This window comes from Streptomyces sp. SCSIO ZS0520 (genome assembly GCF_025643355.1).
In the GTDB taxonomy this organism is placed as follows: domain Bacteria; phylum Actinomycetota; class Actinomycetes; order Streptomycetales; family Streptomycetaceae; genus Streptomyces; species Streptomyces physcomitrii.
This window is the reverse complement of the sequence record NZ_CP092644.1, coordinates 2,232,960-2,347,348: the sequence shown is the minus strand read 5'-3', so window position 1 is coordinate 2,347,348 and position 114,389 is coordinate 2,232,960. Positions and strand designations below refer to the sequence as shown.

Annotated in this window: 98 protein-coding genes, 2 tRNA genes and 1 riboswitch; of the genes, 61 read left to right on the top strand and 39 right to left on the bottom strand. The window is 72.8% G+C overall.

What is annotated here, in order from left to right:
* The first annotated feature begins 565 nt into the window (after positions 1-565).
* The 3 genes from MID12_RS08640 to MID12_RS08630 all read left to right on the top strand — a co-directional run bounded on the left by MID12_RS08640 (position 566) and on the right by MID12_RS08630 (position 8,779).
* Complete coding sequence (locus MID12_RS08640) at positions 566-961, top strand: MGMT family protein (RefSeq protein WP_317633365.1); 396 nt, start codon at positions 566-568, stop codon at positions 959-961.
* A gap of 255 nt (positions 962-1,216) precedes the next feature.
* On the top strand, positions 1,217-4,843 hold the full coding sequence (locus MID12_RS08635) for a UvrD-helicase domain-containing protein (RefSeq protein WP_263165816.1): 3,627 nt from the start codon (positions 1,217-1,219) through the stop codon (positions 4,841-4,843).
* A gap of 156 nt (positions 4,844-4,999) precedes the next feature.
* Positions 5,000-8,779, top strand: coding sequence for an ATP-dependent DNA helicase (locus tag MID12_RS08630; protein ID WP_263165814.1), 3,780 nt, complete (start codon positions 5,000-5,002; stop codon positions 8,777-8,779).
* Between the two features lie 44 nt (positions 8,780-8,823).
* Here MID12_RS08630 and MID12_RS08625 read toward each other — a convergent pair whose 3' ends face one another.
* Together MID12_RS08625 and MID12_RS08620 are read right to left on the bottom strand one after the other, a co-directional pair.
* Positions 8,824-9,309, bottom strand: coding sequence for a hypothetical protein (locus tag MID12_RS08625; protein WP_263165812.1), 486 nt, complete (start codon positions 9,307-9,309; stop codon positions 8,824-8,826).
* Between the two features lie 293 nt (positions 9,310-9,602).
* Positions 9,603-9,974, bottom strand: a complete 372-nt coding sequence (locus MID12_RS08620) for a hypothetical protein (RefSeq protein WP_263165810.1) — start codon at positions 9,972-9,974, stop codon at positions 9,603-9,605.
* A 113-nt stretch (positions 9,975-10,087) separates the two neighbouring features.
* Here MID12_RS08620 and MID12_RS08615 point away from each other — a divergent pair, with 113 nt between their 5' ends.
* From MID12_RS08615 to MID12_RS08605, 3 genes are all read left to right on the top strand, one after another.
* Positions 10,088-11,491, top strand: a complete 1,404-nt coding sequence (locus MID12_RS08615; RefSeq protein ID WP_263165809.1) for a dipeptidase — start codon at positions 10,088-10,090, stop codon at positions 11,489-11,491.
* Between the two features lie 68 nt (positions 11,492-11,559).
* Positions 11,560-12,507 (top strand): NAD(+) diphosphatase, encoded by a 948-nt coding sequence (gene nudC / locus MID12_RS08610; protein WP_263165807.1) that lies wholly within the window; start codon positions 11,560-11,562, stop codon positions 12,505-12,507.
* Between the two features lie 4 nt (positions 12,508-12,511).
* Positions 12,512-12,721: a hypothetical protein gene (locus MID12_RS08605; protein ID WP_263165805.1), complete on the top strand. Its 210-nt coding sequence runs from the start codon at positions 12,512-12,514 to the stop codon at positions 12,719-12,721.
* A 79-nt stretch (positions 12,722-12,800) separates the two neighbouring features.
* On the opposite strand, the gene MID12_RS08600 is transcribed toward MID12_RS08605, so the two are convergent.
* Entirely contained in the window at positions 12,801-13,055 is a 255-nt protein-coding gene (locus MID12_RS08600) for a mycoredoxin (RefSeq protein ID WP_040248549.1), read from the bottom strand.
* Between the two features lie 269 nt (positions 13,056-13,324).
* On the opposite strand from MID12_RS08600, the gene MID12_RS08595 reads away from it, so the two are divergent.
* The 7 genes from MID12_RS08595 (at position 13,325) to MID12_RS08565 (ending at position 19,496) form a co-directional block, all read left to right on the top strand.
* Positions 13,325-15,544 carry an ATP-dependent DNA helicase UvrD2 gene (locus MID12_RS08595; protein ID WP_263165803.1) on the top strand — a complete coding sequence of 740 codons (2,220 nt, stop codon included), beginning with the start codon at positions 13,325-13,327 and terminating at the stop codon, positions 15,542-15,544.
* Positions 15,545-15,705: 161 nt separating this feature from the next.
* Entirely contained in the window at positions 15,706-16,035 is a 330-nt protein-coding gene (locus MID12_RS08590; protein ID WP_263165801.1) for a hypothetical protein, read from the top strand.
* A 175-nt stretch (positions 16,036-16,210) separates the two neighbouring features.
* Positions 16,211-16,579 (top strand): WhiB family transcriptional regulator, encoded by a 369-nt coding sequence (locus MID12_RS08585; RefSeq protein ID WP_040248544.1) that lies wholly within the window; start codon positions 16,211-16,213, stop codon positions 16,577-16,579.
* Positions 16,576-16,899, top strand: a complete 324-nt coding sequence (locus MID12_RS08580) for a hypothetical protein (RefSeq protein ID WP_040248542.1) — start codon at positions 16,576-16,578, stop codon at positions 16,897-16,899. The genes MID12_RS08585 and MID12_RS08580 overlap by 4 nt, the downstream gene beginning before the upstream one ends.
* Before the next feature lie 318 nt (positions 16,900-17,217).
* The gene (locus MID12_RS08575) at positions 17,218-17,847 is read left to right on the top strand and encodes a winged helix-turn-helix domain-containing protein (RefSeq protein ID WP_263165796.1); all 630 of its coding nucleotides are present in this window, start codon (positions 17,218-17,220) and stop codon (positions 17,845-17,847) included.
* Positions 17,844-19,148: an MFS transporter gene (locus MID12_RS08570; protein WP_263165794.1), complete on the top strand. Its 1,305-nt coding sequence runs from the start codon at positions 17,844-17,846 to the stop codon at positions 19,146-19,148. Before MID12_RS08575 ends, MID12_RS08570 begins: the two co-directional genes overlap by 4 nt.
* Before the next feature lie 147 nt (positions 19,149-19,295).
* Positions 19,296-19,496 (top strand): hypothetical protein, encoded by a 201-nt coding sequence (locus MID12_RS08565; RefSeq protein WP_040256617.1) that lies wholly within the window; start codon positions 19,296-19,298, stop codon positions 19,494-19,496.
* A 123-nt stretch (positions 19,497-19,619) separates the two neighbouring features.
* On the opposite strand, the gene MID12_RS08560 is transcribed toward MID12_RS08565, so the two are convergent.
* Complete coding sequence (locus MID12_RS08560; RefSeq protein ID WP_263165790.1) at positions 19,620-21,131, bottom strand: ABC1 kinase family protein; 1,512 nt, start codon at positions 21,129-21,131, stop codon at positions 19,620-19,622.
* Positions 21,132-21,172: 41 nt separating this feature from the next.
* Positions 21,173-22,324, bottom strand: coding sequence for a ThiF family adenylyltransferase (locus MID12_RS08555; RefSeq protein WP_263165788.1), 1,152 nt, complete (start codon positions 22,322-22,324; stop codon positions 21,173-21,175).
* Positions 22,325-22,756: 432 nt separating this feature from the next.
* Between MID12_RS08555 and MID12_RS08550 the strand changes: the two genes are divergently transcribed.
* The 4 genes from MID12_RS08550 to MID12_RS08535 all read left to right on the top strand — a co-directional run bounded on the left by MID12_RS08550 (position 22,757) and on the right by MID12_RS08535 (position 26,683).
* A complete protein-coding gene (locus MID12_RS08550) occupies positions 22,757-23,353 on the top strand; it encodes a M48 family metallopeptidase (protein WP_040248534.1) in 597 nt (198 codons plus the stop codon).
* A 134-nt stretch (positions 23,354-23,487) separates the two neighbouring features.
* Complete coding sequence (locus tag MID12_RS08545; RefSeq protein ID WP_263165785.1) at positions 23,488-25,215, top strand: TerD family protein; 1,728 nt, start codon at positions 23,488-23,490, stop codon at positions 25,213-25,215.
* Between the two features lie 11 nt (positions 25,216-25,226).
* The gene (locus MID12_RS08540) at positions 25,227-25,910 is read left to right on the top strand and encodes an AIM24 family protein (protein WP_040248530.1); all 684 of its coding nucleotides are present in this window, start codon (positions 25,227-25,229) and stop codon (positions 25,908-25,910) included.
* Between the two features lie 17 nt (positions 25,911-25,927).
* A complete protein-coding gene (locus MID12_RS08535; RefSeq protein WP_040248528.1) occupies positions 25,928-26,683 on the top strand; it encodes an AIM24 family protein in 756 nt (251 codons plus the stop codon).
* Positions 26,684-26,844: 161 nt separating this feature from the next.
* Here the strand turns inward: MID12_RS08535 and MID12_RS08530 are convergent, their stop codons facing one another.
* Both MID12_RS08530 and MID12_RS08525 read right to left on the bottom strand, forming a co-directional pair.
* Positions 26,845-27,387 carry an NUDIX hydrolase gene (locus MID12_RS08530; protein ID WP_263165781.1) on the bottom strand — a complete coding sequence of 181 codons (543 nt, stop codon included), beginning with the start codon at positions 27,385-27,387 and terminating at the stop codon, positions 26,845-26,847.
* Complete coding sequence (locus tag MID12_RS08525) at positions 27,384-28,931, bottom strand: zinc-dependent metalloprotease (RefSeq protein ID WP_263165778.1); 1,548 nt, start codon at positions 28,929-28,931, stop codon at positions 27,384-27,386. Before MID12_RS08525 ends, MID12_RS08530 begins: the two co-directional genes overlap by 4 nt.
* A 188-nt stretch (positions 28,932-29,119) precedes the next feature.
* Between MID12_RS08525 and MID12_RS08520 the strand changes: the two genes are divergently transcribed.
* The 4 genes from MID12_RS08520 to MID12_RS08505 all read left to right on the top strand — a co-directional run bounded on the left by MID12_RS08520 (position 29,120) and on the right by MID12_RS08505 (position 32,318).
* Entirely contained in the window at positions 29,120-30,232 is a 1,113-nt protein-coding gene (locus MID12_RS08520) for an SDR family oxidoreductase (RefSeq protein WP_040248523.1), read from the top strand.
* 87 nt (positions 30,233-30,319) lie between these two features.
* On the top strand, positions 30,320-30,790 hold the full coding sequence (locus tag MID12_RS08515) for a molybdenum cofactor biosynthesis protein MoaE (protein ID WP_186095433.1): 471 nt from the start codon (positions 30,320-30,322) through the stop codon (positions 30,788-30,790).
* Between the two features lie 183 nt (positions 30,791-30,973).
* Positions 30,974-31,144, top strand: coding sequence for a hypothetical protein (locus tag MID12_RS08510; protein ID WP_163011106.1), 171 nt, complete (start codon positions 30,974-30,976; stop codon positions 31,142-31,144).
* Positions 31,145-31,232: 88 nt separating this feature from the next.
* Positions 31,233-32,318: a PDZ domain-containing protein gene (locus tag MID12_RS08505; protein ID WP_040248521.1), complete on the top strand. Its 1,086-nt coding sequence runs from the start codon at positions 31,233-31,235 to the stop codon at positions 32,316-32,318.
* Between the two features lie 79 nt (positions 32,319-32,397).
* Here the strand turns inward: MID12_RS08505 and MID12_RS08500 are convergent, their stop codons facing one another.
* Positions 32,398-32,955, bottom strand: a complete 558-nt coding sequence (locus MID12_RS08500; protein WP_040248519.1) for a PPA1309 family protein — start codon at positions 32,953-32,955, stop codon at positions 32,398-32,400.
* A gap of 285 nt (positions 32,956-33,240) precedes the next feature.
* On the opposite strand from MID12_RS08500, the gene MID12_RS08495 reads away from it, so the two are divergent.
* The 5 genes from MID12_RS08495 to MID12_RS08475 all read left to right on the top strand — a co-directional run bounded on the left by MID12_RS08495 (position 33,241) and on the right by MID12_RS08475 (position 40,380).
* Positions 33,241-36,219, top strand: coding sequence for a UPF0182 family protein (locus MID12_RS08495; protein WP_052482198.1), 2,979 nt, complete (start codon positions 33,241-33,243; stop codon positions 36,217-36,219).
* Positions 36,220-36,271: 52 nt separating this feature from the next.
* Positions 36,272-36,345: transfer RNA gene (locus MID12_RS08490), tRNA-Met, on the top strand.
* Positions 36,346-36,620: 275 nt separating this feature from the next.
* The gene (locus tag MID12_RS08485; RefSeq protein WP_263165772.1) at positions 36,621-38,462 is read left to right on the top strand and encodes a tetratricopeptide repeat protein; all 1,842 of its coding nucleotides are present in this window, start codon (positions 36,621-36,623) and stop codon (positions 38,460-38,462) included.
* A 253-nt stretch (positions 38,463-38,715) separates the two neighbouring features.
* A tRNA-Met gene (locus MID12_RS08480) sits at positions 38,716-38,789 on the top strand.
* Positions 38,790-39,072: 283 nt separating this feature from the next.
* Positions 39,073-40,380 (top strand): helix-turn-helix domain-containing protein, encoded by a 1,308-nt coding sequence (locus MID12_RS08475; protein ID WP_263165769.1) that lies wholly within the window; start codon positions 39,073-39,075, stop codon positions 40,378-40,380.
* A gap of 111 nt (positions 40,381-40,491) precedes the next feature.
* On the opposite strand, the gene MID12_RS08470 is transcribed toward MID12_RS08475, so the two are convergent.
* Positions 40,492-40,902: a Fur family transcriptional regulator gene (locus tag MID12_RS08470; protein ID WP_040248516.1), complete on the bottom strand. Its 411-nt coding sequence runs from the start codon at positions 40,900-40,902 to the stop codon at positions 40,492-40,494.
* 139 nt (positions 40,903-41,041) lie between these two features.
* Here MID12_RS08470 and MID12_RS08465 point away from each other — a divergent pair, with 139 nt between their 5' ends.
* Complete coding sequence (locus MID12_RS08465) at positions 41,042-42,496, top strand: catalase (RefSeq protein ID WP_263165766.1); 1,455 nt, start codon at positions 41,042-41,044, stop codon at positions 42,494-42,496.
* Between the two features lie 100 nt (positions 42,497-42,596).
* Here the strand turns inward: MID12_RS08465 and MID12_RS08460 are convergent, their stop codons facing one another.
* Both MID12_RS08460 and hisN read right to left on the bottom strand, forming a co-directional pair.
* Positions 42,597-42,998, bottom strand: a complete 402-nt coding sequence (locus MID12_RS08460) for a cyclic nucleotide-binding/CBS domain-containing protein (RefSeq protein WP_263165763.1) — start codon at positions 42,996-42,998, stop codon at positions 42,597-42,599.
* A 183-nt stretch (positions 42,999-43,181) separates the two neighbouring features.
* Positions 43,182-43,982, bottom strand: a complete 801-nt coding sequence (gene hisN / locus MID12_RS08455; RefSeq protein WP_040248513.1) for a histidinol-phosphatase — start codon at positions 43,980-43,982, stop codon at positions 43,182-43,184.
* A gap of 152 nt (positions 43,983-44,134) precedes the next feature.
* Here hisN and MID12_RS08450 point away from each other — a divergent pair, with 152 nt between their 5' ends.
* A complete protein-coding gene (locus MID12_RS08450) occupies positions 44,135-44,749 on the top strand; it encodes a TetR/AcrR family transcriptional regulator (RefSeq protein WP_263165760.1) in 615 nt (204 codons plus the stop codon).
* A gap of 99 nt (positions 44,750-44,848) precedes the next feature.
* Here MID12_RS08450 and MID12_RS08445 read toward each other — a convergent pair whose 3' ends face one another.
* The 4 genes from MID12_RS08445 to MID12_RS08430 all read right to left on the bottom strand — a co-directional run bounded on the left by MID12_RS08445 (position 44,849) and on the right by MID12_RS08430 (position 48,694).
* A complete protein-coding gene (locus MID12_RS08445; protein WP_040256608.1) occupies positions 44,849-45,172 on the bottom strand; it encodes a DMT family transporter in 324 nt (107 codons plus the stop codon).
* A gap of 137 nt (positions 45,173-45,309) precedes the next feature.
* Positions 45,310-46,320: a ribosome small subunit-dependent GTPase A gene (rsgA, locus tag MID12_RS08440; protein ID WP_040248511.1), complete on the bottom strand. Its 1,011-nt coding sequence runs from the start codon at positions 46,318-46,320 to the stop codon at positions 45,310-45,312.
* 15 nt (positions 46,321-46,335) lie between these two features.
* Positions 46,336-47,655: a 3-phosphoshikimate 1-carboxyvinyltransferase gene (aroA, locus tag MID12_RS08435; RefSeq protein ID WP_040248509.1), complete on the bottom strand. Its 1,320-nt coding sequence runs from the start codon at positions 47,653-47,655 to the stop codon at positions 46,336-46,338.
* Positions 47,656-47,878: 223 nt separating this feature from the next.
* A complete protein-coding gene (locus tag MID12_RS08430) occupies positions 47,879-48,694 on the bottom strand; it encodes an SOS response-associated peptidase (protein ID WP_263165758.1) in 816 nt (271 codons plus the stop codon).
* Between the two features lie 86 nt (positions 48,695-48,780).
* Between MID12_RS08430 and MID12_RS08425 the strand changes: the two genes are divergently transcribed.
* From MID12_RS08425 to MID12_RS08380, 10 genes are all read left to right on the top strand, one after another.
* Positions 48,781-49,503, top strand: a complete 723-nt coding sequence (locus tag MID12_RS08425; RefSeq protein WP_263165755.1) for a M50 family metallopeptidase — start codon at positions 48,781-48,783, stop codon at positions 49,501-49,503.
* A 36-nt stretch (positions 49,504-49,539) separates the two neighbouring features.
* Positions 49,540-50,193, top strand: coding sequence for an alpha/beta family hydrolase (locus tag MID12_RS08420; protein ID WP_411576925.1), 654 nt, complete (start codon positions 49,540-49,542; stop codon positions 50,191-50,193).
* Positions 50,194-50,456: 263 nt separating this feature from the next.
* Positions 50,457-51,134: a sigma-70 family RNA polymerase sigma factor gene (locus MID12_RS08415; RefSeq protein WP_040248506.1), complete on the top strand. Its 678-nt coding sequence runs from the start codon at positions 50,457-50,459 to the stop codon at positions 51,132-51,134.
* Complete coding sequence (gene rsrA / locus MID12_RS08410; RefSeq protein WP_168535241.1) at positions 51,131-51,457, top strand: mycothiol system anti-sigma-R factor; 327 nt, start codon at positions 51,131-51,133, stop codon at positions 51,455-51,457. Before MID12_RS08415 ends, rsrA begins: the two co-directional genes overlap by 4 nt.
* A 261-nt stretch (positions 51,458-51,718) precedes the next feature.
* Entirely contained in the window at positions 51,719-53,332 is a 1,614-nt protein-coding gene (locus MID12_RS08405) for an HD-GYP domain-containing protein (RefSeq protein ID WP_263165751.1), read from the top strand.
* Between the two features lie 404 nt (positions 53,333-53,736).
* Positions 53,737-54,966 carry an HD-GYP domain-containing protein gene (locus MID12_RS08400; RefSeq protein ID WP_411576924.1) on the top strand — a complete coding sequence of 410 codons (1,230 nt, stop codon included), beginning with the start codon at positions 53,737-53,739 and terminating at the stop codon, positions 54,964-54,966.
* Between the two features lie 216 nt (positions 54,967-55,182).
* Entirely contained in the window at positions 55,183-56,163 is a 981-nt protein-coding gene (locus tag MID12_RS08395; RefSeq protein ID WP_040248504.1) for a tetratricopeptide repeat protein, read from the top strand.
* Between the two features lie 71 nt (positions 56,164-56,234).
* Positions 56,235-56,894, top strand: a complete 660-nt coding sequence (gene def, locus MID12_RS08390) for a peptide deformylase (protein ID WP_263165750.1) — start codon at positions 56,235-56,237, stop codon at positions 56,892-56,894.
* A gap of 319 nt (positions 56,895-57,213) precedes the next feature.
* Positions 57,214-58,305, top strand: coding sequence for a terpene synthase family protein (locus tag MID12_RS08385; RefSeq protein WP_107071290.1), 1,092 nt, complete (start codon positions 57,214-57,216; stop codon positions 58,303-58,305).
* The gene (locus MID12_RS08380; RefSeq protein WP_263165747.1) at positions 58,302-59,672 is read left to right on the top strand and encodes a cytochrome P450; all 1,371 of its coding nucleotides are present in this window, start codon (positions 58,302-58,304) and stop codon (positions 59,670-59,672) included. The genes MID12_RS08385 and MID12_RS08380 overlap by 4 nt, the downstream gene beginning before the upstream one ends.
* A 61-nt stretch (positions 59,673-59,733) precedes the next feature.
* Here the strand turns inward: MID12_RS08380 and MID12_RS08375 are convergent, their stop codons facing one another.
* The 6 genes from MID12_RS08375 to MID12_RS08350 all read right to left on the bottom strand — a co-directional run bounded on the left by MID12_RS08375 (position 59,734) and on the right by MID12_RS08350 (position 66,970).
* A complete protein-coding gene (locus MID12_RS08375; RefSeq protein WP_052482195.1) occupies positions 59,734-60,783 on the bottom strand; it encodes a ribonucleotide-diphosphate reductase subunit beta in 1,050 nt (349 codons plus the stop codon).
* Positions 60,783-63,155 carry a ribonucleoside-diphosphate reductase subunit alpha gene (locus MID12_RS08370; protein WP_040248500.1) on the bottom strand — a complete coding sequence of 791 codons (2,373 nt, stop codon included), beginning with the start codon at positions 63,153-63,155 and terminating at the stop codon, positions 60,783-60,785. The genes MID12_RS08375 and MID12_RS08370 overlap by 1 nt, the downstream gene beginning before the upstream one ends.
* 140 nt (positions 63,156-63,295) lie before the next feature.
* Positions 63,296-63,373, bottom strand: a riboswitch (cobalamin riboswitch).
* Between the two features lie 157 nt (positions 63,374-63,530).
* Positions 63,531-64,025, bottom strand: coding sequence for a GNAT family N-acetyltransferase (locus MID12_RS08365; RefSeq protein WP_263165743.1), 495 nt, complete (start codon positions 64,023-64,025; stop codon positions 63,531-63,533).
* A gap of 84 nt (positions 64,026-64,109) precedes the next feature.
* Positions 64,110-65,738: a monocarboxylate uptake permease MctP gene (gene mctP / locus MID12_RS08360; RefSeq protein ID WP_040248496.1), complete on the bottom strand. Its 1,629-nt coding sequence runs from the start codon at positions 65,736-65,738 to the stop codon at positions 64,110-64,112.
* A complete protein-coding gene (locus tag MID12_RS08355; protein WP_078844827.1) occupies positions 65,735-66,016 on the bottom strand; it encodes a DUF3311 domain-containing protein in 282 nt (93 codons plus the stop codon). Before MID12_RS08355 ends, mctP begins: the two co-directional genes overlap by 4 nt.
* 165 nt (positions 66,017-66,181) lie before the next feature.
* A complete protein-coding gene (locus MID12_RS08350; protein WP_040248494.1) occupies positions 66,182-66,970 on the bottom strand; it encodes a GntR family transcriptional regulator in 789 nt (262 codons plus the stop codon).
* A gap of 314 nt (positions 66,971-67,284) precedes the next feature.
* Here MID12_RS08350 and MID12_RS08345 point away from each other — a divergent pair, with 314 nt between their 5' ends.
* Positions 67,285-68,832, top strand: a complete 1,548-nt coding sequence (locus tag MID12_RS08345) for a glycoside hydrolase family 3 protein (RefSeq protein WP_263165740.1) — start codon at positions 67,285-67,287, stop codon at positions 68,830-68,832.
* 72 nt (positions 68,833-68,904) lie between these two features.
* Here the strand turns inward: MID12_RS08345 and nagB are convergent, their stop codons facing one another.
* Complete coding sequence (nagB, locus tag MID12_RS08340; RefSeq protein ID WP_263165737.1) at positions 68,905-69,690, bottom strand: glucosamine-6-phosphate deaminase; 786 nt, start codon at positions 69,688-69,690, stop codon at positions 68,905-68,907.
* Positions 69,691-70,281: 591 nt separating this feature from the next.
* Between nagB and MID12_RS08335 the strand changes: the two genes are divergently transcribed.
* Positions 70,282-71,784, top strand: a complete 1,503-nt coding sequence (locus MID12_RS08335) for a sensor histidine kinase (protein ID WP_040248490.1) — start codon at positions 70,282-70,284, stop codon at positions 71,782-71,784.
* A 485-nt stretch (positions 71,785-72,269) separates the two neighbouring features.
* Here MID12_RS08335 and MID12_RS08330 read toward each other — a convergent pair whose 3' ends face one another.
* Positions 72,270-72,527 (bottom strand): WhiB family transcriptional regulator, encoded by a 258-nt coding sequence (locus MID12_RS08330; RefSeq protein ID WP_040248489.1) that lies wholly within the window; start codon positions 72,525-72,527, stop codon positions 72,270-72,272.
* A 317-nt stretch (positions 72,528-72,844) separates the two neighbouring features.
* Entirely contained in the window at positions 72,845-73,813 is a 969-nt protein-coding gene (locus MID12_RS08325; RefSeq protein WP_263165732.1) for a diacylglycerol/lipid kinase family protein, read from the bottom strand.
* 275 nt (positions 73,814-74,088) lie between these two features.
* On the opposite strand from MID12_RS08325, the gene MID12_RS08320 reads away from it, so the two are divergent.
* A complete protein-coding gene (locus tag MID12_RS08320; protein WP_263172982.1) occupies positions 74,089-74,583 on the top strand; it encodes a hypothetical protein in 495 nt (164 codons plus the stop codon).
* Positions 74,584-74,660: 77 nt separating this feature from the next.
* On the opposite strand, the gene MID12_RS08315 is transcribed toward MID12_RS08320, so the two are convergent.
* The 3 genes from MID12_RS08315 to MID12_RS08305 form a co-directional block, all read right to left on the bottom strand.
* Positions 74,661-75,728, bottom strand: a complete 1,068-nt coding sequence (locus MID12_RS08315; protein WP_397914521.1) for an RNA polymerase sigma factor SigF — start codon at positions 75,726-75,728, stop codon at positions 74,661-74,663.
* 17 nt (positions 75,729-75,745) lie between these two features.
* Positions 75,746-76,159, bottom strand: a complete 414-nt coding sequence (locus MID12_RS08310) for an anti-sigma regulatory factor (protein WP_040256602.1) — start codon at positions 76,157-76,159, stop codon at positions 75,746-75,748.
* Between the two features lie 268 nt (positions 76,160-76,427).
* A complete protein-coding gene (locus tag MID12_RS08305) occupies positions 76,428-76,688 on the bottom strand; it encodes a UBP-type zinc finger domain-containing protein (RefSeq protein WP_040248483.1) in 261 nt (86 codons plus the stop codon).
* A gap of 46 nt (positions 76,689-76,734) precedes the next feature.
* Here MID12_RS08305 and MID12_RS08300 point away from each other — a divergent pair, with 46 nt between their 5' ends.
* Positions 76,735-78,330, top strand: coding sequence for a Na+/H+ antiporter (locus MID12_RS08300; RefSeq protein ID WP_263165729.1), 1,596 nt, complete (start codon positions 76,735-76,737; stop codon positions 78,328-78,330).
* A 26-nt stretch (positions 78,331-78,356) separates the two neighbouring features.
* Here the strand turns inward: MID12_RS08300 and MID12_RS08295 are convergent, their stop codons facing one another.
* Complete coding sequence (locus MID12_RS08295) at positions 78,357-79,277, bottom strand: 1-aminocyclopropane-1-carboxylate deaminase/D-cysteine desulfhydrase (RefSeq protein ID WP_263165727.1); 921 nt, start codon at positions 79,275-79,277, stop codon at positions 78,357-78,359.
* Positions 79,278-79,500: 223 nt separating this feature from the next.
* Between MID12_RS08295 and MID12_RS08290 the strand changes: the two genes are divergently transcribed.
* From MID12_RS08290 to MID12_RS08245, 10 genes are all read left to right on the top strand, one after another.
* Positions 79,501-80,904, top strand: a complete 1,404-nt coding sequence (locus tag MID12_RS08290) for a family 2B encapsulin nanocompartment shell protein (RefSeq protein WP_040248477.1) — start codon at positions 79,501-79,503, stop codon at positions 80,902-80,904.
* A 140-nt stretch (positions 80,905-81,044) separates the two neighbouring features.
* Positions 81,045-82,253, top strand: a complete 1,209-nt coding sequence (locus MID12_RS08285) for a family 2 encapsulin nanocompartment cargo protein polyprenyl transferase (RefSeq protein WP_263165724.1) — start codon at positions 81,045-81,047, stop codon at positions 82,251-82,253.
* Between the two features lie 389 nt (positions 82,254-82,642).
* Positions 82,643-82,822, top strand: a complete 180-nt coding sequence (locus MID12_RS08280) for a hypothetical protein (RefSeq protein WP_263165722.1) — start codon at positions 82,643-82,645, stop codon at positions 82,820-82,822.
* A gap of 190 nt (positions 82,823-83,012) precedes the next feature.
* The gene (locus MID12_RS08275) at positions 83,013-83,627 is read left to right on the top strand and encodes a GNAT family N-acetyltransferase (RefSeq protein ID WP_263165720.1); all 615 of its coding nucleotides are present in this window, start codon (positions 83,013-83,015) and stop codon (positions 83,625-83,627) included.
* Between the two features lie 65 nt (positions 83,628-83,692).
* Positions 83,693-84,058, top strand: a complete 366-nt coding sequence (locus MID12_RS08270; protein WP_263165719.1) for a hypothetical protein — start codon at positions 83,693-83,695, stop codon at positions 84,056-84,058.
* A gap of 210 nt (positions 84,059-84,268) precedes the next feature.
* On the top strand, positions 84,269-84,688 hold the full coding sequence (locus MID12_RS08265; protein ID WP_263165717.1) for a YciI family protein: 420 nt from the start codon (positions 84,269-84,271) through the stop codon (positions 84,686-84,688).
* A gap of 301 nt (positions 84,689-84,989) precedes the next feature.
* A complete protein-coding gene (locus MID12_RS08260; RefSeq protein WP_411576923.1) occupies positions 84,990-86,273 on the top strand; it encodes an RNA polymerase sigma factor in 1,284 nt (427 codons plus the stop codon).
* A gap of 306 nt (positions 86,274-86,579) precedes the next feature.
* The gene (locus MID12_RS08255) at positions 86,580-88,046 is read left to right on the top strand and encodes an aldehyde dehydrogenase family protein (RefSeq protein ID WP_040248467.1); all 1,467 of its coding nucleotides are present in this window, start codon (positions 86,580-86,582) and stop codon (positions 88,044-88,046) included.
* 88 nt (positions 88,047-88,134) lie between these two features.
* The gene (locus MID12_RS08250) at positions 88,135-89,709 is read left to right on the top strand and encodes a GMC family oxidoreductase (RefSeq protein ID WP_263165714.1); all 1,575 of its coding nucleotides are present in this window, start codon (positions 88,135-88,137) and stop codon (positions 89,707-89,709) included.
* Complete coding sequence (locus MID12_RS08245; RefSeq protein ID WP_263165712.1) at positions 89,709-91,205, top strand: APC family permease; 1,497 nt, start codon at positions 89,709-89,711, stop codon at positions 91,203-91,205. The genes MID12_RS08250 and MID12_RS08245 overlap by 1 nt, the downstream gene beginning before the upstream one ends.
* Positions 91,206-91,251: 46 nt before the next feature.
* Here MID12_RS08245 and MID12_RS08240 read toward each other — a convergent pair whose 3' ends face one another.
* The 4 genes from MID12_RS08240 to MID12_RS08225 all read right to left on the bottom strand — a co-directional run bounded on the left by MID12_RS08240 (position 91,252) and on the right by MID12_RS08225 (position 95,968).
* Complete coding sequence (locus MID12_RS08240; RefSeq protein ID WP_263165710.1) at positions 91,252-92,256, bottom strand: MBL fold metallo-hydrolase; 1,005 nt, start codon at positions 92,254-92,256, stop codon at positions 91,252-91,254.
* A gap of 103 nt (positions 92,257-92,359) precedes the next feature.
* Positions 92,360-93,724 (bottom strand): GH1 family beta-glucosidase, encoded by a 1,365-nt coding sequence (locus MID12_RS08235; RefSeq protein ID WP_263172976.1) that lies wholly within the window; start codon positions 93,722-93,724, stop codon positions 92,360-92,362.
* Between the two features lie 245 nt (positions 93,725-93,969).
* Positions 93,970-94,569, bottom strand: a complete 600-nt coding sequence (locus tag MID12_RS08230; protein WP_040248461.1) for a TetR/AcrR family transcriptional regulator — start codon at positions 94,567-94,569, stop codon at positions 93,970-93,972.
* Positions 94,570-94,750: 181 nt separating this feature from the next.
* Positions 94,751-95,968 (bottom strand): amino acid deaminase/aldolase, encoded by a 1,218-nt coding sequence (locus tag MID12_RS08225; RefSeq protein WP_263165708.1) that lies wholly within the window; start codon positions 95,966-95,968, stop codon positions 94,751-94,753.
* A 113-nt stretch (positions 95,969-96,081) separates the two neighbouring features.
* Here MID12_RS08225 and MID12_RS08220 point away from each other — a divergent pair, with 113 nt between their 5' ends.
* Together MID12_RS08220 and MID12_RS08215 are read left to right on the top strand one after the other, a co-directional pair.
* Entirely contained in the window at positions 96,082-97,446 is a 1,365-nt protein-coding gene (locus MID12_RS08220; RefSeq protein ID WP_263165707.1) for a D-arabinono-1,4-lactone oxidase, read from the top strand.
* Positions 97,443-98,861, top strand: coding sequence for an MFS transporter (locus tag MID12_RS08215; RefSeq protein WP_263165705.1), 1,419 nt, complete (start codon positions 97,443-97,445; stop codon positions 98,859-98,861). Before MID12_RS08220 ends, MID12_RS08215 begins: the two co-directional genes overlap by 4 nt.
* Before the next feature lie 103 nt (positions 98,862-98,964).
* Here the strand turns inward: MID12_RS08215 and MID12_RS08210 are convergent, their stop codons facing one another.
* Positions 98,965-100,983 carry a discoidin domain-containing protein gene (locus MID12_RS08210; RefSeq protein ID WP_263172975.1) on the bottom strand — a complete coding sequence of 673 codons (2,019 nt, stop codon included), beginning with the start codon at positions 100,981-100,983 and terminating at the stop codon, positions 98,965-98,967.
* A gap of 437 nt (positions 100,984-101,420) precedes the next feature.
* Here MID12_RS08210 and MID12_RS08205 point away from each other — a divergent pair, with 437 nt between their 5' ends.
* A complete protein-coding gene (locus tag MID12_RS08205; protein ID WP_040248452.1) occupies positions 101,421-102,353 on the top strand; it encodes an AurF N-oxygenase family protein in 933 nt (310 codons plus the stop codon).
* 143 nt (positions 102,354-102,496) lie between these two features.
* On the top strand, positions 102,497-104,152 hold the full coding sequence (locus MID12_RS08200) for an FAD-dependent oxidoreductase (RefSeq protein WP_263165702.1): 1,656 nt from the start codon (positions 102,497-102,499) through the stop codon (positions 104,150-104,152).
* A 200-nt stretch (positions 104,153-104,352) separates the two neighbouring features.
* Here the strand turns inward: MID12_RS08200 and MID12_RS08195 are convergent, their stop codons facing one another.
* On the bottom strand, positions 104,353-104,943 hold the full coding sequence (locus tag MID12_RS08195) for a TetR/AcrR family transcriptional regulator (RefSeq protein WP_040248446.1): 591 nt from the start codon (positions 104,941-104,943) through the stop codon (positions 104,353-104,355).
* A gap of 70 nt (positions 104,944-105,013) precedes the next feature.
* On the opposite strand from MID12_RS08195, the gene MID12_RS08190 reads away from it, so the two are divergent.
* Positions 105,014-105,907 carry an NADP-dependent oxidoreductase gene (locus tag MID12_RS08190; protein WP_263165699.1) on the top strand — a complete coding sequence of 298 codons (894 nt, stop codon included), beginning with the start codon at positions 105,014-105,016 and terminating at the stop codon, positions 105,905-105,907.
* A gap of 299 nt (positions 105,908-106,206) precedes the next feature.
* On the opposite strand, the gene sodN is transcribed toward MID12_RS08190, so the two are convergent.
* Entirely contained in the window at positions 106,207-106,602 is a 396-nt protein-coding gene (gene sodN, locus MID12_RS08185) for a superoxide dismutase, Ni (RefSeq protein WP_040248442.1), read from the bottom strand.
* A 163-nt stretch (positions 106,603-106,765) separates the two neighbouring features.
* Between sodN and sodX the strand changes: the two genes are divergently transcribed.
* Entirely contained in the window at positions 106,766-107,191 is a 426-nt protein-coding gene (gene sodX / locus MID12_RS08180; RefSeq protein ID WP_040248440.1) for a nickel-type superoxide dismutase maturation protease, read from the top strand.
* Here the strand turns inward: sodX and MID12_RS08175 are convergent.
* Entirely contained in the window at positions 107,101-107,724 is a 624-nt protein-coding gene (locus MID12_RS08175) for a CGNR zinc finger domain-containing protein (protein ID WP_040248436.1), read from the bottom strand. The two genes, sodX and MID12_RS08175, sit on opposite strands and share 91 nt — an antisense overlap.
* Before the next feature lie 92 nt (positions 107,725-107,816).
* On the opposite strand from MID12_RS08175, the gene MID12_RS08170 reads away from it, so the two are divergent.
* Positions 107,817-108,587: a class I SAM-dependent methyltransferase gene (locus tag MID12_RS08170; protein WP_263165696.1), complete on the top strand. Its 771-nt coding sequence runs from the start codon at positions 107,817-107,819 to the stop codon at positions 108,585-108,587.
* A 94-nt stretch (positions 108,588-108,681) separates the two neighbouring features.
* Here MID12_RS08170 and MID12_RS08165 read toward each other — a convergent pair whose 3' ends face one another.
* Genes MID12_RS08165 through MID12_RS08155 form a run of 3 tightly spaced genes read right to left on the bottom strand, consistent with a single transcriptional unit; the run spans position 108,682 to position 111,388 of the window.
* Positions 108,682-109,443 carry an amino acid ABC transporter ATP-binding protein gene (locus MID12_RS08165; RefSeq protein ID WP_040248433.1) on the bottom strand — a complete coding sequence of 254 codons (762 nt, stop codon included), beginning with the start codon at positions 109,441-109,443 and terminating at the stop codon, positions 108,682-108,684.
* Entirely contained in the window at positions 109,440-110,384 is a 945-nt protein-coding gene (locus MID12_RS08160; RefSeq protein ID WP_040248431.1) for an amino acid ABC transporter permease, read from the bottom strand. The genes MID12_RS08165 and MID12_RS08160 overlap by 4 nt, the downstream gene beginning before the upstream one ends.
* 44 nt (positions 110,385-110,428) lie before the next feature.
* Entirely contained in the window at positions 110,429-111,388 is a 960-nt protein-coding gene (locus MID12_RS08155; protein ID WP_040248429.1) for an ABC transporter substrate-binding protein, read from the bottom strand.
* 535 nt (positions 111,389-111,923) lie between these two features.
* Here MID12_RS08155 and MID12_RS08150 point away from each other — a divergent pair.
* Together MID12_RS08150 and MID12_RS08145 are read left to right on the top strand one after the other, a co-directional pair.
* A complete protein-coding gene (locus MID12_RS08150) occupies positions 111,924-113,147 on the top strand; it encodes an NADP-dependent malic enzyme (protein WP_263165693.1) in 1,224 nt (407 codons plus the stop codon).
* Between the two features lie 241 nt (positions 113,148-113,388).
* Positions 113,389-114,351: a zinc-binding dehydrogenase gene (locus MID12_RS08145; protein WP_263165691.1), complete on the top strand. Its 963-nt coding sequence runs from the start codon at positions 113,389-113,391 to the stop codon at positions 114,349-114,351.
* Positions 114,352-114,389 lie beyond the last annotated feature (38 nt).

Here is a 114,389-nt window from a genome sequence, read left to right as displayed (position 1 = left end):
TCGGGGCGGGTGTCCGTGGCCTGCCGGTCGGTGTCCGTACCCTCGCGACCGGTTTCCGCGACCTCTGGGCCGATGTCCGTGCCCTCTCGGTCGGTGCCTGTGGCCTCCCGCCTGGTGCCCGTGCCCTCCCGGTCGGTGCCCGTGGCCTCCGGGCCGGTGCCGGTGGCCTCGGGACCGGTGCCCGTGGCCTGGGGACCGGTGCCCGTGCCCTTCCGGTCGGTGTCCGCGGCGGGCGGTGCGCCGTCCTGGTCGTCGGCTCCGCCGGGCGTGCCCGTGCCCGGCGCCCGCTCGCCGCGGCCCCCTGGCTCGCGGTGCGAGTCGGTGCCGGGCTCCTTGGCCGCTTCGTCGGGGCGCACGCCTCGCCGTTCCCTCGTCTCATCCGGTTCTGGGCGGTGCCCTGGCTCGTCCGTCACCAGTCACCGTCCGCATGATGGTGGCATGCGCCGGGCGCGAGCGGAGGCAGCAGGGTGCGGCTCACGACCATCAAGTCCGCTTTGTCGGACTCTGCCGCCGGTGCCCCGCTGATCCGCCCGCGCTGTCGGTGGCGTACGGCAGGATGGGGCGGATGAGCGAACAGAACCCCCCGAGCGAGCGCGCCGCACCCTCGGACGGCGACGGCGCTCACGAGCTGCCCGTCTACGCCGAGCGCGTCCTGGACGTCGCCGAACTGATCCCCGAGGGCCGCGTCATGACCTACGGCGATGTCGCCGAGTGGCTGGCCGAGGGCGGCCCCCGGCAGGTCGGCCGCGTCATGGCGCTCTACGGGGGAGCGGTCCCCTGGTGGCGGGTGGTCCGCGCCGACGGACACCTGCTCCCCGGCCACGAACTGCGCGCCCTGGAGCACTACCGCGCCGAGGGCACCCCGCTGCGGGAGGCCTCCCGCAGCACCGAGGGGCATCTGCCCCGCCTGGACATGAGGCGGGCGCGCTGGGACGGCGGGGGCACGGAGGCTCACACCTGACAGCCTGCGCCACCGCGCGCCCCCACGGCAGGCCCGTGGACCGTACGGGGGACACCCGCGGGCCGCCCCGACTGGCGTACGTTCGACTCCCACGCCCCCGTGACCCGCAGCGCGGGCCGGTGGGGCCGGGGACGAGAAGGCGCGGGGACCCCAGGCTCGGGCGCTCTCCGGGCCCCCGGCCGCCGTCACCGCGCACAGCGGTCCGCGGCGGCCCGCACCGCACCACCAGCACAACCACCAGGACCGGCGATTCACGTGAGCTCCTCTTCCTCCACCCGGCGCCTGTCGCACCCCCGGGTCCGGCAGGGGGACTCCGCGTACCGTCTCGTCCGCACGCCGCCGGCCACCCTCGGCCCTCCTCGACTGGACGCAGCGCAGCAGGCCGTGGTTGATCACCAGGGCGGACCGCTCCTCGTCCTCGCCGGGCCCGGCACGGGCAAGACCACCACCCTCGTCGAGTCGGTCTGCGCCCGCCTCGCCCGCGGCGACGACCCCGAACGCCTCCTCGTCCTCACCTTCAGCCGCAAGGCCGCCGTCGAACTGCGCGACCGCATCGCGCTGCGCACCACCGCCGCGGGCGCGGTACAGGCCACCACCTTCCACTCCTTCTGCTATGCGCTGGTCCGCGCCCACCAGGACAGCGACCTCTTCCGCGAGCCCCTGCGGCTCCTCTCCGGCCCCGAGCAGGACGTCGCCGTACGCGAACTGCTCGCCGGCCAGATCGACCTGGCCCGGCACGGTCTCGCCCGCACCCGCTGGCCGGACGAGCTCCGGGCCTGCCTGACCACCCGGGGCTTCGCCGACGAGGTCCGCGCGGTGCTGGCCCGCTCCCGTGAACTCGGGCTCGGCCCGCGCTCGCTGGCCTCCTTCGCGGCCCGCACCGGGCGGCCCGACTGGGGAGCCGCCGCCGACTTCCTCGCCGAGTATCTGGACGTCCTCGACCTCCAGGGGGTCCTCGACTATGCCGAACTCGTCCACCGGGCGGTCCTCCTCGCCCGGCGCCCCGAGGTCGCGCGCCGGCTCGCCGCCCGGTACGACGCCGTGTTCGTCGACGAGTACCAGGACACCGACCCCTCCCAGGTACGGCTGCTCCAGGCGCTGGCCGGGGACCCCGGCGCGGCCCGCCCCACCGGGCGTCCCGCTCCCGGCGCCGAGTCGGCCGCCGCCTCCCGGCGGGCGCTCCTCGCCTTCGGCGACCCGGACCAGTCCATCTATACGTTCCGCGGCGCGGACGTGAACGGCATCCTCGACTTCCCCGACACCTTCCGCCGCCCCGACGGCCGCCCCGCCCCCGTCCGCGTACTCGGCACCTCGCGCCGCGCCGGAGCCGGACTCCTCGCGGCCACCCGGCTGCTCACCCAGCGGATGCCCTTGACCCGGCTGCCCTCGGAGAAGGTACGGGCGCACCGCGAGCTGACCGCCGAGCGCGAGGGCGGCACGGCCGAGGTGTACACGTATCCGACGGCGGGCGCCGAACTCGACAACATCGCCGACCTGTTGCGGCGGGCCCATCTGGAGGACGGGGTCCCGTGGGGCGGGATGGCGGTCCTGGTCCGCGCCGGGGCCCGCTCGATCCCGGCCGTACGGCGTGCCCTGTCCGCCGCCGGGGTCCCGCTCGACATAGACGGCGACGACCTCCCGCTCCGCCACGAACCGGCCCTGGCACCGCTCCTCCTCGCCCTCCGGGTGGTCGCGGAGTCCGTGGACGGCGACCGGCGATCGGAACAGGGCGCGGAACCGGGACAGGGACGGGGACAGGGACAGGGACAGGGACAGACAGCGGACCAAGACCAGGATCAGGGCCGGGGGCCGGGCGAGGATCAAGGCCGGGGGCAGGATCAGGACCAAGGCGCGGGGCGTGCGGACCAGGCGCCGGACCAGACGCCTGGCCAGGCACAGGACGGGACATCTGAGCCGTCTGAGCCGTCCGCGATGCCCGAACCGGTGGCCGGGGAAGCGCCCGAGGAAAGCTCCGCGGCGGGCGCGGAACCCCCGGACGCCGCCGTCGGCTGGCTGGACACCGAGACCGCCCGCACCCTGCTCACCTCGCCGCTCGCGGGCATGGACACCGCCGATCTGCGCCGCCTCGGCCGCGCCCTGCGGGAGGAGGAGCGCGCCGCCGGGAACCGGTTGCCGCCGTCCTCCGACGCGCTGCTCGCCCGCGCCCTCGCCGAGCCCGAACGCCTCGTCGCCCATGACCCCGCCTACGCGCGCGGAGCCCAGCAGCTCGGCCACCTGCTGCGCAGGGCACGGCAGCGGCTGGCCGCGGGCGGCAGTGCAGAGGAGGCGCTCTGGGAACTGTGGGCCGGCACCTCCTGGCCGCGGCGCCTGGAGAGCGCCGCCCGGCGCGGTGGCGCGGCGGGCCGCAACGCCGACCGCGATCTCGACGCGGTGTGCGCCCTGTTCGCGACCGCGGCCCGCGCCGAGGAGCGCACCGGGGGCCGCGGCGCCCTCAACTTCCTCGCCGAGGTCGACGCGCAGGACATCGCCGCGGACACCCTGACCCGGCGCGCGGTGCGCCCCGATGCCGTACGCCTGATGACGGCGCACCGCGCGAAGGGCCTGGAGTGGCGGGTGGTCGTGGTCGCCGGGGTGCAGGAGGGGCTCTGGCCCGATCTGCGGCGCCGCGGCTCGCTCCTGGAGGCGGACCGGATCGGGCGGGACGGGCTCGCCCAGCCGCTCACCCCGGGCGCCCTGCTCGCCGAGGAGCGCCGCCTCTTCTACGTCGCGGCCACCCGGGCGAGCGAGCGCCTGATCGTCACCGCGGTACGGGCCCCCGCCGACGACGGGGACCAGCCCTCGCGCTTTCTGGGTGAACTCGGCGTCGAGCCGAAGGAGGTGACGGGCCGCCCCCGGCGCCCCCTCGCCGTGGCGGCGCTCGTCGCCGAGCTGCGTGCCACCACCGTCGATCCGCGGGTCTCCCCGGCCCTGCGGCAGGCGGCCGCCGAACGGCTCGCCCGGCTCGCCGCGCTCGACGACGGCGAGGGCCGGCCGCTCGTGCCCGCCGCCCACCCCTACCGCTGGTGGGGGATGGAGGAGCCGACCGAGAGCCGGGTCCCGCTGCGCGATCGCGACAAGCCTGTCGTGCTCTCGGGCAGCGCGCTCGACCAACTCGCCCGTACCTGCGCCCTGCAGTGGTTCCTCGGCCGGGAGGTGAAGGCGGACTCCCCGGCGAGCGCGGCCCAGGGCTTCGGCAATGTCGTCCACGTCCTCGCCGACGAGGTCGCCTCCGGGAAGACCCCGGCGGATCTGGACGTCCTGATGGAGCGGCTCGATTCGGTCTGGGAGGCGCTCGCCTTCGACGCGCCCTGGAAGTCGGCCCAGGAGAAGGACACCGCACGCCTCGCCCTGGAGCGCTTCCTGCGCTGGCACGTGCTCGACCGCGCCGGGCGCACCCCGGTCGCCAGCGAGCACGACTTCGACGTGACGCTCACCACCGGCGAGGTGGACGTGACGATCCGCGGATCGATGGACCGGGTCGAGCGGGACGGCGAAGGGCGGGCCTACGTCGTCGACTTCAAGACCGGCAAGCAGGCTCCGAGCACGGCCGAGGTCGAGCGGCACCCGCAGCTGGCCGTCTACCAGCTCGCCGTGCGCGAGGGCGCCGTCGACGAGGCCTTCGGCGGGGAACGCCCCCCGCCCGGCGGTGCCGAACTCGTACAGCTGCGCCAGGGCGCGGCGCGTCGGGACGGCGGGGACGAACTGCCCAAGGTCCAGGCCCAGGAGGCCCTGAACGGCGACTGGGTCGGCGAACTCCTCGCCACCGCCGCGGGCCGGGTGCTCGACGAACGCTTCTCGCCCACTCCTGGTCAGCATTGCACTCACTGCTCCTTCCGTTCCTCGTGCAGCGCACGCCCGGAGGGCCGCCACATCGTCGAGTGAGGACACCGCGTCCTCGGAGGCAGCAGTATCGGGCGGACGCAAGAATCCGTGGGGAGCCTGTGGATAACTTCGGGACGAGGTCCGCCGAGAGCCGGGAGGGCGGGCTGCCTGTGGACAACGGACGGACTGTCGGTCGGCGCGATTAGCCTCTCCCCTGTGACCGCACGACTGACCGACCCCGCACAGCTCAAGGAGCTGCTGGGCATCCCGTTCACCCCGGAGCAGACGGCCTGCATCACCGCGCCGCCGGCCCCGCAGGTCGTCGTGGCCGGAGCCGGTTCGGGCAAGACGACGGTCATGGCGGCCCGTGTGGTCTGGCTGGTCGGCACCGGGCAGGTGGCACCGGAGCAGGTGCTCGGCCTGACCTTCACCAACAAGGCCGCGGGCGAACTCTCCGAGCGGGTGGCCAAGGCACTGGTACGGGCCGGGGTCACCGACCCCGATGTCATCGACCCGGACCATCCGCCCGGCGAGCCCGTGATCTCCACCTACCACGCCTTCGCCGGGCGCCTGCTGACCGACCACGGACTGCGCATCGGCCTGGAGCCGACGACCAGGCTGCTCGCCGACGCCACCCGCTTCCAGCTCGCGGCCCGGGTGCTGCGGGAGGCGCCGGGCTCCTACCCCGCACTCACCCGCTCCTTCGCCGATCTCGTCGGCGACCTGCTCGCCCTCGACTCCGAACTCGCCGAGCACCTCGTCGACCCCGCCGCCCTGCGCCGCCACGACGCCGAGCTCCTGCTCGCGCTCGACGGGGCGAAACTCAGCAACGCCGAGCTGCGCAAGGTGCCCGAAGCCGCCGCCGCCCGCCGCGAGCTGACCGCGCTCGCCACCCGCTACCGGGAGGCCAAACGCTCCCGTGACCTCCTCGACTTCGGCGACCAGATCGCGCTGTCGGCCACCCTCGCGCGCAGCCGTCCCGAGGTCGGCGCGCTGCTGCGGGAGGAGTTCCGGGTGGTCCTGCTGGACGAGTACCAGGACACCTCGGTCGCCCAGCGCATCCTGCTCGCCGGTCTGTTCGGCGGCGGCACCGGACATCCGGTGACCGCGGTGGGCGACCCCTGCCAGGCCATCTACGGCTGGCGGGGCGCCTCGGTGGCCAACCTCGACGACTTCCCGCAGCACTTCGCGCACGCCGACGGAGCCCCCGCCGCGCGGTACGCCCTCAGCGAGAACCGCCGCAGCGGCGGCCGCCTGCTCGACCTCGCCAACTCCCTCGCCGAACCGCTGCGCGCACGGCACGCGGGCGTCGAGGCGCTGCGTCCCGCGCCGGGCGCCGAGCGGGACGGACTGGTGCGCTGCGCCCTGCTGCCCACCCACGCCGAGGAGATCGACTGGCTCGCCGACTCGCTGGCACACCTGGTGGCCACCGGTACCCCACCCGGGGAGATCGCCGTCCTGTGCCGCACCGCCACCGACTTCGCCCGCATCCAGGAGGCGCTGGTCGACCGGGACGTCCCCGTCGAGGTCGTCGGGCTCTCGGGCCTGCTGCACCTGCCGGAGATCGCCGACCTCGTCGCCGTCTGCGAAGTCCTCCAGGACCCTGGTGCGAACGCCGCCCTGGTGCGACTCCTGACCGGCCCGCGCTGGCGCATCGGCCACCGCGACCTCGCCCTCCTCGGCCGCCGCGCCCGACTCCTCGTACGGCACGGCGACCCCGGCGGCGAGCAGGACGAGGACGCCGATCAGCGACTTGCCGAGGCGGTCGAGGGCGTCGACCCGGCCGAACTCGTCTCCCTGGCCGACGCCCTGGACACCTTCCTCGACTCCGGCGGGGCCGCCGAGGACGGGCTGCCCTTCTCGGAGGCGGCCCGGGTCCGCTTCGCCCACCTCGCCGCCGAGCTGCGCGAACTGCGCCGTTCCCTCGCCGATCCGCTGATGGACGTACTGCACCGGGTGCTCGCGGTCACCGGCCTGGAGGTCGAACTCTCCGCCTCACCACAGGCGCTGGCGGCCCGCCGCCGCGAGACCCTCGCCAACTTCCTCGACGTCGCGGCCTCCTTCGCCGCCAGTGAGAGCGAGGCGAGCCTGCTCGCCTTCCTCGGCTTCCTGCGCACGGCCGCGCAGTACGAGAAGGGGCTCGACAACGCCCTGCCCGGCGGGGAGAACACGGTCAAGGTGCTCACCGCGCACAAGTCCAAGGGGCTCGAATGGGATGTGGTCGCCGTCCCCGGCCTGGTCAAGGGCACCTTCCCGAGCACCCAGGGGCGCGAGAAGTGGACCGCGCAGGGCAGGGTCCTGCCGCACGCGCTGCGCGGCGACCGCGACACCCTCCCCGAGGTCGCCTCCTGGGACCCCCGCGGCCTGCGGACCTTCCACGAGGACATGAAGGAACACCAGCGCACCGAGGAACTCCGCCTCGGCTACGTCACCTTCACCCGGCCCCGCTCCCTGCTCCTCGGCTCCGGCCACTGGTGGGGCCCCAGCCAGAAGCGCCCGCGCGGCCCCTCGGACTTCCTCGAAGCGCTGTACGCACACTGCGCGGCCGGGTACGGCGAGATCGAGGCCTGGGCGGAGCAGCCCGCCGAGGACGAGGAGAACCCCGCACTCCACGAGGCCTCGGTGGAACGGGCCTGGCCGCTGCCCCTCGACCCCGAAGCCCTGGAACGCCGCCGCGCCGCAGCCCGGACGGTCAACGCCCACCTCGACCGCCTCGCCGCGCAGGCCGCCGGGGACGGTTCGGACGCCCCGCCCGTCGGAAGCCGCGCGGGTACGGTCCCGCCGCGCGGACGACCCGGCGCCCCCGGTGGATCCCCGCTCTTCGACGATCCCGAATGGCCGGCGGTCCCGGAGGACGAGGCGTATCCGGAGGAAGGCTTCCCCGCCGCCGCACCAGCCGAGGCGGAAGAACTCCTGACGGGGGAGCCGACCGAGCCCGAACTTGCCGAGGACGAACCGGACTTCGCCGACCCCGACCCCGACTCCGACCCTGGCCTCGCTTCTGACCCCAGCCCTGACCTCGACCTTGCCTCCGACCTCGACCTCGACCCCGACCGTGATCTCGGTGACTGGGACTCCTGGGAACAGCGCCCGACCGTCCGCGGATCCGGCGCCCTTCCCCGCCAGGCCCCGGCCCCGGTTCCGCCGCACCCGCGTGCCTCCGAGGAGGACCTGACCCCCGAGGAGACCCGTACGGTCGCCTCCTGGGACCGGGATCTGGAGGCCCTGACCGGTGAACTCCTGCGCGCCAGACAGGGCGTGACCGAGGTCGTGCTCCCCGCCTCGCTCAGCGCCTCGGAGGTCCTGCGCCTCGCCTCCGACCCGGACGGGCTCGCCCAGGAGCTCGCCCGACCGCTGCCCCGGCCTCCGCAGCCCGCGGCTCGCCGGGGCACGCGGTTCCATGCCTGGGTGGAGTCACGCTTCGAGGAGCTGCGCCTGCCCATGATCGACCCGGAGGAACTCCCGGGCGCCGAGGCGGAGATCGCCGACGAACGCGACCTCGAATCCCTCAAGGAGGCCTTCACTCGGGGCCCGTATGCCCGGCGCACCCCGCACCGCATCGAGACCCCCTTCCAACTGGCGCTCGGGGGACGGGTACTCCGGGGCAGGATCGACGCCGTGTACCGGACGGCTCCCGCCGAGTCCCGCGAGGAGGGCCCCGAAGGCCCAGGGGACGTCAGGTACGAGATCGTCGACTGGAAGACCGGACGCGCCGACAGCGCCGACCCGCTCCAGCTCGCGATCTACCGCCTCGCCTGGGCGGAGCAGCAAGGGGTACCGCTCGACTCGGTGGACGCCGCCTTCCACTTCGTCCGCAGTGGGCAGACCGTCCGGCCCCAGTCCCTGCCCGGCCGCGAGGAACTGGAAAGGCTGCTCAGTGCGGACCCTACGGATGCCGGGGGAGCAGACAGTGCCGATCGGGAACCGCGGGAGCACGGGGACCGAGGAGGCGGGGAGACGGAGAGGAGGGCACGCATAGCTGATGCAGATGGCTGATGCCGAGTACGAGGGGAGAACCTTGGCCAGGTGACGGGGGAGCGTCACCCGAGACGCGTGGCCTCCAGCAGAGGGCGGTACCGCTGCCGCAGCAGCGCCTCCTGGGCCCTGCCCTCCGGCTCGTCCTCCCCGGGACCGGCGCCGGACCAGCCGGAGCCCCAGGGGATCGGGCAGGGGGAGGGGTGTTCGGGATCCGGGCACAGGACGCGGGTCAACTCCTCGCGCAGGGCGTCGACTTCCTCCCGGGAGCCCAGCACACCCACTCTGATCTCGTGGACGGCGCGGGTGCCGGGCGACTCCTCGGGGTGCTCGATACGCCACTGCTCGGGCAGCTCCTCGTGGAACTCCGCCAAGGGCATGCCGCCGGGGCCGGTCGTCTCCTGCGGACCGGCGACCTGGAGGGCGTGCGGAACCCCTCGCCTGCCCAGCAGCCGGGCGAAGCCGTCGACGCTGCCGCGCACGCCCTCTTCGTCGGCATAGACACCGACCTGGATCTCGTAGAGCTTGCGGGGTGAGTTCGGGGCAGACAAGAAGACTCCGGAGAGAAGGAGGAAGGGAGAGAAGGGAGGGAAGTTAAGGGGGAGAGGAAGACCTGAGTGGGTTGCGAGGGGCGCGAAGGGAGACGCGGAGACGGAGCCAGGTGCTCCGCCGTTCCACCCTGCCACCTGAACCGTCGTACGGGCATCGGCTTTTCCGGGCGTCGGACCGTGCTCCGGCTCCGTGGCGGGGAGGCGGATGACCTGGTGACCGTGAGCCAGAACCACGGTGAGCCGTCACCGGAGAGTGCCCAGAGGCCAGGCGCTCGGTGCCCCATATCCCGCGCTCAGCGGTCGCGTCGCCGCCAGGTGAGGCGGCGCCGGGTGAGGCGGCGCAGGGCGTGCGGGCCGCGCGGTCCGGTGCGGGGGCGTTGCCGCGAGGGGCGCCGGGGGCCGTAGCCGGGGCGTAGGGGGCTGGGCCGGCCTCCGGGTCCGTCGTCGGGGGAGAGGAGCGGGGCCTTGCGTTCCGACTGGGCCTGGATCTCGTAGTGCGAGTCGTGGGCGGTCGCACGGAAGGCCTCGTCGTAGGAGGCCGGGGCCGCACTGATCCCGGCACCGGCGCTGCCACGGCGCCGTACGTGCACCGCCAGCCGGGCGAGCGCACCGAGGACCACGGTGAAGCTCCCCAGCACCACCAGGAGCGGCCACACCTTGTCCATGCCGGGGAGCCTACGTCCGGACACCGACCGGTGGCGCGCCCCCGGAAAAGGAGCACAGGATCACAGATGCCTCCCGGCCGGGGCACCCCCTGAGGGCGGATAGGCTCGAAGACATGAGCGAGACCCTGGACAGCGCCGTCCGCAGTTATATCGACACCCACCGCGAGGTCTTCCTCGGCGACCTCGCGGAGTGGCTGCGCATCCCGTCCGTGTCCGCTCAGCCGGCGCACGCCCAGGACGTCCAGCGCAGCGCGGACTGGCTGGCCGCTCAGCTCAAGGAGACCGGATTCCCGACCGTCGAGGTCTGGCCGACCGAAGGGCTCCCCGCCGTCTTCGCCGAGTGGCCGAGCGGCGATCCCGGCGCCCCGACGGTGCTCGTCTACGGGCACCACGATGTGCAGCCCGCCGCCCGTGAGGACGGCTGGGCCACCGAGCCCTTCGCGCCCGAGATCATCGACGGCAAGCTGTACGCACGGGGCGCGGCCGACGACAAGGGCCAGGTCTTCTTCCACACCCTGGCCGTGCGCGCGCACCTCGCCGCGACCGGGCGGAAGGCTCCGGCCGTCCACCTCAAGATGCTCGTCGAGGGCGAGGAGGAGTCGGGTTCCCCGCACTTCGCCGCGCTCGTCGAGGAGCATGCCGCCCGGCTGGGCGCCGATGTCGTGATCGTCTCGGACACCGGCATGTGGTCCGCCGAGACCCCCACCGTCTGCACCGGGATGCGCGGCCTCGCCGAGTGCGAGATCACCCTGTACGGGCCCGCCGAGGACCTGCACTCCGGGTCGTTCGGCGGCGCGGTGCCGAATCCCGCGACCGCGCTCGCCCGGCTGGTCGCCGCCCTGCACGACGAGGACGGCCGCGTCACGATCCCCGGCTTCTACGAGGGAGTCGAAGAACTCACCGAGCAGGAGCACGCCCTGTTCGCCGAACTCCCCTTCGACGAAGCCTCCTGGCTGGACACCGCCAAGTCGCAGGCGACGGCGGGCGAGCACGGCCGTACCACCCTGGAGCGCCTGTGGGCCCGCCCCACCGCCGAGGTCAACGGCATCGGCGGCGGCTACCAGGGCGAGGGAGGCAAGACGATCATCCCGTCCTCGGCGATGGTCAAACTCTCCTTCCGGCTGGTCGCCGACCAGGACCCGGAGCACATCGAGCGGATCGTCGGCGACTGGGTGGCCCGCCGGATCCCGGCGGGCATCCGCCAGGAGACGGTGTTCAGTGCCGGTACCCGCCCGTGCCTCGCGCCGCTCGACCACCCCGCGCTCGGCTCCCTCACCCGCGCGATGGGCCGTGCCTTCGGCCGGAGGATCCTGCTCACCCGTGAGGGCGGCTCCGGTCCCGCGGCCTGCCTCCAGGAAGTACTGGGGGTACCGGTGCTGTTCCTCGGTATCTCCGTACCCTCGGACGCCTGGCACGCGCCCAACGAGAAGGTCGAACTCGACCTGCTGCTCAAGGGGGCCGAGGCCGGCGCGTACCTGTGGTCCGACCTCGCCCAGAACTGGCCCGGGGCCACCTGACCCGCGCCGCCCACTGCCCGCCGAACCCGCCGTCGCACCACTCACTCCCCGGGAGTTGGAAGCACCCTGTGACTACCTGGACCGACCACAGCCCCGAGCGTCCGCTGGCGCTCACCGCGCCCAGCGGCATCGACCGCGCCGCACACCACCGGCTCGACGAGGCCTGGCTCGCCGCGGCCTGGAGCCACCCCTCGACCCGGGTCTTCGTCGTCTCCGGCGGTCAGGTGCTCATTGACGAGACGGCCGACGGCCGCACCGAGATCGTGATGACGCCCTCCTTCGAGGCGCCGCCCACCGAGTCCCACCGCTACTTCCTCGGCACCGACGAGGAGGGCGTCAGCTACTTCGCCCTGCAGAAGGACTCGCTGCCGGGCCGCATGGACCAGTCCGCGCGGCCCGCCGGGCTGCGCGAGGCCGGGCTGCTGCTCTCCCCGCGCGACGCCGGGCTGATGGTGCACGCGGTCGCCCTGGAGAACTGGCAGCGGCTGCACCGCTTCTGCTCCCGCTGCGGGGAGCGCACCGCCATCGCCGCGGCGGGGCACATCCGACGCTGCGCCGCCTGCGGTGCGGAGCACTACCCGCGTACCGACCCCGCCGTGATCATGCTCGTCACCGACGCGAAGGACCGGGCGCTGCTCGGCCGCCAGGTGCACTGGCCGGAGGGGCGCTTCTCCACCCTCGCGGGCTTCGTCGAGCCCGGGGAGTCCATCGAGGACTCGGTGCGCCGGGAGGTCTTCGAGGAGGCCGGAGTGGTGGTCGGCGAGGTCGAGTACGTGGCCAGCCAGCCCTGGCCCTTCCCGTCCAGCCTGATGCTCGGCTTCCGCGCCCAGGCGACCTCCTCGGAGATCAACGTCGACGGCGAGGAGATCCACGAGGCCCGCTGGTTCTCCCGCGAGGAGCTCGAAGCGGGCTTCGCCTCGGGCGAGGTCCTGCCGCCGTACGGCATCTCCATCGCCGCCCGCCTGGTGGAACTCTGGTACGGCAAGCCGCTGCCGCAGCGCCAGGGCGCCTTCTGAGCCGGTGGCGGACACCCCTGGCCGGGCGGGCGGCAGGGCCTCGGCGGGACAGCCGGGGCGCGGAGCCGAGCGCGGCCGGGGCGAGCGCCGGATGACGGCCTTCGACGCCGCCGAGTTCGAACGCCGCCGCACCGAGCTCTGCCGCGAGTGCACGGCACCGGACGGACGGCTCGTACTCCCGCACCGGGCCCTGCTCGCGACCGGATCGGTCTGACGGCGCGAGCGGGCCCGTCCGATGGACGGTGCCGCGGGGGCCGGACCTGCCGGGCCCCCGCTTCGCCGCTCCGCCGGGCTCAGGCGCCCAGGGCCTGCTTGACCTGCGCCAGGCTGGGGTTGGTCATGACGACCTCGGCGCCGCCCTCGGGGATCACCTGCACCGTGGGGACCGTCTGATTGCCGCCGTTGGCCTTCTCCACGAAGGCGGCCGACTCCGGGTCCTGTTCGATGTTGATCTCGTTGTACGCGATGCCTTCGCGGTCCAGCTGGCCTTTGAGCCGGCGGCAGTAGCCGCACCACGTGGTGCTGTACATCGTCACAGTGCCCGGCATGTCGAGTGCTCCTTCACGGATCCAAATGGGAATTGCCCCTCGCAACAGATCGAACGCCCGCGCACCGGTCACCATTCCCGGCGCGACGGTCACCGGACGCAGACCGTACGAAGATCTGTCACAAGCCACGGACATGTGTACCCGCAACCCCGGAGGAGGGAGGGGCTCTTGTCCACAGTGAAGCCGGTCCGGTGCGATGAGTCGTACCGTCCTCACGGCCCTGTGGACACAGCGCACGCCCTCTCCCGGCGACCTGGCAGCATGGCGGGGTGACCGCAGCTCCGCATCCCACCCTCTTCTCCGGCGAGCACGGCGACGGCCAGTTCGCGGCCCCGCCGCGCGACGCCGACGCCGTACTCGACGGACTCGACCCCGAGCAGCGCGAGGTCGCCACCGCGCTGCACGGACCGGTGTGCGTGCTCGCCGGAGCAGGAACCGGCAAGACCAGGGCCCTCACCCACCGCATCGCCTACGGCGTGCTCGCCGGGATACTCCAGCCCGGCAGCGTGCTCGCCGTCACCTTCACCAACCGCGCCGCGGGCGAGATGCGCGGGCGCCTGCGCCAGCTCGGTGCCCAGGGGGTGCAGGCCCGCACCTTCCACTCGGCGGCCCTGCGCCAGCTCCAGTACTTCTGGCCCAAGGCCGTCGGCGGCGAACTCCCGCGGATCGCCGAACGCAAGGTCCAGCTCGTCGCGGAGGCGGCGGCGGGCTGCCGCGTCCGGCTCGACCGGAGCGAACTGCGGGAGGTCACCGGCGAGATCGAATGGGCGAAGGTCACCCAGACCGTGCCCGCCGACTACGCCGCCGCCTCCGCCAAGGCGGGCCGCCAGAGCCCCCGGGACTCCGCGGAGATCGCCCAGGTCTACTCCGCCTACGAGTCCCTCAAGCGGGACCGGTCCGTGATCGACTTCGAGGACGTGCTGCTGCTCACCGTCGGCATCCTCCAGGACCGGCACGACATCGCCGAGGCGGTCCGCGCCCAGTACCAGCACTTCGTGGTCGACGAGTACCAGGACGTCAGCCCCCTCCAGCAGCGCCTGCTCGAACTCTGGCTCGGCGAACGCGACAGCCTCTGCGTCGTCGGCGACGCCAGCCAGACCATCTACTCCTTCACCGGCGCCACCCCCGACCACCTGCTCGACTTCCGCGTCCGGCACCCCGGCGCCACCCTGGTCAAGCTGGTCCGTGACTACCGCTCCTCCCCGCAGGTGGTCCACCTGGCCAACGGACTGCTGCTCCAGGCGCGCGGCCGGGCCGCCGACCACCGCCTCGAACTCGTCTCCCAGCGGGAGGCCGGGCCCGAACCCGCCTACCGCGAGTACCCGGACGAGCCCGCCGAAGCCGAGGGTGCCGCCCGCCGCATCCGCGAGCTCATCGCCTCGGGCACCCCCGCCGGGGAGATCGCCATCCTCTTCCGTACCAACTCCCAGTCCCAGATCTACGAACAGGCGCTCGCCGACGCGGGGATCGCCTACCAACTGCGCGGCGCCGAGCGGTTCTTCGAGCGCACCGAGGTGCGCGAGGCCGGGGCCGCGCTGCGGGGCGCCGCCCGCTTCGGCGGCAACGACGCCCTGCTCGACGACGCCGTCGACCTGCCCTCCCAGGTACGCGCCGTGCTGTCCACGAAAGGCTGGCAGCCCGCCCCGCCCGCGGGTTCGGGTGCCGTACGGGAACGCTGGGAGTCGCTTGCGGCACTGGTCCGGCTCGCCGAGGACTTCGCCCGGGCCCGCCCGGAGGCCGGTCTCGGTGAACTCGTCGCCGAACTCGACGAACGCGCGAGTGCCCAGCACGCCCCCACCGTCGACGGCGTCACCCTCGCCTCCCTGCACGCCGCCAAGGGCCTGGAGTGGGACGCCGTCTTCCTGGTCGGCGTGGCCGAGGGCATGATGCCCATCTCCTACGCCAAGACCGAGGCGCAGGTCGAGGAGGAGCGCCGCCTGCTCTACGTCGGGGTCACCCGGGCCCGCCGCCACCTCGGCGTCTCCTGGTCACTCTCCCGCTCGCCCGGCGGGCGCGGGGGACGCAGGCCGAGCCGCTTCCTCGACGGACTGCGGCCCGGTTCCACGGGCCCCGCCGTCCAGTCCGCCGGGGGCGGCGCGGGCATCGAACGCGGCACCTCGCTGCCCAGCAGCGTCCGGCCCCGCCCCACCGTCCGTACACCCGCGCGGTGCCGTGTCTGCGGGCGCTCGCTCACCGACGCGGGCGAGATGAAGCTGATGCGCTGCGAGGACTGCCCCTCCGACATGGACGAGGGCCTCTACGAGCGGCTCCGGGACTGGCGGGCCGCCCAGGCACAGCTCAGCGGGCAGCCGGACTTCTGCGTGTTCACCGACAAGACGCTCATCGCCATCGCCGAGTCCGTCCCCGAGGACGAGCGCGAGCTCTCCCGTATCCCCGGCGTCCTCGCCCGGAAACTTCGCCGGTACGGAGCCGATGTTCTCGCCATATGCGCAGGTCAGATCCCTGAGGCCGAGAGCGCGGACGACTGATACAAACTCATCGAAAAAATAGTTTGCGCACCCCGCTGTCAGCCCCATAGGTTCTAAGCACACGGGAACAGAGGCTTCTGTGAAGCCCTGAACGCGTGGTGTACTTGAACATCCGGACCGGTTCTGCCGGTCCCCTGAGACGCCGAGAGGAGGCGATTGAAGTGATCAGCATCATCAGCACCAACTCCCTGAAGACCGCCAAAGCGGCCGATTGCTCTGTCGTCTCCACCAGCCTGCTCGGCTTCTCGTACTCGGGAATCGGTCTGTCCGGCATCTCCGCCGGTCTGCCCGTTTCCGGCGTCGAGTTCGCGGGTCTGGGCATCCGTGAGCGCGACGAGCGACCGACCCGGGCACCGGCGGCAGTAGCAGCAGTGGCAGAGCTTCAGGCCTATGTCCCTGCCGCAGCCGGTGCCGGCAATCGGAAGCAGATGACGCAGCACCACACCATGTGGGCCTTCCGCGGGCTCGAACCCTGGAGCGATCCAACCTGATCCATGATCAGGACGGCGCCTCCAGGGCCGCGGAACCCCACCCGGGATCCGCGGCCCTTCTGTTTTCTCCGGACGAGAGAGAAAGCACACAAGGAGGTGCCTCGGGATGCAGGACCCGGTACCACCACGCCAGGCGGCCAACAGGCCGCTACGACAAGACGAGGAAGACAACACCGTGCAACTCGAAGCGCACGCCCCGTCCGTACCGCCTTCACAGCCCGTCCTTTCGCCCCGCACCTCGGAGAACTCCACCTTGAGCCCCCTCACCGCGCTGACCGCGCTCGACGACGCCATCGAGAACCTCGACGTACCCGTCCCCTGCCGTGCCTACGACCCGGAGGTCTTCTTCGCCGAGTCCCCCGCGGACGTCGAGTACGCCAAGTCCCTGTGCCGCACCTGCCCGCTCGTCGAGGCCTGCCTCGCGGGCGCCAAGGAGCGCCGTGAGCCCTGGGGCGTCTGGGGCGGCGAGCTGTTCGTGCAGGGCGTGGTCGTGGCCCGCAAGCGGCCCCGTGGCCGCCCGCGCAAGAACCCGGTCGTGGCATGACCACCCCGGGAACCATCGACCACCCCGTCACAGCCGACCCCAAGAAGCAGGCCCCGATGAAGCCGTCCACCCACGAGCCCACCGGCTCCGCAAGCCCAGATCAGAACACTTCCAGCGCGACCCGCTCGCGCCAGAACAGGACCCGCGAAATGCAACTCATCCCAGAAGCCCTGGCTCGCGCACATATGCAACAGACGCTGCGCGACGCCGAGGCCGAACGAACCTCCCTGCACCTCATCTCCGCCCGCAGGATGCAGAAGCGTGCCGAGCGCGCCTCGCTCCGTGCCCGCCGGGCGCTGGCGATGGCGGTGATGCAGTAAGTCCCGCACCAGGCCCGTCGACCGAGGAAGCCGGACCGCTGTCCCCATGACGGCGGCCCGCTTCCTCGGCTGACGGCGCTTCGACGCCGCCCGATCGCCGCACGGCGGAATGCGCGGCGAGGTCGCGAACCTCAGAGAGGCGCCGGTCCCAGGGACCGGCGCCTCTCTTTCTCTCTGCTTCGACTTGCTTCGACGTCTCTCCGCGCACCGGCGCCGGGTTCCTGTCTGAGTCCGGTCTGAGTCCGGTGAGTGCGGTGAGTCCGGCCGAAGTTGCAGAGAACTCTTTGCAGAGAGTCCTCTGTAACTTAGCCTGGCGTCATGAGCGACGAAGGCGTGCACGAGGCGTACGAGAAGAGCGAGCAGCAGGGCGGTGGGCACAAGCCCGTACGGCGTCTGGACGCCCGTAGTCTGCGCGGGCTGGCGCACCCCTTGCGGATGAGCATCCTCGAGATGCTGACTCTGGACGGCCCTGCCACCGCCACCGGGCTGTCCGCGCGCCTCGACGAGAGCACCGGAACCATCAGCTGGCATCTGCGGCACCTTGCCGAGCACGGCTTCATCGAGGAGGAGAGGGACCGGGGGACCAGGCGGGAACGCTGGTGGCGGGTGGTCGAGGACACGAAGGTCCTGGAGACTGCCGAGTTCCGCGACGACCCCGACACCCGAGGGGCGCTCTCCGTCTATATGCACGAGCTGGTGCAGCAGTACTTCAGCCGGGTCACCAGGTATCTGAGCGAGAGCTGGGACGGTGACTGGCAGCGGGCCGGGACTCTCTCCGACTGGCGTGATCTCCGACTGACACCGGCACAGCTCGCCGCGCTCAATGAGGAGTTGCGGGCCGTCGTCGCCCGCCACACCCCTCCGGCGGACGCGGAGCCGGCGCCCGAGGCGCTTCCGGTCATCGTGCAGATCCAGTCCTTTCCGCGCAGAGAGCGGAGCGAGGGGTGAGTCAGGGAACCGGTGTCAGCCTGCTGCGTCGGCACCGGGACTTCCGCCTGCTGTGGTGCGGCGAGACGGCGGGCAAGTTCGGCGCCTCCGTCACCGCCGTGGCGATGCCCTTGATCGCTGTCTCCACCCTGCGGGCGAGCACCTTCGAGGTCGGCCTGCTGGGCGCCTCCGCCTGGCTGCCCTGGCTCGTCATCGGACTGCCGGTGGGCGCCTGGGTCGACCGGATGCGGCGCAGGCCCGTCATGCTGACCGCCGCCGCGGTGTCCTTCCTGCTCTTCGCCGCCGTCCCGCTCGCGGAACGCACCGGCCGACTGAGCATCGGGCTGCTGATGGCCGTCGCCCTGCTTTCGGGTACCGCCGCCGTCTTCTTCCAGACCGCCTACACCGCCTATCTGCCCAGCCTGCTGGAACCCGAGGACCAGCCCGAGGGCAACACCAAACTGCACGGCAGCGCCTCCGCCGCGCAGTTCGCCGGGCTGGGCTCCGCCGGTGTCATCGGGCAGGCGGTCGGCGTGGTGAACGCGATGTTCGCCAATGCGGCCACCTTCCTCCTCGCCCTTCTCTGCCTGGCGCGCATCCGGCAGCGGGAACCGCGCCCCGAGCGGAAGCGCGCCCGGGGAACACTGCTCGGCGAGGTCCGCGAGGGGCTGCGATGGGTCGCCGGTGACTCCTGGCTGCGCACGCTGACCTTGTTCGGAGCCACGTCGAACCTGGCTCTCATGGGCTACCAGTCGATCCAGGTGGTCTTTCTCGTGCAGGTCGTCGGCCTGGCGCCCGGAGCGGTCGGCGGCGTCATCGCCGTATCCGGCACCGGCGGTGTCGCCGGGGCGCTCCTGGCGCGCAGGGTCTCCCGCCGGATCGGTACGGCCCGCGCGATGCTGCTCTTCGAGCTCGGCTTCGCGATGTTCGCCCTGCTCATCCCGGCCGCCTTCGCCGGGCCCGGACTCCTCCTGTTCGTCGCGGGCGGATTCTGCGTATCGGCGGGGGTGGTGGGCGGAAACGTCCTCAAGGCCAGCTTTCAGCAGCGCTACTGCCCGCCTCAGCTCCTCGGGCGCCTGACCGCGAGTACAGCCGTCCTCAACTTCGGCACGATCCCTTTGGGAGCCCTGCTCGGCGGGTGGCTCGGGACCGTCTTCGACCTGCGCACCGCCATGTGGATCACGGCGGCGGGCGTACCGCTCGCCGCGCTCGTCCTGCTCTTCTCGCCGATCCGCCGGTCCCGGGATCTGCCGACGGTCCCGAGCCCCCGAAGCGACCGGAACCCGGCGCCCCATCCGGACCTCTCCTCGCCGACGCGCTGATCGGGGGACGGGTGCCGACTCGGTGCTGAGCGCGGACGAGAAGCGCTGAGCGGTACCTCGTCGCCCGGCCGAGGGATGCTGGGCCGGGCGTGAGGAGCGGGAGTGTGGTGCCGGGCGATGCCGGTTGTCCGGGGATATCGTCACACCATGGACCGGCGACAACACGGAACGGCGCAAGAGCCGGAAGCCGAGCACCTCGTCTGCGCCCAGTGCGGCGCTCAAGCCGAGAGCGGGCAGGTCACCTGGACCTGTTCGGTCGAGAACGGAACCCGGCGCTACTTCTGCGACTCCTGCGCACGGGCCCATATCCGGGACATCGAAGGGCGCCTCGACTCGCACTGGTGGTGAGCCGCGGGGTTGGTGAGCTGCCCCGGTTGGTGAGCCGCCCCGGGCCCCTCCGGGCGCCCCGGCGTCTCCCGGGCGTGCGCCTGCGAGGCCTCGCCCCACGGACCAGCGGACGAGGCGCTCCGGTCAGGCCTCGGCGGCGGTCTCCTCGTCCTCCGGTCCGGGTGCCTTCGCGGCCGGACGCGGGGTGCGCTTGCGCTTGCCGCCCGGCACGGGCTTCTCGGCGACCGCGGCCACGGCGGCTGCCTCGGCCTCCTGGTCTTCCTCCGCCGATGGGACCTCCTCGCCGAACTCCTCCGGGCCCTCCTCCTCGTAGGCGGCGGCGAAGCCCGGCACCCAGGCCTCCATCTCCTCCCGCATCCGCACCCTCGCGCCGAGCTGGCACAGGACACCGATGGTGCTCAGGGTGACCCGGTGGATCAGCAGATAGGAGGGCGGGAGGTTCAGCTGCCTGCCCAACTGGTGTGCGGGGGAGCGGGGATCGGCTATCCGGGCCGCCTGGTTGCGCATCCAGCTCCGGGTGAACTCGAACTCCGGGGCCCTGGCCGGTTCGATGATCGGCACCAGATAGTCGAGCACCGCGTCGGGTTCCAGCTCGATCTCTTCCTTGACGAAGCCCTCCTCGCGGAGCAGCTCGTAGACCGCGCCCGCTTCGCCCTCCAGGGCCATGCGCAGACAGTCGCCGATGGGAGTCGGCAGCCCGCCCGGGAGGCGGTCGACGGTGCCGAAGTCGAGGACGCCGAGCATCCAGCTCCCCTCGCCGTCGGGGAGCAGCCGGAAGTTGCCGGGGTGGGGGTCGGCGTGCAGCAGGCCGGTGCGGGCCGGCCCCGAGAAGAGGAAGCGGGTCAGCAGCTGGCCCGCCCTGTCCCGCTGCTCCGGTGTTCCCTCCGCGATGACCTCCGACAGGGGGGTGCCGTCGATCCACTCGGTGACCAGCACCTGGTCGCTCTGCCGCACCACCGCCGGGACGAGGACATCCGGGTCGCCCGCGAACTCCTCCGCGTGTGCCTGCTGGGCCTGGGCCTCCAAGCCGTAGTCGAGTTCCTCCGAGACCCGGTCCCGCAGCTCGGCGATGAGGGGTTTGATGTCCATGCCCGGTATCAGCGGGCCGAGGAGCCGGGAGAAGCGGCTCAGCTGGTTCAGGTCGGAGAGCAGGGCATCGCCCGCTCCCGGGTACTGCACCTTGACGGCGACCTGGCGCCCGTCCTGCCAGACGGCGCGGTGCACCTGCCCGATGGAGGCCGCCGCGGAGGGCTGGTCCTCGAATTCGAGGAAGAGCTCCCGCCAGTCCTCGCCGAGCTGCTCGGTGAGCACGGTGTGGACCGTACGCGTCGGCATCGGCGGCGCGGCTTCCTGCAGCTTGGTCAGCGCGGCGCGGTACGGGCCCGCGACCTCCTCCGGAAGCGCCGATTCGAAGACGGACAGGGCCTGCCCGAACTTCATGGCCCCGCCCTTGAGCTCACCCAGCACCTTGAACAGCTGGTCCGCCGTGCGCTGTTGCAGCTCGCGCCCCACGATCTCGGCGGACATGCCGCCGATCCGCTTGCCGAGCCCCCAGGTGGCCCGGCCCGCGAAGCCCAGGGGCAAGGCGGCCAGCTTGGCGGTCCGGGTGACCGCCTTCCGGGGAAGATCAGACATGCGCCCCTCCAAAACCCAGACTGCTGCGCCGCGTACGGCGGTTACCCGGCCATTGTCGCGTGCAAGGGGGCCTGCTTCGAAGTGTGTTCCCCCTTACCTTCCGCGGGGGCCTCGCTTCCGGCGCCGCAGGGACACGCTGGGTGCGCCCACAGTTGCCGTGCGTGCCAGTTCAGCGCGGGCAGCGAGGTCTCCCAGCGGACGCCGGGGGAGTCCGGGGCGTGCCCGTCGAGGAAGGCCAGGGCCCGCGCCGCGGCAAGCCCCGCAACGGTTGTGGCCAGACTGAGGTCGCAGGCCTGGGCCCGGCGCCTGCCGCCGGAGTGCCACTGGGCGAGCAGCCGGGGCCAGCGGGGATCATGGTCGGTACGGTGACGGAGGACACATCCGGCGCAGGCCGTGCTGCCGGGCAGTACCAGCGGACCCGCGAAGCCGGTCGCCTCCAGGACACCGGCGTACAGATGCGGGGTCCCGGTGGTGAGGAACTGCTCGGCCTCCGCCTCGTCGGGGAAGTAGGCGCGCAGACCGTCCCGGGGCGCGAGGACGACCAGGGACAGCGGGGGCTCGGTGCCGTCCCGGTGCGCCGCGCGGGTATGCCGCGGGCGGTCGGCCGCGGCGCGGCGCACCGCCTGGCGGGCGGCGTCGGAGCGTCTGCGGCCGACCTGGGTCTCGGCCACTCCGCCGGGGCTGACGTCCCCGGGCTCCACGCAGCCGCCGTCCATCACATCGACCTGCCCCACCCCCGCGGCGGAGAGCACGGAGGCGAGCACGGCACCCACGCGTCCCGCGCCCCGCACCTGGACCCGCATGTCCCGGCGGGCCGTCAGGCGGAGCAGGGGGGCGCCCGGATCGCGCTGGGTGACGGACAGGGAGGACAGGTCGGGGCCGAGGCGCCGTAGCGCGGCGGGGCGTCGGCGCAGGGCGCGGGCCCGTGGGTCGGTCGGCTGGGCGTCGTCGATCAGGCCCGCCCCGGCGAGGCGGGCGACCAGCCGGTCCACGTACCCCTCGTCCATGCCCATCCGGGCGGCCTCCTCGCGGAGCAGGGGCAGCCCGCGGGTGCCGTCGAGGAGTGAGAGGAAGCTGCCGCTCGCCGTGTCGACGGGGGAGAGGACCACGGCGTGCGCCGGTGCCACCCCGAATTGCACGGTGTTGAGGTCGCGCCAGCCGGGCCGGAGCGACGGTTTGAGAAGTGGATGCATTCTGGTTCCCCCGTAGGTCACTTGGGATAAGCGGTTGCGGAGCGGTTTCCGCGCTCGGCGGGATTCGTGGGAGCGGCTTCTGCGGGAGTGGCTGCCGGGTGAGTGGTGGTGACCTCCTTTCGGTGGCCGCGCCTTGATCGGCGCGGGGCGTGATCGGGGTGAGGCATGATCGGCAGGGACTCGATGGGCGGACGCGGGCGATATGCGCGCGGTGGCGCCCAGGACGGGGAATCCGCCGCGGTGATTCCCCTCGGCCGTCCCCGAGTCGGCCGCCCGCGAGGGAATCCAGAATGCACGGGAGCCCGAAAGTGCGGCCGAAGTTGTCCACAGGCAAGGGGAATTGGTCGTACTAATTTGCTGCGGTCTGGTGGTTCGGTGCCGAACCGGGCCGGAGGCGGGACTTCCGGCGGGCGCAGCGGGTAACGTCGTGGCGTGCCCGCCGATCCCCTGCACAGCGCCGGAAAGCCCCCGCGCAGCACGACGAGCCCGCCGCCGCGCGGATCCCGGTCGAGCCAGGTCGAGGTGCGGCGGAGCAGCCGCAGGCGCAGAACGGTCTCCGCCTACCGGGAGGGCGACCGCACCGTGGTCCTCATTCCGGCCCGGATGTCCGAGGCGGAGGAAGAACGCTGGGTGGGCGTCATGCTCGACAAACTCGCCGCGCAGGAAAGCCGCCGGGTTCTCGGCGACGGTGAACTCGCCGAGCGCGCCGCCCGCCTGTCCGGCCAGTATTTCGAGGGCCGCGCGAAGCCGCGTTCGGTGCGCTGGGTCACCAACCAGAACACCCGCTGGGGTTCGTGCACTCCGGCCGAGGGCAGCATCCGCCTCTCGCACCGACTTCAGGGCATGCCCGAGTACGTGGTGGACTACGTCCTCCTGCATGAACTGGCCCATCTCCTCGTGCCCGGCCACGGCCCCGATTTCTGGCGGCTCCTGGAGGCCTATCCGCGAACCGAGCGCGCCCGCGGATACCTGGAGGGGGTCGTCGCGGCGGACCGGCTGCCGCATCTTCCCGGCGCGCGCTCGCGGTAGTTGCCGGACTACTTTTCGTATCGTCGCCTCGGTAACTGTGTACCGGGTCTGTACCGGCACCCCGCACTGTCGGCGGGAGCCGTTAGCCTTGCGCGACACAGACATACATTCGGGATGGGGGACGGTCGTTACGCATGGCCAGGGAATTCCAACGCGGCCACAAGGCCAAGATCAGTGACCTCACCGCGGGGACGGACCTGTACGTGGGCGTGCAGATCGCCGGCCCGGGGCTGACATTCGACATCAGCTGCTTCGGGCTCGACGCCGCGGAACAGCTCTCCGACGACCGTTATTTCGTCTTCTTCAACCAGCCCAAGTCGCCCGAGGAGTCCCTGCAACTGCTCGGCGCGCAGGCCGGTGACACCGAGTCCTTCCGCGTCACCCTCGACAAGATCCCCTCCCACATCCAGAAGCTGTCCTTCACCGCCACTCTCGACGGCGCCGGGCAGATGTCGCAGGTCGCCCCCGGCTATCTGCGCATCGTCGCGGGCGGCGAGGAAGTGGCCCGCTACTCCTTCAGCGGCACGGAGTTCAGCACCGAGCGCGCGGTGATCCTCGGGGACATCTACCTCAAGGACGTCTGGCGGTTCGCCGCGGTCGGCCAGGGCTTCGACGGCGGACTCGACGCGCTGCTGCGCAACTTCGGCGGCGAGGTCGCCGAGGAGGAGCCCGCACCGGCGCCCTCCGGCGGCGCGCCCGGCTTCGCCCCGCCCCCGGGCGGCGGCCGGCCCGCGCCCGGCTTCGCGCCGCCCGCGCAGTCCGCGGCGCCGCCCGCCTTCGGCGCACCCGCTCCCGCGCAGCACATACCGCCCCAGCAGGCGCCGCCCGAGCCGGCCCCGGCCGCACCGCCGGTGCACGCGGCGCCCACCATCGCCGCCCCGATCGGCCAGCCGGGCCCCGGCGCGCCCGCCCCCAGCGCGCCGCTGCCGCCCGGCTACGGCGCCCAGCCCGGAGCGCCCACCGGGCCCCCGGGATACGGCCAGCCCCCCGCGCCTCCCGGCCAGGGCCAGCCCGGCGCCCCCGCGCCCAGCGCCCCGCTGCCGCCCGGCTACGGCGGCCAGCCCGGCGCGCCCGCCCCGCCGCCCGGTTACGGTCAGCCGGGCACCCCGGCGGCGCCCGCCCCGCCGCCCGGATACGCCCAGCCGCCCGGCCAGTTCGGGGGTCAGCAGGCACCCGGAGCGGCACCCCAGCAGGCGCAGTCCCCGGGAGTGGCCGCCGCCTTCTCGCTGTACAAGGAGGCGCCGACCGGCCAGCGCTGGACCCAGCAGAACGCCAAGCTGGTCCGCGTCGACCTGGGCGTCGGCGGCCAGCCGGTGCTCGCCCGCCAGGGCAGCATGGTGCTCTACCAGGGCAAGGTCGAATTCGGGTACAAGGGCGCCGGGTTCGCGGGCCGCATCGTGGGCAACGCCACCGGCCAGGAGATGCAGCTGATGCGCGCCTCGGGCCGCGGCCAGGTCTTCCTCGCGGAGGAGGCCACCCATCTGCATCCGATCGAGCTCCAGGGCGACGCCATCTGCGTCTCCGCGGAGAACGTCCTCGCCTTCGACGAGAGCCTCCAGTACGAGGTCCGCCGGGTCGAGGGGCACGGCATCCCGGGCGGCGCGCTGTTCACCATGCAGTTCCAGGGCACCGGCACGATCATCGTCCGCACCCACGGCGTGCCGGTGGTGCTGCCGGTGACGCCGACGACCTTCGCCGACTGCAATGCCGTCGTCGCCTGGTCCGCGGCCTCCCAGGTCATCGTCTCCAGCCAGGTCCGGATGCGCCGCAACGCCTACCCGGGGCACACCGGCGAGAGCGTGAACCTCCAGTTCCGCGGCGCCCCGGGCAATTTCATCGTCGTCCAGCCGTACGAGGTCTGAGGGAGCCCGTCATGAATCAGCAGCAGTTCGCGGGCCACGCACCCGCACCCGTCGGGGCCCGTATGGAGAACCACGGCGAGCACATGCTCAAGGTCGCCATGCAGAGCGGGCAGGACCTGCTCGCCCGGGTCGGCTCGATGGTCGCCTACGAGGGCTTCGTGCAGTACGAGCCCAACCCGCCCGCGGTACGCCAGATCGCCCGCGACTGGATCACCGGCGAGGGCGCGCCCCTGATGAAGTGCTCCGGCGACGGGCTCCTCTACCTCGCCGACTACGGGGCGGATGTCGTCGTCATCAACCTCGGCGGCGACTCCCTCTCGGTCAACGGCACCAATCTGCTCGCCTTCGACGCCCACCTCCAGTGGGGCGTGGAGCGCGTCAAGGGGCTGGCGAAGTTCGCCGGCCAGGGGCTGTGGAACATCAAGATCTCCGGGCAGGGCTGGGTCGCGCTGACCTCGCGGGGCACGCCGATCGTCGTCGACTGCGGCAGCGGCGAGGACGAGACCTATGTGGACCCGGACGCGCTGGTCGCCTGGTCGCCGAATCTGAAGGTGAAGGGCAAGCGCAGCTTCAAGGCCTCCTCACTGATCGGGCGGGGCAGCGGCGAGGCCTACCAGATGGCGTTCTCCGGGCAGGGGATCGTTGTCGTCCAGCCGAGCGAGGACAGCACCGACCGCCTGCGGGCGCGGGGCTGAGGGGGAGCGAAGACATCATGCAGAGCCCGCTTTTCGGCTTCGCCGAGCAGCAGACGCAGGAGCGCTACGCCCTGCAGAACCCGCAGTTGCTGCGGGTCAGCCTCCAGGGGCACGACGACGTCCTCGCCCGCAAGGGCGCCATGGTCGCCTACCAGGGGCTCCTGGAGTTCGACGCGGAGATCCAGTCCTCGGGGCAGCGCCGCGCCCGCGCGCACACCGGCGAGGGACTCGACCTGATGCGCTGCCACGGGCAGGGCACGGTCTACTTCGCCAACCTCGCCCAGTACATCCATGTCGTGGACGTCGGCCACGAGGGCCTGACCGTGGACAGCAGCTATGTCCTCGCCCTGGACTCCTCGCTGCACTACGAGGTCGTCGCCGTGGACAGCCAGTACGGGATCTCCGGCTCCGGCAAGTACCAGATCGTCATCACCGGCACCGGCAAGGTCGCCCTGATGACCTCCGGCCAGCCGCTGATGCTCCAGGTCACCCCGGACCGGTACGTCAACGCGGACGCGGACGCGATCGTGGCCTGGTCCAACGGGCTGCGCGTCCAGATGCAGGCGCAGACGCACTCCTCCGGGGTCTGGCGCAGGCGCGGCAGCACCGGCGAGGGCTGGGAGCTGAGCTTCATGGGCACCGGCTACGCCCTCGTCCAGCCCAGCGAGCTCCTGCCCCCGCAGAGCGCGCAGATCGGCCAGGGGGTCCGCGCCCAGTACGGCATGGGCCAGCAGGGCGCCCGCGGCCAGAACCAGGGCAACGTCTGGAGCTGACCGCGGACGGACAGCCCCAAGCTCCACGGCTACGGACAGCGCCACGGTCAGGGACAGCGCCGTGGCGAAGGGGCGGCCCACGATGCGGGCCGCCCCTTCGCCGGGTGCGTCTCGGGCCGGGCGGGCGCCGCTCCGCCGCGGGCCCCGGCCATCCCGCCGCGCTACGGGTGCGCGGCCTGGGCGGAGAGCCGTTCCCGTACGGCTGCCAGGAGGCGGAGGACCGAGTCGTCGGCGACGGTGGCGACCTCCGCGTAGTCGAACCAGCGCAGGTCCAGGGACTCCTCGCTGATCGCCTGCACGGCGCCCGCCGGGGCGAGCGCCGCGTACTGCACGTCGAAGTGCCAGTGGCAGGGCGGCGGAATGCGGTGCCGGTCCAGGCGGACCGGGCCGCCCGGCAGCAGCCGCAGCCCGCCGATGCCGGACTCCTCGCCCGCCTCCCGCAGGGCGGCCTCGGCCAGGGAGCCGTCACCGGGCTCGCAGTGGCCGCCCATCTGGAGCCACATCCGCAGCTTGCGGTGGAGGGTCAGCAGCACCCGCTCCCGCTCCGGGTCGATCACCAGGGCGCTGGCGGTGAGATGCCCGGAGCCGCAGGCCTTGAAGACCCCGTCGGGGTGGGCGGCCAGCTGCTCCAGGTACTCCTCGCGCAGCGCGGGCTGGTCCGCGTACTCCGTCAGTACGCGGACCGCGTCCTCGTGGAGGCTCACTTGCCGTCGTCACCCTCGCCGCCGGGCCTGCCGCCCTCGTCGCCCTCACCGTGCTCGGCGCTCGCGTCGGTGCCGCCGTCCGCCGCGGGGCCCTCGTCCGTACCCGGGCCGCTCGCGTCGCTCCTGCCGCTCTTGCCCTTCTCGCCCTTGTGCAGGTCCGGGCCCTTGCCCGCGGCCTCGCCGAGCATCTTGTCCAGCTCGGAGAAGTCGAGCTGCTCGTGGTGCACGAAGCCGTCCGGGTCGTCCAGGTCCGCCGCGGTGGGCAGCATGTCCGGGTGCGACCAGAGGCCGTCGCGGCCCTCGACCCCGCGGGCGTCGGTGAGCGAGGCCCACAGCCGGGCGGCGTCCCTGAGGCGGCGCGGGCGCAGTTCGAGGCCGATGAGGGTGGCGAAGGTCTGCTCGGCCGGGCCGCCGGAGGCGCGGCGGCGGCGCAGCGTCTCGCGCAGGGCGTCCGCCGAGGAGAGCCGCGGCTTGGCCGCCGCGTGCACCACCGCGTCCACCCAGCCCTCGACCAGCGCGAGCGCGGTCTCCAGGCGGGCGAGCGCGGCCTGCTGCTCGGGGGTGTTCTCGGGCTGGAACATGCCCTGCTGCAACGCGTCCTGCAGCTGCTCCGGATTCTGCGGGTCGAACTGGCCCACCACGTCCTCGAGCTTGGCGGTGTCCACCTTGATCCCGCGGGCGTACCCCTCCACCGCGCCGAACAGATGCGAGCGCAGCCAGGGCACATGGGCGAAGAGCCGCTGGTGGGCGGCCTCGCGCAGGGCGAGGTAGAGCCGCACCTCGTCCATCGGCACGCTCAGGTCCTTGCCGAAGGCCTCGACGTTCACCGGCAGCAGGGCGGCCTGGCCGGGCTTGCCGAGCGGCAGGCCGACATCGGTGGAGCCGACCACCTCGCCCGCGAGCACCCCGACGGCCTGCCCGATCTGCGTACCGAACATGGCGCCGCCCATCTGGCGCATCATGCCGATCAGCGGGCCCGCCATGGCCTGCATCTCCTGCGGCAGCACATCGCCCATCGCCGCGCCCACCCGCTCGGCGACCGGGTCGACCAGGTCCTTCCAGACGGGCAGGGTCGCCTCCACCCACTCCGCGCGGCTCCAGGCCACCGCCGAGCCCGAGCCCGAGGGCAGCGAGGTCACATCGTCCAGCCACAGGTCCGCGAGGCGCACCGCCTCCTGGACGGCGGAGCGCTCCGCCGGGCCCACGCTGGAGTCCTTCACGCCGTCCTGGGTGCCCTGGGCGACGGTCTGGCGGGCGATCTGCTGGGCCATCTCCCAGTTCACCGGGCCGCCCTCGTAGGAGAGCATCTGCCCGAGCTGCTGGAAGGCGGCGCCGAGGTCGCCCGGGTTCATGGAGCCGAACATCGCCGCGAAGGGGTTGTCACCGCCGCCCGGGCCGCCCGCGCCGGGCAGGCCCCCGAATCCGAAGCCGAAGGGGTTCGCCGGTCCCTGACCGCCGCCGCCCTGCTGGTCCTTCTTCCTGCCCTCGTCGCCGTTCTCCGGCTCCTCCGGCGGAAGGCCGAATCCGAATGGGGTGTCACTCACGGGATTCCTCGGCTCGTAGGGCCGCCGGTCGGTTCCGGCGGCGGCTGCCCGACATCACCTCCAGCGTAGACACCGCGCCGGTTGTGGGCTCGATGCTCCGCCGACTCGCGGCCTGCGGCAGGATGGATGCCACCTGGTACGTACGTCTTCTTCGGGTACGTACTGAAGACAACCGCTGGAGAGGCCCGTTGAGTTCCCCAGATCCGCAGGTTCGCGCAGCGCGAAACATCGCGACGGGCGAGGCAGGCCGCAGGCTCACCGTCGCCGTCACCGGAGCCGCGGGGGGCGTCGGCGCGGTACTCGTGGAGCGGCTCGCGGCCAGCGAGGAGATCAAGCAGGTCCTGGCCTTCGACGAACGCCGCGGGGAGTGCGCGGCGGCCCAGTGGCATGTCCTGGACGTGCGCGACCCCGCCATCGCGGAGAAGCTGCGCGGCGCCGATGTCGTCGTCCACCTCGCCCTGGACCTGGGGCTCGACAGCGACCCCGCGGCCCGTACCGCCTACAACGTCCGCGGCACCCAGACCGTGCTCACCGCCGCCGCGGCGGCCGGGGTGCACCGGGTCGTCCTGTGCACCTCCGCGATGGTCTACGGCGCCCTGCCCGACAACGAGCTGCCGCTCTCCGAGGACGCCGAGCTGCGGGCCACCGCCGAGGCCACCGGCGTGGGCGACCTCCTGGAGGTGGAGCACCTGGCCCGCCGCGCCCCGCGCGCCCACCCCGGACTCAATGTCACCGTGGTCCGCCCCGCCACCCTGGTCGGCGGCACCGACACCGCGCTGACCCGCTACTTCGAGTCCCCGCGGCTGCTGGTCGTCGCCGGTTCGCGGCCGGCCTGGCAGTTCTGCCACGTCGAGGACCTGTGCAGCGCCCTGGAGTACGCGGTGCTCGGCAGGGCCGAGGGCGAGCTGGCGGTGGGCTGCGAGGGCTGGCTGGAGCAGGAGGAGGTCGAGGAGCTGACCGGCATCCGGCGCATGGAGCTGCCCTCCGCGGTGGCGCTGGGCGCCGCGGCCCGGCTGCACCGGATCGGCCTCACCCCGTCACCGGCCGGGGACCTCGCGTACACGATGTACCCGTGGGTGGTCAGCGTCGGCAGGCTGCACGACGCGGGGTGGCGGCCGCAGTGGACCAACGAGGAGGTCCTGACCGAACTCCTGGAGGAGGTCGCCGGGCGGCACACGGTCGCCGGGCGGCGGCTCGGCCGCAAGGACGCGACGGCGGCGGGCGCGGCCGGTGCCACGGTGGCGCTGCTCGGCGCCGCGGCCGTGGTGCGCAGGGCCCGCAAGGCGCGGCGGCGGATCTGATCCGGCGGCCCCGCGACCGGTCCGCGGGGCGCCCGGCGGATCGGGGCCGGACCACCTCCGCGCGCCCCCGTACGGCACCATGGGGCCATGACCTCCGTGCACGCGTCCTCCGCGCACCCCGGTGAACAGGCGGCCGAGGAACCCATCCGGCTGCTGGAACTGCGGTCCACCCCGCTCTCCGTCGACGAGGTCCACCGGGCCGTCGGGGACTCGGCGGCGGGCGGCACCGCCCTGTTCGTCGGCACCGTCCGGGACCACGACGGCGGGGCGGACGTCGACGCCCTCTCGTACTCCGCGCACCCCTCGGCCGAGGCGGAGCTGCGCAAGGTCGCGGAGAAGGTGGTCGCCGACTTCCCGGTGCGCGCGCTCGCGGCCGTGCACCGCACCGGTGACCTGGTGGTGGGCGATCTCGCGGTGGTCGTCGCGGTCTCCTGCGCGCACCGCGGGGAGGCCTTCGAGGCCTGCCGCCGGCTGATCGACGATCTGAAGCGGGAGGTGCCGATCTGGAAGCACCAGCGCTTCTCGGACGGCACCGAGGAGTGGGTCGGCGCCTGCTGAGCGCGGCACCCCGCCCGCCGTCTCCGGTCCGGCCTCCGGCCGCGCCCTCACCCGTACGCCGGGATGACTTCCCGAAAGTCGTTCCGCTTGCGTAACCGGCACCCTGCCGTGAGCGTTGATCGTGCGGATCGCTAATCTGCTGATCAGTCAGTTGCATTCGCTCGTCTCGGTTGGGAGGTCGCCATGGGGGCACTCACCTGGCTGCTCATTCCGTTTGCCGCCGCGGTCGGGGCCGGAGCCTGGGGCAGCTGGATCGCCCGGCGCCGCCATGCCGGCGACGGTCCCGAACTCGCCGGCTACGCCCGCTTCCGCGAGGCCATGGAGAAGTCCCACTCGGGTTCCGGCACCCTCTGAGCCCCGGGCCGCCGCGCAGGGGGCACCAGGGGCACAGATGAACGGGCCCGACCGGCGTGCGCGCGGACGTTTCCCGTACTGTCGTGCCATGCCACGCCGCACCTCGACGATGCTCGCCTCCACCCTGATGCTGATCGCGCTGCTGTGCGCGGGCGTCTTCATCAAGGTGCCGTACTCGGAGATGTCGCCCGGTCCCACCGTGAACACCCTCGGGGACCACGGCGGCGAACCGGTCCTGCAGATCTCCGGCCGCAAGACCTACGGCACCAGCGGGCATCTCAACATGACCACCGTGCGGGTCACCGGCGCCGACTACACGATGAACCTCCCCGAGGCCGTCGTCGGCTGGCTCTCGCACGACCGGGTCGTGGTGCCGCACGAGACGCTGTACCCGAACGGCAAGACGGAGGAGCAGTCCTCCCAGGAGAACGCCGTGGAGTTCAGCGGCTCCCAGGAGAACGCCAAGGCCGCCGCGCTCCGGGAGCTGAAGATCCCGGTGCAGGCCCGGGTGCTCGTCGCCAAGGTCTCGAAGGACAGCATGGCCCGGGGCTCCCTGCACGTCGGCGATGTGATCCGCAGCGTCGACGGGAAGCCGGTGTCCGACACCGACGACGTGAGGAAGCTGGTGACCGCGCGCAAGCCCGGCGAGAAGGTCGAGTTCACCATCGTCCCCGCCAAGGAGGCGGCCGCCGCCAAGAAGGCGCGCAAGGAGTCGAAGCGCACCGAGCAGGTCACCGTGAAGACCCGCGCGAACGGGGACGGGGACGCCGTCGTCGGCATCGAGACCGGGGCCGACCACATCTTCCCGTTCGACATCGACATCAAGCTGGCCGACGTGGGCGGCCCGAGCGCGGGCCTGATGTTCGCCCTCGGCATCGTCGACAAGCTGACCCCGCAGAACCTCACCGGCGGCAAGTTCGTCGCGGGCACCGGCACCATCGACGACGACGGCGCCGTCGGCCCCATCGGCGGCATCGGGATGAAGACGGTCGGCGCGCGCGACAAGGGGGCCGAGTTCTTCCTCACCCCGAAGGACAACTGCGCCGCCGCCGCGAAGGACGTGCCGGACGGGCTGACCCTGGTCGAGGTGGAGACCATCGCGGACGCCGTCGACTCCTTGCAGGACATCCGCGCGGGCCGGACCTCGGACCTGCCCTCCTGCACCAAGGGCTGACCTCACTCACCCGGGCGGGGCGGCGCAACCGGTCACGTACCGGTTGTGCCGCCCCGCCCTGAGCGTCCGCCGTCCGCCGCTACTCGGCGAAGGTCGCCGCCAGCGCCTCCGCGAGGCCCGGTACGAGACCGGCGCCGGTCAGCACCTCGGTCGGCGCGTCCTTCTCGCGCAGCCTGAGCGCCGACTCCCGGGTGCCGTCCCGCAGCACCCCCACCGTCATCCGGACCTCCTGGCGCTCGGGGTGGGCGGCCACCCACCGGGCGAGCTGCGCCTCGTCGAGGCCCTCGGGCACCGACTGCTCCGCGGAGGGCGGCAGCATCAGGCGCTCCACCGTCAGCGCGCAGCCGGCGACCGCGTCCGGCCAGGCGATGGTGCCGAGGAACTCGTCCAGCGGACTGCCCGCCGGAAGCTCCTCCTGTTCGATCGGGGTGAGGGAACCGGCCGCCGTCCCCTCGCCGAGGCCGAGGCGTTCGGCGAGGCCGGGCTCCTCGGTACGCAGCTTCTCGGTGTCGACGAGGGCGAAGAGCAGGGCCGGGCGGTCCCAGCCGAGGCCGGAGACGTAGTCGTCGATTTCGAGTACGGCACGGGTCAGCGGGCTCGCCGTCATCGGGGGGCCCGCAGGGGTGTGGTTGGACATGGCCAATATCCTGCCTGGTTCAGGGGGCGGACCGGGAACCGAGCCTGGTTCGAGGCCCTGAGCGGGAACTGAGTAAAGCTTCCGTAAGTTGCACCAGTGGGCCCTACCATCACGGGGCCGACCCAGCAGTGCCGTTCCACCTCCCGGACCGCCGCCGGCGGGCCGGAGGGAGGGCCCCCGGCGGGCCGTTCCGCAGCAGTATCCGCGTGGCCGGTTCCGTCCGGCGGCGCCAGACCGACAGAGCAACAGCGACAGCGACTTCGAGGTGTCACCTTGGCTTTCCAGATGCCGGACCGCGGCGGAGGCCCGACGGGTCCACGGAGAATCTCCGTGGGCCGGCCCTCCCGGCGTGTCCGCACGCTTCTCATGACGCTCGGCGTCCTGGCCGTGCTCGCCATGGTCTTCGTGATGTTCGCGGGCTTCTGGACGGACTGGCTCTGGTACCGCTCCGTGGGGTACTCGTCCGTGTTCACCACCACCCTGTGGACGAAGATCGGGCTCTTCTTCGTCTTCGGGCTGCTGATGGCCGTGGCGGTCGGGGTCAACATCTGGCTCGCGCACCGGCTGCGGCCCCCGCTGTCCGCGATGTCCGCGGAGCAGCAGAACCTCGACCGCTACCGGATGGGCATCGCCCCGTACAAGAAGTGGATCCTGCTCGGGGTCACCGCTCTTGTCGGTCTGGTCTCCGGTGCCTCGGCGGCCGGGCAGTGGCGCACCTGGCTGATGTGGGTGAACGGCGTCGACTTCGGCCAGAAGGACCCGCAGTTCCATCTGGACGTCTCCTTCTACGCCTTCGACCTGCCCTGGTACCGCTTCCTGCTCGGCTTCGGCTTCGCCGCCACCGTGCTCAGCCTGATCGCGGCCACCGTCACGCACTACCTCTACGGCGGGCTGCGCATCACCAGCCCCGGCGCCCGGGCGACCTCCTCGGCGACCGGCCACCTCTCGGTCCTGCTCGGCGTCTTCGTGACGCTCAAGGCGGTGGCCTACTGGCTGGACCGCTACGGACTCGCGGTGAAGTCCAGCGACTTCAAGGCCACCGGGAACTGGACCGGCCTGCGCTACACCGACGCCAACGCCTACCTCCCGGCGAAGACCATCCTCTTCTGCATCGCGGTCATCTGCGCGGTGCTCTTCTTCGCCACCCTGTGGCGGCGCACCTGGCAGCTGCCGGTCATCGGCTTCGGCCTGATGGTGCTCTCGGCGGTGCTGATCGGCGGCCTGTACCCGGCGATCGTGCAGAAGTTCCAGGTCCAGCCGAACGAGCAGGCCAAGGAGGCCCCGTACGTCGAGAAGAACCTCAAGGCCACCCGTGAGGCGTACGGGATCAACGGCACCGAGGTCCAGGAGTACCAGGGCAAGAGCGCGACCGAGGACAAGACGAAGCTGCGCGACGACGCGGACAGCGTCGCGAGCCTGCGGCTGCTCGACCCGAACATCGTCTCGCCGACGTTCCAGCAGCTCCAGCAGATGAAGAACTACTACGCCTTCCCCTCCAACCTCGACGTGGACCGCTACACCTCGGGCAAGGGCGCGGACGCCAGGGAGCAGGACACCGTCATCGGCCTGCGCGAGCTGAACCTCGGCGGCATCCCGAAGAACAACTGGATCAACGACCACTTCCGCTACACCCACGGCTACGGAGTGGTCTCCGCCAAGGGCACCACCGCCGACCAGGACGGGCGGCCCGTCTTCACCGAGTCCGACCTGCCGTCCAAGGGCAGCCTCGGCTCGTACCAGCAGCGGGTGTACTACGGCGAGAAGACCACCCAGTACTCGATCGTCGGCGGTCCCCAGAAGGAGATCGACTACTCCGACGACAGCGGGGAGAAGACCACCAGCTTCAAGGGCAAGAGCGGTGTCAACCTCTCCAACCCGATGAACCGCGCCGCCTACGCGGTGGCCTTCGGCGAGCCGCAGATCCTCTACTCCGGGGCGATCGGCGAGGGTTCGCGGATCCTGTACAACCGCACGCCCAAGGAGCGCGTCGAGGCGGTCGCCCCCTGGCTGACCATCGACGGCGACGCCTACCCGGCGGTGATCGACGGCCGCATCCAGTGGATCGTCGACGCCTACACCACCACCAACGGCTATCCCTACGCCTCGCGCACCACGCTCGGCGACACCACCGCGGACTCGCTGACCGCGGCGAACAACCAGCGCGCGGTGGTGGCCCAGGAGAACCAGGTCAACTACATCCGCAACTCGGTGAAGGCCACCGTCGACGCCTACGACGGCAAGGTCAAGCTCTACGAGTGGGACACCAAGGACCCGGTGCTCAAGACCTGGAAGAAGGCCTTCCCGGGCACGGTGGAGCCCAAGAGCAAGATCTCCAAGACGCTCATGGACCACATGCGCTACCCGCAGGACCTCTTCAAGGTCCAGCGCGAGCTGCTCACCCGCTACCACGTGAAGGACGCCACCACCTTCCTCAGCGGCAGCGAGGTCTGGCAGGTGCCGGACGACCCGACCAACAAGACGGGCGACGCGGTACCGCCGTACTACCTGAGCATGCAGCTGCCCAAGGAGAAGTCGCAGTCCTTCTCGCTGACGACGACCTTCACCCCCAACGGCCGGGACAACCTCAGCGCCTTCATGGCGGTCAACGCCGAGGCGGGCACCAAGGACTACGGCAAGATCAGCGTCCTGAAGCTCCCGTCCAGCAGAACCGTCGACGGGCCCAAGCAGGTGCAGAGCCAGTTCAACTCGGAGCAGACCATCGCCGAGTCGATCAGGCTGCTGCGCGGCGGCGACTCCGAGGTGGAGTACGGCAACCTGCTCACGGTGCCGCTCGACGGCGGACTGCTCTACGTGGAACCCGTCTACGTCCGCGGCGGCGGCCTGAAGTATCCGCTGCTGCGCAAGGTCCTGGTCACCTACGGCGGTGCCACCGCCTTCGAGGACACCCTCGGGCAGGCCCTGGACAAGGTCTTCGACGCCAAGGGCGACACCGAGAAGCCACCGGAGGGCGAGAAGCCGCCGCCGGCCTCGGAGGACCCGACCGTGCAGGAGGCCCTGGACGATGTGCAGCAGGCCTTCGACGACGGCCAGGAGGCCTTCAGGAAGGGCGACTGGGAGGCGTACGGCAAGGCCCAGAAGAAGCTGGAGGAGGCGCTGAAGCGGGCCGCCGAGGCGCAGGCCGACGTCGAGAAGCGCGAGGCGGGCGACGGCAAGCCCGCCAAGCCCAGCGTCCCCGGGAAGCAGCCGGAGGGCGGCGCGAAGCCGGACGCGGGCGAGGACGGCGCGAAGGGCAACTCCCCCTGAGGACCGCCGAGGAGAGGCACCGTCCCGCGTCGTGCTAGGGTCGTCCTACCGACGCGGGGTGGAGCAGCTCGGTAGCTCGCTGGGCTCATAACCCAGAGGTCGCAGGTTCAAATCCTGTCCCCGCTACTGCAGTTGGAGGCCCGGATCCTGGAAACCCAGGATCCGGGCCTTCGTCGTGCGGCAGTTGATTCGCTCAGGTGTCCTTCGCAGGGCTGGCCCAAGACCCGGTCCGGCGTGCGCAGGCCCGCCAAGAGCGTTTTCCTTGACCTGAGTTCAGGTCTCTTGACGATTGTTCAGTTCGACGTGTTTGACTTATCTCTCTGTGGGCATGTCGACAAAACGCTGAAGTGACCTCACTGCTGCGGTATACCAGATGTACCAAGGTTGCGGGTGGTGCGACGATGGACGTTATGGGGGACAAGGCAACTCTGTTGGAAACAGGGCGATTTGTGCAGCCGACCGACCGGGACGAGACCGGTACGGCCGCGGAGGAGGCGCGCCACCGGCACGCCGCCGCCTCGGGCGACTCCGAGGCGATGAGCGTCCTCGGCGCCCTTCTCCTGCGCCGCGGCGACCTCGACGGGGCCGAGCCCCACCTGCGCGCGGCCACCGCCGCGGGCGACCGCGCGGCCGCCAACAACCTCGGCGTCCTGCTCCACCAGCGCGGCTACGCGGAGGAGGCGGCCGGCTGGTGGCGCACCGCCGCCGTCGCGGGCTCGGCCGCCGCCGCCCACGCCCTCGGCCGCCACCACCGCGAGCGCGGCGACGAGCCCGCCGCCGAGTACTGGCTGCGCCAGTCCGCCGAGCAGGGCCACGCCCTCGGCGCCTACGCCCTCGCCGACCTCCTGGAGCACCGCGGCGACGGCGAGGCCGAGAAGTGGATGCGCGCCGCCGCCGAGCACGGGCACCGGGAGGCCTCGTACCGCCTCGCGCGCGCCCTGGACCGCCGCCCCGAACCGGAGGGCCCGGGCGGGCACGGCTTCCCGGGCGCCCCGGCGCGCGCGGCGCAGAGCGCGGACGGCGAGCAGGAGGCGCTCGCCGCCGAGGCCGAGCAGTGGTACCGGCAGGCCGCCGCCCGCGGCCACCGCCGAGCCGCCCTGCACCTGGGCACCCTCCTGGAGGCGCGCGGCGAGCTGAAGGAGGCCGGGCGCTGGTACCTGACCTCGGCCCGCGACGGCGAGGCACGCGCCGCCTGCGCCCTCGGCTTCCTGCTGCGCGACGCGGGCGACGAGGAGAGCGCCGCCGTGTGGTGGCTGCGGGCCGCCCAGGACGGCGACGGCAACGCGGCCAACGCGCTGGGCGCCCTGCACGCGCAGCGCGGCGAGACGCAGACCGCCGAGCGCTGGTACCGGGCCGCCATGGACGCGGGCGATGTCAACGGCGCGTACAACCTCGGCCTGCTCTGCGCGGGCCAGCACCGCAAGGTCCAGGCCGAGCAGTGGTACCGCCGGGCCGCCTACGCCGGTCACCGCGAGGCCGCCAACGCCCTGGCCGTGCTGCTGCTCCAGGCCGGGGACACCGCGGGCGCCGAGCCCTGGTTCTCCAAGGCGGCCGAGTCCGGCAGCGTGGACGCGGCCTTCAACCTCGGCATCCTGCACGCGGGCCGGGGCGAGGCGGCGAGCGCCCTGCGCTGGTACGAGCGGGCGGCCGAGGCCGGGCACACCGAGGCGGCCTTCCAGGTCGGCATCGCCAAGCTGCGGGACGGCGACGAGCCCACGGCCGAGCGGCTGCTGCGCAACGCCGCCGGGGGCGGCAGCGCGGAGGCCGCCTACCGGCTCGCCGCCGTCCTGGAGGCGCGGCGCCCGCCGGAGCCCACCCACGAGCTGGGCGAGAGCACCACCGAGCGCGCCGAGTACGAGGAGTGGTACGAGCGGGCCGCCGAGCAGGGGCACCGGCGCGCCCAGGTGCGGGTCGGCATGCTCGCCGCCGCCCGCGGCGAGGTGGTCGAGTCGGCGCGCTGGTACCGCCTGGCCGCCGAGGCGGGCAGCCGCAACGGCGCCTTCAACCTCGGCCTGCTGCTCGCCCGCGAGGGCAGCGAGCCGGAGGCGGCGCTGTGGTGGACCCGGGCCGCCGAGGCCGGGCACGGCAGGGCGGCGCTGCGGCTCGCGCTGCTCTACGCGCGGCGCGGGGAACTGGGCGACGCCCAGCGCTGGAGCGCCCTCGCGGTCGAACTCGGCCCGGCGGAGGTCGCCCGGCGCGCGGGCCGGCTCTCCGAGGCGCTGCGGCAGGAGATGACGGCCTGAGCGCGCGGTGCGGGGCCGAGCCGCGAGCCCGACCGCGGGCGGGACGGAGCCTTCCGTCCCGCCCGCGGCCGTTTCCGGGGGCGGTGCGTGACCGTTCCCGGCGGCGGGTGCTGTGACGCGTCCCACCCGGTGGCGCCCGGCCCGGTCGCCCGGCGGTGGGGCACCGCTCCGACCAGCGGGATTCCGGCGGGAGCCCCGACCGTAAAGCGATTTGCGCTGCTGCGTGAGGTCAACGTAGTGTGGTGTTCACCGACGCGGGGTGGAGCAGCTCGGTAGCTCGCTGGGCTCATAACCCAGAGGTCGCAGGTTCAAATCCTGTCCCCGCTACTCAAGGCCGAAGGCCCGGTACCGACACTGGTACCGGGCCTTCGGTGTGTTCCGGGTGCGGGTCTTTCCCCGGGCGGGTGCACAGGGGTGCAAAGGCCGTACAAGGGGGCCGAAGGGGGCTGTTGTGGCGCGCGCCCAGATGTTACTTTGCGGTAGCCCGCAAGCAACCGAGGTGGCAGGCCGGGCCGTGCGGGTGCGCCCCGGCCCGCCCGTGCGGCGGGCGCCGGCGCCGGACTCCGCACCGGCGCCGTGGCATACGGCAGGCAGCCGGGGGGAGGCGAACATGGGCGCCGCGAAGGCCGGTGGGCGTACGTCCGCCGCACACGGGGAGACCCCCGCCGGACGCGAGCTGCCGCCGCGCGCCGCGCTCCGGGCGGAGCACGACCCGGCCCCCGAGCGGGCCCGCACGGGAGCCGCGCTCCGCGCCCAGGACGAGGGGCGGGAGGTGCTCGCCCGGGTCCTGCGGGAGATGGCCGGTGACGAGGCGATCATCCAGGAGATCGTCCACGAGGCCCGGCACCACTCGCCGGATGTGGCCCGGCTGACGGTGGAGGAGAACCGCCGCCATGTGACCCTTCTGATCAGCGCGGGCCTCGCCGCCCTCGCCGGTGAAGTCACCCTGGAGGAAGGGGACTTCGGGCCCGCCTCCCGGCTCGGGGCGCTCCGGGCGGCGCAGGGCATCTCGATCACCGCCCTGCTGCGCGCCGTGCACGCCGGGCGCGGGCGCATCACCGAGATCGCCATCGAGCGGGCCCGCGCGGCGGGGGTGCCCGCCGATCTGATCCTGGAGGCGCTGGTCGCCGTGAACCGGTACGCGGGAATGCTGGAGCGGCATGTGATCAGCGGATACCACGCCGCGGAACTCGAACTCGCCTGGACCGCCCGCGACTCCCGGCAGCAGGTGCTGCGGCACATCCTGCACGGCCGGACCGCGGAGCTGGAAAGCGAGGAGATCGTCCGGGCCGGACTCCAGTCGGAGGGGCTCTACCACTGCGTGCTCTCCGATGTGACGGAGCTGTCGCAGGCGCGCTCCCTGGAGCAGCGCTTCGTCGGCGACTCGGGGGTGTACGGACTGGTGGACGGCAGGCTCTCCGGGCTCACCCCCCGGCTGCCCGCCCCGGAGGCGGTCGGCGCCGCCCTGATGGTGGCGAGCCCGGCCGTCCCGCTCGGCAGGGCCAGCGAACTGCACCCGCTGGTGCTCTCCGCGCTCCAGGCGGGGATCAGGCTCGGGCTGCGCGGACTGTATCCGCTGACCGAACTGGCCGGTGAGACCGCGCTGTTCGCGCAGCCGGCGCTGGCCGAACTCCTGGTGGGCAGCCTGCTCGGGCGGCTGCGGCCCGGTGACGAGTTCCACCGGCAGCTGGCGACCACCGCGCTGGCCTATCTGGACCACGGCCACCGGGTGGACCAGGCCGCCGTGGCGCTGCATGTGCACCCCAATACGGTGCGCTACCGGCTCAGCCGCCTGAGCGAGATCACCGGGGCCCCGCTGGACCTCCCGGCGGGCGGCGTGCGCCCGGCCGTCTTGCAGACCATGCGCTGGTGGTGGGCGCTGCACACCTGGCTGGAGGAGGCCGCTCCCGGCTCCTGAGCCGCCGGGTGAGGGCCGCGGGGGTCCGTCCGTACGGCAGGGGGCTTGCCCGGTTCCGTACGGCAAGAGAATCCGGCTGCCCTCGTGGGGCGGGGCGGTTCGCCCGGTGTCTCAGCGGCAGTCCGGGCAGACGCCCCGGAAGGTGACCTCGGCGCCGGTCAGGCTGAAGCCGAAGCGCTCGGTGTCGGGGAGGGTGGCGAGCGGGTCGCCGGTCGGGTGGACGTCCCTGATGGTGCCGCACCGCGCGCAGACCAGGTGCTGGTGCGCCTGGTGGGCGTTGGGGTCGTAGCGCTTGGCGCGTTTGTCGGTGGCGACTTCGAGCACCTCGCCCAGCGAGACCAGCTCGCCGAGGGTGTTGTAGACGGTCGCCCGGGAGATCTCGGGCAGCCTGGTCACCGCCCTGGCGTGAACCTCGTCGGCCGTCAGGTGGACGTGATCGCCGTCGAGGACCTCCGCCACGACGCGCCGCTGGGCGGTCATGCGCCAGCCGCGCCCGCGCAGCCGTTCCAACAGGTCACTCATGCGGGCCAGCTTAACAGCCGAGGTCTCGAACCCGAACATGTATGTCTTTGGACCTCTGCTTGACTTAGACAAAGTCCAATGTAGGGTCGGGTCTCATCCCGGCCGAGGCGCGGTCGGCGCGAGGACGCAGGAGGCGTACGTGACCCAGGGACCGCTCACCACCGAGGCCGGGGCGCCGGTCGCCGACAACCAGAACAGCGAGACGGCGGGCGCCGGCGGTCCGGTGCTCCTCCAGGACCAGTCGCTCCTGGAGAAGCTCGCGCACTTCAACCGCGAGCGGATCCCGGAGCGGGTGGTGCACGCCCGGGGCGCCGGTGCGTACGGCACCTTCACGCTGACCCGGGACGTCTCGCGGTGGACGCGGGCGGCCTTCCTCTCCGAGGTCGGCAAGCAGACCGAGGCCTTCCTGCGGTTCTCCACCGTGGCGGGCAGTCTCGGGGCGCCGGACGCGGTGCGCGATCCGCGCGGCTTCGCGCTGAAGTTCTATACCGAGGAGGGCAATTACGACCTCGTCGGCAACAACACCCCGGTGTTCTTCGTCAAGGACGCCGTCAAGTTCCCGGACTTCATCCACACCCAGAAGCGTGATCCGTACACCGGCAGCCAGGAGGCGGACAACGTCTGGGACTTCTGGGGGCTGAGCCCCGAGTCGACCCACCAGGTCACCTGGCTCTTCGGCGACCGCGGCATCCCGGCCGGCTACCGCCATATGAACGGCTACGGCTCGCACACCTACCAGTGGAACAACGAGGCGGGCGAGGTCTTCTGGGTCAAATACCACTTCAAGACCGACCAGGGGATCGAGAACCTCACCACCGAGGAGGCGGAGGCCCTCGCGGGCCGGGACCCCGACAGCCACCAGCGGGACCTGCGCGAGGCCATCGAGCGCGGTGAGTACCCGAGTTGGACCGTGCAGGTGCAGATCATGCCCGCGGCCGAGGCGGCCGGTTACCGCTTCAACCCCTTCGACCTGACCAAGGTCTGGCCGCACGGGGACTACCCGCCGATCGAGATCGGCAGGCTCGAACTGAACCGCAATCCGCAGAACATCTTCGCCGAGGTGGAGCAGTCGGTCTTCTCGCCCGCCCACTTTGTGCCGGGCATCGGCCCCTCCCCGGACAAGATGCTCCAGGGCCGCCTCTTCGCCTACGGGGACGCGCACCGCTACCGCGTCGGCGTCAACGCCGACCATCTGCCGGTCAACCGCCCGCGCGCCACCGAGGCGCACACCCACTCCCGGGACGGCTTCCTCTACGACGGCCGCCACCGGGGCGCGAAGAACTACGAGCCGAACAGCTTCGGCGGCCCGCACCAGACCGGCCGGCCGCTCTGGCAGCCGCTGCCGGTCGGCGGGGCCACCGGCGACCACGATGCCCCGCGCCACGCCGAGGACGACGACTTCGTGCAGGCCGGTGACCTCTACCGGCTGATGCCCGAGGACGCGCGGCAGCGCCTGGTCGACAATCTGGCGGGCAGTATCGCGGGGGTCTCCCGCGAGGACATCGCCGAGCGCGCCGTCCACAACTTCCGCCGGGCGGACGGCGATCTCGGCAAGCGCCTGGAGGCCGCGGTGCGGGCCCTGCGCGAGGGCTGACCGGGGTCGGGGGCCACCGAGGTCGGGGCTCACCGCGGCCGGAGCCCGACCGCTCCCCGGGCGGCCGGTCACCCGGCCGGTGGGCCCGCCGCTCGGCGGATCAGCCGGTCAGGGCCGTGGGACGGCTGGGCTGGGAGGCCCAGCAGCGGATGATGTCCCGTACCGAGACGATGCCGCTCGGCTCGTTCTCGTCGAGGACGATCAGATGCCGGAAGCCGCCGTGCGACATCGCGGCGGCGGCCTCCTCCAGGGTCCAGTCCGGGGCGGCGAAGACGACATCGGTCGTGGTGTGCGCCCCGGCGCGTTCGCTGTCCGGGTCCTCGCCGGTGCCGAGGGAGTTGAGGACGTCGCGCTCGGTGAGGATGCCGATACCGCTGGTCTCGGGATCGAGGACCACCGCCGCACCGATGCGGCGCGCGGACATCAGCCGGGCCGCCTGCCGCAAAGTGTGGTCGGGGCCGATGGTGAGAACCACCGTACTCATGGCGTCGCGGACGAGCATGGGCGTGTGCCACCTCCTTGAGGGACCACCGGAACCCGCGTTCCGTGTCCCGCGGCCCGTGCTGTGAGGCCTTCGAGAAACGATTCACAAGTTCACAAGTGGAGGGACTCTCAGAGTCGCAAAGAGTGGGCAAACCGGCAAGGGGTGGTGCGGGGCGGCCGCGGCCCTATGCCAACAGGCCGCTCAGCGCCGGGACTTGAGGTGGTCGAGCAGTTCGTCGTGGAGGAGGCCGTTGGAGGCGGCGGCGTTCTCGCTGTGCGGCCCCGGGCGCCCGTCGAGCCCGGTGAAGCTGCCGCCCGCCTCGGTCACGATGATCGCGTTCGCCGCCATGTCCCACAGCGAGAGCTCGGGCTCCGCGCACAGGTCCACCGAGCCCTCGGCGACCATCATGTACGGCCAGAAGTCCCCGTAGCCCCGGGTGCGCCAGACCTTGCGGCTGAGGTCGAGGAAGCCGTCGAGCCGCCCCTGCTCCTCCCAGCCGCTGAGGCTGGAGTACGCGAAGGAGGCGTCCTGGAGGCGGGAGACCGCGGAGACCTTCAGCCGGGAGGCGGCGGAGAGGCTGCGGCCGGTGAAGGCGCCGTGGCCCCGGGCGGCCCACCAGCGGCGGTTGAGCGCCGGGGCCGAGACCAGGCCGACCACGGGCTGGAAGCCGTTCTCGCCCGCCTCCATCAGGGAGATCAGGGTCGCCCAGACGGGCACGCCGCGTACGTAGTTCTTGGTGCCGTCGATCGGGTCGACCACCCAGCGCCGGGGGCCGGTGCCCTCGATGCCGAACTCCTCGCCGAGGACCGCGTCGCGCGGGCGGGCGCGGTGGAGCTGCCCGCGGATGAGCTCCTCGGCGGCCTTGTCGGCCTCGGTCACCGGGGTCATGTCCGGCTTCGTCTCGACTTTCAGGTCGAGCGCCTTGAACCGGTCCATGGTCCCGGCGTCGGCGGCGTCGGCGAGCACATGGGCCAGCCGCAGGTCATCGAGATAGTCGGGCATGGACGAACAGTATCCAGCGGGGGGAGCGATCGGCCAGGCCGCAGGCGGGCGGGTCGACCCCGGCCGCCTCCACGGCCCGCGGACCCTTGACACCTTGCCGGGCTGCGTCAACTCTGACGGCAGCCGCCTGTGCGGCGGCCCGGGAGGCGAGGATGCCCGCAGCACGCGAAGCCCTGCTGGACGCCGCGTCCGCCGTCCTCGCGCGGCGGCCCTGGCCCCGGGTGCGGATGGTCGACGTGGCGGCGATGTCCGGCCTCTCCCGGCAGACCCTCTACAACGAGTTCGGTACGAAGGAGGGCCTCGGCCGCGCGCTGGTCCGGCGGGAGGCCGACGCCTACCTCGCCGGGATCGACCGGGTGCTCGCCGCCGAGGGCGACCCGGGCGAGCGGCTGACCGCGGCCGCCGAGTGGACGGTGGCCGCCGCCCGCCGCAGTGCGCTGCTGCGCGCCCTGCTCACCGGCTGCTGGAGCGAGCGGCTGCCGAGGCCGGTGCCGGGCGCGGCCGACTCGGGCAGCCCGGTGCCGGCCCAGCGCCGCGCCGACGCCCCGCTGCCCGCCCCCGCCGATCTGCTCGCCCTGGTCCGCGACCGCTGCCTGGCCGCCCTGTGCGCACCCGGCGCGAGCGGTGTGCACCCCGAACTCCTGCTGCTCGCCTGCGAGGTGGGGATGCGGCTCGCGCTCTCCTGTGTCCAGGCCCCGTCCGCGCGGGACGGCGCCGGGCGGCTGGTACGGGAGGCGCTGGACCCGCTGCTCGCCAGGACGGTCTGAGCGGCGGGCCGGGGAGCGGGTCAACAGGGCCGCGGGGGAGGGCAGTCGGCGGACGCCGCGCTCAACAAGCCCTGCCGGACGGCGACTTGCCGCAAGAGCTCAGTGCGCCGAGCCCGACAGCTGGAGCCCGATGACGCCGATGATGACGAAGCTGATCGAGACGATCTTCAGCGTGGAGACCAGGTCGCCGAGGAAGACCATGCCGTAGATGGCGGTGCCCGCGGCGCCGATGCCGGTCCAGACCGCGTAGGCGGGGCCGACGTCGAGCTTCTTCAGGGAGAGGGTGAGCAGGCCGAAGCTGCCCAGCGCGAAGGCGCAGAAGGCGACGGTCGGCCAGAGGCGGGTGAAGCCGTGCGAGAGCTTGAGGCAGACCGCGAAACCGGTTTCGAGCAGTCCGGCGACGATGACCAGCAGCCACGCCATGTTCTTGCCTCCCGCGTACCAGGTCCGTGACCGCGCCATCGGTGTTTGCCTCGTGCTTGGTGCGATTATGCCCTTACCTTTGCGGGCGCGGCGCAAACTCCCTGAGGATCCGTCACCGCCCGCCCGCTCGGCCCGCCTCAGTCGCCCTCGTGCCGCTCCCGGGTGGAGAGCAGCCGCCGCAGCGAGTACAGCCGCGCGGGGTCGGCGTGGCCCTCGGCCACCCAGTCGTCCAGGGCGCAGTCCGGTTCGTCGTGGCTGCAGGCCCGCGGGCAGCCCTCGGTGCCGGGCACCAGTTCGGGGAAGGCGTTGATCACCCGGGACGGGTCGACATGCGCCAGCCCGAAGGACCGTACGCCCGGGGTGTCGACCACCCAGCCCGCCCCGGGACCGCCGAGCGGCAGCGCGAGGGCCGAGGTGGTGGTGTGCCTGCCGCGCCCGGTGACCGCGTTGACATGGCCGGTGCTGCGGCGGCGGTCCTCCGGGACCAGCGCGTTGACCAGGGTGGTCTTGCCCACGCCGGAGTGCCCGACGAAGGCGGTGATCTGCCCCGCGAGCAGCTCCCGCACCCGCTCGGCGCCGCCATGCGCCAGCTCCTCGCGGGAGGTCACCACATGGGGCACCCCGAGCGAGTCGTAGGTGCGCAGGAGCTCCGTGGCCGGGGCGAGGTCGGACTTGGTGAGGACGAGCAGCGGGGTCAGCCCGCCGTCGAAGGCGGCGACCAGGCAGCGGTCGATCAGCCGGGGCCGGGGCTCGGGGTCGGCGAGGGCGGTGACGATCGCGAGCTGGTCGGCGTTGGCGACCACGACCCGCTCGTACGGGTCGTCGTCATCGGCCGTCCGGCGCAGTACCGAGGAGCGCGCGCCGATCCGTACGATCCGCGCGAGGGTGTCCTTCTTCCCGGAGAGGTCGCCCACCAGCGCGACCTGGTCGCCGACGACCGCGGCCTTGCGGCCCAGCTCGCGGGCCTTCATCGCGGTCACCACGCGGTCCCCGACGAGCACCGTCAGGCGCCCGCGGTCCACGGTGAGGACCATGCCCTCGGCGGCGTCCTCGTGCTTGGGCCGGATGCTGGTACGCGGGCGGTTGCCCTTGCGGTTGGGGCGGACGCGGACGTCGTCCTCGTCGGTGTGCTTGCCGTAGCGGCGCATGATCGGATCCGCCCGTCAGTTCCCGAGCATCCCGGTCCACATCTCGGGGAAGTCCGGAAGGGTCTTCGCGGTGGTGGCCACATTCTCGATCCGTACGCCGTCCACCGCCAGGCCGATGACGGCGCCCGCGGTCGCCATCCGGTGGTCGTCGTAGGTGTGGAAGGTGCCGCCGTGCAGCGGGCGCGGGCGGATGTGCAGTCCGTCCGCGGTCTCGGTGACCTCGCCGCCGAGCGCGTTGATCTCGCGGGTGAGGGCGGCCAGGCGGTCCGTCTCGTGCAGCCGCAGATGGGCCACTCCGCTGAGGGTGGAGGGGGAGTCGGCGAGCGCGGCGACGGCGGCGATGCCGGGGGTCAGCTCGCCCACCTCGCCGAGGTCGGCCTCGATGCCGTGGATCCGGCCGCTGCCGGTGAACACCAGGCCCTGGCCGGTGAGTTCGCAGCTGCCGCCCATCGCGGTGAACAGCTCGCGCAGCGCGTCGCCGGGCTGGGTGGTGCGGGCCGGCCAGTCCGGGACGACGACCCGGCCGCCGGTCACCAGGGCGGCGGCGAGGAAGGGCTGGGCGTTGGAGAGGTCCGGCTCGACCGTGAGGTCCCGGCCGAGCAGGGCGCCGGGGGAGACCCGCCAGACGTTCGGCTCGCCGCCGGAGTCGGGGGTGTCCACCTGCACCCCGGCCGCGCGCAGCATCTCGACCGTCATCCGGATGTGCGGCATCGAGGGCAGCGTACGGCCGGTGTGCCGGACCTCGACGCCCTGGTTGAAGCGCGGGCCTGAGAGCAGCAGCGCCGAGACGAACTGGGACGAGGAGGAGGCGTCCACGGCGACCTTGCCGCCCTCCAGGGCGCCGCCGCCGCGCACGGTCATCGGCAGGGCGCCGCGCCCGTCGTCGTCGATCCGGGCGCCGAGCGCGCGCAGGGCGTCGATCACCCCGTGCAGCGGGCGTTCGTACGCGCGCGGGTCGCCGTCGAAGCGGACCGGGCCGTCCGCCAGGGCCGCGACCGGCGGCAGGAAGCGCATCACGGTGCCGGCGTTGCCGACGTCCACCGCGGAGCCGCCGCGCAGCCGGTCCGGCGGGATGACCCGCCAGGCCTCGCCGGAGCCGTCCGGGCCCACGCCCTCCTCGATGCCGACGCCGAGGGCGCGCAGCGCGGCGGCCATCAGGAGCGAGTCCCGCGAGCGCAGCGGGCGGCGCAGCCAGCCCGGCTCGGAGGCGAGGGCGGCCAGCACCAGGGCGCGGTTGGTGACCGACTTGGAACCCGGCACCTGCACGGTCGCGTCGACGGCACCGTTCGCGGACGGCGCGGGCCAGAGGTCCTGTGAGGCGAGGTTCGCGGTCATGGCCTCAGCTTAGTGCCCGGCACGATCACGAGGACGAGGGCGAAGGGCGGAGAGGAAAGCGGGGAGGAAGGGTGTGATTTCGGCGGACTCCGCGAGGGTCGGATCCCGCGGGGACCGGTCCGGCAGCGGCCCGCAGCACTCCGAAGAGGACTCCTGAGCGGGCTCGGAAGAGGCTCGGAAGTGGGCTCGGAAGAGGACTCAGAAGGAAGACTCGGCAGCGGGCTCAGAACAGGGTGCTCTCCTCCGGTGCCGCCAGTTCCTTCAGGAGCTCGGGGCCGTTGTTGCGGACGTTGCTGACCGCGGTGGACACCGGGTAGGCGCGCATCAGCCCGGTGGGCGGCGGCTCCAGGAGGGCGCGCAGCCGCTCCGGTTCGGTGTGGCCGGGGTCGAGCCAGTCGTCCCAGCGGTCGGGGGTGAGCATCAGCGGCATCCGCGGGTGGATGTCGGCGAGCGCGCCCGGCCCCTCCTCGGATCCCGCCGCCAGCGGTGCGGTCTCCGCCTCCGTGGTGATCACCGCGCAGGTCACCCACCAGGCGCCGGGGTGCCCCTCGGGCAGGGTGCCGTCGCGCCAGAACTCGTAGAGCCCGGCCATCGCGAAGACCGAGCCGTCGGCGGGGGTGACGAAGTACGGCTGCTTGCGGGCCCGCTTCTTGCGGCCGGCGACCTCCAGCTCGCGCTCCTCGCCGCCGGTGACCCACTCGTAGTAGCCGTCGGCGGGGAGCAGGCAGCGGCGGGCGGCGAAGGCGCGGCGGTAGGAGGGCTTCTCGTGCACGGTCTCGGCGCGGGCGTTGATCATCCGGGCGGCGCCCTCGGGGGTCTTCGCCCAGGAGGGCACCAGTCCCCACCGCAGTTTCCGCAGCTGGCGAACCGGAGCGCGGCTCTCGGCGTCTTTCACCGGACGGTCGAGCACCGCCCAGACCTCCTTGGTGGGGGCGACATTCCAGTCCGCCTCCAGGGTCTCCTCGGGTTCCCACTTCTCGATCCCGAAGATCCCGGTGAGGTCCTCGGGGCTCCGGCTGGCCGCATACCGTCCGCACATGAGTGCCACACTGCCACTTCGCCCCGTCGCCGGGCCACCGCCTTGACCACCCGGCAAAGACCCACCCGAGGAGCCCGCCCCCGCCCATGGACCTCATCGACCTGACCTCCCTGACCGGCCTGTGGGACCGCGTCTTCGGCAGCCAGCCCGAGCCGGACCTGTGGGTCGTCCTCGCCACCGGACTGCTCGCGCTCGGCGCCGTCGCCTCGCCGCGCGCCTGGCGGCTGACCCGCAACGCGATCACCATCGCCCACGAGGGCGGCCACGGACTCGTGGCCCTGCTCATGGGGCGCCGCCTGGACGGGATACGCCTGCACTCGGACACCAGCGGACTGACCGTCAGCCGCGGCAGGCCGACCGGCCCCGGCATGGTCTTCACCGCGGCGGCCGGGTACACCGCCCCGCCGCTGCTCGGGCTCGGCGGCGCCGCCCTGCTCGCCGCGCACCACATCACCGCGCTGCTCTGGCTCGCCACCGGACTGCTGCTCGCCGTGCTCGTGATGATCCGCAACGCCTACGGCGCCCTCTCCGTCCTGGTCACCGGCGGCCTCTTCGTCCTCGTCTCCTGGACCACCGGACCCCAGGTGCAGGCGGCCTTCGCCTATCTGGCCGTCTGGTTCCTGCTGCTCGGCGGGGTGCGCCCGGCCTTCGAACTCCAGGCCAAGCGCCGCCGCCAGGGCGCCGCGGACTCCGACGCCGACCAGCTCGCCCGGCTGACCCAGGTGCCGCCCGTGGTCTGGTTCCTGCTCTTCCACGTGGTCTCGCTGTGCGCCCTGCTCGGCGGCGGCCGCTGGCTGCTCGGGTTGTAGGGGGTGTCGTCAGGGTCCCCGAGGCAGGATGGCCGCGTGACGAGCACCGAGAAGATCCGTACCGAGCAGGTCGCCACCGAGACCGGCGAGGCCCGTGTCCACTGGTATCCGGCGCGCCGCCCGCGCCTCCTCCTCGCCGCGAGCCACGGCGCGGGCGGCGGCATCGAGGCCCGAGACCTCCGGGCGCTGGCCGCCGCCCTGCCGGAGCACGGGGTGAGAGTGGCCCTGGTCGAACAGCCCTGGCGGGTCGCCGGGAAGAAGGTCGCCCCGGCGCCGCGGACCCTGGACACCGGCTGGCGCGGGGTGTGGCCCGCCCTGGTCGCGCCGGGCCTGCCGGTGATCGCGGGCGGCCGCAGCGCCGGGGCCCGGGTGGCCTGCCGTACCGCCGCCGGACTCGGCGCCGCGGGCGTGCTCGCGCTGAGCTTCCCGCTGCACCCGCCCGGCAAGCCGGAGAAGTCGCGGGCCGCGGAACTGCTCGCGGCGGGGCTGCCCACCCTGGTCGTCCAGGGCGGCAACGACCCCTTCGGGCGGCCCGCCGAGTTCCCGGCCGGGGACCACGAACTCGTCGAGATCCCGTACGGCGACCACGGCTTCGCCCTCCCCAAGCGGGCCGAGCTCGGCGAGCCGGAGGCGATGCGACTGCTCACGGACGCCGTCACCCGGTGGGCCCTGTCACTTCTGCCCGGCTGACCCGCGCCCGGGGAATGCGACACCGCCGGGCACTGTTGTGCCGGACAGACGGAAGCCACGTGTCGTACGAGTAAGGGGTCCACCGCATGGGTTCCACCTTCTGCCCGAGCCGGGAACGCAGCATGAGCGACCTCGAATGGTCGGTGCTGCACGCCCCGCGGACCTCCCCCGCGCGGGCCTCGGCAGCGACGGAGACGGGGACCGGTCGTCTATCCTCCGAGACGGGCGTGACCGGAAGGGGTCCCGCCACATCGCTTGAGGAGGTGGGTGCGGTCACCGGGACCGATGCGGGGAACGATCGCGCAGAGTCCGAGGAGCAGGCACAGCAGCCCGCGGAGACGGCCGCAGAGCGCAACGCACGCTTCGAACGTGACGCGCTGACCTACCTCGACCAGATGTACTCGGCCGCGTTGCGCATGACGCGCAACCCCGCCGACGCCGAGGACCTGGTGCAGGAGACGTACGCGAAGGCGTACGCCTCGTTCCACCAGTTCCGCGAGGGCACCAACCTGAAGGCCTGGCTCTACCGGATCCTGACGAACACCTTCATCAACTCCTACCGCAAGAAGCAGCGCGAGCCGCAGCGCAGCGCGGCCGAGGAGATCGAGGACTGGCAGCTGGCGCGCGCCGAGTCGCACATGTCGACCGGTCTGCGCTCCGCCGAGTCGCAGGCGCTCGACCACCTGCCCGACTCGGACGTGAAGGAAGCCCTCCAGTCGATCCCCGAGGAGTTCCGCATCGCGGTGTACCTCGCCGATGTCGAGGGCTTTGCGTACAAGGAGATCGCCGACATCATGGGCACACCCATCGGCACGGTCATGTCCCGGCTGCACCGGGGCCGCCGCCAGCTGCGCGGCATGCTGGAGGACTACGCGCGCGAGCGCGGGCTGTCCACCGCGGGCGCTTCGGACTCCGACGCAAGGAAAGGCTCGGGCTCATGAGCTGCGGAGAGCCGCACGAGACGGACTGCAGTGAAGTACTGGACCATCTTTACGAGTTCCTCGACCGGGAGATGCCGGACTCCGACTGCACCAAGTTCGAGACGCACTTCGAGGAGTGCTCTCCGTGCCTGGAGAAGTACGGCCTCGAACAGGCCGTGAAGAAGCTGGTCAAGCGGTGCTGCGGACATGACGACGTCCCCGCCGACCTGCGCGACAAGGTCCTCGGCCGGCTCGACCTGATCCGGTCGGGGCAGGCCGTCCCGGACCACGACCTCACCGGGCCTCCTCCCGGTGACCGGCCCGCGGCCGCCCAGGAGGGCTGACCCCGCGAGCCCGAGGGCGGGCCCCGCGCGGGCCCGCCGCGCCCCACGGCCCCGCCCCCCAGCACGAAGCCGGGGCGCTGAACAGGCCCTCGGCGCGCTGTCACCCGAAGGTGCGAATCCGGGCCCACGGGGCCCGGACAATGCGGCGATGCCGCCCCCTTTGAGCCCTCTCCGCCCTATTCTCCGGAGCCTGAACGGGCTTGCCCGGGCCGCGAGTTGCCCGGTCGCCCACCATCCAGGGGCGCGCGGAGGAGGGCGGCATTGAGGACCCTTGTGCCGGCAGCGCGGCTCTGCGTCCTCGGCGCGGCCCTCGGCGCCCTGGCCGCCGCCGCACCCGCCCTGGACACCGGCACCCCCTGGGCCGCGCTCTCGCTCCTCGCCGTCCTGCACGCGGGCAGTGAACAGGCCCTGCGGCTGCGCGCCGCCCGGGCCGAGACACCCGCGTCGGCACCCGGCGGCGGCCCCACCGGCCCCACCGCTTCCGCGGACCCCGCCGGTCACGCGGGTCATGCCGCCCACGCCGGGACACCGAGCCGCCGCCACGGCCCGGGCCGCCACCGCGCCGCCCGCGCCGAGCACCCCGCCCCCACCAGGACCGGCCCGCCCGGCACCTTTCACCCCGTCCTGCTCGCCGGGGTCTTCCTGCTGCCGCCCGCCGCGGCCGCCCTGGTCGCGGTGCCCGGCGCCCTCCTGGACCCGGTGGAGCAGCGGCCCCGGCTGCCGCGCCGGATCTGGCGGACCGCCTCCCTCGCCCTCGGCACCTGGGCCGCGGCCGGGGCGCACGGCGCGCTCGGCGGCGGCCGGACCGTCGCGGCGGCCGACTTCCCCTGCGCGCTGCTGCCCGCCGGGGCCGCGGTACTGGTCTTCTGCGCGGTGCTCGCCCTGCTCGACGGGACGATCCGCGCGGCGGCGGAACGGCTGCCCCCGCGGGCCGCCTGGCGCGGGCTCTTCCCGCGCACCCTCGCCCCGGTGGCCGTGCACGGGCTCGCCGGGCTGATGATGGCGGTGCTCTGGCGCAGCCCGTACGGGCCGCTCGCCGCGCTGCTCGTGCTGCTGCCCATGCACATCTCGGTGTGGGTCTTCGCCCAGTACCACCGCGAACGCGCCGCGCACCAGGCCACCATCCGCGCCCTGGTCCAGGCCGTCGACATCAAGGACGGCTACACCCGCGGCCACAGCGAACGGGTCGGCCGGGCCTCCCAGCTCATCGCCCGCGAACTCGGCCTGGACGACGAGCGCGTGGAGGTGCTGCGCTTCGCCGGGATCCTGCACGACGTCGGCAAGCTCGGCGTTCCGACCCGGTTGCTGCGCAAGGAGGGCAAGCTCACCGAGCAGGAACGCGAGGTCATCCAACTGCACCCCGAGTACGGCCACGAGATGGTGCGCGGCATCGGCTTCCTCGGCGAGGCCCGGGCCGCGGTGCTCCACCACCACGAGCGCCTGGACGGCAGCGGCTACCCCTACGGCCTGTCCGGGCTGCGCATCCCCGAGTCCGCCCGGGTGGTCGCGGTGGCGGACGCCTTCGACGCGATGACCTCCACCCGCTCCTACAGCCGGGCCCGCCCGGTCGAGGTCGCCCTCGCGGAGCTGCGGCGCTGCTCCGGTTCGCAGTTCGACCCGCGGATGGTGCACGCCCTGATCCGCGCCCTGGAACGCCACGGCTGGCACCCGGCGGTCACCGCCGACGGCCCCGAGCCGCGCACAAACGTGCCTGCGGCCCGGACCGTGCCTGCCGAGCGGGCCTCGGCTCCGGCCCCGTCCCCCTCCCCGGCCGAGGACGGCGGCCAGGCCCTGGACGGGGCCCGCGTACAGGCCGCGAAGGGCGCCCGCTTCCCGGCGCAGGCACCGGGCCGCCCCGGCGAGTCCGACCGGTGAGCGGCGAGGCGGGGCGGGGGCCGGAGGCGGCGCGGGGGGCGGAGGCGTCGAGACGGGCGGAGTCGGCGCGAGGGCCGGAGGCGGCGCCGGGGCCGCGGGCGGCGAGACGGTCCGAGGCGGCCTCGCGGTCCGAGGCCGCGGCACCACGATCCGAAGCTGCCCAGTGGTCCGAAGCTGCCCAGTGGTCCGAGGCGGCCTCGCAGTCCGAAGTGGTTCAGCGGGTCGAGGCGGCCCCACGGTCCGAGGCGGCCCCACGGTCCGAGAGGACCCCATGGTCCGGGAAGCCCCCGCGGTCCGAGAAGCCCCGCCGCCCCGAGCCGCCCGCCCGTCACCGCCGCCACCGGCGGAGCACACCCCTCGGCGGCCCGCCCCGCGGCCCGCTGCACCGGCCGCTGCCCGCGGTCGTGCACACCGCGGCCGCCGCGCTCGCCCTGGTGGCGCTGGCCGCGACCCTCCACGACGGCCTCGCGGAACGCGGTATCGCGCTGGCCTTCGGGGTGCTCATCGCCCTCGGTGAGTTCATGCGTTGGGGCGAGCAGGGGGCGCGCCCCGCCCGGGAGCCCGCCCCCCTGGGCGCCGCGGGCGCCCTCGCGTACGCGCTGCTCGGCGAGGTCGGCGGGCGCCCGGTGCGGCACGGGGTACTCGAAGTGCTCGCCGTGGTGCTCGCGGCCACCCTGGCGGGCGGTGCCCCGCATGTGGCCCGGGGCGCGGGGCCCTGGGCCGACCACCTCTCCCGGCGGCTGCTCGGCACCGCCTTCGCCGCGGTCTGCTTCCACCCGCTGCACTCCGCCCTCGCCCCGGGGCAGGGCCCGGCCCGCGGCGCCTCGTTCGCCCTGGCGGTGGTGGCGATCCTGGTGCTCACCGCGCTGTGCGACGCGGTGCTCGCGGCGGCCCTGGCCCGGGCCCGTACCGACTGGCCCTTCGGACCGCTGCTCCGCGACGAGCTGCGGGCGCTCACCGGGATCGGCTCGGCGGTCGGCGCCACCGGCGCGGTGATGGCGCTCGGGGTGGCGGTGGCCGCGCTGTGGGCGCTGCCGGTGTTCTGCCTGCCGCTGCTCCTGACCCAGCTCGCCTTCCGCCGGTACGCGGCGGTGCGCACCACCTACCGCCAGACCATCACCTCACTGGCCCGCGCCACCGAGATCGCCGGGTACACCCCGGCCGGGCACGCCCGCCGGGTCGCCGAGCTGGCCCGCGCGGTCGGCCGTGAACTCGGCCTCGCCGCACGCGAGCTGACCGTCCTGGAGCACGCGGCGCTGATGCACGACATCGGCCAGCTCTCCCTGGTGGACCCGGTGCCCGCCGGGGCCACCGCCTTCCTCGCCCCGGAGCAGCAGCGGCGCATCGCCCTGCTCGGCGGGGCCGTGGTCCGCCAGACCGGCGGCGCGGCCGAGGTCGCCCTGGTGGTCGAACGGCAGGCGGAGCCGTACCGGGAGCAGCCGCTGGCGGCCCGGATCGTGCGGGTGGCGAACGCGTACGACGAGATCACCCGGGCAGAAGGACCCACGGGAGCGCTCACCGCACTGGAACGGCTGCGGCTCGGCACCGGCCGCGACTACCAGCCCGAGGTCGTGGAGTGCCTGGCCCGGGTGCTCGCCCGGGAGGCACCGGGAACCGGTGGCCTGCCCGCGTGAGCGGCGGCCGTCCGGCCCCGCGGGCGGGCGGATCCCCCGTGCGGGACGGCCCGCCGCGCCCCGCCCGCGCAGGACGGGCGCCGGTGGGTGGCCTGATCCTGCCCCGGGCTGGGTAACCCATGGGTAATGAGCGGCGGCTCGACCGTCCGTGGTTGGATGCGAAGAACGAAGCAAGGTGAGCGGGGGGCATGCCTTGAGTACCGGCAGGCGGGAATCGTGAGGATCTTCGGCAAGGGACGGCACCGGCCCTCCGCCTCGTGGCGGCAGGCCACCGACCGCGCGTTCACGCTCATCGGGGACGGGCGGTACGAGGACGCGGGCGCGCTCCTGACCAGGGCGGCCGATCTGGAGCCCTGGCTCTCCGAGTCCTGGTTCAACCTGGCGCTGCTGCACAAGTTCCGGCACGACTGGGAGCAGGCCCGCGCCGCGGGTCTGCGGGCCGTCGCGCTGCTCGACCGGGCCACCGGCGCCCCCGACTGGTGGAACGTCGGCATCGCGGCCACCGCCCTGCAGGACTGGCCGCTGGCCCGCCGCGCCTGGCAGGCCTACGGGCTGAAGGTCCCCGGCGAGACCACCGCCGCGGGCCAGCCGGTGGGCATGGAGCTGGGCAGCGCCGCGGTGCGGCTCTCGCCCGAGGGCGAGGCCGAGGTGGTCTGGGGCCGCCGGCTCGACCCGGCCCGTATCGAGGTCCTGTCGATCCCGCTGCCCTCCTCCGGGCGCCGCTGGGGCGAGGTGGTGCTGCACGACGGCGTCCCGCACGGCGAGCGGACCACCGCCGCCCAGGGCGCCTTCCCCGTCTTCGACGAGATCGAGCTGTGGGCGCCCTCCCCGGTGCCGACCTGGGTGGTGCTCCTGGAGGCGGCCACCGAGGAGGACCGGGACGCCCTGGAGCAGCTCGCCGCGGACGCCGGGTACGCGGCCGAGGACTGGTCGTCCTCGGTGCGGCTGCTCTGCCGGATGTGCTCGGAGAGCCGGATGCCGAGCGACGAGGGCGACGGCGAGCACCTCGACCCGCACGACCACAGCGAGCCGGGCCACCCGGGCCCCCTCGGGCACCGCACGGACGGCCAGCTCTGGGTGCCGGAGCGCGAGTGCGGCATAGCCGCGCCCGCCGGTCTGGTCCGCGGGCTGCTCGACGGCTGGGTCGCGGACAGCCCGGACTCCCGGAACTGGCGGGACCTCGAAGAGGTCTGCTGAGCGCGCCGTAGGCTGTACCCCGGCATTGCAGGCAGCCGTGCCGCGGATTTCCAGGAAGGCGTACGGCCAAGATGGCGCAGCAGGACACTGAGCAGGAGCAGACGCGGGCCGCGGGGGTGCTGCCCGTGGACGACGAGGGCTACGTCGTGGACAGCGAGGAGTGCGAGGAGCGCGAGAGCGCCTATCGCGAGCGCGGTACCTCCCGCCCGATCACCGTGGTCGGCAACCCGGTGCTGCACCGGGAGTGCGCGGACGTCACCGAGTTCGGCGAGGAGCTGGCCCGGCTGGTCGACGACATGTTCGCCAGCCAGCGCACCGCCGAGGGTGTCGGCCTCGCGGCCAACCAGATCGGGGTCGGCCTGAAGGTCTTCGTCTACGACTGCCCCGACGACGAGGGCGTACGGCACGTGGGCGTGGTCTGCAATCCGCGGGTCCAGGAGATCCCCGCCGAGCGCCGCCGCCTCGACGACTCCAGCGAGGGCTGCCTGTCGGTGCCGACCGCGTACGCCCCGCTGGCCCGGCCCGACTACGCCGAGGTGACCGGCCAGGACGAGAAGGGCAACCCGATCCGGGTACGCGGCACGGGGTACTTCGCCCGCTGCCTCCAGCACGAGACCGACCACCTCTACGGCTCGCTCTACATCGACCGGCTCTCCAAGCGGGAACGCAAGGAGGCGCTGCGGCAGATGGCGGAGGGCACGCCCCGCTACCCGGTGGTGGCCAACGCCTGAGGCCCCCTCGGCCCGCGGACAACCCCTACCGATCGGTTCGACTTCCCCGCGATCAAAGGTAGTTGAACCTTTTTCCGTACCCCTTGCGGCCCGGCCCGGGACTTCCCCGGCCGGGCCGCGGTGCGTCCCTGGAGCCGGTGCCGCGATCCTGTCCTGTCACGTAAGGGGACGTTCTCGGCAGTGGGGGTGGTGAGTGGAGCGAATGTGTTCCCAGCGGGGGCGGTTGTGGTGCTGAATAGAAAGCGCGGGTACGCAACGGCGCGCACTCGGGTACCGCGGGGTCGTGCGCGCGCCTTCAAGCGGCGAGAGGGGTTTCTTCATGGCTGCTTATCCACACGCCACGGAACACGAGGAACGGCGGCAGGCGGCGAAGGTGCCGTCCGCCCTTCGTCTGAGGGTGATCGAGGAAGCTTTTCCGCGGCATATGCATCCGTATTGGCCGCACCTCCAGGAGAACTCCCGCGCCTGGCTGCTCGAAAGGCGGCTGATGTCGCCCGCGAAGGTGGAGCTGTTCGCCGACAGCCTCTGCTACACCGACCTGGTGGCCGGGTACTACGTGGGCGCCCCCGACCAAGTCCTCGGCGCCATCGGGGACTTCAGCACCTGGTTCTTCGTCTGGGACGACCGGCACGACCGGGACGCGGTGCACGGGCGCACCTTCGCCTGGCAGCGCCTGCACCGGCACCTGCACGCGGCCCTGGACGCCCCCGGGCGCCACCTGCGGCACGGTGATCCCCTGGTGGCGGCCTTCGCCGAGTGCCTGCTGCGGCTCTTCGCGCCGATGAGCGAGGCCTGGAACGCCCGCTTCGCCCGGCACTTCCACGCGGTGATCGACGCCTACGACCGGGAGTTCGGCAACCGGCGCACCGGCACCGTGCCCGGGGTCGAGGCCTATGTGGAGCTGCGCCGCCACACCTTCGCCCACTGGATATGGCTGGACCTCCTCGAACAGGCCGCCGCCTGCGAACTCCCCGAATCCGTGCGCACCCACCCGGCATTTCGGCGGGCGGCGCTCGCCTCGCAGGATTTCTCCGCCTGGTACAACGACCTCTGCTCGCTGCCCAAGGAACTCGCGGGCGACGAGGTGCACAATCTCGGAATCAGCCTCATCCATCACGAGGGATTATCGCTCGAAGAAGCGGTGACGGAAGTGCGCAGGCGCGTTCGCATCTGCATCGCGGAATTCCTCGTGGCCGAGGGCGAAGTTCTCCGCTATGCGCGGGAATTGACCGCGCAGAACAGTCCGCGGGCCCGGGAGATCGGCGCCGGAGTACGGGCCTGTCTTTTCAACATGCGGAACTGGTTCTCCTCCGTCTACTGGTTCCACCATGAATCCGGCCGTTATCGCGTGGAGAACTGGGAGGACAGTTCCACGCCCCCGTATCTCAGTGAATCGGCAGGTGGGAAATGAGCGTCGAATCCGCCCTCAGGTCCGGGTCCGCACCCAGGGAGCACCTGCCCCCGCCCCCGCTCGTCCCCGGCGGCGCCCCGCTGCTCGGCCACGCCTGGAACCTGGTCCGCGACCCGCTCGACTTCCTGAGCCGGCTGCGCGACCACGGCGAGGTGGTCCGGCTGCGGCTCGGCCCCAGGACGGCGTACGCGGTGACCGCGCCCGAACTGGTCGGCGCGCTGCTCAAGAGCCCCGACTACGAGGTGGGCGGCCCGCTCTGGGAGACCCTCGAAGTCCTGCTCGGCAAGGGCGTCGCCACCAGCAACGGCCAGCCGCACCGCCGCCAGCGGCGCATGATGCAGCCCGCCTTCCGGCCCGAGCGCATCGCCGACTACGCCGCCGTGATGGCCGAGGAGGCCCGGGCGACCGCCGCGCGCTGGGAGGACGGCGCCACCGTCGACGTGGGCGCCGAGATGTTCCGGACCGCGGTGCGGATCGTCTCCCGCTCGCTGCTCGAAGTGGACTCCATCGGCGAGAAGGCCGACCGGATCAGCGAGTCGCTGCACACCGTCTTCGAGGGGCTCTACCGGCGGATGGTGCTCTCCGCGGGCCCGCTGCACCGGGTGCCCACCCCCGCCAACCGCCGCTTCGCCGGGGCCCTGGCCGATCTGCACGCCCTGGTCGACGAGATCATCGAGGAACGCCGCGCCGCGGGCTCCGGCCACGAGGACCTGCTCGCCGTATTGCTGGACGCCACTGACGAATCCGGCGCCCCGCTCAGCCATGCCGAGATCCACGACCATGTGGTCTCGCTCGTCGTCGCGGGAGCGGAGAATGTCGCCTCCACTCTGTCCTGGACATTCTGGTTGCTGACACAACATCCGGTGCAGGAAAGCCGGTTGGTCGAGGAAGTGGAATCCGTCGCACCGGAAGGGCGGCCGGCATTCGCGGACCTGAAGAAGCTGGTGCACACCCGGAATGTCATCACCGAGGCGATGCGCATACGTCCCGCCGCGTGGATTTTCACGCGACGTTCCGTGGCCGAGACCTCACTGGGCGGGTATGCCATTCCGGCGGGAGCGGACGTCGTCTACAGCGTGTATGCAATGCAACGCGATCCGCGATCTTTCGAACAGCATCTCGAATTCGATCCGGACCGCTGGCTTCCCGAACGCGCCTCGGAGGTACCGCAGTTCGCGATGATGCCCTTCAGCGTGGGCAACAGAAAGTGCCCGGGCGATCACTTCAGCATGACCGAACTCGCGCTGATCCTGGCCACCGTGGCACCCCGCTGGCGGCTGACCCCGGTGGAGGGCACCGACCCGAGGACCCGGATCGGCATCACCCTGCACCCCAAGCGCCTGCTCCTTCGCGCCGAGCGGCGCTGAGACGCACCGGTGCCCCCGCCCCCGTACGCAGCGCGAGGGGACGGGGGCACCGGCGGCCGGATCAGAAGTCGTCGTCGAAGGAGACCGAGCCCTCGACCGCCACCTGGTACGCGGAGGGGCGGCGCTCGAAGAAGTTGGTCAGCTCCTGGACGCCCTGCAACTCCATGAAGGAGAAGGGGTTCTCCGAGCCGTAGACCGGCGCGAAGCCGAGCCGCTGGAGGCGCTGGTCGGCCACGCACTCCAGGTACTGCCGCATCGACTCGGTGTTCATCCCGGGCAGCCCGTCCCCGCACAGATCGCGCGCGAACTGCAGCTCCGCCTCGACGGCCTCCTTCAGCATGTCGGTGACCTGCCGCGTCAGCTCCTCGTCGAAGAGGTCCGGCTCCTCCTTGCGGACGGTGTCCACCACCTCGAAGGCGAAGGACATGTGCATCGTCTCGTCGCGGAAGACCCAGTTGGTGCCGGTGGCGAGGCCGTGCAGCAGCCCGCGGGAGCGGAACCAGTAGACGTAGGCGAAGGCCCCGTAGAAGAAGAGCCCCTCGATGCAGGCGGCGAAGCAGATCAGGTTGAGCAGGAAGCGGCGCCGGTCGGCGCGGGTCTCCAGGCGCTCGATCTTCTCCACCGAGTCCATCCACCGGAAGCAGAAGGAGGCCTTCTCGCGGATGGACGGGATGTTCTCCACCGCGGCGAAGGCGTCCGCCCGGTCCTCGGGATCGGGCAGATAGGTGTCGAGCAGCGTCAGATAGAACTGGACGTGCACGGCCTCCTCGAAGAGCTGGCGGCTCAGATACAGCCGCGCCTCGGGGGAGTTGATGTGCTTGTAGAGCGTCAGGACCAGGTTGTTGGCGACGATCGAGTCGCCGGTGGCGAAGAAGGCCACCAGGCGGCCGATCATGTGGCGCTCGCCCGCGGACAGCTTCGCCAGGTCGGCGACGTCCGAGTGGAGGTCCACCTCCTCGACGGTCCAGGTGTTCTTGATCGCGTCCCGGTAGCGCTCGTAGAAGTCGGGGTAGCGCATCGGCCGCAGGGTCAGCTCGAAACCGGGGTCGAGCAGATTGCGCGGCTGCTTCTCGGGCGCCTGGGCTTCGGCGTCGGGGTGTACGGCGGTCATTACTGGCAGGCCTCGCAGGACTCGGGGTTCTCCAGGGAGCAGGCGACGGCGCTCTCGTCGGTCACCTGCGCGGGCAGCACGGCGGGCTCGGCGGCCTGAGACGTGCCCTGGGCGGCGCGCGCGATCCGGGTCGCCGGTCGCGAGCGCAGGTAGTACGTGGTCTTCAGCCCCTGCTTCCAGGCGTAGGCGTACATCGAGGAGAGCTTGCCGATGGTCGGCGTCTCCAGGAAGAGGTTCAGCGACTGCGACTGGTCCAGGTACGGGGTGCGCGCGGCGGCCATGTCGACGAGTCCGCGCTGCGGGATCTCCCAGGCCGTGCGGTACAGCGCCCGCACCTCGGCGGGGATCCAGGCGAAGCCCTGCACCGAGCCGCCCGCCTCGCGCAGCGCCTCCCGGCTGCGGGCGTCCCAGACGCCGAGCGCCTTCAACTCGTCCACCAGGTAGGAGTTGACCTGGAGGAACTCCCCGCTGAGCGTCTCGCGTTTGAAGAGGTTGGAGACCTGCGGCTCGATGCACTCGTAGACGCCCGCGATGGAGGCGATGGTCGCGGTCGGCGCGATCGCGAGGAGCAGCGCATTGCGCATGCCGGTACGGGCGATCCGGGCGCGCAGCGCCGACCAGCGCTCCGGCCAGGCCCGGGTGGTGTCGTAGTGGTCCGGGTGCAGCACGCCGCGGGCCGCGCGGGTCTGCTCCCAGGCCGGCAGCGGGCCCTCGGTCTCGGCCAGCTCGGCGGAGGTCTCGTAGGCGGCGAGCATGATGCGCTCGGCGATCCGGGTGGACAGCTCCCGGGCCTCGGCGGAGTCGAAGGGCAGCCGCAGCTTGAAGAAGACGTCCTGCAGGCCCATCACGCCCAGACCCACCGGGCGCCAGCGGGAGTTGGAGCGCCCCGCCTGCTCGGTCGGGTAGAAGTTGATGTCGATGACCCGGTCCAGGAAGGTCACCGCGGTGCGCACGGTGGCGTCCAGGCGCTCCCAGTCGATGCCCTCGCCGTCCACCAGCGCGCCGAGGTTGACCGAGCCGAGGTTGCAGACGGCCGTCTCGCCGTCGTCGGTGACCTCCAGGATCTCCGTGCACAGATTGGAGGAGTGCACGGTGTGGCCCGGCTCGGCGGTCTGGTTGGCGGTGCGGTTGGAGGCGTCCTTGAAGGTGATCCAGCCGTTGCCGGTCTGCGCGAGGGTGCGCATCATCCGGCCGTACAGCTCGCGGGCCGGGATGGTCCGGTTGGCCAGGCCCGCGGCCTCGGCCCTGCGGTAGGCGGCGTCGAACTCCTCGCCCCACAGGTCGACCAGCTCGGGGGTGTCGGCCGGGGAGAACAGCGACCAGTCGGCGTCCGCCTCGACGCGGCGCATGAACTCGTCGGGGATCCAGTGCGCGAGGTTGAGGTTGTGGGTGCGGCGCTGGTCCTCGCCGGTGTTGTCGCGCAGTTCGAGGAACTCCTCGATGTCCGCGTGCCAGGTCTCCAGGTAGACCGCGGCGGCGCCCTTGCGGCGGCCGCCCTGGTTGACCGCGGCCACCGAGGCGTCCAGCGTCTTGAGGAAGGGCACGATGCCGCCGGAGTGGCCGTTGGTGCCCCGGATCAGCGAACCCCGGGCGCGGATACGGGAGTAGGACAGGCCGATGCCCCCGGCGTGCTTGGAGAGGCGGGCGACCTGGTGGTAGCGGTCGTAGATGGAGTCCAGCTCGTCCTGCGGGGAGTCCAGGAGGTAGCAGGAGGACATCTGGGGGTGGCGGGTACCGGAGTTGAAGAGCGTGGGGGAGGAGGGCAGGTACTCCAGACGGCTCATCAGCCGGTAGAGCGAGGCCACCTCCTCGACCGCGGCGGTGCTCGCGTCCTTGGCGAGGCCGCAGGCCACCCGCAGCAGGAAGTGCTGGGGCGTCTCGATGACCTGACGGGTCAGCGGGTGGCGCAGCAGATAGCGGCTGTGCAGGGTGCGCAGCCCGAAGTAGCCGAAGCGGTCGTCCGCCCCGGTGTCGATCATCGCGTCGAGCCGGGCCGCGTGCGCGGTGACGAACTCGGCGGTGCGGTCGGCGATCAGCCCCTCGCGGTGCCCGGTGGCGACCGAGCCGGAGAAGCTCTGCACCCCCTGGCTCGCGGCCTCGTCCCGGATGGTGAGGGTGAGCAGCCGCGCGGCGAGCCGGGAGTACGCCGGGTCCTCGGAGATCAGCCCGGCGGCCGACTCCGTTGCCAGTCCGCGCAGTTCGGCCTCGTCGGCGGCGGCCGAACGCCCGCGCAGGGCGGCGGCGGCGACCCGTCCGGAGTCCGCGTCGGGGAGGTCGGCGGTGAGCCGGGTCAAGGTGCGCAGCAGGGCGGCACCGGGTCCCTCGGCCTCGGGGTGAGTCGCAGTCGCCTCTGGGGCGGGCGCGATGGTCACGTGTCACTCTCCCTCGCTGGACGGAACCGCGCAGGGGAGGGCACACGTCTGCCGGATGGCACGGCAGGCCGCGTCCACCACCCTTCCGCGGGGCTCCGGACGTCTGGACCCGGGACGGATGTACCGGGTCGCCGTCGACAGGTCTTCGGACTTCACGGGGCAGGCAGAGACTGCCCGTTCACCGTTGCGGGACAGTTCCGGACTTCCACCGGATTCCCCTGCGGCGACAGCGAGCACGAGCATACATGTGGTGCCACCCCGCGAAGGAACACCCCACATCTTGTGGTGCGTTGTGTCGCATGGACGCACCGGAATTCCGGCGCCCGCGGCGTCCCGGAGCCCCGCGGCGGCGGCCCGGAGCCCCGGCGCGGCGGCTCAGAGCGTCAGCGCGTACGCGAGCAGCGTCAGTCCGGGTATCGGTTCCCAGTCCCGCTCGGGGGCCCGGGTGAAGCCGAGCCGCTCGTAGAGCCGGTGGGCGGAGCGCATCGCGGGCTGGGTGGAGAGCACCAGGGCGCGGCAGTCCGGCAGCGCGCGGGCCCGCTCGACGCAGGCGCGCACCAGGGCCTCTCCGGCGCCCCTGCCGCGCGCGGCGGCCGAGACCGCGAGCATCCGGAACTCGGCCTCCCCGGCGCCCGCGAGGTCCGCGTACGGCCCCTGTGCGACGAAGGTCACGGCGCCGCGTATCCGCCCGTCCTCCTCGGCGACGAGCACCTCGGCCCCGGCCGCCCGCCGGGCCACGTCGCGCAGCACCGGCAGGTAGGGGTCGTCCGCGCCGGAGAGCAGCAGGCCGTCCGCCAGATAGGCCCGGGCGGTCAGTTCACCGATCTCCTCGTACTCCGCCGGGCGGGCGGATCTGATCAGGATGTCCATGCTCCGCAGTGTGCACGAGGGGTATGACAACGGGCCGCCGGAGGATCCCGGCGGCCCGTCGGCCCGCTTGCCGCGGGGCTGCGCTCAGTGCGCGGAACCCGCGGTGGCGGGCGGCAGTTCCTCCTGTACGCCCGGGTCGCCGGCGTCCGCCGTGTAGTCCCCGGCGGTGGTCTCGTCGACGCCCTCGGGGGCCTTCACGGCCTTCAGGACGAAGGTGAGGACCACGGTGACGACGAGGTTCAGGACGAAGGCGGTCAGACCGATGTAGCCGATCTCACCGATCCCCGGGATCTCCTTGGCGGAGCCGCCGAAGTGCTTCTGGGTGGGGCTCGCGACCCCGTACGCGGCGATGGTGCCGTAGGCCATGCCGACCGCCCAGCCCGCGAGCAGCGCCCAGCGGTGGAACCAGCGGGTGAACAGGCCGCCGACCAGGGCCGGGAAGGTCTGCAGGATCCAGATGCCGCCCAGGAGCTGGAAGTTGATGGCGACCGTCTTGTCCATGCCGAGCACGAAGATCAGCGCGCCGACCTTCACGAGCAGCGAGACCAGCTTGGAGACCTTGGTCTCCTGCGCCGGTGTCGCGTCCGGCTTGATGAAGTCCTTGTAGATGTTGCGGGTGAACAGGTTCGCCGCCGCGATCGACATGATGGCCGCCGGGACCAGCGCGCCGATGCCGATGGCCGCGAAGGCGACGCCGGTGAACCAGTCCGGGAACATGTCCTCGAAGAGCTGCGGGATGGCCAGCTGGCCGTTGTCCACCTTCACGCCCGCCGCGATCGCCATGAAGCCGAGCAGCGCCAGCAGCCCCAGCATCAGCGAGTACAGCGGCAGGATCGTGGTGTTGCGGCGGATCACCTCACGGCTGCGCGAGGAGAGCGTCGCCGTGATCGAGTGCGGGTACATGAAGAGCGCGAGGGCCGAGCCGAGGGCGAGCGTGGCGTAGGTCCACTGGCCCGCCTCGGCCGGGGCGAGCGAGCCGCGTGGCTTGTCCGTCGCCGGGTTGACCTGCGAGAGGGCGTCCCCCGCCTTGGCGAAGATGTCGTCGAAGCCGCCCAGCTTGTACGGGATGTAGATGATCGCCACCAGGATCACCAGGTAGATCAGGGTGTCCTTGACGAAGGCGATCAGCGCCGGGGCGCGCAGCCCGGAGGAGTAGGTGTAGGCGGCCAGCACACCGAAGGCGATGAGCAGCGGCAGGTCCTTGATGAACCAGTTGGTGTCCTCGCCGCCGCCGATGCCCATCACGTCCAGGACGGCCTGGATGCCGACCAGTTGGAGCGCGATGTACGGCATGGTCGCGAGGATGCCGGTGACCGCGACCGCCAGCGAGAGCCCCTTGGAGCCGAAGCGCCCGCGCACGAAGTCGGAGGTGGTGACGTAGCCGTGCTTGTGCGAGACCGACCAGAGCCGCGGCAGGAAGGTGAAGATCAGCGGGTAGACCAGGATCGTGTACGGCACCGCGAAGAAGCCGGAGGCGCCGGCCGCGTAGATCGCCGCGGGCACGGCCACGAAGGTGTAGGCGGTGTAGAGGTCGCCGCCGAGCAGGAACCAGGTGACCCAGGTGCCGAACGAGCGCCCGCCCAGGCCCCATTCGTCGAGGCTGTTCTCGTTCTCGGCCTTGCGCCAGCGGGCGGCGAGGAAGCCCATGGCCGTGACGGCCACGAAGAAGAAGCAGAAGACGGCGAGTGCCACGCCGTTGACGCCGTCGTTCACTTCGCGCCTCCCTCGGCACCGCGCCGGGCGGCGGCCGCGGCCTTGCGCCCGCGCTGGTCACGCTGCCAGAGCTGGTACGCGATCATGGTGAGCAGGGTCGACAGGACCACCCAGCCCATCTGGTACCAGTAGAAGAACGGGATCCCGATGAAGGCCGGGTCGGTCTTCGCGTAGGAGCCGACCCACAGCAGGGCCACGAACGGCGCGAACAGGCATACGGCGATCACCACGCGCGCCGGTGTCACCACCGGGTCTCTCACTTCGGGTGCGTCTGGCATACGTCGGCTCCGTCCCCATCACTGGCCAATGATCGGACGAAATGTAGGGGACGCATCCCGCGATACGAAACCCCTGGTCCGGATGCCGGGCGTAACGGTTCGGTGTCGGCGCCGCCCCCGCGGGCCCGGCGGCCGTACGGAGCCGTCAGCCGCGCGGGGCGCTCCTCACTCGTTGGGGCGCTGGAGGCGGGCCACGAACTTGTAGCGGTCGCCGCGGTAGACCGAGCGCACCCACTCCACCGGCCGCTGCTCCTCGTCGAGGGAGTGCCGGGAGAGCATCAGCATCGGCAGGCCCACGTCGGTGCCGAGCAGCCCCGCCTCGCGCGGGGTGGCCAGCGAGGTCTCGATGGTCTCCTCGGCCTCGGCCAGCTGCACCCCGTACACCTCGTCGAGGGCGGTGTACAGGGAGGCGTACTTGACCAGGGAGCGGCGCAGGGCGGGGAAGCGCTTGGCCGAGAGGTGGGTGGTCTCGATCGCCATCGGCTCGCCGTTGGCCAGGCGCAGCCGCTCGATCCGCAGCACCCGGCCGCCCGCGGTGATGTCGAGCAGGCCCGCGAGCCGCTCGTCGGCGGTGATGTAGCCGACGTCCAGGAGCTGCGAGGTCGGCTCCAGGCCGCGGGCGCGCATGTCCTCGGTGTACGAGGTGAGCTGGAGGGTCTGGGAGACCTTCGGCTTGGCGACGAAGGTGCCCTTGCCCTGGATGCGCTCCAGGCGCCCCTCGACCACCAGTTCCTGGAGCGCCTGGCGCACGGTGGTCCGCGAGGTGTCGAACTCGGCGGCCAGGGTGCGCTCCGGCGGCACCGGGGTGCCCGGCGGCATGGTCTCGGTCATGTCGAGCAAGTGCCGCTTCAGCCGGTAGTACTTGGGCACGCGCGCGGTACGTCCCGTACCGGACGGCTCCGCCGCAGCGTGCGGGGCCGCCTCGGGCCCCGCGCTCTCCGCCTCCGTGCTCATCGTCCGCCCTCTCCGGCCGCCTGCTGTCGACTTGCGCTCCGCCCTCACGGTGCCCGCCGCCTGTGCCGGACATCGTGACACGGCCCCCTGCGCGGGGCCGCGCGTGCCGTCCGCGGCCCGATGACGTACCGCGAGCCTTCTTATACACCCTTGACACCCCCAAAAGTCCAGGCCAGAGTCACAAACTGGTCTACACCATGAGGCAGATCACTCGCCATGGTCCGGCCGCGGGTCATCCGGCCGGGTGGTGAGGTCAGCCGAGGCCGGGGCGCCGCGCCGTCCGCAGCGGCACCCCTGAAGGGAACATCGCGTACATGAACTCCACGGACCCGGCCCGCCCGGACGCCCTGCACCGCGACGCGCTCGCCGTCCTCCAGCCCGGTTTCACCGGCACCACCGCGCCGGACTGGCTGCGGCGCAGGCTGGGCGAGGGGCTGGTCTCGGTCGGACTCTTCGGGCGCAACATCACCGGTGACCGGCAACTGGCCGCGCTGACCGCCCAGTTGCGCGCCGAGCGGCCGGAGCTGCTGGTCGCGGTCGACGAGGAGGGCGGCGACGTCACCCGCCTCGACGTGCGCGAGGGCTCCGCCTTCCCGGGCAATCTGGCGCTCGGCGCGGTGGACGACACCGCCCTCACCCGCGAGGTGGCCCGTGCCCTCGGCGCCCGCCTCGCCGCCTGCGGCGTCAACCTGAACTGGGCGCCCTGCGCCGACGTCAACTCCGATCCCCGCAACCCGGTCATCGGGGTCCGCTCCTTCGGCTCCGGCACCGAACTGGCCGCCCGGCACACCGCCGCCTACGTCGAGGGGCTCCAGTCCGCCGGGGTCGCCGCCTGCACCAAGCACTTCCCGGGGCACGGGGACACCTCGGTCGACTCGCACCTCGCGCTGCCCCGCGTGGACGCCGACGAGGCACTTCTGCACGCGCGCGAACTGGTGCCCTTCCGCGCCGCCATCGAGGCCGGCACCCGGGCCGTGATGAGCGCCCACCTCCTGGTGCCCGCCCTCGACCCGGAGAACCCGGCGACCCTCTCGCCCCGCATCCTCACCGGCCTGCTCCGCGAGGAACTCGGCTACCGGGGCCTGGTGGTGACCGACGGCATCGAGATGGGCGCCATCGCCGACACCTACGGCATCGAGCGGGGCGCCGTGCTCGCCCTCGCCGCCGGGGCCGACGCGGTCTGCGTGGGCGGCGGCCTCGCCGACGAGGCCACCGTGCTCCGGCTGCGGGACGCCATCACCGCCGCGGTACGCGAGGGCACCCTGCCCGAGGAGCGGCTCGCCGAGGCGGCCGGGCGGGTGCGCGAACTGGCCGCCTGGACCGCGGCCCGCGCCGCCGAGAGCCCCGGCGCTGCGGGGACACCGGACGGCGCGGAGGAGTCCGCCGCCGAGGCGTACACCGGGACCGGCCTGCGCGCCGCCCGCCGCGCGCTGCGCGCGACCCCGGACAAGCCCGTCACCCCGCTGAGCGGCCCGCCCTACGTCGCCTCGCTCACCGTCGCGGTCAACTTCGCGGTGGGCGAGGAGACCCCCTGGGGCCCGGCGGCCGAACTGCGCGCGCTGCTGCCGGGCACCCGCAGCGGCAGCTACGGCGCCGCCCAGGGCGAACCCGCCGCCCTCGCCGGGGAGATCCTGGCCGCGGCGGGGGAGCGGCCCCTGGTCGTGGTGGTCCGCGACGCGCACCGGCACGGGTGGATGACCGAGGTGCTGGACCGGCTCCTCGCGGTGCGCCCGGAGGCCGTCGTGGTGGAGATGGGCGTACCGCAGTCGCCGCCGCGGGGCGCCCTGCACCTGGCCACCCACGGGGCGGCCCGGGTCTGCGCCCGCGCGGCGGCCGAGGTCCTTGCCGGGGTGCGGGACTGAGCGGGGCGCCGGGTACGCCGGAGGCCGCGCCCCCCAGCGGGGAGCGCGGCCTCCGGCGTAGCTGCCCGGGGGTCAGATGCCTTGCCAGGACGGCTTCTCGGCGTAGGTGTGCCGGAAGTAGTCCGCGTGCTTCAGCTTCGAGGCCGCCGCCTCGTCGACCACCACCGTGGCGTGCGGGTGCAGTTGCAGCGCCGAGGCGGGGACGACCGCGGCGAGTGGCCCCTCCACGGTCTGCGCGACGGCCTCGGCCTTGCCCTCGCCGGTGGCGAGCAGCACCAGGTGGCGGGCGTCCAGGATGGTGCCGATGCCCTGGGTGATGACGTGGTGCGGGACCTGCTCGATGTCGTCCCCGAAGAAGCGGGCGTTGTCCAGGCGGGTCTGCTCGGTGAGGGTCTTGATCCGGGTGCGCGAGGCCAGCGAGGAGCAGGGCTCGTTGAAGCCGATGTGCCCGTCGGTGCCGATGCCGAGCAGCTGCAGGTCGACCCCGCCCGCCGCCGCGAGCGCCGCGTCGTAGGCCCGGCAGGCCGCGGCCACGTCCTCGGCGGAGCCGTCCGGGCCCATGAAGGAGGACTCGTCGATGCCGAGCGGTTCGAGCACCTGGCGCAGCAGCACCGCGTGGTACGACTCCGGGTGCCCCGCGGGCAGCCCCACGTACTCGTCGAGCTGGCATATCCGGGCCCGGGAGGCGTCCACCTCCCCGCTCGCGACCCGGGCGGCGAGCGCCCGGTAGACGGGGAGCGGGGTGGACCCGGTGGCGACGCCGAGCAGGGCCTCCGGTCTGCGGGCCAGGAGCCCGGCGATGGCCCCGGCGATCAGCTCGCCGCCCGCGGCGGCGTCGGGGACGATGACAACTTCCACGCGGGGCCTGCCGTTCTGTGAGGTCGCGGTAGCCGCGGTACGGGCGTCGGGCGGAGCGTTGTGGTATAGACCAATACCAATCTAGCAGAGGGGCCCGGCGCCGGACAGCCTCCGGATCGCGGGCCGCCGCCGCGGACCGGGCGGGGCACCCCTTGCACGGATCAAAGAGCCGTACCACCCCTATTTCCGGCGCGGGAGCGCTAGAGTTGCGGCGGAGCGCGCGCCTCCGGGTGCCGCGCGCGGCGGTCGTACGGAGCCGAGGTCCGGGTCCACCCCGGGAGCGGCTGCCGGGGACCGCCGGAGAGAAAACGACAAACAGCTGCAGACCCGTGGACAGCGCCTAGTGGTCTAGTCCACAATGCTCAGGTAAAGTCTCCGTCCTTCCCGCACAGAAGGACGGATGGGGAACCGGTCTCTCTGCCCTGACTGCCCGGCTCCTCATTCGGCCCGGACCGCACATCCGCGCGCCGATGCAACTCCGGGCTGCGGTGCCGGGAGGGCTGAGGGTCCCTCTCAGGCGCCGCGGCCCGCGGGTGTCTCCGGGGCCCGTACGGCGACTGCTCCACCGCCACCTGCGGGTACCCTCCCTCTGTGCCCTCCTTGAACGACCTCGTACGCCAGCACTCCTCGCTCGACGGCGCCGACCTCGAGTGGCTGCATCTGCTGGTCTCGGAGTGGCAGCTGTTGTCCGACCTCTCCTTCGCCGACCTGGTGCTGTGGATCCCCACCCGGGACGGCACCCGCTTCGTCTCCGTCGCGCAGATGCGGCCCAACACCGGCCCCACCTCGTACCAGGACGACATGGTCGGCCACCTGGTGCCGCGCGGCCGGCGGCCGATGCTGGACGCCGCCCTGGACGAGGGCCGCATCGTGCGCGAGGGCGACCCGGAGTGGCGCGAGGAGGTCCCGGTACGGGTCGAGTCGATCCCGGTGCGCCGGGAGGGCCGGGTGCTCGGCGTGATCGCCCGCAACACCAACCTCCTCACCGTGCGCACCCCCTCCCGGCTCGAACTGACCTATCTGCAGAGCGCCTCCGACCTCGCGCAGATGATCGCCGCAGGATCGTTCCCCTTCCCGGGCCAGCAGGTCGACATGGACGCCGCGCCCCGGGTCGGCGACGGACTGATCCGCCTGGACGCGGACGGCTACGTCCAGTACGCCTCCCCGAACGCCCTCTCCGCCTACCACCGGCTCGGCCTCGCCGCCGACCTGGTCGGGCACCATCTCGGCACCACCTCCGCCGAGTTGGCGCCCTCGCGCGGCCCGGTGGACGAGGCCCTGTCCAAGGTGGCCAGCGGCTGGGCGCCGCGCGAGTTCGAGATCGAGGGGGACGAGGGCGTCATCCAGCTGCGCGCCATCCCGCTCAAGCCCAAGGGCCCCCGGATCGGCTCCCTCGTACTGCTGCGCGATGTCACCGAACTGCGCCGCCGCGAACGGGAGTTGATCACCAAGGACGCCACCATCCGGGAGATCCACCACCGGGTGAAGAACAACCTCCAGACCGTGGCCGCGCTGCTGCGGCTCCAGTCCCGGCGGATGGACTCCGCGCAGGGCCGGGAGGCGCTGAACGAGGCGGTGCGCCGGGTGGGCTCCATCGCCATCGTCCACGAGACCCTCTCGCAGAACCTCGACGAGCGGGTGGAGTTCGACGACATCGCCGACCGGGTGCTCGCGATGGTGGCCGAGATCGCCCCCGGCAAGGTCACCGGCCGCCGCACCGGGCGCTTCGGCATCCTGGACGCCGAGGTGGCCACCCCGCTCTCCATGGTGCTCACCGAGATCCTGCAGAACGCCCTGGAGCACGGCTACGGCCCCGGCGAGCAGGGCACCGTGGAGGTCTCCGCGGTCCGCAGCGCCCCCGTGCCCGCCACCGAGTCCCCGGGCGGCCGGAGCCCGGCCCGCCTCCTGGTGACCGTGCAGGACGACGGGGTGGGCCTGCCCGAGGGCTTCGACCCGCACAGCGCGGGCAACCTCGGCCTGCAGATCGTCCGCACCCTGGTGGAGGGCGAACTCGGCGGCTCCTTCGACATGGTGAAGGCACCCGGGCGGGGAACGCGGGTCATCCTCGACATCCCCGTTCCCGCCACCAAGTAGCGGGTGAGCGGGACCACTTTCCCATTCCTCTGCCCCAGCGCGGGATTGGCCGCTCCCGGTACCGAACACCATTTCCCCGTACGGGAGTTGCACGGAATACACAGAGACGTTCACAGAAAGTGCACGAGGGTTCGGGGAATTCACCCGGGCCGAAGGGATCGGCGGAGGCGCCGGGCCGGCCGGAGCGGGATCGGACACCCGGCCGCCGGGTGAACGCGTACAGAGATCCGGGCCGGTCTTCTCCCTTACGGGGGACGGCAGTTGACGGGGCCGGACCGCCGGGCGGGGTGCGCGGCGGGGGAGTGCGTACACGACAGCGAGCCCCGGACCAGATCTGGTCCGGGGCTCGCTGTGCCTAGTGCTCTACGGCATCGCCGGGCGATTGCCAAAGGGCGCATCGGAGGTTCTGCGCGCTGCGACTCGGGGGCGGATGAGGCGTACTCGCTGTACGCGTCGCCTGGCCCGGGCTCGTAGGGGCGTGGGCGTCAGGCGCTGGCCTGGCGCGCCCGGTTGCGGGCGGCGCGACGCTTCATTGCGCGGCGCTCGTCCTCGCTGAGGCCACCCCAGACGCCGGAGTCCTGGCCGGACTCGAGCGCCCACTGCAGACACTGCTCCACAACCGGGCAGCGACGGCAGACGGCCTTGGCTTCCTCGATCTGCAGCAGCGCAGGACCGGTGTTGCCGATGGGGAAGAACAGCTCGGGGTCTTCCTCGCGGCAAACGGCGTTGTGACGCCAGTCCATGGCTGCTACCTCTCTTGGTATTACGTGCGGGTTGCTTGTGAATGTGAACGCTTTCACGAATCCCTCGACAAGGGAAGGGCCGACCGCCGGATGAACCGGTGGGGTCCTGTGTTTTGAGGAGGGGTTCCGGCTCTCTGTGGGGCCGATGTTGCGGGCCGTCCCGAGCGCCATGTAGAGATTCGCAAACCTCGGCGGCGGATACAACCCCTTCCGGAAAGTTTTTTTTGATTCCTCGGTGTCGGCTCAGTCACAGCCGTACTTCTATGGGGTGGATCCTGGCCTAAACGTTCGACTGAAAGGAGTTTGGTCTCTTCCAGTCACACAATCACACGCAGTGCACGGCGTACGCCTGTGAACGTCACGCTGGTTCGCAGCCCCAGGTGGTCTCCGTCCATCTGAAGGGGCAGCGGTACCTTCGAATGCAAGGTGAAGGCCGTCAGATCGTGGGCCGAGACGACCTGCTTGCCGTGCGGCCCGCGCTCGGGGGACGAAGTGAGCAATTGCGTGGCAAGGCGGGTCACGCCCACGGTGGAGAGTCTGCGCAGGCCGAGGACGTCCAGGGCGTCGTCGAAGGAGGCCCCGGGCAGCGCGTAGACGGGGCGGTTGCCCAGGAAGGTCCAGGGCGAGGTGTTGCAGACGATGGACATCGCCAGGTCCGCCACCGGCTCCTCGCCGGGCCGCTCCAGGGTGATGGTGCCGTTGCGGCGGTGCTCGTCGTCGAAGAACTGCCGCAACGCCTGGCGGAGATAGAGCGCGTGGGTCGACTTCCGGCCGCGCTCGCGCTGCTGCTCGACCCGGCCGATGACCCCCGCGTCGAAGCCGAGGCCCGCGCAGAAGGTGAACCAGCGCGCCGGGACCGACTCGTCGGCGGTGCCGGGCGTACCGGAGGCGAGGCCGAGTCCGACCGTGCGCTCGCTCCCCTCGCGCAGGGCCTGGAGCAGCGCACCCGTGGACTCGACCGCGTCGTTGGGCAGGCCGAGCGCCCGCGCGAAGACGTTGGTGGAACCGCCGGGCACCACCGCGAGCCGGGGCAGCCGCTCCGGGTCGGGGCCCTCGTGGAGCAGTCCGTTGACGACCTCGTTGACGGTGCCGTCGCCGCCGAGCGCGACCACCAGGTCGACCTCACCGCTCTCGGCCGCCTGCCGCCCGAGATCCCAGGCGTGGCCGCGGTACTCGGTGGTGACGGCGTCGAGCTTCATCTCGCTCGCCAGCGCGTGGATGAGGACGTCACGGGTGCGCGCACTCGTGGTGGTGGCTGCCGGGTTGGCGACGAGAAGGGCACGCATGTCATGCAGCGTACCTACTCGGGGGTACCCGCTCTGCACCGAGGTGGGGCCCCGGGGAGGGCCGCGGTTACCCTGCTGGGGTGAGCAAGAAGCCGAAACCCGCCGCCCGCCCCGCCGCGAAACCCGCCGCCGCGCCGGCCGCGAAGCGCACGCGGCAGGAGCGGAGCGCGCCGGGCCCGAAGGCCACCGCCAAGGCGGCACAGGGCCCGAAGAGCACGGCGAGGAGCACCGCGGAGGCGACGGCCGCGAAGGACGCGTCGGCCGCGAAGAGCACCGTGCCCGCGGCGCGGGCCGCGGACACCCCGGCCGGGAGCGCGGCGGACACCGAGGCCGAGGGACCCCGCCCCGGCCGCCTGACCGCCGCCGCCGTGCTCGCCGCCCTGGAGGGGCTCGCGCTCCTCGTCGGCGGCGTCTATCTGCTCGTACGCGGACTGACCGGCGACCCCGAGGACCGCTCCCAGGCGGCCACCGGCGGCGTCACCCTGATCGTGCTCGCCCTGCTGCCGCTGATCGCGGCCCGGGGGCTGCTGCGGCGGCGCAGCTGGAGCCGGGGCCCGGCGATCATCACCCAGATCATGGCGCTGCCGGTGGCCTGGACGCTGCTCCAGGCGGACAGCGCGACGATCCCCGGCGGTATCGCGCTCGCGGTGGCCGCGGTCGCTGTGCTCGTGCTGCTCGTCCACGCCGACACCACCCGCGCCCTCGGCATCCGTGGCCCCGGCCAGGCCCCCGAGGGCGAGGCCGGGGACGGGAAGCGCGACGGCGACTGAGCCCACCGGACACGACTCGGCCCGGGTTCCCGCGATGCGGGGCCCGGGCCGAAACGGTTGCGCAGCGCGCCGCGCGGCTACTCCTCGACGAGGAGCTTCTCCCGCAGTTGCGCGAGGGTGCGGGCGAGCAGCCGGGAGACGTGCATCTGCGAGATGCCGACCTCCTGGGCGATCTGCGACTGGGTCATGTTGCCGAAGAACCGCAGCAGCAGGATGCGCTTCTCGCGGGGCGGCAGGTCCTCCAGGAGCGGCTTGAGGGACTCGCGGTACTCGACGCCCTCCAGGGCCTCGTCCTCCGCGCCGAGGGTGTCCGCCACCGCGGGCGACTCGTCGTCGGTGTCGGGCACGTCCAGGGAGAGCGTCGAATAGGCGTTGGCCGATTCGAGCCCCTCCAGGACCTCCTCCTCGGAGATGGCGAGCTTCTCCGCCAGCTCGTGCACGGTGGGGGAGCGGCCGTGCATCTGGGACAGCTCCGCGGTGGCCGTGGTCAGCGAGAGCCGCAGCTCCTGGAGCCGCCTCGGGACGCGTACCGCCCAGCCCTTGTCGCGGAAGTGCCGCTTGATCTCGCCGACCACCGTCGGGGTCGCGTAGGTGGAGAACTCCACCCCGCGCTCCGGGTCGAAGCGGTCCACGGACTTGATCAGGCCGATGGTGGCGACCTGGGTCAGATCGTCGAGCGGCTCGCCGCGGTTGCGGAAGCGGCGGGCGAGATGCTCCACCAGCGGCAGGTGCATGCGCACCAGGCGGTTGCGCAGTTCCGCGTACTCGGGGGTGGTGTCGGAGAGCGTGCGCAGCTCTATGAACAGATCCCGCGCACCGCTGCGGTCGTGCGGATCGTGCGCCGTCCGGCCCTGCCGGGGCGACCGGCCGCCGTGCCGCTCGTGCTCGTTCATGCTTCCCGCCCTTTCCCGGCCGTCGCCGGGAGGCGCCCCCGTCGCCTTGCCGGGGGCCGACCCGCCCGTGCCGCCCTGTCCCTCCCGCAGCTCCCCGGTCGCCTCCGGGGAGTGGCCCTCCGGGTGCGGCCGGGCCTGCTGCTCGGGGATGCCGCGCGGACCGCGCCGCGTCCCGCCGCGGCCCTCGGTCCCGTCCTGGCCGCCGTGGCCGCCCGCGGGCTGCCCTCGTGTGCCGTGCTCGTCGTCGCGCACAGGCCCGTCCCCGTTCCTCACGCCGGTGCGACTCCCGCGCCGCGCTGTTTGTAGAGGCTGATCGAAACGGTGTTGTCCTCCGCCACCGAGGAGTCGACCTTGCCCGCCAGTGCCGAGAGCACGGTCCAGGCGAAGGTGTCCCGCTCCGGGGCCCGTCCGTCGGTGGTCGGCGCGGAGACGGTGACTTCGAGCGAGTCGTCCACGAGCCGGAAGACGCAGCTGAGGACCGAACCCTCCACGGCCTGCTGGAGCAGGATCGCGCAGGCCTCGTCCACGGCGATACGCAGGTCCTCGATCTCGTCGAGGGTGAAGTCCAAACGCGCTGCGAGGCCGGCGGTCGCCGTCCGCAGCACCGACAGGTAGGCACCCTCAGCCGGCAGCCGGACTTCGACGAAGTCCTGGGTCGCGGGCTCGCCTGCGATCTGGGACACCCTCACCTCCAAGGTGGTACAAGATCATCCGGGGACCGGGAGTCTCCTCCCGGCTGATGCGATACGTGGTGCAGCGGTGACGCTATCGCGATCCCGACTGCTCTGTCCCGCGGACCCCGGCCCGTTCTGTCACTCATGGTAAGTCAATGAGTACACACAGTGGCTAGGGGTGTGCGGGGCCAAATACGAAGCGCATGCGCCGGATTGACGTACCCACACCACGGCGCGGTGAATCTTCACGCGCCCCCACAAGGTGCTTCCCGCCGCTTCAGACGAGGACGTTGTCCGTAAAGCACCAGCGCCAGTCCTCGCCCTCCTCGAAGCTGCGCATCACCGGGTGGCCGCTCTCGCGGGCGTGCGCGGAGGCGTGCCGCAGCGGTGAGGAGTCGCAGCAGCCGATGTGCCCGCAGGACAGGCACTTGCGCAGCTGGACCGGGTGGGTGCCCGCCTCGGCGCACTCCCGGCAGGTTTCGCCCAGCGCCTCGGGTTCGGGGTGCGGCAGCGCGTCGATGTGCGAGCACTCGTTCATGATGTCCACCGTACGACGCCCCGCCGAGAGGAGCCGGTCAACAGCCATGGACGCCCTGCCAGTCCTCTTCCTGGTCGCGGGCAGCGCGGCGGTGGCCGGGGCCGCCCGCCGCACCCGCGTCTCCGCGCCGCTGGTGCTCGTCGCGGCCGGGCTCGCCGTCTCGTACCTGCCCGGCGTCCCGGAGTACACCCTCGACCCCGAGGTGATCCTGCCGCTGGTGCTGCCGCCGCTGCTGTACACGGCGGCGAGCGACAGCTCCTATCTCGACCTGCGGGCCCAACTGCGGCCGGTGGCCCTGCTCTCGGTCGGCTACGTGCTCTTCGCGACGCTGGTCGTGGGCTGGGCCGCCTACCTCCTCGTCCCGGATCTGCCGCTCACCGCGGCGCTGGTCCTCGGCGCCGTGGTGGCACCGCCGGACGCGGTCGCCGCGACCGCGGTCGCCCGCCGGGCCGGGCTGCCCTCGCGGATCACCACGATCCTCCAGGGCGAGTCGCTGGTGAACGACGCCACCGCGATCACCGCCTTCAAGGTCGCCCTCGCCGCGGCGGTCGGCGAGGGGGCCAGCTGGGCCGGCGGCATCGGCGAGTTCCTGCTCGCCGCGGTCGGCGGCGTCGGGATCGGGCTGCTCCTGATGGTCCCGCTGCACTGGCTGCGCACCCGGCTGACCGAGGCCCTGCTGCAGAACACCCTCTCGCTGCTCATCCCCTTCGTGGCCTACGCGGTCGCCGAGCGGGTGCACGCCTCGGGGGTGCTCGCGGTGGTCGTCGTCGCCCTCTACCTCGGCCACCGCGCCTGGCAGGTCGACTTCGCGACCCGGCTCCAGGAGGCCGCGGTCTGGAAGATGGTCGCCTTCATCCTGGAGTCCTCCGTCTTCGCCCTCATCGGCCTCCAACTCCCGGTCGTACTCGAGGACTTGGGGGCGTACGGGGCCGGGGAGGCCCTCTGGTACGCGCTCGCGCTCTTCCTGGTGGTCGTGGCGGCGCGCTTCGTCTGGGTCTATCCGGCGGCCTATCTGCCGCGCCTGTCCCGGCGGGTGCGGGACCGCGAGGAGGACCCCACCCCGCAGGGCGCCTTCGTGATCGCCTGGGCCGGGATGCGCGGCGTGGTCTCGCTCGCCATCGCCTTCTCCGTCCCGCTGACCCTGGACGACGGCGAGGACTTCCCGGCCCGCAATCTGGTGCTCTTCCTCACCTTCACCACCGTCATCGGCACCCTGGTCGTCCAGGGCCTGAGCCTGCCCGCGCTGATCCGGCTGCTGCGACTGCCCGGCCGGGACCGGCGCCAGGAGACCCTGGCCGAGGCGCAGGCCCAGGCCCAGGCGTCCAGGGCGGCGGAGCAGCGGCTGGACGCCCTCCTCGCGGACGAGCGCAACCAGCTGCCCGCCCCGCTCGCCGAGCGCCTGCGCACCGTCCTGGAGCGCCGCCGCAACGCCGTCTGGGAGCGGCTCGGCGCCGTGAACCCGGTGACCGGCGAGAGCGCGGACGAGACCTACCGGCGCCTGGCCCGCGCCATGATCGAGTCCGAGCGGGAGGTCTTCGTGAAGCTGCGCGACGGCCGCTACATCGACGACGAGATGCTGCGCACCCTGCTGCGGCGCCTGGACCTGGAGGAGGCGGCGGCCTACCGGGAGGCCGAGGACTAGGACTAGGCCTAGGGCGAGGGCGAGGCTTAGGAGGTCGCTCCTGGCGGGGGCGCGTTCGGCGGACGGCCGGTGATCACCGCCGCGAGGGTGGTGCCCGGGGCGAAGGCGCCCTCCTCGGTCAGCGCCAGGAGTCCGTAGAGCATCTTGGCGACATAGAGAGGTTCCACCGGCAGGGCGTGCCGGGCGCCGAAGTCCTCGGCGAAGGACAGGAGTTCGGGCGGGGTGCGCGCGTAGCCGCCGAAGTGGAAGCGGTCGTCGAGGGTCCAGCTCCCCCGGCGGCCCCCGAAGGCGGACCGCTGGAGTGTCTCGATCTCGCCCTCCAGGAAGCCGCCGCCGACCACCGGGATGCCCAGCGCGCGCTGCCCCGGGGCCAGTCCCGCGGCGAGGCCCGCGAGGGTGCCGCCGGTCCCGCAGGCCACCGCCACCACCTCGGCCGCGCCCGCCAGTTCGGCGCCGAGGTCCCGGCAGCCGCGTACCGCGAGCGCGTTGCTGCCGCCCTCCGGGACGAGGTAGGAGCCCTCGCCGCCGGTCTCGCGCAGGATGCGGGCGAGCGTCTCCGGTTCGGTCTTGTGCCGATACGTCGCCCTGTCGACGAAGTGCAGCCGCATCCCGTCGGCCGCGCAGGCCCGCAGCGTGTCGTTGAGCGGGCGCCCGGCGAGTTCGTGGCCCCGTACCACCCCGGTGGTGGCGAGGCCGAGCAGCCGTCCCGCGGTGGCGGTGGCGCGCAGATGGTGGGAGTAGGCGCCGCCGAAGGTGAGCAAGGGGCGACCGGCCGCGGCCCGCAGATTGGGGGCGAGTTTGCGCCACTTATTGCCCACGAGCGCGGGGTGGACCAGGTCGTCCCGCTTGAGCAGCAGCCGTACGCCGTGCCGGGCGAAGCGCTCGTCCTCCGCGGCCACCAGCGGGGAGGGGAGCCGGGGGCGCGGGGCGGTGTCGAGGGGGAGCACCCGCCCATTGTCGCGCCGGGGGCGCGGGGGCGGCGCGCGGGCCCGGCGGCCGGGGCGCGGACCGCGGGGCGGCTGGGCGGCGGCCGCACTGTTGCGGAACGGAAACCCATGATGCCCGTGTCGCGGTTGATTCAATCCCGCTCTTTTGTGTAATGGCGCCGGTACGTTCCGTGGTGGAAGGGTTGCCCCTGCAGGTCAGCGCATGATCGGGAGGGCAATTTACATGTCGGTAGGCGAAGAGCTCCGCGCGGAACAGACCAAGCCGCAGCAGAGTCTCGGTACATCGGCCGCGCGGAATCTGGCCACCACCACGAAGTCCGCGCCGCAGATGCAGGAGATCAGCTCACGCTGGCTGCTGCACACGCTGCCGTGGGTGAACGTGCAGGGCGGTACGTATCGCGTGAACCGGCGACTGAGTTATTCGGTCGGCGACGGCCGGGTGACCTTTGTGAAGACCGCGGACCGGGTGGAGGTCGTCCCCGCGGAACTGGGCGAACTCCCGCTGCTGCGGGGCTTCGAGGACCAGGAGGTGCTGGAGAGGCTCGCGCAGCGCTGCCAGCAGCGCGAGTTCGCGGCGGGGGAGGTCCTCTCCTCGTTCGGCAGCCCGGCCGACGAGGTCTTCCTCCTCGCGCACGGCAGGGTCGAGAAGGTCGGCACCGGTCCCTACGGCGACGACGCGGTCCTCGGCGTCCTCGCCGACGGCGCCTACTTCGGCGACCACGCCCTGCTCGACCCGGACGCCATCTGGGAGTACACGGCCAGGGCGGCCACCGCGTGCACCGTGCTCACGCTGCCGCGCCGGGACCTCGAACAGGTCGCCGAGCGGGCGGAGTCGCTGCGCACCCACCTCCAGCAGCTGCGCTCCATTCCGGCGCAGCGCACCAACAAGTACGGCGAGAAGCAGATCGACCTCTCCGCGGGCCACACCGGGGAGGCGGAGCTGCCGGGCACCTTCGTCGACTACGAGGCCGCGCCCCGCGAGTACGAACTGAGCGTCGCGCAGACCGTCCTGCGGATCCACACCAGGGTGGCCGACCTCTACAACCAGCCCATGAACCAGACGGAGCAGCAGCTGCGGCTGACCGTCGAGGCCCTGAAGGAGCGCCAGGAGCACGAGCTGATCAACAACCGCGAGTTCGGGCTGCTCAACAACTGCGAGTACGAGCAGCGGCTCCAGCCGCACGACGGCGCGCCCACCCCGGACGACATGGACGAGCTGCTGAGCCGCCGGCGCGGTTCCAAGCTCTTCCTCGCGCATCCGCGGGCCATCGCCGCCTTCGGCCGCGAGTGCAACAAGCGGGGCCTGGTGCCCGAGACCGTCGACATGGGAGGGAGCCGGATCCCCACCTGGCGCGGGGTGCCGATCTTCCCGTGCAACAAGATCCCGGTGAGCGAGGCCCGGACCACCTCGATCATCTGCATGCGTACCGGCGAGGCCGAGCAGGGCGTGGTCGGCCTCCAGCAGTCGGGCATCCCGGACGAGATCGAGCCCAGCCTGTCGGTGCGCTTCATGGGCATCAACGAGTCCGCGGTCATGTCCTACCTGGTGACGGCCTACTACTCGGCGGCCGTCCTGGTGCCGGACGCCCTCGGCGTCCTGGAGAACGTCGAGATCGGCCGCTGGTAGCAGCGGGTCTCCGCCGCCCGGTGCCGCCTCCCGCCCCGCGGGGCGCGGGCGCGGCACCGGGCGCCGCCCGCCCGCACCCCCGGCCGCCGGCCCCAACCGGCCGCCGGGGCAGGGAAGTCGAGCAGCGAGTGAGAGGGCCCATGACCAAGGCCGTACGAGCCCAGAGCCAGAACCAGCAGGGGCCGTGGCCCACCGGGCAGCCCCGGCGCTTCGGGCGGCGCGGCGGGAAGGACGACCGGGACGCCGCCCCGCCGGGCATCCCGCAACCGGCCCGGCCCCCCGACGAACAGATCCCCCCGGGCCGCGGCCCCGCCCGCCACGAGGCGCCCGGCGAGCCCCAGGACGCCGCGGTGATCCTGGAGCGCGCCCGCCGGGGCGTCGACCCGGGGCTGCGCCGGGCGGTGGACGCCCTGCCGGGGGCGATGTGCCGTATCGCCCGGTACCACTTCGGCTGGGAGCACGCCGACGGCACCCCGGCGGCGGGCAACGCGGGCAAGGCGGTGCGTCCGGCGCTGGTGCTCACCGCCGCCGAGGCGCTGCGGGCACCGCGGGGTGCCGCCCTGCGACCGGCCGTGGCCGTGGAGTTGACGCACAACTTCACGCTGCTCCACGACGATGTGATGGACCGCGACCGCACCCGCAGGCACCGGGCCACCGCCTGGACGGTCTTCGGCGACGCGGACGCCATCCTCGCCGGGGACGCCCTCCAGGCCCAGGCCCAGCTGCTGCTGACCGAGGACCGGCATCCGGCCGCGGCGGCCGCCGCGGCGCGGCTCGCGGCCTGTGTGGTCGAACTCTGCGAGGGCCAGCACCTCGACACCGCCCTGGAGAGCCGCCCGCCGCGCGAGGTGAGCCTGACCGAGTGCCTGGAGATGGCGGAGTCCAAGACCGGGGCGCTGCTCGGCTGCTCCTGCGCCCTCGGCGCGCTCTACGCGGGCGCGGACGGTGAAGTCGTCGAGGCGCTGGACGAGTTCGGGCGGGAGGCGGGCCTCGCCTTCCAGCTGATCGACGATGTGATCGGCATCTGGGGCGATCCGCGCCGCACCGGCAAGCCCGCCGGGGCCGACCTCCTGGTGCGCAAGAAGTCGCTGCCGGTCGTCGCCGCGCTCACCTCGGGCACCCCTGCCGCCGAGGAGCTCGCGGAGCTGTACGCCCGCCCGCCCGAACGCGCCGACCTGGAGCGGACCGCCGCGGCGGTGGAGCGCGCGGGCGGCCGGGACTGGGCACAGCAGCAGGCCGCCGAGCACATGTCGCGGGCGGTGAGCCATCTGTCCCGCGCCATCCCCGACCCCGTCGCCGCGGGCGGCCTGCTCGCCCTCGCGGAGTTCGTGACCCGGCGTACCTCCTGAGGGGCGGCCCGCAGCGCGGACGGCCGGAGCGGTGAACTGCGCCCGCCCCCGGCGGAGTTGAGGTAGGGCGACCAGCCGATCCGGAAGAAGGAGCACACGGCGAGAGGAAGGAGGAGCCGGAGAGGAACTGGAGAGGAGCGGACAGGAACAGGAGCCGTACGCGAGGAAGGGCGGGCGCCCCCGTTGCCCCCGGTGGCGCCCGCCCTTCAGCCGTCCGTCCCTCAGCCGCCCGCCCCTCAGCGGTCCGTCACGAGCGGGGTGAGCAGCCGATGCGAACCCACCGGCCGCTCCCTCGGCGCCGGACCCACCGCCCGGACCTGGACCCTGACCGGCACCCTGCTCGGCCTCGCCGCGCTGCTGCTGACCCTCCGGAGCCGGAGCCGGAGCCGATGCTCGACCTCGCGCTGCTGCGCCGCCCCGGCTTCCTGGTCTCCTGCGGCGGCGCCCTCTTCACCGGGCTGTCCGCCGTCGGCCTGATGAGCTGTCCGGTCACGGTGCTCCGGCGGTCTTTCGGGCAGTCCCCGACCGAGGCCGGGGCGGTGGGACCGTACCGCCGAGACCCGCGGTGAACGCGCCGCCCAAGGCGCCGAGTCGAGCACATCCGTACGCCGGTGAACACGGGCGGCCCCGGCCGCGTACCCCCTGCGAACCGGTCACCTCCGCGCAGGCGCGTCCCTCCGCGGCGGGGATCACTTAGGCTGCGGACGCGCGGAAGGGCGCGGTCCGCGACGGCGGAGTCGAGTGGGAGGGCGGGGCGGCATGGGTGTGGCGATCCGGAGGGCGCGGGAGGCCGACAGAGCGGCCGTGACCCGGCTCCTCGACGAGGCCTTCCAAAACGACCCGGTGAGCAGCTGGGTCTTCCCCGGCCAGGAGGCACGGCGCGCGAAGCACCCCCTGCTCATGGGGGCCTTCCTCCAGGTGGCGCTGAGCGAGGGCTATGTCGACCTGACGGAGGACGGATCGGCCGCCGCGCTCTGGCTGTCCGTACCCGCGGGCGCGCACGAGAGCGAGGAGGACGGGCCCGCGCTGATGCGGCAGGCGGTCGACCCGGAGAACGAGCGGGTCGAGCTGGTGGGCCGCCACACCGAGGCCGTCCACCCGAGCGACCGCGCCCACGAGTACCTGATGCTGATAGCGGTCGCCCCGGACCGCCAGGGCGAGGGACTGGGCACCGCCCTGATCCAGCATGTCTTCGAGCGCTGCGACCGCGAGGGACTGCCCGCCTATCTGGAGGCCAGCAGCGCCCGCAGCCGCGGACTCTACGAACGCCTCGGCTTCGCCTTCCTGGGCCGCACCGTCGACCTGCCCGAGGGCCCGCACATGTGGCCCATGTGGCGCGAGCCGCGCGGCAGCACGGCACCCCTGGAGCCTTAGGGGTCCCGCTGGTGCGGGGTCCGCTCCCCGATGCCGGGCGGCGGGCGCGGACCTATCCTGGGGTCATGGTCGGCAGAGGCAGCAGTGCCGCCGGTGACCCACGGGAGCAGCAGGTCTGCCCCGATTGCGGGGACCCGGTGGAGACCGCCCTGCACCGCCGCAAGACCCTCGGCGCCTATGTGCCGGTCTGGGGGCCGGGGCCCTGCCGCAATCCCGAGTGCCGCGCCTATGCGGACCCCGAGGCGCCCGCGGAGGAACCCCCGAAGTACCACCGCCCGCACCGGACCCAGGCCCGGGAACACCCCGACCCCGGAGCCCACCGCCCCGGCTCCCGCGGCCCGAAGCCCCCTCCCGCGGAGGGTTCCGGCACCGCCGCGGGAGGCGCCGAGGGGAGGCCGCGCGGCCAGGACCCGGAGGCCCCGGCACCCTGAGCACCGGGCGTACGGCACCCGCCCCGCCTGCCCGCCGAGGGCGACCGGGGGCGGCATTCTGGCGACGCAGAGGACGCGGCACCCTCCGGAATCCGGTCCGCCGGAAATTTCCGCGAGAAAGTCGCCGAGGGCTGTCGAGGAACCGGGACCGGCTCCGACGTCCCCTGTGAGAGCCGCCCGGAAGGGGCGGACCGGACGAAGGAGCGAATCATGAAGTACCTGGTGATGGTCCGGGGTACGCAGGCGGACTACGAGGCCATGGCGGGCAAGGGTTCCGCCGCGAGCCCGGAGTGGAACGAGGAGCAGGTGCAGGAGATGTTCGCCTTCATGGGCCGGCTCAACGACGAGCTGGCCGAGTCCGGCGAACTCGTCGACGCCCAGGGCCTGACCGAGCCCGCCCGCGCCCGCACCGTGGGCAAGGACGAGAACGGCGAGCTGGTGGTGACCGACGGGCCGTACGGCGAGACGAAGGAGGTGCTCGCCGGGTACTGGGTCCTGGACTGCGCGAGCTACGAGCGGGTGACCGAGATCGCGGCCCGGGTCCTCGACTGCCCCCAGCCGGAGGGCGCCCCCAACCCGCCGGTGCACATCAGGCCGATCGACTCCGGCCCCGACGACAGTGCCGCCTGAGCGGTACGCGAGGGATGCCGCGGCGCGGGGAGACGCCGCGGTACCCGCCGCCGAACCGGAGACTCCCGCACCTGGAACTGGCGGGCCCGGCACACCCGTACCGGGGAACCCCGAGCCCGGAACGCCCGGACCGGCGGCTTCCGCGCCGGGAGCTGCCGCACCCGGGACGCCCGCCTCCGGAACTCCCGCCCCCGCCAATGAAGTCGAGGCCGCCCGGCAGTCCGCCGCGCAGGCCGGGCCGGGGCGGCGGGCCGCGGCGGAGCCCGGTACCGAGGAGCTGCTCCGGCGGCACGCGCCGCAGGTGCTCGGCGCGCTGGTGCGGCGGTACGGGCACTTCGACTCGGCCGAGGACGCGGTGCAGGAGGCGCTGCTCGCGGCGGCGGGGCAGTGGCCGTCGCAGGGGGTGCCGGAGAATCCGCGGGGCTGGTTGATCCGGGTGGCCTCGCGTCGCCTTGTCGACATGCTGCGGGCCGAGCAGTCGCGGCGGCTGCGCGAGGAGCGGGCGGCGGCCCTCACCCCGCGCGAGGAGTTCACCGCGCCCGAGCCGGGGCTGAGCCGGGTGGCCGCCGAGGACGACACCCTCACCCTGCTCTTCCTGTGCTGCCACCCGGAGTTGCCCCCGCCCGCGCAGATCGCGCTCACCCTGCGCGCGGTCGGCGGACTGAGCACCGCCGAGATCGCCCGGGCGATGCTGGTGCCCGAGGCCACCGTGGCCCAGCGGATCAGCAGGGCGAAGAAGCGGCTCCGCGGCCAGCGCTTCCGGCGCCCGGACCGCTGGCGGCTGCGGCTGCCCGCCGTACTGAAGATCCTCTACCTGATCTTCAACGAGGGGTACACGGCCTCCTCCGGCGCGGGACTGCAACGCGCCGAACTCGCGGGGGAGGCGATCCGGCTGACCCGTACCGTGCACCGGCTGCTGCCCGAGGACGGCGAGGTGGCCGGTCTGCTCGCCCTGATGCTGCTCACCGACGCGCGCCGGGCCGCGCGCAGCGGCCCCGGCGGCGAACTGATCCCGCTGGACGAGCAGGACCGCGGCAGCTGGGACCGCCCCGCGATCGACGAGGGTGTCGCCCTGGTCACCGAGGCGCTCTCGCGGCGCCACCCGGGCCCGTACCAGCTGCGCGCCGCCATCGCCGCGCTGCACGACGAGGCGCCGGGCCCCGAGGAGACGGACTGGCGGGAGATCCTGGAGCTGTACGAGATCCTGGTGCTGATGGTGCCGGGTCCGATGGAGCGCCTGAACCGGGCGGTCGCGGTGGCCAAGGTGCACGGTCCGCGGGCCGGGCTCGCCGAAGTCGAGGCGCTGGCGGGGGAGTTGGCGGGCAGCCACCGGCCGGACGCGGTACGGGCGCATCTGCTCGAAGAGGCCGGCGACTGGCGGGAGGCCTGCGCGGCCTACGAGCGCGCGGCCGGCATCACCCTGAGCCTGCCGGAGAAGCGCTACCTCCACACCCGCGCCCGCCGCCTGCGCGAGGCCCACGGACCGCCCGGGGCCGAGGCACCCGCGCCGCACACGAACCCCGCGGCCGCCGAGCCGCGCGCCACCGCCGAACCGCGCGCCACCGACCCGCCGCCGGGCGCCTGAGCTCCACTCCCGTGCGCCTGAGCACCGCACCCGGGGTACCTGAGCCCCGCACTCGGGGTACCTGAGACCCGCACTCGGCTTGCCCGAGCCCCCCACCCGTGACCCCTGAGCACCGCCCCCCGCCCACCTGAGATCCGCCCTGCCCCGCCCCCCTGTCCGCCCCGCGGCGACTAGCCCGACGGGGTTGCGTTCCCCCGCGCCCGGGCCCCTCCTTCGGTGCGTCCCCGGGTGCGGGGGCCCGGGGGCTGAACGATGTCTCCGTTCCCCGTGGGGTCCGCGCGGGGGAGGGAGCGAGGAGAGCGGCGCATGGCTGACCTGTACATCGACGGCGAGTGGGTTCCGGCAGCGGCGGGCGGCCGACGGGATGTGGTGAATCCTTTCGACGCCTCGGTCGTCCGGTCCGTGGACGAGGCGGACGCCGCCGACGTCGACCGGGCGGTGCGGGCCGCCGCGCGCGCCTTCCGCGAGGAGGACTGGGCCAGGGCCCCGGTCCGGCGCCGGGCCGATGTGCTGTTCCGGGTGAGCGAGCTGCTGCGGCGGGACGTGGAGGACATCGCCCGTACCGAGACGCTCGACACCGGCAAGACGCTCACCGAGGCGAGGATCGACGTCGAGGACGTGGCCGCGGCCTTCCGGTACTTCGCCGAGATCGCGGGCAAGGACGGCGGCCGGGTGGTCGACGTCGGCCCCGGGGTGCTGAGCCGGGTCGTCTACGAGCCGATCGGTGTCTGCGCGCTCATCGCCCCCTGGAACTACCCGCTCCTGCAAGCCTCCTGGAAGGTGGCACCGGCGCTCGCGGCGGGCAACACCTTCGTCCTCAAGCCGAGCGAGACCACCCCGCTGAGCACCCTCGCCCTGATCCGCCTGATCGAGGAGGCCGGGGCCCCGCGCGGGGTCGCCAACCTGGTCCTCGGCTCCGGGGCCACCGCCGGCGCCGCGATGACCGCCCACCCGGACGTGGACCTGGTCTCCTTCACCGGCGGCCTGGCCACCGGGCGGCGGATCATGGCGAGCGCCGCGGAGGGCGTGAAGAACATCGCCCTGGAACTCGGCGGCAAGAACCCGAACCTGGTCTTCGCGGACGCCGACTTCGACGCCGCCCTCGGCTTCGCCCTGGACGCCTCCTTCCTGCACTCGGGCCAGGTCTGCTCGGCCGGTTCCCGGCTGCTCGTCCAGGACACCCTGCACGACCGCTTCGTCGAGGCGCTCGCCGAACGGGCCGCCGCGATCCGGCTCGGCGACGGCCTGGACCCGGCCACCGAGAGCGGGCCGCTCAGCTCCGCCGAGCACCGGGACAAGGTGGAGGCCTACTTCGCGATCGCCCGCGAGGACGGGGCGCGCCTGGTCACCGGCGGCCGCCGCCCGGACGACCCGGCGCTGGCCCGCGGCTTCTTCCTGCAGCCCACCGTCTACGCGGACTGCGAGCGCTCGATGCGGATCGTGCAGGAGGAGGTCTTCGGCCCGGTGGTGACCGTCGAGCGCTTCCACGACGAGGACGAGGCGGTCGCACTGGCCAACGACACCCGGTACGGACTCGCGGGCGGCGTGTGGACCAGCGAGGCCAGCCGCGCCCAGCGGGTCGCGAACCGGCTGCGGCACGGCACGGTCTGGATCAACGACTTCCACCCGTACCTCCCGCAGGCCGAGTGGGGCGGCTTCGGCCGCTCGGGGGTGGGCCGCGAGCTGGGCCCGACCGGGCTGCGCGAGTACCAGGAGGCCAAGCACATCTACCAGAACCTCCACCCGGCGCCCTCCGGCTGGTTCAAGGGCTGAGCGCCGCCGGGCCGCGGACAGGCCGCCACCGGGCAGGGGCCGGCAGGCGCGGAGAACAGCAGAGCCGACGCGAGGGAGCAGACGCGCGATGAGTGAGCAGCAGACAAGCGGAAGCAGTGAGCCCGCCTACGACTACGTCATCGTCGGCGGCGGCACGGCGGGCTGTGTGCTCGCGGCCCGGCTGACCGAGGACCCCGGGGTGCGCGTCTGCGTGGTCGAGGGCGGCCCCAGCGACGTCGGCGACGACCGCATCCTGAAGCTGCGCAACTGGATCAACCTGCTGGGCTCGGAGTTCGACTACGGCTACACCACCGTCGAGCAGCCGCGCGGCAACTCGCACATCCTGCACTCCCGGGCCCGGGTCCTCGGCGGCTGCTCCTCGCACAACACCCTGATCAGCTTCCTGCCGCTGCCCGAGGACCTGGACGAGTGGGTGGCCGCGGGCTGCGAGGGCTGGGACCCGGAGACGATCCTGCCGTACCGGGACCGGCTGCAGAACACCATCGTCCCCGTCGCCGAGCAGGACCGGAACCCGATCGCCCGGGACTTCGTCACCGCGGCCGCCGCCGCGCTCGGCGTCCCGGTGGTCGAGGACTTCAACGCCCGCCCCTTCGCCGAGGGCGCGGGCTTCTTCTCGCTCGCCTACGAACCGGAGGGCAATCAGCGCTCCTCGGCCTCGGTGGCCTACCTCCACCCGGTGCTCGACCGCCCCAATCTGACCCTGCGCCTGGAGACCTGGGCGTACGAACTGCTCCCGGACGAGGCGGGGCGGCTGACCCGGGTGCGGGTCCGGGGCGCGGACGGCACCGAGGCGGTGCTGCGGGCGGAGCGCGAGATGCTGCTGTGCGCGGGCGCCGTGGACACCCCCCGGCTGCTCATGCTCTCCGGCATCGGCCCCGCCGAGCAGCTGCGCGAACGGGGCATCGCGGTACGGGCGGACCTGCCGGGCGTCGGCGAGAACCTGCTCGACCACCCGGAGTCGGTGATCGTCTGGGAGACCGCGGGGCCGCTGCCGCCGAACTCCGCGATGGACTCCGACGCCGGGCTCTTCCTGCGCCGCGACACCAGCGGGCCCCGGCCCGACCTGATGTTCCACTTCTACCAGGTGCCCTTCACCGTCAACACCGAGCGCCTCGGCTACCCGCCGGTGGAGCACGGGGTGTGCATGACGCCGAACGTGCCGCGGGCCCGCTCGGTCGGCCGGATGTGGCTGCGCAGCGCGGACCCGGCCGAGAAACCGGCCCTGGACTTCCGGTACTTCACCGATCCCGGCGGCCACGACGAACGCACCCTGGTGGAGGGGCTGAAGATCGCCCGCGAGGTCGCCGCCACCGCCCCGCTGCGCGACTGGCTGGTCCGCGAGGTGGCCCCGGGCCCCGAGGTGCGCACCGACGCCGAACTCTCCGCGTACGGGCGCAACGCGGCGCACACCGTCTACCACCCCGCGGGCACCTGCCGGATGGGCGCGGCCGACGATCCGATGGCGGTGCTCGACCCGCAGTTGCGGGTGCGCGGCCAGGAGGGGCTGCGGGTGGTCGACGCCTCGCTCTTCCCGACCATGCCCACCGTCAACCCGATGGTGACCGTGCTGCTCGCCGCCGAACGCGCCGCCGACCTCATCCGGGGCGCCCAGGCGGACGCCCGCCCGGGCGGTGAGCGCTGATGGCCGGGGCGAGCCCGGCCGCGGGGGCGCCGCGCCCGGACGCGCAGGGCTCGGAGTTCCGCAAGGACATGGGCCCCTGGGCCAACTTCGCCCTCGGCTTCACCTACCTCTCGCCGGTGGTGAGCACGTACACCCTCTTCGGCACCGCGCTCGCCGACGGCGGGCCGCCGATGATCTGGGCCTTCGTCCTCGCGGGCGCCGGGCAGTTCCTGGTGGCGCTGGTCTTCGGCGAGATCGTCGCGCAGTACCCGATCGCGGGCGGGGTCTACCCCTGGGCGCGCAGGCTGTGGGGCAAGCGCTGGGCGTGGATGACCGGCTGGGTCTACATGTGGGCGCTGCTCGTGACCATCACCTCGGTCGCCTACGGCGCCGGGCCCTATATCGCCATCCTCTTCGGCTTCGACCCGACCGTGCACACCACGGTGCTGTGCACGGTGGTGCTCATCGTGGTGGCCGTCCTGATCAACTACGCCGGGACCCGGGTCCTCTCCTGGGCCGCCGTCATCGGCTTCGGCGCCGAGCTGATCGGCGCCCTGGTCGTCGGCATCTACCTGCTCTCCACCCACCGCCACCACAACCTCGGCGTCCTCTTCGACACCTACGACACCCAGGGCGACGGCTCCTATCTGCCGGTCTTCCTGGGCGCGGCGATCATCGGCTTCTACCAGTACTACGGCTTCGAGGCCTGCGGGGACACCGCGGAGGAGGTCGCCCACCCGGGCAAGGTCATCCCCAAGGCGATGCGCCGCACCATCTACGTCGGCGGCGCCGCGGCCACCTTCACCTGCCTGACGCTGCTGCTCTCGGTCGTCGACTACCAGGCCGTCATCTCCGGCGAGGACGCCGACCCGGTGGTCAAGGTGCTCTACGACGCGATGGGCGAGACCGGCGCGCGCCTGGTGATGGCCGTGGTGCTGATCTCCTTCCTCTCCTGCACGGTCAGCCTCCAGGCCGCGGCGGGGCGGCTGATCTACTCCTACGGCCGGGACGGGATGATCGTCGGACACCGGTTCCTGCGGAAGTTCGCGCACGCCCGCGCCGTCCCGGGCTACGCCCTCCTGGTCTCGGCGGTCGTCCCGGCCGCCATCGCCTTCGGCTCGCTCATCTCGACCGACGCCCTCACCAAGATCGTCTCCTTCGCGATCCTCGGCATCTACGCCGCCTTCCAGATGGTCGTCCTCGCCGCGCTGCGCGCCCGCCTCAAGGGCTGGCGCCCGGCCGGGGAGTTCACCCTCGGCCGCTGGGGACTCCTGGTGAACGCGGGCGCGCTGGCCTACGGCATCTTCGCCATCGTCAACATCTGCTGGGCGCGCACCCCCGAAGTGGCCTGGTACGACAACTACATCGTGCTCCTGTGCGGGGCGGTGGTCTTCGGCGCCGGGCTGCTCTACATGTTCACCACCCACCACTACGGGCGCAGCGACGCCCCGGCCGGGGTCGCGATCCCGGCGCCCGAGGAGCGGGCCGGGCGCGAGGGCCCGGGCAGCACCGGCTGACCGGCGGCGGGTGGCTGCCGCTGGCGGTCCCGCCGCTTCCGCCGCCTCAGGCGAAGCGCGGCAGTGCGGCCCGGGGCCCCCGGTCGTGGGCCGGGACGAGCAGCAGCTCCGGGTTGGCCTCCTGGAGGCGGTGCAGCAGGCCGAGGTTGGCGCGGACCCGCACGGGGTCGTGGTCGACGAGGCAGCAGGAGATCCACGGGCGCTCCGCCGGGAGGTCCACGCCCTCGCGCTTCCAGGCCTGGTCGCCGATCAGGCACAGGTCCTGCCCTGGGGTGCGCACGAAGACCAGGACGGAGCCGGGGGTGTGGCCGCCGACCGGGACGAGCACCACGCTCCCGTCGCCGAGCAGGTCGTGGCTCTCCGGGAAGCCCGCGTAGGGGCCGTCGTCGAAGTCGTAGAGCTGGTAGTCCAACTCCCCGAAGCCGCGGATCAGTTCCGTGGGCCGGCCGCCCGTACGGATGAAGTCGCGCTCGGCGGCGTTGACGTGGACGGGGACTCCGGGGAGGTCCTCCAGGCCGCTGACGTGGTCCCAGTGCGCGTGGGTGAGGACCACCGAGACGTCCCCGGCGCCGAGTCCGCCCGCGGCGAGCCGGTCGGCGAGCGCCACGTCGAGTTCGATTGCGGAGACCGCGCGCATCAGGCGCGGGACGGTCCGGGTGTGCTCCCGCAGCCGCCGCCCGAAGCCGGTGTCGACGAGCAGGGTGCGCTCCGGGTGCCGCACCACCAGGCTGTCCATCCCGAAGACCAGCTGCTCGAAGCCGCCGCCCCGGTAGGCGAAGACGGCGTTGGACCGCATCACCCCGGTCTCGGCGACGCTCACCGAGACGTCCACGCCCGGGGCGGGCGGCAGCGTGAAGTCGAAGGGCGAGCCGGGCAGGACGATCTCCCGCCGCCGGAAGGAGCCCGCGACGGCCACCGCCCCGGCGACGGCGGCCGAGACCCCGGCGGACACCCCCACCGCGGCGCGCGCCCGGGAGCGCCCGCCGCCCGCCGGTGAAGTCACCCGTCCCGTACGGGAGTTCGGCGCGAGGCGGGGGCTGACTGCGGACATGCGTCCTCCAGGGCGGTACCGGAACCGGTCTCTCCGGCCGTACGGGGGCGGCTGCCCCGGAGCACCGCCGGGGAACCACCGTACGTGAGCCGCCGACCCCGGGTCAGGACGCCAACTCCCCCTTCACCAGGCGCCGGTACCAGTAGTACGAGTCCTTCGGGGTGCGGGCCAGGCTCTCGTAGTCGACGTGCACCAGGCCGAAGCGCTGGGCGAAGCCGTGGCTCCACTCGAAGTTGTCGGTGGGGGACCAGTGCCAGTAGCCGCGGACGTCGGCGCCCTCGCGCAGGGCCGCGTGCAGGGCGCGGACATGGGCGTCCAGATAGGCGATCCGGCCGCGGTCGTGGATGCGGCCGTCCGGGCCGGGCTCCTCGGTGCCGGGCCGCTGGGAGGTGCCGTTCTCGGTCACGATCAGCGGGGGCAGCAGTTCGCCGTAGCGCTGGGTGAGGGTGAGCAGGGTCTCGTAGAGGCCGCTCGGGTCGGCGTCGCCGCCGAGGCCGGTTCTGGGCAGCCCGGAGTCGACGGTGACGAAGGGGGCGTCCTCGGGGAGCCGGTAGCCGTTCATCTCGCGGGAGCGGCCGGGCATCGGGGCGCCGACCGTGGTGGGGCTGTAGTAGTTGACCCCGTAGAAGTCCAGCGGCGCCGAGATCGCGGCGAGGTCCCGCTCGACCGGGCCCGGCATGGCCGCCGCGTAGCCCTCGGGGTAGCGGCCGGTGAGGATCGGGTCGGACCAGAGCCGGTTCCACAGCGCGTCGCTGAGTTCGGCCGCCGCGAGGTCCTCCGGCAGGGCGGAGGCCGGGCGCTGCGGGGCGTGCGGATTGGCGGTGCCGATGCGCCGGGCGCCCGCGGCGCGCAGCGCCCCGACGCCGAGACCGTGGGCGAGCAGCTGGTGGTGGGCGGTCGGCAGCGCCTCGAAGAGCAGGCTGCGGCCGGGGGCGTGCTCGCCGATCGCGTAGCCCAGCATGGTCTGCACGACCGGTTCGTTGAGCGGGATCCAGTACGCGACCCGGTCGGCGAGGCGCTCGGCGACCGCCTCGGCGTACCGGGCGAAGTGCTCGGCGGTCTCCCTCGTCAGCCAGCCGCCCGCGTCCTCCAGGGGCTGCGGCAGATCCCAGTGGTAGAGGGTGAGCGCGGGGTCGAGTCCGGCCGCGCACAGGGCGTCCACCACCCGGTCGTAGAAGTCCAGGCCCTTCGGGTTGACGGGCCCGGTGCCGTCCGGGACGACGCGGGGCCAGGCGACCGAGATCCGGTAGACGTCCACCCCCAACTCCCGTACCAGCGCGATGTCCTCGCGGTAGCGGCGGTAGAAGTCGGTGGCCACCAGGGCGGCGTCGCCGTTCGCGATGCGGCCGGGCCGGGCGCAGAAGGTGTCCCAGATGCTCGGGCCGCGGCCGTCCTCGTCCACGGCGCCCTCGGTCTGGAAGCTCGCGGCGCCCACGCCCCAGGCGAAGCCGTCGGGAAAACGGGGCATCGGATCGGTGGGGGTCACGGGTACCGCCTTCGCTCGCGGGTGCCGACCGCTCCGGCACGCGTCCCTGGGTTGCGTCCTTGGGCCGGTCTCGGTTCCTCGGACGAGGATGGCGAGCCCCTCCGATGCAGGTCAAGGGTCTGGGTCGGTCGACCTGGAGTGGGCCGGAATCCGGCCGGAAGCGTGCCGGCGGCTGGCGGAATACATCCCTCCGTTCCCCGTCGGGAGGTGGTCCGGCCGGGGCGGGGCTACTCGGGGACGCGGACCAGGGCGAGGACATGGTCGGCGGTGGTGTCCAGGACCTCCGCGGCGCCCTCCTCGTCGCCGAGGACCAGGAAGTTGAGGGTGAGGCCGTCGGTCATCACCGTCAGATAGCGGGCGAGGACCGCGATCGGCACCCGCGGCTCGAAGCCGGTGACCGCGGCCAGCTGCTCGATCACGGCGGTGTTGGAGGCGGTGTACTGCTCGTACTGGCGCCGGGCCAGCTGCTCGAACCCCGGCTGGCGCAGGGCGTACTGGGTCAGCTCGTAGGTCAGCATGTGCTCGCCGGGGTTGGCGACCACATGGTCCCAGTACGCCTGGAGGGCCCCGCGGACGGTCTCCCGCAGGCTGGGACGGGGCTCGACGGCCTCCCGCACCCGGGAGACCGAGTGCTCGGTGATCGTCTCGATCACGGCTTCCAGGAGGGCCTGCTTGGAGTCGAAGCAGTAGTGGAAGACGCTGAGCGAGACCCCGGCCTCCGCGCAGATCGAGCGGGTCGTCGTCTTGGCCACGCCGTCCCGGGTCATCGCCCGGATCGCGGCCTCGACCAGCTGTACGCGCCGCTCGGCCGAGGGCATCCTCGCCATCTCCGTACGCCTCCTCGGATACCGCCCGCCTCGTCGCGGGCGCCGCGCCAGCCTATCCGTCCGGGACGCTTGACCTGGACGGCCGGGGGCGGGCTCCCGTACGCGCGGCCCGGAGTCCCGGAACCCGGGCCTTCGGCGCCCGCCGGGCCTTGGGACCCGGCGAGGCCGGGCCCCGGATCCCTCAGAGGAAGGTCTTGCCCTCGCCCCGGTACGTCGGCGCGCTGCCGGTGAGGCGGCCCTCGTCCACCAGGTGCAGTTCGTCCACGTGCTCGCACAGCTCGCCCGCCTTGGCGTGCCGGAACCAGACCCGGTCGCCGATCCGCAGCCCGGCCGCCCCCGGTCCGCCGAGCGGGGTCTGCACCTCGCCCGCGCCCTCGGTGGCGAGCAGCCGCAGCCCGCGCGGCCAGACCGGCACCGGCAGCCGGTCGCGGCCGGGCGGCCCGGAGGCGATCCAGCCGCCGCCGAGCACCGTGGCGTGCCGGGGCGAGGGCCGCCGGACGACCGGGAGCGCGAAGTGGGCCGCGGGCAGCGGGTGGAAGCGGGTGTAGTGGTCGAAGAGGGCGGGCGCGAACAGGCCGGATCCGGCGGCCACTTCGGTCACCGCCTCCTCGGCGGAGGTCAGTTCGAGGCTGCCGGTGCCGCCGCCGTTGACGAACTCCAGCGGTGCCACCGCGCGCACCGCGGCCACCGCCGCCGCCCGCCGTTCGTGCAGTTCGGCCGCCGAGGCCCGCTGCATGGCGCGGACGCCGAGGCGGGTCACCGGGGAGCCCGGCTGGTTGTCGCCGATGCCCGCGATCTGCCCCTCGTACGCCATCAGGCCGACCAGCGTGAAGCGCGGGTGCCGGGTGACCGCGCGGGCGAGCCGGGCGACGGCCTCGGGGCTGTGCGCGGGGGAGCGGCGGCTGCCGACGTGCAGGCGCCCGGCGGCGAGCCGCAGCGAGGCGTCGAGTTCCAGGCAGACCCGGATCGGCGGGCCGCCCGGGGAGCCGAGCGCGGCGGCGGTGAACTCCAGCTGGTCGGCGGAGTCGATCATCAGGGTCACCCGGGCGGCCAGCTGCTCGTCGGCGGCGAGGGCGGCGAGCGCCTGCTCGTCCGCGGTCGGATAGCCGACCAGGACGTCCTCGATCTCGCCGGCCAGCCACAGCGCCTCGGGCAGCGTGTACGCGAGCACCCCGGCCATGCCGTCGAGGGCGAGGGCGCCGTGCAGCACGGCCCGGGAGCGCACCGACTTGCTGGCGATCCGGATCGGTTTGCCGGCCGCCCGGCGCAGCAGGTCGGCGGCGTTGGTGCGCAGCGCGGCCAGGTCGAGCGCGGCACAGGGGGCCGGCAGGCCCGCGGTCGCGGTGGTCAGTTCGCCGAAGGAGGTGCGGCGGCGCCGGGGTGCGGAGAGGTCGGCCATGGGGCTGAGGATGACCGAGAAATTGCTTCAGTTCAAGTGTCCGGGACAATTGACCTACTCAGGGTCCGGCCCCATGCTGAGTGCGTTCACGAGGCGGCCCGAGGAGGCGGCGGATGACGAGGCAGCGGCGCGAGAACGACCGGCGGGCGAAGCAGTGGCGCAACTGGGCCGGAACCGAGCAGGTCACGCCCGTCCGGGTGGCGGCCCCCGGCTCCCCGGAGGAGGTCGCCGCGGCGGTGCGCGCGGCCGCCGCCGAGGGCCTCGCGGTCAAGGCGATCGGCTCCGGGCACTCCTTCACCGGCGCGGCCCTCGCCCCCGGTGTGCAACTGCGGCCCGAGGGCCTCGCCGCACTGCACGCGGCCGACCCGAAGACCGGCCTGGTCACCGTCGGCGCGGGCATGCCGCTGCACCGGCTCAATCCGCTGCTCGCCGAGCGGGGCCTGGCCCTGGAGATCCTCGGCGACATCGACCGCCAGACCGTCGCGGGCGCCGTCTCGACCGGCACCCACGGCAGCGGCACCGGCTTCGGCAGCATCTCCACCCAGATCCGCGCCCTGGAACTGGTCCTCGCCGACGGCAGCGTGGTGACCTGTTCCGCGAAGGAGCGGCCGGAGCTCTTCGCCGCGGCCCGCCTCGGCCTCGGCGCGCTCGGCGTGCTCACCAAGGTCACCCTCCAGTGCGTACCGCTGTACGCGCTGCGCGCCGTGGACAGCAAGCAGCCGCTGGACCGCGTCCTCGACGAGGTGGACCGACTCGCCGAGGAGAACGACCACTTCGAGTTCTTCTGGTTCCCGCACACCGAGACCGCGCTCACCCGCCGCTTCACCCGGCTGCCCGCCACCACCGCGCTGCGCCCGATGAGCGCCCTCACCCGCGCCGTCGACGAGAAGATCGTCACCAACATCGGCTTCGAGGCCCTGCTGCGCCTCGGCACCTGGCTGCCCGGCCTGGTCCCCGGGATCACCCGCCTCGTCTCCCGGGGCATCGGCGACCGCGATTTCACCGACCTCGCGCCCCGCGTCTTCGCCTCGGACCGCGATGTCCGCTTCCGCGAGGGCGAGTACGCCGTACCCCGCGCCGAACTCGTCCCCGTACTACGGGAGTTGCAGCGCTGGCTGCGCACCCACGACGAGAAGGTGTCCTTCCCCTTCGAGGTGCGCTTCGTGCGCGCCGACGACATCTGGCTCTCGCCCGCCCATGAACGCGACGTCGCCTATGTGGCCTTCCACCAGTACCACCGGATGCCGCACCAGCGGTGGTTCGGCATCTGCGAGGACGTGCTCGGCGCGGTGGGCGGGCGCCCGCACTGGGGCAAGATGCACCGCCTCGGCGCCCCCGAACTCGCCGCGCGCTACCCGCGGTTCACCGATTTCCTCGCCCTGCGCGAGGAGGTCGACCCGGGCGGACTCTTCGCCAACCCCTACCTCGACCGGGTGCTCGGCCGGGTCGGCGCCGAGGCCGGGCGGACCGGCGGATGACCGCCCCCGACGCGCGGTCCCGCAGCGCCCGCCGGGCCGTCTTCACCGCCTTCGCGGTCCAGGGGCTCACCTTCGCCTCGATCATGACCCAACTGGCCCGTATCAAGGATGACTTCGACCTCAGCGACCTCGACATCCTCGGGCTGCTCGCGGCGGTCTCGGTCACCTCCGCGCTGGGCAGCCTCGCCGCCGGCTCGCTGGCCAGGCGCCGCGGCAGCGCGCTGACCCTGCGCGCCGGGCTCACCGGGGTCTCGCTCGGCGCCGTGCTCCCCGGCTTCGCCGGATCGGTGCCCGCCCTCGTGCTCACCACCTGCGTCTACGGCTTCTTCGTCGGCGCCGTCGACCCGGCGCTGAACATGCAGGGCGTCGCCGTCCAGGACCGCTACGGCCGCAGCGTGATGTCGGGCTTCCACGCGATGTGGAGCGCCGCGGCGGTGGCCGGGGCGGGCCTCGCCTCGCTGACCATCGGCCTCGGCTGGCCGCTGCCGCTCTCCCTCGGCCTGGTCTCCCTGGCGGGCCTCGCCCTCAACGCCGCCACCGGGCACCAACTCCTCACTGCGGCAGAGGGTTTGGGGCGCGATGCCGGAGCCGTCCCGACCGCCGGTACGGACCTCGCCGCCGCCACTCCGACCGCCCCCGCGCCGAACTCCCCGGCCGCGCAAGGGGATTCACCCGCCTCCGCGCCGAACTCCCCGGCTGCGCAAGGGGATTCACCCGCCTCGGCGCCGAACTCCCCGGCCCCGCAGGGGAATGCACCCGCCTCCGGAGATTCACCCGCCCCCGGGTCCCGGCTCGCCGCCCGACTGCCCTGGTGGCCCTTCCTCCTGGTCGCCGTGCCGACCTTCGCGATGTGGGTGGGAGACTCGGCCACCTCGGTGTGGAGCGGCATCTACCTCCAGGACGGCCTCGGCACCGCCGCCGAGACCGCGCCCGTCGCCTACGGTGCCTACCAGGCGGTGCTGCTCCTCGTCCGCCTGGTCGGCGACCGGCTGATCGCGCGCTTCGGCACCGCCGCCACCGTACGGATGAGCGGAGTGCTGGCAACCGCCGCGCTGGCACTGGTGGTTGCGGCGCCCTCGGTGCCGGTGGTCATCGCCGCCTTCGCGCTCCTCGGCGGCGGCCTCTCGCTGGTCTCCCCGCTCTCCTTCGTCGCGGCGGCCCGGCTCGACCCGGAGAACGGCGACCGGGCCATCGCCCGGATCAACATCGCCAACTACGTGGGATATCTGGTCGCGGCCTTCGGGGTGGCCCTGGTCTCCGACGCCTGGGGCGAGCGCACCATGTTCCTCGTCCCGCTGGTGTGCATCCTGCTGCTGCCGCTGATGGCCGCCCGCTTCGCCCCGCCCAAGGGCGACGGCTCCGCGCGGCCGGACGCCGAACTGCCCCCGCGGGCCGGGCGGTCACCGGCCGTCTGACCCGGCACCGGCCGTCTGACCCGGCACCGCGGCCGCCCGGGGAGGGGCCCGGACGGCCGCGGTGCCCTGCGAAGGCGGAGGAGAAGCGCCTGCGGTCCCTCAACTACGCGCGGAACACGCCCACTTCGTACAGCGAGTACCCGTGCCCGGTGCCCCGCTCCACCCCCTGCACCCGTACGTACCGGGCCGTGATCCGCTCGAACCGGGCGGTGTCCAGGCCGCCGTCGCCGGTCTCGGTGGACCACACGGTGCGCCAGGCGGTGCCGTCCTTCGAGACCTCGATGCGGTACTTCTTCGCGTGGGCCGCCTCCCAGTCGAAGGTGACCCGGCCGATCTCGCGGGGTGCGCGCAGGTCGAGCCGGAGCCACTCGTCGTCGCTCCAGCGGCTGGCCCAGCGGGTGCCGGTGTCCCCGTCCACCGCCTTGTCCGGGGCGTGGCTCCGCAGCGGGTTCCACTCGGTGGAGCTGGCCGAAGTGGCCGCGTGGGCCGCGTAGTCGGTGCCGGGCCGGTGCTGCTCGGTCGCCCGCCAGGTGCCGAGATAGGACTCGGCGCCGTGGAACAGCTCGTCCACCACCCCGGCGCCGCCGACCCTGCGGATGTCCTCGATCCAGTCCGGCACCAGGCCGTAGTGCGCCCCGCCGTCGGTGTTGACGTCCCAGGTGCGCTCGCCGGTGACCTGCCGGTCCAGTACCGCGCCGCCGTCGGTGCTGCGGAAGGGGTACTCGACCTTGTCCGGGGCGTCCGCGCCGCGCGGGGCGGGCCAGCCGCCGACGCCGTTCATGTCGGTGCCGTAGCCGTACCCCACGCCGTACTTCTGGCGCAGTGCCGCGGTGCGCCCGGCCTCCTTCAGGAAGCCCTCGGAGCCGTTCATGTACTGCGCGGCGAAACCGCCGAGCCGGTAGACGCGTTCGGTCCAGTCGAGGTCCATCCAGCTGTGGCTGGAGAGCACGCCCGGATACCGCTCGGCCTCCAGGATGTCCAGCGCCCGGCCCGCCGCCTTCACGCTCATATGGTCGATCTCCAGCATCATGCCGCGCCGCATCATGCCCCGCATCGCGTACTCCCCGAGCCGGGTCAGGCCCCGGGTGTTGCACTGCGCGTCGGCCTGGTACGCGGGGACCTTCACCCCCGCGGGCAGCTTGGCGGCGACCTCGGCGGGGGCGGCGGCGTTGCCGATCGGGTTGTCGTGCTGGGACCCGGTGCACTTCTCGGTCGTCCAGAAGGTGCCGGTGGACAGGAACTGCCCGATGTTGACGGCGGTCCCGGTGGCCCCGGAGTCGAAGCGGACCCCGCAGAGCGCGTTGTCGAACTTGTGGCAGAGGAACATGCTGCGCACCCCGAGGTCGTACAGCTCGTCCAACCCCCGGTCGATGTCCGCCTGCTGGCACTTCGCGACGCCGAGCACCTGCTTGCAGCCGAAGGGCTCGGAGGTCTCCACACCGAGGACCACGGCGAGCTTGCCCTGCTCGATCACCTCGCGCGCCTGCCCCGCGTCGGTGACGATCCGGAACCAGCCCTTGCCCGCGCCCCCGTACATCGCGTCGATGTGGTCCTGGAGTTCATACGTCTTCCGGGCCTGGAGGCGGATGGAGTCCATCTCGTCGCAGCCGCGGTCCTTGAAGGGGTAGACCGTGCAGATCAGCCCGTTGGTGACCAGGTCGTTGACGAGGACCCGCTGGCCGCCGCGCCAGGCGCGCTCCACCCAGGCGTAGTAGTTCTGCTGGTGGCTCAGCGAGTCATGGGCGGGCCAGTCCTTGAAGGTGGGCCAGCCGACCGGGTCGTGGTGGCCGTCCGCGCCGCCGGTGAGGTTCTCGAAGAGGGCGAGCGAGCCGTCCGGATAGTGCTCGGGGCAGTCCTTGAGCGCCTCGGCCGCGCCCTGCTCGGAGAAGGTCTGCCCGCAGATCAGCCGCCCGCCGAAGCCCTCGTTCGACATCAGGTGGTTGTGCGCGTCGACGAATCCGCGCACCTTGCCCTCGGCGTCGGTGCCCCGGAAGGGCTCGCCGGTGACATTGATCCGGGAGTCCGCGGCGGGCCGGGCGGTGGGCTCCCACCAGTCGCCGTCCGGGGCGGCCGGGGATCCGGGGGCCGCGCCGAGACTGAGGGCGGCGGCGGCCGCGAGCATCGCCACGGCGGCCCTGAATCGTCCCCGGCGGCGGGGCGTTCGCGTCATGGTCCATCTCCTCCGGTCGGTTCGGCGAAGAGAGCGGGTGCGCGCGCCGGGGCCCTGCGCCACCGACCGCCCCCTGCCGCAACTCACCCGTACGACAAGGGGAGTTGGGGCGGCGCGAACGGCGGTGCGGAGACCGCGTCCGGCACTTGAGGATCGCGGCAGCCGGAAAGCGAGTCAAGAGTCCGGGACGTTTGACCTACTAGCCGCGCGGTGGCGGGCCCCGCCGTCTCGCGCGGGCGCGCACGGCGCCCACCCGGTGGACAGGACTTGACCCCGCGGGCCGGGGGCCTGAGTATTACCTCAAGTAACTGTAACCGCGTAGTATCAGGTAAATCGAGAAGCCGTACGGCAGCGAGAACGCGGGACACACGCGAGACAGGGGGCCCGACATGGCACGCATCACCGCTCGGTCGAAGACGCGGACGCGGTCGAGGACGCAGGAGCGGTCCGGTCGGCCCGCCGTCGCCGGACGGCTGCTCGACTCGGCCGCGACCCTCTCCTACGACCCGGCCACCGAGGTCGACTGGGAGACACCGCTCGACAAGGACTTCCACGGCGCCAGCCCGGAGTGGAGCACCCTCTACGGCACCGCCTACTGGAGCGACCTCACCGACGCCCAGCGCAAGGAGCTGACCCGGCAGGAGGCCGCCTCGGTCGCCAGCACCGGCATCTGGTTCGAGATGATCCTCCAGCAGATGGTGCTCCGGGACATCTACGCCAAGGACCCCACCGACCCCAAGTTCCAGTGGGCGCTGACCGAGGTCGCCGAGGAGTGCCGCCACTCGATCATGTTCGCCCGCGGCGCCGAGAAGCTGGGCGCCCCGCCGTACCGCCCGCACCGCGTCGCCGTCGAACTCGGCCGCGCCTTCAAGACCCTGGCCTTCGGCGAGGCCGCCTACGCCGCGATCCTGGTCGCCGAGGAGGTCCTCGACGTCATGCAGCGCGACTGGATGCGCGACGAGCGGGTGGTCCCCTTCGTCCGCACCATCAACAACATCCATGTGGTCGAGGAGTCCCGCCACATGAAGTTCGCGCGCGACGAGACGCTCAAGCGCCTGGAGAACGCGGGCTGGGTGCGCCGCCAGATCAACGCCTTCGTCATCGCGATCGCCTCGTACGTCATCGTCACCAGCATGGTGAACAAGAAGGTCTACCGGAACGCCGGACTCGACCAGGAGCGCGCCCTCGCCGAGGCCCGGGCCAACCAGCACCACAAGTCGATGATGCGCTCCAGCTGCTCCGGCCTGATGGACTTCCTCGCCTCGGCCCGCCTGCTCACCAAGCCGGCCCTGAAGTTCTACAAGCGCGCGCATCTGATCTGAGGCGGACCGGTTCCGATCCGGCGCGGACCCGACCCGGTCCGGATCCGACCGACGCCCGATCTGCACCGACGCCCGATCGGCACCGACGCCCGATCTGCACCGAAGCCTGATCTGAACCGAAGCGAAGCGGACGAGCCGACGCCATGACCTACGCGATCACCCAGACCTGCTGCAGCGACGCCACCTGCGTCGCCGTCTGCCCGGTCAACTGCATCCACCCCACCCCCGAGGAACGGGCCTTCGGGAGCACGGAGATGCTCTACATCGACCCCAAGTCCTGCATCGACTGCGGGGCCTGCGCGGACGCCTGCCCGGTCGACGCCGTCTTCCCGGTGGACAGCCTCTCCGGCGCGCAGCAGGAGTACGCGGAGATCAACGCCGCCTACTTCGCGGGCACCCCGGAGCCCGAACCGGCCGCCGCCTCACCGAACTTCCACCCCTGGGGCGAGCCGGCCTTCGAGCGGAACCTGCCCGCCGACTTCGGCCCGCTGCGGGTCGCCGTCGTCGGCACCGGACCGGCGGGCATGTACGCCGCCGAGGACCTGCTGCTGCACACCGATGCCGAGGTCACCCTGATCGACCGGCTCCCGGTGGCGGGCGGCCTGATCCGCTACGGAGTGGCCCCCGACCACCCCGCCACCAAGAAGGTCGGCGAGACCTTCGCGCGCTTCTACTCCCACCCCCGGGTACGGATGCACCTCGGCCTGGAGGTCGGCGGGGACCTCACCGCCGAGGAACTCGCCGCCCACCACGACGCCGTCGTCTACGCGGTCGGCGCCTCCACCGACCGCAGGCTCGGCCTCCCCGGCGAGGACCGGCGCGGCAGCATCTCCGCCACCACCTTCGTGGCCTGGTACAACGCCCACCCGGAGGTCGCGCCGGAGGCCGTCGACCTCTCCGCCTCCCGGGTCACCGTCATCGGCAACGGCAATGTCGCCCTCGATGTCGCACGGATCCTGGTCGCCGACCCCGAGTCCCTCGCGGGCACCGACATCGCCGACCACGCCCTCGCCGCCCTGCGCGCCAGCAAGGTGCGCGAGGTCGTGGTGCTCGGCCGCCGGGGCCCCGAGGAGGCCGCCTACACCCGCTCCGAACTCCTCGCCCTCAAGCACCTGCCCGGCGTCGGCCTGCTGATCGACGACCACGACCCGCGCATCGGCGCCGCCGTCGACGCGGCCGGACAGGGGGACAAGGCCGCGGTCCTGCGGGGCATCCCGCGCGCCGCCGTGGACTGGTCGGCGCCGCCACCCGCGGGTGACCGCCGCATCGTCTTCCGCTTCCACTCCTCACCCGTGGCGATCGAGGGCGGGGAGGAGGTGGCCGCGCTGCGCGTCACCGGCGCGGACGGGGAGACCGAGATCCCCACCGGCCTGCTGCTGCGCGCCATCGGCTACCGCGGAGTGGGCGTCGCCGGGCTCCCCTTCGACGAGGCCACCGGCACCGTCCCGCACGAGAACGGCCGGGTCGCCGGCCGCCCCGGCACCTACGTCGTGGGCTGGATCAAGCGCGGCCCCTCCGGCGGCATCGGCGCCAACCGCACCTGCGCCGCCGAGACCGTCGGCACCCTCCTCGCCGACGCGGTGGACGGCGCCCTCCCCGCCCCCGCCCACGACTCCAGGTCCTTCGCCCGCCTCGCCCGCCGCCGCAACCGCCACCTGGTCGACGCCCGCGGCCTCGCCGCCATCCACCGCGCCGAACACACCACCGGCCTGCGCACCGGCCGCCCCCGCGTCAAACTCGCCACGGTCCCGGAACTGGTGGCCACGGCACGGAGCCCGCGGAGGTGGCTGCCGGGGTGAGGAAGCGGGCGGTCGCCACCGCCCCGCGCACACCACCGAACCGCCCCCCGCGCACACCACCGAATCGACGGGCAGCCCTCTCCGGCTGCCCGTCGCCCGTTCCGCGCTGCCCAGGACTCCGTCGTCTAAGACTCCATCGCCCAGGACTCCATCGCCCAGGACTCCATCGCCCAGGACTCCATCGCCCAGGACTCCGTCGTCTAGGACTCCGTCCCGGCGTCGGCCGCGACCCCCCAAGCGCCCTCGATCATCCGGAAGACCTCGTCCACCGCGGCCTCCGGCTCCGGCGCCTCGCGGGCCAGTGCGTAGGCGTCGATCGTGAAGCGGGCGAGGGTGCGGCAGGCCAGCTCGGTCGCCGTGCGGGCCGGGTCCGCGATGAGGGCCGTGGCCAGGGACTCTGCGTGGCGCAGCCGCATCGACTCCTCGTATCTGCGCAGGGCGGCTGACTCGTCGATCATGCGCTGGACCGGGGCGGCTCCCTCGGCCGTGCAGTGGCGGACCAGCGCGTGGATCTCGCGGCGCAGCGCGGGGACGAGCGGCTCCCCGGGTGCCCGCTCGGTGACCGCGCGGGTGAGGGCCTGCTCGAAGTCCGCGTCCTGCTCGAAGACCAGGGCCTCTTTCGAGGCGAAGTGGGAGAAGAGCGTGGTGACGGCGATATCGGCCTCGGCGGCCACCTCGCGGATGCCCACCGCCTCGTACCCGCGCTCCAGGAAGAGCCGCAGGGCGGTGTCGGCGATCTTCTGGCGGGTCGCGGCCTTCTTGCGTTCGCGGCGTCCGGTCGGCACGGTCATGCGCTGACGCTACCAGCTAGGAAACAGTAACGGATTCAAAAGGCTAACGGTTAGTGTTACGGTGCAGCGCATGAAGAGAGTGAGCTACGCCGAGTTCGGCGGCCCCGATGTGCTGCGCCTGGTGGACGCCGAGGAGCCCCACGCGGGCCCCGGCCGGATACGTATCGCCGTGCGGGCGGCGGGCGTGAACCCCGTCGACTGGCGGCTCCGGGAGGGCCAGCGCCTCGGGGCCCATCCGGTCGCACTGCCCGCCGGGGTCGGGCAGGACGCCGCCGGGGTGGTGGACGAGGTCGGTGCGGGCGTCCAGGGGGTGGCGGTCGGCGACCCCGTCTTCGGTGAAGGGGCCGCCACCTACGCCGAATTCGCCGTGCTGACGGCCTGGGCGCGGATGCCCGAGGGCCTGAGCTTCGCGGAGGCCGCCGGGTACCCCTCGGTGGTGGAGACCGCGCTGCGCGTCCTCGGCCAGGTCGGGGTGCGGCCCGGGCAGACGCTGCTGGTCAGCGGGGCGGCCGGGGGAGTCGGATCGGCGGTGCTGCAGATCGCCCGCGAGCGCGGCATCGCGGTGATCGGCACCGCTGGGGCCGCCAACCAGGACTATCTGCGCGGCCTCGGCGCCCGGGCCACGACGTACGGCGAGGGCTGGGTGGAGCGGGTGCGGCAGTGGGGTCCGGTGGACGGGGCCCTCGACCTGGCCGGCGCGGGCGTGATCCGCGAACTCGTCGAGCTGACCGGGGACCCGCGGAAGGTGGTCTCCATCGCCGACCTCGGCGCACCGGAGCTGGGCGTACGGTTCTCCGGCGTCGCCGGGAGCATGCCGGACGCGCTCACCGAGGCCGCCGACCTCATCGCGCGGGGCAGGCTGCACATCCCGGTCGAGAGGTCCTACGCCCTCACCGAGGCCGCGGCGGCCCACCGCGACAGCCGGGCCGGGCATACGCGGGGGCGCCGGGTCATCGTCGTCTGAGGGGGGGGCGGTTCCGGTGCTGTGGGGGCAGGGTCGCTGTCAACTGCTGCTGACGGCAAACGAGTTGGAGTGGCTCCCCGGCAACTGCCTTCGATGGCAGACGAGTTGGAGCCGCCCCGCACCGCGCTGCGCGGATCTGCCTACGCCCCGTACGCCCCGCGAGCAGGCCCCGAAAAGCCCGCACCCGGTCCGTCAGGAACGCCGTTCTCGGCGCCCCGCGGACCGGGTGCGGGCGAAGCGACGCCGCGCTCCGAGAGAGAGCGCGGGTCGGGTGTGACCGAAGGCCAGGGAAGGGCCGGTCAGCCCTTCTTGGTCTCCCAGAAGATCTTGTCGATCTGGGCGATGTAGTCCAGCGCCTTCTGGCCGGTGGCCGGGTCGGTGGAGCCCTTGGCCGTGGAGAGGGCCTTCAGGGTCTCGTTGACCAGCTGGTGCAGCTCCGGGTACTTCTCGAAGTGCGGAGGCTTGAAGTAGTCGCTCCACAGCACCGAGACGTGGTGCTTGGCGAGTTCGGCGCGCTGCTCCTTGATGACCGTGGCACGCGCCTGGAAGTGCGGGTCGTCGTTGCCGGCCATCTTTTCCTGGACGGCCTTGACGGACTCCGCCTCGATGCGGGCCTGGGCCGGGTCGTACACACCGCACGGGAGGTCGCAGTGTGCGCTGACCTTGACCTTGGGGGCGAATAGGCGGGAGAGCATGGAGCTGTCCTTCCTCGTGATCGTCTTCTCAGGTGGGACATTACTCCGTGGCAGGCGGGATTTCGCGGCCACCCCCGCGGGCTTAGGACGAAAGTCGGTGACACTGGAGCCCTGGGTCCGGGAGGAGCCGACGGGGCGTACGAAGGGACCGGGAGGATTTCTGATGCCGCAGACAGCGGAAGGGCACGAGGTCCGGGCGCTGTTCGGGCTCGCCGAGGTGGAGGGCCCGTCGATGGTGCCGACCCTGTACCAGGGGGACCAGGTGCTGGTCCGCTACGGCGCACGGGTGCGCCCCGGTCAGGTGGTGATCCTGCGTCATCCGCTCCAGCAGAACCTGCTCATCGTCAAGCGGGCGGTCGGCCGTCGTGAGGGCGGCTGGTGGGTGCTCGCGGACAATCCGGGGGCCGGGGCGGACAGCACGGACTACGGGGCGGTGCCCGCAGAGTTCGTGCTCGGCCGGGTCCTCGGGCGCTACCGCCCGCGGGGGGCGCCCGGGCCTCAGCGGCCGGGGCTGGTCTCCTGGCTGCTCTCCTCGGTGCGGCCGGTGTTCGCCGACCGCTCGGCCTCCAGGCGCTTGCGGGCGCGGTAGGCGGCGACGTTGGCGCGGGTGGCGCACCGGTCGGAGCAGTAGCGGCGGGAGCGGTTGGTCGAGGTGTCCAGATAGGCGTTGCGGCAGGGGACGGCCTCGCAGATGCCGAGGCGGTCCACGCCGTGCTCGGTCAGGTGCATGGCGAGCCCCATGGCGGCGATGGCCGCGTACCCGGCGGTGGCGTTGGACGGGTGGTCGGCGAGGTGCATGTGCCACAGCGGGTTGCCCTCGTCGTCGCGGTAGTCGTGGCCGGAGATCTGCGGGCTGACCGGGAACTCCAGGAGCAGCGAGTTGAGCAGGTCGACCGCGAGGGTCTCCTCGCCGGAGTCGGCGGCCTCGAAGACGGACCGCAGCCGGGCGCGGATCGAGCGGAAGCGGGTCAGGTCGGCGTCCGTCGCGCGGCGGGCGGCGGAGGCGTTCCGGCCGAACAGGGCGCGTACCGCGTCCACCGAGGTCAGGGTGTCCGTGCCCCGGGCCGGTTCCTCGCTGTTGACGAGACGCACGGCGTAATCCGAGTAAGAGGCCAGTTCCACTTGTAGTCCTTACGAGGGCGGTCTAAGGTCGTGCCGTGAGTGGGTAATGGGTGCACTCGCAACCAGGGTATTACGCGAGGGAGGGATTTCCCGTGACGGAGACGAGCGGGGCGGCGACGGCGGCCGACTGGCGGGCCTGGCAGGAGAGCTGGGACCGGCAGCAGGAGTGGTACCTGCCGGACCGCGAGGAGCGGTTCCGGGTGATGCTGGACATGGTCGAGGCGCTGGTCGGCCCCGCGCCCCGGGTGCTCGACCTGGCCTGCGGTACGGGAAGTATCACGGACCGCCTCCTGAAGAGGTTCCCGGAAGCGGTCAGCACCGGGGTCGACCTGGACCCCGCGCTGCTCGCGATCGCCGAGGGCACCTTCGCGGGCGACGAGCGCGTCACCTTCGTGACCGCCGACCTGAAGGACCCGGAGTGGACGGCCGCGCTGCCGTACTCCTCGTACGACGCCGTGCTGACCGCGACCGCGCTGCACTGGCTGCACAGCGGGCCGCTCGCCGCGCTCTACGGGCAGCTCGCCTCTCTGGTGCGGGAGGGCGGTGTCTTCCTGAACGCCGACCACATGCCCTCCGGGGACACCCCGCGCATCAACGCCGCCGAGCGCGCGCACCGGCACGCCGCCATGGACCGGGCCAAGGACGCGGGCGCCCTGGACTGGCGCGCCTGGTGGGAGCTGGCCGCCGCGGACCCGGTGCTCGCGGAGCCCACCGCCCGGCGCTTCGCGCTCTACGGCGAGCACGCCGACGGGGACACGCCCTCGGCCGAGTGGCATGCCCGCACCCTGCGCGAGAAGGGCTTCGCGGAGGCCAGGCCCGTCTGGTGCTCGCCCTCGGACAGCCTGGTCCTCGGGCTCCGGTAAGGGCCGCTCCCGGAGTCCGGCCGGGGGAAAGCGCGAGGGGGCGGTACGCCGCACGCGTACCGCCCCCTTGGTCATCCCGGCCGATCCGGCGCCCTCAGAGCACCTTGGACAGGAAGGACTTGGTCCGCTCGTGCTGGGGCTTGGTCAGCACCTCGCGCGGGTGGCCGGACTCGACGACCACGCCCTCGTCCATGAAGACCAGGGAGTCGCCGACCTCGCGGGCGAAGCCCATCTCGTGGGTGACCACGATCATCGTCATCCCGGACTCGGCGAGGTCGCGCATCACGTCCAAAACGTCGCCGACCAGCTCCGGGTCGAGCGCGGAGGTGGGCTCGTCGAAGAGCATCAGCTTCGGCTCCATGGCGAGCGCGCGGGCGATGGCCACCCGCTGCTGCTGGCCGCCGGAGAGCTGGGAGGGGTAGCTCTTCGCCTTGTCGCCGAGGCCCACCCGCTCCAGGAGCTGCCCGGCGCGCTCCCGGGCGGTGGCCTTGGACTCGCCCTTGACCTGGACCGGCGCCTCCGTGACGTTCTCCAGGGCCGTCATGTGCGGGAAGAGGTTGAAGCGCTGGAAGACCATGCCGATGTCGCGGCGCTGGCGGGCGACCTCGGTGTCGCGCAGCTCGTAGAGCTTCTGGCCCTTCTGCCGGTAGCCGACGAGTTCGCCGTCCACGTAGAGGCGGCCCGCGTTGATCTTCTCCAGGTGGTTGATACAGCGCAGGAAGGTCGACTTCCCGGAGCCGGAGGGGCCGATGAGGCAGAAGACCTCGCCGGTGGCCACCTCCAGGTCGATGCCCTTGAGCACCTGGACGTTTCCGAAGGACTTGTGGACGCCCTCGGCCTTCACCATGGCGGTCATGCGGAGACACCTCCCGACGGGCGGTTCGAGATGGAGAGCATGTTCGCCTTGATCCGCTGGAGGACGGTCGGCGGCAGCGCACGGGAGGAACCGCGGGCGTAGTAGCGCTCCAGGTAGTACTGGCCGACGCTCAGGATCGAGGTCATGATCAGGTACCAGGCGGCGGCGAGGAAGAGGACCTCCACCGTGGCGCCGGAGGTCTGCCCGATGTCCTGGGCGTATTTCAGCAGCTCGTAGTACTGGACGGCCGCCACCAGGGAGGTCGTCTTGAGCATGTTGATGACCTCGTTGCCGGTGGGCGGCACGATCACCCGCATCGCCTGCGGGATGATCACCCGGCGCAGGGTCTTGCCGTGGCTCATGCCCAGGGCGTGCGAGGCCTCGGTCTGGCCCTCGTCCACCGAGAGCAGTCCGGCCCGGCAGATCTCCGCCATGTACGCGGCCTCGTTGAGGCCGAGGCCGAGCAGCGCCGTCAGGAACGGCGTCATGAAGTCCGACCACTCGTCCTTGTAGACCGGACCGAGGTTGATGTAGTCGAAGACGAAGCCGAGGTTGAACCAGACGAAGAGCTGGACCAGTACCGGGGTGCCGCGGAAGAACCAGATGTAGAACCAGGCGATCGAGGAGGTCACCGGGTTGCGCGAGAGGCGCATCACGGCCAGCAGCACACCGCCCGCGATACCGATCGCCATCGAGACGAAGGTCAGGATGAGCGTCTCGCGCACACCGCGCAGGATGCGGTCGTTGAAGAAGTAGTCCGGGATGGCGCCCCAGTTGATGTCGCCCTTGGCGAAGGCCCAGACCAGTGCGGCGAGCACGGCGAGGGCTATCACGGCGGAGACGTACCGGCCGTAGTGGCGGACCGGGATGGCCTTGATGGCCTCCGGATGCGCGGCGGGTGGCGGGGCGTCCTGCGGCCCCTTCTTGTCGAGGTCAGTCACGGAAATGGCCTTTCAACGGCTCGGTGACGGATTGCTTGCGAGGGTCACTTGCCGCCGTTGACGGTGGCCGCCGTGACGGCACCCGCCTGGACGCCCCACTTCTTGATGATCTTCTCGTACGTCTTGTCCTTGATCACCGCGTCCAGCGCGGCCACCAGGGCGTCCCGCAGCTCCTCGTTCCCCTTGGCGACCGCGATGCCGTACGGCGCCGCCTCCACCTGCTCGCCGACCAGCTCGAAGTCCTTGCCGCCGCCGGAGGTCTTCACCGCGTAGGCCGCGACCGGGAAGTCCGAGGAACCCGCGTCGGCGCCGCCGGAGCGCAGCCGGGTCTGGGCCTGCTGGTCGTTGTCGAAGGACTCGATGGCGATCTTCTTGCCGCCGCACTTCTTCGACTCGGCCTTGGCCAGGTCGTGCGAGACGGTGCCGCGCTGGACGACGATCTTCTTGCCGCACAGGTCGGACCAGGTCTTGATCCCCTGGGTCTTGCCCTTGTTCGTATAGATCGAGACACCGGCGGAGAAGTAGTCGACGAAGTCGACGCCCGTACCGACCTTCTTGCCGGTCTCCGAGTCGACGCCCTCCTGGCGGTCCTTGGTGTCGGTCATCGCCGACATCGCGATGTCATAGCGCTTGGAGCGCAGACCGCCGATGAGGTTGTCGAAGGTGCCGTTCTCGAATTTGAACTCCACGCCCAGCTTCTCGCCCATCGCGGCCGCGAGATCCGGGTCGAAGCCGACGGTCTTGCCGGACTCGTCCTTGAATTCCACGGGTGCGTACGCGATGTCCGAACCGACCTTGATGACGCCCTCGGAACGGATACTCGCGGGGAGCTTGCCGGCGAGCGGGGCGGAGGAGGACTCGGCGGAGTCGCCTTCCTCGGCGCCGTTCGTCTGGTCGCCGCAGCCGGCGAGCAGGAGCGCGCCTGCGACCGCGAGCGCACTGATCGCGGTGATCCGGGTCTGCGCGGACTTCGCGGTCGTGCGACGGGTGATGCCTGCGGTCATCGTGGGTCCTCCGGCGGGGTGAGGCAGTAGCCGTGCGGTCAGGCCCGCGCACGGCTCTGCGCGCGGCGACCACGTGTGATGACGGCATCCTGCCATTCGGACGGAGTCATTCAGCCGCCCAGCGATGTCAAAATCGGATAACGGGCGAGCTCGTAAGGTCGTCCGCTGCGCGCGTAGAGGCCGGACCATCTACGGAAAGCGCGCGACTCCACCGGAAGATCTCCGGCTTATCTCACGATGCGGGCGAATCGCTCTGGCCTTTCGCGCCGCCGCGGGGCGTCGCCGCGCGTATCCCGCCGGGCAGGCGGATATTCGACTATGAGTCATGTCACCGAGTCACCATTGACTCGTACAAGGAGCCCTCCGTCCGGTAAGAAGGTTCCTTACACCCCTCATCCGGGGCTCAGGGCGCGTGTGCGGCGCGCCCGTCGCGGACGGACCTGTACACCACGGCATCAGGGTCCGGCGCGGTGCCCGCCCGCTCCTCAACCAGGAGTGGTCACCCTCAACCATGCAGATTTAAGGGGTAACACCAGTGGCAGCGGAGATCGTCAATCCTCGCAGCGACAGCAGTACGGCCCAGGCAGGCGCCGCCGAGCCTCTCGATGACTTCGATCCGGCGTTCGCCCTGCACCGCGGCGGCAAGATGGCCGTCCAGGCCACCGTTCCCGTGCGCGACCGGGACGACCTGTCCCTCGCCTATACGCCCGGCGTCGCGAAGGTGTGCACCGCGATCGCCGAGAAGCCGGAACTGGTCCACGACTACACCTGGAAGTCGCAGGTCGTCGCCGTGGTCACGGACGGTACCGCGGTGCTCGGCCTCGGGGACATCGGGCCGGAGGCCTCCCTCCCCGTGATGGAGGGCAAGGCCATCCTCTTCAAGCAGTTCGGCGGTGTGGACGCGGTGCCGATCGCGCTCGACACCAAGGACACCGACGAGATCATCGACACGGTGGCCCGGCTCGCGCCCTCCTTCGGCGGGATCAACCTGGAGGACATCTCGGCGCCCCGCTGCTTCGAGATCGAGCGCAAGCTCGAAGAGCGCCTCGACATCCCGGTCTTCCACGACGACCAGCACGGCACCGCGATCGTGACCCTCGCGGCCCTGCGCAACGCGGTCCGGCTCACCGGCCGCTCGCTCGGCGATCTGCGCGCGGTCATCTCCGGTTCCGGCGCCGCCGGTGTCGCGATCGCCAAGTTCCTCCTCGAGGCGGGCATCGGCGATGTCACCGTCGCGGACAGCAAGGGCGTGGTCAGCGCCGACCGCGGCGACCTCACCCCGGTCAAGCAGGAACTCGCCGCGATCACCAACAAGGCCGGACTGAGCGGCACCCTCGCGGACGCCCTCGCCGGTGCCGACGTCTTCATCGGCGTCTCCGGCGGTACGGTCCCCGAGTCCGCGGTGGCCAGCATGGCGAAGGACTCCTTCATCTTCGCCATGGCCAACCCGAACCCGGAGGTCCACCCGGACATCGCCCACAAGTACGCGGCGGTCGTCGCCACGGGCCGTTCGGACTTCCCGAACCAGATCAACAACGTGCTCGCCTTCCCGGGCATCTTCGCCGGTGCCCTCCAGGTGCGCGCCAGCCGCATCACGGAGGCGATGAAGATCGCCGCCGCCGAGGCGCTCGCCTCCGTCGTCGGCGACGAACTCTCCGCCGACTACGTCATCCCCTCGCCCTTCGACGAGCGGGTCGCCCCCGCCGTCACCGCCGCCGTCGCGGCCGCGGCCCGGGCGGAGGGCGTGGCGCGCCGCTGACACCGGAGCCGCACTTCGGGGGGTGTGCTGTACGGGAGGGTCCTGCCGGTGGCAGGGCCCTCCCGGCGCGTTCGGGGGCAACTCGGCGGAGTACGGGGGACTTTGGGCCGGGGTGCTCCACGGTGTGGTGGGGCCGGGCGGCCGTACGGTGCCGGGTGCGTGGCCGAGAGGGTGCGGGCGCGGCGCGTGTCACACCGGGTGGGCGTTCCTTCACGGCGGCGCCGGACCTATCGTCAGGTCCATGTTCGCTGCCTACGCCGCCCGCATCGACCGTGACCAGCCGCTGAGCGGCCTCGAGTTGGGGGAGCGGCCCGCCCCCGAGTCCCGTCCCGGGTGGACCACCGTCGACGTCAGAGCGGCCTCCCTCAACCACCACGACCTGTGGACGCTGCGCGGGGTGGGGATCACCGAGGACCGGCTCCCGATGATCCTGGGCTGCGACGCCGCGGGCGTCGACGCGGACGGCAACGAGGTCGTCCTGCACTCCGTCATCGGCCAGACCGGGCACGGCGTCGGCCCCGACGAGCCGCGCTCCCTGCTGACCGAGCGCTACCAGGGCACCTTCGCCGAGCAGGTCACCGTCCCGACCTGGAACGTCCTCCCCAAGCCCAAGGGCTTCAGCTTCGCCGAGGCCACCTGCCTGCCCACCGCCTGGCTCACCGCGTACCGCATGATCTTCACCAACGCCGGGGTACGGCCGGGTGACTCGATCCTGGTCCAGGGCGCGGGCGGCGGGGTGGCCACCGCGGCGATCGCCCTCGGCAAGGCGGCGGGGCTCAAGGTCTTCGCCACCAGCCGGGACGAGTCGAAGCGCCGGCGCGCCCTCGAACTCGGCGCCGTGGAGGCCCTGGAGTCGGGCGCGCGGCTGCCGCACCGGGTGGACGCGGTCATCGAGTCGGTGGGCGCGGCGACCTGGTCGCACTCCATCAAGAGCCTGCGGCCCGGCGGCACCGTCGTCATCACCGGCGCCACCAGCGGCGACCGCCCCTCGCACGCCGAGCTCACCCGGATCTTCTTCCACGAACTCAAGGTCATCGGCTCGACCATGGGCACCAAGGAGGAGCTGGAGGACCTGCTCGCCTTCTGCGCCAACACCGGCCTGCGCCCGATCATCGAGGACACCCTGCCGCTGGACCGCACCCGCGAGGGCCTCGAACGCCTCGCCGCCGGGGACCTGTTCGGGAAGATCGTGTTCACGGTCTGAGGCTGTCCGCGGCAGGAGGCCGGCGCTGTTCGAGGGGG

What these genes read in the sequence shown, in the direction of transcription:
- MID12_RS08565 (WP_040256617.1), top strand. Translation starts at nt 19,296, where the DNA reads ATGGACCGGCGACAACACGGAACGGCGCAAGAGCCGGAAGCCGAGCAC.
- MID12_RS08460 (WP_263165763.1), bottom strand. Translation starts at nt 42,998, where the DNA reads ATGCTCGTCCGCGACGCCATGAGTACGGTGGTTCTCACCATCGGCCCC.
- MID12_RS08165 (WP_040248433.1), bottom strand. Translation starts at nt 109,443, where the DNA reads ATGACCGCCATGGTGAAGGCCGAGGGCGTCCACAAGTCCTTCGGAAAC.
- MID12_RS08445 (WP_040256608.1), bottom strand. Translation starts at nt 45,172, where the DNA reads ATGGCGTGGCTGCTGGTCATCGTCGCCGGACTGCTCGAAACCGGTTTC.
- MID12_RS08560 (WP_263165790.1), bottom strand. Translation starts at nt 21,131, where the DNA reads ATGTCTGATCTTCCCCGGAAGGCGGTCACCCGGACCGCCAAGCTGGCC.
- MID12_RS08330 (WP_040248489.1), bottom strand. Translation starts at nt 72,527, where the DNA reads ATGGACTGGCGTCACAACGCCGTTTGCCGCGAGGAAGACCCCGAGCTG.
- MID12_RS08285 (WP_263165724.1), top strand. Translation starts at nt 81,045, where the DNA reads ATGACCAAGGCCGTACGAGCCCAGAGCCAGAACCAGCAGGGGCCGTGG.
- MID12_RS08220 (WP_263165707.1), top strand. Translation starts at nt 96,082, where the DNA reads ATGACGAGGCAGCGGCGCGAGAACGACCGGCGGGCGAAGCAGTGGCGC.
- MID12_RS08430 (WP_263165758.1), bottom strand. Translation starts at nt 48,694, where the DNA reads ATGTGCGGACGGTATGCGGCCAGCCGGAGCCCCGAGGACCTCACCGGG.
- MID12_RS08290 (WP_040248477.1), top strand. Translation starts at nt 79,501, where the DNA reads ATGTCGGTAGGCGAAGAGCTCCGCGCGGAACAGACCAAGCCGCAGCAG.
- sodX (WP_040248440.1), top strand. Translation starts at nt 106,766, where the DNA reads ATGCCGCAGACAGCGGAAGGGCACGAGGTCCGGGCGCTGTTCGGGCTC.
- MID12_RS08345 (WP_263165740.1), top strand. Translation starts at nt 67,285, where the DNA reads ATGAACTCCACGGACCCGGCCCGCCCGGACGCCCTGCACCGCGACGCG.
- MID12_RS08265 (WP_263165717.1), top strand. Translation starts at nt 84,269, where the DNA reads ATGAAGTACCTGGTGATGGTCCGGGGTACGCAGGCGGACTACGAGGCC.
- MID12_RS08555 (WP_263165788.1), bottom strand. Translation starts at nt 22,324, where the DNA reads ATGCATCCACTTCTCAAACCGTCGCTCCGGCCCGGCTGGCGCGACCTC.
- MID12_RS08280 (WP_263165722.1), top strand. Translation starts at nt 82,643, where the DNA reads ATGCTCGACCTCGCGCTGCTGCGCCGCCCCGGCTTCCTGGTCTCCTGC.
- MID12_RS08350 (WP_040248494.1), bottom strand. Translation starts at nt 66,970, where the DNA reads ATGAGCACGGAGGCGGAGAGCGCGGGGCCCGAGGCGGCCCCGCACGCT.
- rsgA (WP_040248511.1), bottom strand. Translation starts at nt 46,320, where the DNA reads ATGCGCCGCTACGGCAAGCACACCGACGAGGACGACGTCCGCGTCCGC.
- MID12_RS08230 (WP_040248461.1), bottom strand. Translation starts at nt 94,569, where the DNA reads ATGGCGAGGATGCCCTCGGCCGAGCGGCGCGTACAGCTGGTCGAGGCC.
- MID12_RS08195 (WP_040248446.1), bottom strand. Translation starts at nt 104,943, where the DNA reads ATGACCGTGCCGACCGGACGCCGCGAACGCAAGAAGGCCGCGACCCGC.
- MID12_RS08210 (WP_263172975.1), bottom strand. Translation starts at nt 100,983, where the DNA reads ATGCTCGCGGCCGCCGCCGCCCTCAGTCTCGGCGCGGCCCCCGGATCC.
- MID12_RS08245 (WP_263165712.1), top strand. Translation starts at nt 89,709, where the DNA reads ATGGCCGGGGCGAGCCCGGCCGCGGGGGCGCCGCGCCCGGACGCGCAG.
- MID12_RS08385 (WP_107071290.1), top strand. Translation starts at nt 57,214, where the DNA reads ATGGCTGCTTATCCACACGCCACGGAACACGAGGAACGGCGGCAGGCG.
- MID12_RS08365 (WP_263165743.1), bottom strand. Translation starts at nt 64,025, where the DNA reads ATGGACATCCTGATCAGATCCGCCCGCCCGGCGGAGTACGAGGAGATC.
- MID12_RS08500 (WP_040248519.1), bottom strand. Translation starts at nt 32,955, where the DNA reads ATGTCCAACCACACCCCTGCGGGCCCCCCGATGACGGCGAGCCCGCTG.
- MID12_RS08270 (WP_263165719.1), top strand. Translation starts at nt 83,693, where the DNA reads ATGGTCGGCAGAGGCAGCAGTGCCGCCGGTGACCCACGGGAGCAGCAG.
- MID12_RS08580 (WP_040248542.1), top strand. Translation starts at nt 16,576, where the DNA reads ATGACCACCCCGGGAACCATCGACCACCCCGTCACAGCCGACCCCAAG.
- MID12_RS08450 (WP_263165760.1), top strand. Translation starts at nt 44,135, where the DNA reads ATGCCCGCAGCACGCGAAGCCCTGCTGGACGCCGCGTCCGCCGTCCTC.
- MID12_RS08155 (WP_040248429.1), bottom strand. Translation starts at nt 111,388, where the DNA reads ATGACCGCAGGCATCACCCGTCGCACGACCGCGAAGTCCGCGCAGACC.
- MID12_RS08535 (WP_040248528.1), top strand. Translation starts at nt 25,928, where the DNA reads ATGCAGAGCCCGCTTTTCGGCTTCGCCGAGCAGCAGACGCAGGAGCGC.
- sodN (WP_040248442.1), bottom strand. Translation starts at nt 106,602, where the DNA reads ATGCTCTCCCGCCTATTCGCCCCCAAGGTCAAGGTCAGCGCACACTGC.
- MID12_RS08640 (WP_317633365.1), top strand. Translation starts at nt 566, where the DNA reads ATGAGCGAACAGAACCCCCCGAGCGAGCGCGCCGCACCCTCGGACGGC.
- MID12_RS08600 (WP_040248549.1), bottom strand. Translation starts at nt 13,055, where the DNA reads ATGCCGGGCACTGTGACGATGTACAGCACCACGTGGTGCGGCTACTGC.
- def (WP_263165750.1), top strand. Translation starts at nt 56,235, where the DNA reads ATGGCGCAGCAGGACACTGAGCAGGAGCAGACGCGGGCCGCGGGGGTG.
- MID12_RS08250 (WP_263165714.1), top strand. Translation starts at nt 88,135, where the DNA reads ATGAGTGAGCAGCAGACAAGCGGAAGCAGTGAGCCCGCCTACGACTAC.
- MID12_RS08200 (WP_263165702.1), top strand. Translation starts at nt 102,497, where the DNA reads ATGACCTACGCGATCACCCAGACCTGCTGCAGCGACGCCACCTGCGTC.
- MID12_RS08300 (WP_263165729.1), top strand. Translation starts at nt 76,735, where the DNA reads ATGGACGCCCTGCCAGTCCTCTTCCTGGTCGCGGGCAGCGCGGCGGTG.
- MID12_RS08485 (WP_263165772.1), top strand. Translation starts at nt 36,621, where the DNA reads ATGGACGTTATGGGGGACAAGGCAACTCTGTTGGAAACAGGGCGATTT.
- MID12_RS08380 (WP_263165747.1), top strand. Translation starts at nt 58,302, where the DNA reads ATGAGCGTCGAATCCGCCCTCAGGTCCGGGTCCGCACCCAGGGAGCAC.
- MID12_RS08475 (WP_263165769.1), top strand. Translation starts at nt 39,073, where the DNA reads ATGGGCGCCGCGAAGGCCGGTGGGCGTACGTCCGCCGCACACGGGGAG.
- MID12_RS08540 (WP_040248530.1), top strand. Translation starts at nt 25,227, where the DNA reads ATGAATCAGCAGCAGTTCGCGGGCCACGCACCCGCACCCGTCGGGGCC.
- MID12_RS08515 (WP_186095433.1), top strand. Translation starts at nt 30,320, where the DNA reads ATGACCTCCGTGCACGCGTCCTCCGCGCACCCCGGTGAACAGGCGGCC.
- MID12_RS08615 (WP_263165809.1), top strand. Translation starts at nt 10,088, where the DNA reads ATGAGCGAGACCCTGGACAGCGCCGTCCGCAGTTATATCGACACCCAC.
- MID12_RS08355 (WP_078844827.1), bottom strand. Translation starts at nt 66,016, where the DNA reads ATGCCAGACGCACCCGAAGTGAGAGACCCGGTGGTGACACCGGCGCGC.
- MID12_RS08325 (WP_263165732.1), bottom strand. Translation starts at nt 73,813, where the DNA reads ATGCGTGCCCTTCTCGTCGCCAACCCGGCAGCCACCACCACGAGTGCG.
- rsrA (WP_168535241.1), top strand. Translation starts at nt 51,131, where the DNA reads ATGAGCTGCGGAGAGCCGCACGAGACGGACTGCAGTGAAGTACTGGAC.
- MID12_RS08190 (WP_263165699.1), top strand. Translation starts at nt 105,014, where the DNA reads ATGAAGAGAGTGAGCTACGCCGAGTTCGGCGGCCCCGATGTGCTGCGC.
- MID12_RS08305 (WP_040248483.1), bottom strand. Translation starts at nt 76,688, where the DNA reads ATGAACGAGTGCTCGCACATCGACGCGCTGCCGCACCCCGAACCCGAG.
- MID12_RS08620 (WP_263165810.1), bottom strand. Translation starts at nt 9,974, where the DNA reads ATGGACAAGGTGTGGCCGCTCCTGGTGGTGCTGGGGAGCTTCACCGTG.
- hisN (WP_040248513.1), bottom strand. Translation starts at nt 43,982, where the DNA reads ATGCCCGACTATCTCGATGACCTGCGGCTGGCCCATGTGCTCGCCGAC.
- aroA (WP_040248509.1), bottom strand. Translation starts at nt 47,655, where the DNA reads ATGACCGCGAACCTCGCCTCACAGGACCTCTGGCCCGCGCCGTCCGCG.
- MID12_RS08235 (WP_263172976.1), bottom strand. Translation starts at nt 93,724, where the DNA reads ATGCCCCGTTTTCCCGACGGCTTCGCCTGGGGCGTGGGCGCCGCGAGC.
- MID12_RS08275 (WP_263165720.1), top strand. Translation starts at nt 83,013, where the DNA reads ATGGGTGTGGCGATCCGGAGGGCGCGGGAGGCCGACAGAGCGGCCGTG.
- MID12_RS08495 (WP_052482198.1), top strand. Translation starts at nt 33,241, where the DNA reads ATGCCGGACCGCGGCGGAGGCCCGACGGGTCCACGGAGAATCTCCGTG.
- MID12_RS08510 (WP_163011106.1), top strand. Translation starts at nt 30,974, where the DNA reads ATGGGGGCACTCACCTGGCTGCTCATTCCGTTTGCCGCCGCGGTCGGG.
- MID12_RS08215 (WP_263165705.1), top strand. Translation starts at nt 97,443, where the DNA reads ATGACCGCCCCCGACGCGCGGTCCCGCAGCGCCCGCCGGGCCGTCTTC.
- MID12_RS08505 (WP_040248521.1), top strand. Translation starts at nt 31,233, where the DNA reads ATGCCACGCCGCACCTCGACGATGCTCGCCTCCACCCTGATGCTGATC.
- MID12_RS08375 (WP_052482195.1), bottom strand. Translation starts at nt 60,783, where the DNA reads ATGACCGCCGTACACCCCGACGCCGAAGCCCAGGCGCCCGAGAAGCAG.
- MID12_RS08240 (WP_263165710.1), bottom strand. Translation starts at nt 92,256, where the DNA reads ATGTCCGCAGTCAGCCCCCGCCTCGCGCCGAACTCCCGTACGGGACGG.
- MID12_RS08145 (WP_263165691.1), top strand. Translation starts at nt 113,389, where the DNA reads ATGTTCGCTGCCTACGCCGCCCGCATCGACCGTGACCAGCCGCTGAGC.
- MID12_RS08545 (WP_263165785.1), top strand. Translation starts at nt 23,488, where the DNA reads ATGGCCAGGGAATTCCAACGCGGCCACAAGGCCAAGATCAGTGACCTC.
- MID12_RS08225 (WP_263165708.1), bottom strand. Translation starts at nt 95,968, where the DNA reads ATGGCCGACCTCTCCGCACCCCGGCGCCGCCGCACCTCCTTCGGCGAA.
- MID12_RS08575 (WP_263165796.1), top strand. Translation starts at nt 17,218, where the DNA reads ATGAGCGACGAAGGCGTGCACGAGGCGTACGAGAAGAGCGAGCAGCAG.
- MID12_RS08425 (WP_263165755.1), top strand. Translation starts at nt 48,781, where the DNA reads ATGGACCTCATCGACCTGACCTCCCTGACCGGCCTGTGGGACCGCGTC.
- MID12_RS08205 (WP_040248452.1), top strand. Translation starts at nt 101,421, where the DNA reads ATGGCACGCATCACCGCTCGGTCGAAGACGCGGACGCGGTCGAGGACG.
- MID12_RS08255 (WP_040248467.1), top strand. Translation starts at nt 86,580, where the DNA reads ATGGCTGACCTGTACATCGACGGCGAGTGGGTTCCGGCAGCGGCGGGC.
- MID12_RS08470 (WP_040248516.1), bottom strand. Translation starts at nt 40,902, where the DNA reads ATGAGTGACCTGTTGGAACGGCTGCGCGGGCGCGGCTGGCGCATGACC.